Annotated in this window: 90 protein-coding genes and 7 tRNA genes (1 of these 97 running past the window's edge); 43 read left to right on the forward strand and 54 right to left on the reverse strand. The window is 34.2% G+C overall.

Going from position 1 to position 115,343, the window contains the following annotated elements:
- Nucleotides 1-93: 93 nt before the first annotated feature.
- The 4 genes from lpdA to truA form a co-directional block, all read right to left on the reverse strand.
- Complete coding sequence (gene lpdA / locus ACHRVZ_RS16535) at nucleotides 94-1,482, reverse strand: dihydrolipoyl dehydrogenase (protein WP_395423965.1); 1,389 nt, start codon at nucleotides 1,480-1,482, stop codon at nucleotides 94-96.
- A gap of 348 nt (nucleotides 1,483-1,830) precedes the next feature.
- On the reverse strand, nucleotides 1,831-2,415 hold the full coding sequence (locus ACHRVZ_RS16540) for an HNH endonuclease (protein WP_395423967.1): 585 nt from the start codon (nucleotides 2,413-2,415) through the stop codon (nucleotides 1,831-1,833).
- A 144-nt stretch (nucleotides 2,416-2,559) separates the two neighbouring features.
- Nucleotides 2,560-4,314: an ABC transporter ATP-binding protein gene (locus ACHRVZ_RS16545; RefSeq protein ID WP_395423969.1), complete on the reverse strand. Its 1,755-nt coding sequence runs from the start codon at nucleotides 4,312-4,314 to the stop codon at nucleotides 2,560-2,562.
- Nucleotides 4,315-4,399: 85 nt separating this feature from the next.
- Nucleotides 4,400-5,134: a tRNA pseudouridine(38-40) synthase TruA gene (gene truA / locus ACHRVZ_RS16550; RefSeq protein WP_395423970.1), complete on the reverse strand. Its 735-nt coding sequence runs from the start codon at nucleotides 5,132-5,134 to the stop codon at nucleotides 4,400-4,402.
- 454 nt (nucleotides 5,135-5,588) lie between these two features.
- On the opposite strand from truA, the gene ACHRVZ_RS16555 reads away from it, so the two are divergent.
- Nucleotides 5,589-7,505 carry an SPFH domain-containing protein gene (locus ACHRVZ_RS16555; RefSeq protein WP_395423972.1) on the forward strand — a complete coding sequence of 639 codons (1,917 nt, stop codon included), beginning with the start codon at nucleotides 5,589-5,591 and terminating at the stop codon, nucleotides 7,503-7,505.
- 239 nt (nucleotides 7,506-7,744) lie between these two features.
- The gene (locus ACHRVZ_RS16560; RefSeq protein WP_395423974.1) at nucleotides 7,745-8,239 is read left to right on the forward strand and encodes a metallophosphoesterase family protein; all 495 of its coding nucleotides are present in this window, start codon (nucleotides 7,745-7,747) and stop codon (nucleotides 8,237-8,239) included.
- 7 nt (nucleotides 8,240-8,246) lie between these two features.
- On the opposite strand, the gene ACHRVZ_RS16565 is transcribed toward ACHRVZ_RS16560, so the two are convergent.
- The 3 genes from ACHRVZ_RS16565 to ACHRVZ_RS16575 all read right to left on the reverse strand — a co-directional run bounded on the left by ACHRVZ_RS16565 (nucleotide 8,247) and on the right by ACHRVZ_RS16575 (nucleotide 10,422).
- Nucleotides 8,247-9,155 (reverse strand): sensor histidine kinase, encoded by a 909-nt coding sequence (locus ACHRVZ_RS16565; protein WP_395423976.1) that lies wholly within the window; start codon nucleotides 9,153-9,155, stop codon nucleotides 8,247-8,249.
- A gap of 39 nt (nucleotides 9,156-9,194) precedes the next feature.
- Nucleotides 9,195-9,857, reverse strand: a complete 663-nt coding sequence (locus ACHRVZ_RS16570; RefSeq protein ID WP_395423977.1) for a response regulator — start codon at nucleotides 9,855-9,857, stop codon at nucleotides 9,195-9,197.
- Nucleotides 9,858-10,005: 148 nt separating this feature from the next.
- On the reverse strand, nucleotides 10,006-10,422 hold the full coding sequence (locus ACHRVZ_RS16575; RefSeq protein WP_395423979.1) for a DUF4293 domain-containing protein: 417 nt from the start codon (nucleotides 10,420-10,422) through the stop codon (nucleotides 10,006-10,008).
- A gap of 182 nt (nucleotides 10,423-10,604) precedes the next feature.
- On the opposite strand from ACHRVZ_RS16575, the gene rho reads away from it, so the two are divergent.
- A complete protein-coding gene (gene rho, locus ACHRVZ_RS16580; RefSeq protein WP_395423980.1) occupies nucleotides 10,605-12,473 on the forward strand; it encodes a transcription termination factor Rho in 1,869 nt (622 codons plus the stop codon).
- 216 nt (nucleotides 12,474-12,689) lie between these two features.
- On the opposite strand, the gene ACHRVZ_RS16585 is transcribed toward rho, so the two are convergent.
- The 4 genes from ACHRVZ_RS16585 to ACHRVZ_RS16600 form a co-directional block, all read right to left on the reverse strand.
- Complete coding sequence (locus ACHRVZ_RS16585) at nucleotides 12,690-13,706, reverse strand: M28 family peptidase (RefSeq protein ID WP_395423982.1); 1,017 nt, start codon at nucleotides 13,704-13,706, stop codon at nucleotides 12,690-12,692.
- Nucleotides 13,707-13,711: 5 nt separating this feature from the next.
- Nucleotides 13,712-14,713, reverse strand: a complete 1,002-nt coding sequence (locus tag ACHRVZ_RS16590) for a DUF3667 domain-containing protein (RefSeq protein WP_395423984.1) — start codon at nucleotides 14,711-14,713, stop codon at nucleotides 13,712-13,714.
- A gap of 51 nt (nucleotides 14,714-14,764) precedes the next feature.
- The gene (locus ACHRVZ_RS16595; protein ID WP_395423986.1) at nucleotides 14,765-15,538 is read right to left on the reverse strand and encodes a dienelactone hydrolase family protein; all 774 of its coding nucleotides are present in this window, start codon (nucleotides 15,536-15,538) and stop codon (nucleotides 14,765-14,767) included.
- Nucleotides 15,539-15,636: 98 nt separating this feature from the next.
- Entirely contained in the window at nucleotides 15,637-16,089 is a 453-nt protein-coding gene (locus ACHRVZ_RS16600; RefSeq protein ID WP_395423988.1) for an Lrp/AsnC family transcriptional regulator, read from the reverse strand.
- 225 nt (nucleotides 16,090-16,314) lie between these two features.
- Between ACHRVZ_RS16600 and rocD the strand changes: the two genes are divergently transcribed.
- Nucleotides 16,315-17,568 (forward strand): ornithine--oxo-acid transaminase, encoded by a 1,254-nt coding sequence (rocD, locus tag ACHRVZ_RS16605; RefSeq protein ID WP_395423990.1) that lies wholly within the window; start codon nucleotides 16,315-16,317, stop codon nucleotides 17,566-17,568.
- A gap of 298 nt (nucleotides 17,569-17,866) precedes the next feature.
- Here rocD and ACHRVZ_RS16610 read toward each other — a convergent pair whose 3' ends face one another.
- The 18 genes from ACHRVZ_RS16610 to ACHRVZ_RS16695 all read right to left on the reverse strand — a co-directional run bounded on the left by ACHRVZ_RS16610 (nucleotide 17,867) and on the right by ACHRVZ_RS16695 (nucleotide 46,562).
- Nucleotides 17,867-19,804, reverse strand: coding sequence for a family 2A encapsulin nanocompartment cargo protein cysteine desulfurase (locus ACHRVZ_RS16610; protein ID WP_395423992.1), 1,938 nt, complete (start codon nucleotides 19,802-19,804; stop codon nucleotides 17,867-17,869).
- Nucleotides 19,788-20,708 carry a family 2A encapsulin nanocompartment shell protein gene (locus ACHRVZ_RS16615; protein WP_041520085.1) on the reverse strand — a complete coding sequence of 307 codons (921 nt, stop codon included), beginning with the start codon at nucleotides 20,706-20,708 and terminating at the stop codon, nucleotides 19,788-19,790. Before ACHRVZ_RS16615 ends, ACHRVZ_RS16610 begins: the two co-directional genes overlap by 17 nt.
- Before the next feature lie 229 nt (nucleotides 20,709-20,937).
- Nucleotides 20,938-22,371 (reverse strand): APC family permease, encoded by a 1,434-nt coding sequence (locus tag ACHRVZ_RS16620; protein ID WP_395423994.1) that lies wholly within the window; start codon nucleotides 22,369-22,371, stop codon nucleotides 20,938-20,940.
- Nucleotides 22,372-22,392: 21 nt separating this feature from the next.
- Complete coding sequence (locus ACHRVZ_RS16625; RefSeq protein WP_395423996.1) at nucleotides 22,393-23,559, reverse strand: LLM class flavin-dependent oxidoreductase; 1,167 nt, start codon at nucleotides 23,557-23,559, stop codon at nucleotides 22,393-22,395.
- Between the two features lie 2 nt (nucleotides 23,560-23,561).
- Complete coding sequence (locus ACHRVZ_RS16630) at nucleotides 23,562-23,714, reverse strand: hypothetical protein (RefSeq protein ID WP_395423998.1); 153 nt, start codon at nucleotides 23,712-23,714, stop codon at nucleotides 23,562-23,564.
- Nucleotides 23,715-23,732: 18 nt separating this feature from the next.
- Entirely contained in the window at nucleotides 23,733-25,433 is a 1,701-nt protein-coding gene (locus tag ACHRVZ_RS16635) for an amidohydrolase (RefSeq protein ID WP_395423999.1), read from the reverse strand.
- A 202-nt stretch (nucleotides 25,434-25,635) separates the two neighbouring features.
- A complete protein-coding gene (locus tag ACHRVZ_RS16640; RefSeq protein ID WP_395424000.1) occupies nucleotides 25,636-27,108 on the reverse strand; it encodes a RagB/SusD family nutrient uptake outer membrane protein in 1,473 nt (490 codons plus the stop codon).
- A gap of 35 nt (nucleotides 27,109-27,143) precedes the next feature.
- Nucleotides 27,144-30,329, reverse strand: a complete 3,186-nt coding sequence (locus tag ACHRVZ_RS16645) for a SusC/RagA family TonB-linked outer membrane protein (RefSeq protein ID WP_395424002.1) — start codon at nucleotides 30,327-30,329, stop codon at nucleotides 27,144-27,146.
- A gap of 1,029 nt (nucleotides 30,330-31,358) precedes the next feature.
- Nucleotides 31,359-33,005, reverse strand: a complete 1,647-nt coding sequence (locus ACHRVZ_RS16650) for an arylsulfatase (RefSeq protein ID WP_395424004.1) — start codon at nucleotides 33,003-33,005, stop codon at nucleotides 31,359-31,361.
- A 317-nt stretch (nucleotides 33,006-33,322) separates the two neighbouring features.
- The gene (locus tag ACHRVZ_RS16655) at nucleotides 33,323-34,585 is read right to left on the reverse strand and encodes a YeiH family protein (protein WP_395424005.1); all 1,263 of its coding nucleotides are present in this window, start codon (nucleotides 34,583-34,585) and stop codon (nucleotides 33,323-33,325) included.
- Between the two features lie 110 nt (nucleotides 34,586-34,695).
- Nucleotides 34,696-36,312 carry a sulfatase-like hydrolase/transferase gene (locus tag ACHRVZ_RS16660; protein ID WP_395424006.1) on the reverse strand — a complete coding sequence of 539 codons (1,617 nt, stop codon included), beginning with the start codon at nucleotides 36,310-36,312 and terminating at the stop codon, nucleotides 34,696-34,698.
- Nucleotides 36,313-36,530: 218 nt separating this feature from the next.
- Entirely contained in the window at nucleotides 36,531-37,250 is a 720-nt protein-coding gene (locus tag ACHRVZ_RS16665) for a thioredoxin domain-containing protein (protein WP_395424008.1), read from the reverse strand.
- A 5-nt stretch (nucleotides 37,251-37,255) separates the two neighbouring features.
- The gene (locus ACHRVZ_RS16670; RefSeq protein WP_395424010.1) at nucleotides 37,256-38,317 is read right to left on the reverse strand and encodes a sterol desaturase family protein; all 1,062 of its coding nucleotides are present in this window, start codon (nucleotides 38,315-38,317) and stop codon (nucleotides 37,256-37,258) included.
- Nucleotides 38,318-38,596: 279 nt separating this feature from the next.
- On the reverse strand, nucleotides 38,597-39,190 hold the full coding sequence (locus tag ACHRVZ_RS16675; protein ID WP_395424011.1) for a DUF1214 domain-containing protein: 594 nt from the start codon (nucleotides 39,188-39,190) through the stop codon (nucleotides 38,597-38,599).
- A gap of 176 nt (nucleotides 39,191-39,366) precedes the next feature.
- Nucleotides 39,367-39,918 carry a DUF1254 domain-containing protein gene (locus ACHRVZ_RS16680; RefSeq protein ID WP_395424013.1) on the reverse strand — a complete coding sequence of 184 codons (552 nt, stop codon included), beginning with the start codon at nucleotides 39,916-39,918 and terminating at the stop codon, nucleotides 39,367-39,369.
- Nucleotides 39,919-39,981: 63 nt separating this feature from the next.
- A complete protein-coding gene (locus ACHRVZ_RS16685) occupies nucleotides 39,982-41,919 on the reverse strand; it encodes an arylsulfatase (protein WP_395424015.1) in 1,938 nt (645 codons plus the stop codon).
- Between the two features lie 22 nt (nucleotides 41,920-41,941).
- Nucleotides 41,942-43,414 (reverse strand): RagB/SusD family nutrient uptake outer membrane protein, encoded by a 1,473-nt coding sequence (locus tag ACHRVZ_RS16690; protein ID WP_395424017.1) that lies wholly within the window; start codon nucleotides 43,412-43,414, stop codon nucleotides 41,942-41,944.
- 16 nt (nucleotides 43,415-43,430) lie between these two features.
- Nucleotides 43,431-46,562 carry a SusC/RagA family TonB-linked outer membrane protein gene (locus ACHRVZ_RS16695; RefSeq protein WP_395424019.1) on the reverse strand — a complete coding sequence of 1,044 codons (3,132 nt, stop codon included), beginning with the start codon at nucleotides 46,560-46,562 and terminating at the stop codon, nucleotides 43,431-43,433.
- Between the two features lie 939 nt (nucleotides 46,563-47,501).
- On the opposite strand from ACHRVZ_RS16695, the gene glp reads away from it, so the two are divergent.
- From glp to moaA, 10 genes are all read left to right on the forward strand, one after another.
- Nucleotides 47,502-48,674: a gephyrin-like molybdotransferase Glp gene (gene glp, locus ACHRVZ_RS16700; RefSeq protein WP_395424020.1), complete on the forward strand. Its 1,173-nt coding sequence runs from the start codon at nucleotides 47,502-47,504 to the stop codon at nucleotides 48,672-48,674.
- 89 nt (nucleotides 48,675-48,763) lie between these two features.
- Nucleotides 48,764-49,510: a sulfite exporter TauE/SafE family protein gene (locus tag ACHRVZ_RS16705; protein WP_395424022.1), complete on the forward strand. Its 747-nt coding sequence runs from the start codon at nucleotides 48,764-48,766 to the stop codon at nucleotides 49,508-49,510.
- 225 nt (nucleotides 49,511-49,735) lie between these two features.
- On the forward strand, nucleotides 49,736-50,308 hold the full coding sequence (locus tag ACHRVZ_RS16710) for a molybdenum cofactor guanylyltransferase (RefSeq protein ID WP_395424024.1): 573 nt from the start codon (nucleotides 49,736-49,738) through the stop codon (nucleotides 50,306-50,308).
- Between the two features lie 5 nt (nucleotides 50,309-50,313).
- Nucleotides 50,314-51,105, forward strand: a complete 792-nt coding sequence (gene cobA / locus ACHRVZ_RS16715) for a uroporphyrinogen-III C-methyltransferase (RefSeq protein ID WP_395424026.1) — start codon at nucleotides 50,314-50,316, stop codon at nucleotides 51,103-51,105.
- Nucleotides 51,105-51,341: a MoaD/ThiS family protein gene (locus ACHRVZ_RS16720; protein WP_395424028.1), complete on the forward strand. Its 237-nt coding sequence runs from the start codon at nucleotides 51,105-51,107 to the stop codon at nucleotides 51,339-51,341. The genes cobA and ACHRVZ_RS16720 overlap by 1 nt, the downstream gene beginning before the upstream one ends.
- A gap of 10 nt (nucleotides 51,342-51,351) precedes the next feature.
- Nucleotides 51,352-52,425, forward strand: coding sequence for a molybdopterin-synthase adenylyltransferase MoeB (gene moeB / locus ACHRVZ_RS16725; RefSeq protein ID WP_395424030.1), 1,074 nt, complete (start codon nucleotides 51,352-51,354; stop codon nucleotides 52,423-52,425).
- 28 nt (nucleotides 52,426-52,453) lie between these two features.
- Nucleotides 52,454-53,101: a DUF3592 domain-containing protein gene (locus ACHRVZ_RS16730; RefSeq protein WP_395424031.1), complete on the forward strand. Its 648-nt coding sequence runs from the start codon at nucleotides 52,454-52,456 to the stop codon at nucleotides 53,099-53,101.
- 27 nt (nucleotides 53,102-53,128) lie between these two features.
- Nucleotides 53,129-53,566 carry a molybdenum cofactor biosynthesis protein MoaE gene (locus ACHRVZ_RS16735; RefSeq protein ID WP_395424032.1) on the forward strand — a complete coding sequence of 146 codons (438 nt, stop codon included), beginning with the start codon at nucleotides 53,129-53,131 and terminating at the stop codon, nucleotides 53,564-53,566.
- The gene (gene moaCB / locus ACHRVZ_RS16740) at nucleotides 53,559-54,473 is read left to right on the forward strand and encodes a bifunctional molybdenum cofactor biosynthesis protein MoaC/MoaB (protein WP_395424152.1); all 915 of its coding nucleotides are present in this window, start codon (nucleotides 53,559-53,561) and stop codon (nucleotides 54,471-54,473) included. Before ACHRVZ_RS16735 ends, moaCB begins: the two co-directional genes overlap by 8 nt.
- Nucleotides 54,460-55,467, forward strand: coding sequence for a GTP 3',8-cyclase MoaA (gene moaA / locus ACHRVZ_RS16745; RefSeq protein ID WP_395424033.1), 1,008 nt, complete (start codon nucleotides 54,460-54,462; stop codon nucleotides 55,465-55,467). The genes moaCB and moaA overlap by 14 nt, the downstream gene beginning before the upstream one ends.
- A gap of 211 nt (nucleotides 55,468-55,678) precedes the next feature.
- Here moaA and ACHRVZ_RS16750 read toward each other — a convergent pair whose 3' ends face one another.
- From ACHRVZ_RS16750 to ACHRVZ_RS16760, 3 genes are all read right to left on the reverse strand, one after another.
- Nucleotides 55,679-56,344 (reverse strand): hypothetical protein, encoded by a 666-nt coding sequence (locus tag ACHRVZ_RS16750; RefSeq protein WP_395424034.1) that lies wholly within the window; start codon nucleotides 56,342-56,344, stop codon nucleotides 55,679-55,681.
- Between the two features lie 228 nt (nucleotides 56,345-56,572).
- Nucleotides 56,573-58,003 carry a rubredoxin gene (locus ACHRVZ_RS16755; RefSeq protein ID WP_395424035.1) on the reverse strand — a complete coding sequence of 477 codons (1,431 nt, stop codon included), beginning with the start codon at nucleotides 58,001-58,003 and terminating at the stop codon, nucleotides 56,573-56,575.
- A 236-nt stretch (nucleotides 58,004-58,239) separates the two neighbouring features.
- Entirely contained in the window at nucleotides 58,240-61,758 is a 3,519-nt protein-coding gene (locus tag ACHRVZ_RS16760) for a molybdopterin-dependent oxidoreductase (RefSeq protein ID WP_395424036.1), read from the reverse strand.
- Between the two features lie 185 nt (nucleotides 61,759-61,943).
- On the opposite strand from ACHRVZ_RS16760, the gene ACHRVZ_RS16765 reads away from it, so the two are divergent.
- The gene (locus ACHRVZ_RS16765) at nucleotides 61,944-62,648 is read left to right on the forward strand and encodes a Crp/Fnr family transcriptional regulator (protein ID WP_395424037.1); all 705 of its coding nucleotides are present in this window, start codon (nucleotides 61,944-61,946) and stop codon (nucleotides 62,646-62,648) included.
- A gap of 29 nt (nucleotides 62,649-62,677) precedes the next feature.
- On the opposite strand, the gene ACHRVZ_RS16770 is transcribed toward ACHRVZ_RS16765, so the two are convergent.
- From ACHRVZ_RS16770 to nirB, 11 genes are all read right to left on the reverse strand, one after another.
- Nucleotides 62,678-62,995 (reverse strand): type II toxin-antitoxin system RelE/ParE family toxin, encoded by a 318-nt coding sequence (locus ACHRVZ_RS16770; RefSeq protein WP_395424038.1) that lies wholly within the window; start codon nucleotides 62,993-62,995, stop codon nucleotides 62,678-62,680.
- Nucleotides 62,995-63,231 carry a hypothetical protein gene (locus tag ACHRVZ_RS16775; protein ID WP_395424039.1) on the reverse strand — a complete coding sequence of 79 codons (237 nt, stop codon included), beginning with the start codon at nucleotides 63,229-63,231 and terminating at the stop codon, nucleotides 62,995-62,997. The genes ACHRVZ_RS16770 and ACHRVZ_RS16775 overlap by 1 nt, the downstream gene beginning before the upstream one ends.
- Nucleotides 63,232-63,350: 119 nt before the next feature.
- Nucleotides 63,351-63,971 carry a class I SAM-dependent methyltransferase gene (locus tag ACHRVZ_RS16780; protein WP_395424040.1) on the reverse strand — a complete coding sequence of 207 codons (621 nt, stop codon included), beginning with the start codon at nucleotides 63,969-63,971 and terminating at the stop codon, nucleotides 63,351-63,353.
- Nucleotides 63,972-63,973: 2 nt separating this feature from the next.
- Nucleotides 63,974-64,687 (reverse strand): endonuclease/exonuclease/phosphatase family protein, encoded by a 714-nt coding sequence (locus ACHRVZ_RS16785; protein WP_395424041.1) that lies wholly within the window; start codon nucleotides 64,685-64,687, stop codon nucleotides 63,974-63,976.
- A gap of 172 nt (nucleotides 64,688-64,859) precedes the next feature.
- On the reverse strand, nucleotides 64,860-66,122 hold the full coding sequence (locus ACHRVZ_RS16790; protein ID WP_395424042.1) for an alginate export family protein: 1,263 nt from the start codon (nucleotides 66,120-66,122) through the stop codon (nucleotides 64,860-64,862).
- 102 nt (nucleotides 66,123-66,224) lie between these two features.
- On the reverse strand, nucleotides 66,225-67,703 hold the full coding sequence (locus ACHRVZ_RS16795; protein WP_395424043.1) for a nitrate/nitrite transporter: 1,479 nt from the start codon (nucleotides 67,701-67,703) through the stop codon (nucleotides 66,225-66,227).
- A gap of 97 nt (nucleotides 67,704-67,800) precedes the next feature.
- The gene (locus ACHRVZ_RS16800; protein ID WP_395424044.1) at nucleotides 67,801-68,460 is read right to left on the reverse strand and encodes a response regulator; all 660 of its coding nucleotides are present in this window, start codon (nucleotides 68,458-68,460) and stop codon (nucleotides 67,801-67,803) included.
- A 457-nt stretch (nucleotides 68,461-68,917) separates the two neighbouring features.
- Nucleotides 68,918-70,723, reverse strand: coding sequence for an ATP-binding protein (locus ACHRVZ_RS16805; RefSeq protein ID WP_395424045.1), 1,806 nt, complete (start codon nucleotides 70,721-70,723; stop codon nucleotides 68,918-68,920).
- A gap of 9 nt (nucleotides 70,724-70,732) precedes the next feature.
- Nucleotides 70,733-71,317: a DUF4202 domain-containing protein gene (locus ACHRVZ_RS16810; RefSeq protein WP_395424046.1), complete on the reverse strand. Its 585-nt coding sequence runs from the start codon at nucleotides 71,315-71,317 to the stop codon at nucleotides 70,733-70,735.
- Nucleotides 71,318-71,570: 253 nt separating this feature from the next.
- Nucleotides 71,571-71,948: a nitrite reductase small subunit NirD gene (gene nirD / locus ACHRVZ_RS16815; RefSeq protein ID WP_395424047.1), complete on the reverse strand. Its 378-nt coding sequence runs from the start codon at nucleotides 71,946-71,948 to the stop codon at nucleotides 71,571-71,573.
- Between the two features lie 358 nt (nucleotides 71,949-72,306).
- Nucleotides 72,307-74,820: a nitrite reductase large subunit NirB gene (nirB, locus tag ACHRVZ_RS16820; protein WP_395424048.1), complete on the reverse strand. Its 2,514-nt coding sequence runs from the start codon at nucleotides 74,818-74,820 to the stop codon at nucleotides 72,307-72,309.
- Nucleotides 74,821-75,106: 286 nt separating this feature from the next.
- On the opposite strand from nirB, the gene ACHRVZ_RS16825 reads away from it, so the two are divergent.
- Entirely contained in the window at nucleotides 75,107-75,871 is a 765-nt protein-coding gene (locus ACHRVZ_RS16825) for an META domain-containing protein (protein WP_395424049.1), read from the forward strand.
- Nucleotides 75,872-75,982: 111 nt separating this feature from the next.
- On the forward strand, nucleotides 75,983-76,411 hold the full coding sequence (locus ACHRVZ_RS16830) for an META domain-containing protein (RefSeq protein ID WP_395424050.1): 429 nt from the start codon (nucleotides 75,983-75,985) through the stop codon (nucleotides 76,409-76,411).
- A 46-nt stretch (nucleotides 76,412-76,457) separates the two neighbouring features.
- Here ACHRVZ_RS16830 and ACHRVZ_RS16835 read toward each other — a convergent pair whose 3' ends face one another.
- Together ACHRVZ_RS16835 and ACHRVZ_RS16840 are read right to left on the reverse strand one after the other, a co-directional pair.
- On the reverse strand, nucleotides 76,458-77,738 hold the full coding sequence (locus tag ACHRVZ_RS16835; RefSeq protein ID WP_395424051.1) for a DUF2130 domain-containing protein: 1,281 nt from the start codon (nucleotides 77,736-77,738) through the stop codon (nucleotides 76,458-76,460).
- A 241-nt stretch (nucleotides 77,739-77,979) separates the two neighbouring features.
- Nucleotides 77,980-78,864 carry a LysR family transcriptional regulator gene (locus ACHRVZ_RS16840; RefSeq protein ID WP_395424052.1) on the reverse strand — a complete coding sequence of 295 codons (885 nt, stop codon included), beginning with the start codon at nucleotides 78,862-78,864 and terminating at the stop codon, nucleotides 77,980-77,982.
- 251 nt (nucleotides 78,865-79,115) lie between these two features.
- Here ACHRVZ_RS16840 and ACHRVZ_RS16845 point away from each other — a divergent pair, with 251 nt between their 5' ends.
- Complete coding sequence (locus ACHRVZ_RS16845; protein WP_395424053.1) at nucleotides 79,116-79,823, forward strand: class I SAM-dependent methyltransferase; 708 nt, start codon at nucleotides 79,116-79,118, stop codon at nucleotides 79,821-79,823.
- 118 nt (nucleotides 79,824-79,941) lie between these two features.
- On the opposite strand, the gene ACHRVZ_RS16850 is transcribed toward ACHRVZ_RS16845, so the two are convergent.
- From ACHRVZ_RS16850 to ACHRVZ_RS16860, 3 genes are all read right to left on the reverse strand, one after another.
- Nucleotides 79,942-80,220, reverse strand: coding sequence for a putative quinol monooxygenase (locus tag ACHRVZ_RS16850; protein WP_395424054.1), 279 nt, complete (start codon nucleotides 80,218-80,220; stop codon nucleotides 79,942-79,944).
- A gap of 2 nt (nucleotides 80,221-80,222) precedes the next feature.
- Nucleotides 80,223-80,825, reverse strand: coding sequence for an NAD(P)H-dependent oxidoreductase (locus ACHRVZ_RS16855; RefSeq protein WP_395424055.1), 603 nt, complete (start codon nucleotides 80,823-80,825; stop codon nucleotides 80,223-80,225).
- Nucleotides 80,826-81,125: 300 nt separating this feature from the next.
- Nucleotides 81,126-82,112 (reverse strand): aldo/keto reductase, encoded by a 987-nt coding sequence (locus tag ACHRVZ_RS16860; RefSeq protein WP_395424056.1) that lies wholly within the window; start codon nucleotides 82,110-82,112, stop codon nucleotides 81,126-81,128.
- A gap of 118 nt (nucleotides 82,113-82,230) precedes the next feature.
- On the opposite strand from ACHRVZ_RS16860, the gene ACHRVZ_RS16865 reads away from it, so the two are divergent.
- Nucleotides 82,231-83,076, forward strand: a complete 846-nt coding sequence (locus ACHRVZ_RS16865; RefSeq protein WP_395424057.1) for an AraC family transcriptional regulator — start codon at nucleotides 82,231-82,233, stop codon at nucleotides 83,074-83,076.
- A 128-nt stretch (nucleotides 83,077-83,204) separates the two neighbouring features.
- On the opposite strand, the gene ACHRVZ_RS16870 is transcribed toward ACHRVZ_RS16865, so the two are convergent.
- Both ACHRVZ_RS16870 and ACHRVZ_RS16875 read right to left on the reverse strand, forming a co-directional pair.
- Nucleotides 83,205-83,966 carry an NlpC/P60 family protein gene (locus ACHRVZ_RS16870; protein ID WP_395424058.1) on the reverse strand — a complete coding sequence of 254 codons (762 nt, stop codon included), beginning with the start codon at nucleotides 83,964-83,966 and terminating at the stop codon, nucleotides 83,205-83,207.
- Between the two features lie 71 nt (nucleotides 83,967-84,037).
- The gene (locus ACHRVZ_RS16875) at nucleotides 84,038-85,216 is read right to left on the reverse strand and encodes an acetyl-CoA C-acyltransferase (RefSeq protein WP_395424059.1); all 1,179 of its coding nucleotides are present in this window, start codon (nucleotides 85,214-85,216) and stop codon (nucleotides 84,038-84,040) included.
- 239 nt (nucleotides 85,217-85,455) lie between these two features.
- Between ACHRVZ_RS16875 and ACHRVZ_RS16880 the strand changes: the two genes are divergently transcribed.
- The 7 genes from ACHRVZ_RS16880 (at nucleotide 85,456) to ACHRVZ_RS16910 (ending at nucleotide 86,532) form a co-directional block, all read left to right on the forward strand.
- Nucleotides 85,456-85,539, forward strand: a tRNA-Ser gene (locus ACHRVZ_RS16880).
- 17 nt (nucleotides 85,540-85,556) lie between these two features.
- Nucleotides 85,557-85,631, forward strand: a tRNA-Pro gene (locus ACHRVZ_RS16885).
- A 32-nt stretch (nucleotides 85,632-85,663) separates the two neighbouring features.
- Nucleotides 85,664-85,737 (forward strand) — tRNA-Arg (locus ACHRVZ_RS16890).
- Nucleotides 85,738-85,883: 146 nt separating this feature from the next.
- A tRNA-Arg gene (locus ACHRVZ_RS16895) sits at nucleotides 85,884-85,957 on the forward strand.
- 53 nt (nucleotides 85,958-86,010) lie between these two features.
- Nucleotides 86,011-86,083 (forward strand) — tRNA-Glu (locus tag ACHRVZ_RS16900).
- Nucleotides 86,084-86,139: 56 nt separating this feature from the next.
- A tRNA-Glu gene (locus ACHRVZ_RS16905) sits at nucleotides 86,140-86,212 on the forward strand.
- Nucleotides 86,213-86,277: 65 nt separating this feature from the next.
- Nucleotides 86,278-86,532 (forward strand): GIY-YIG nuclease family protein, encoded by a 255-nt coding sequence (locus tag ACHRVZ_RS16910; RefSeq protein WP_395424060.1) that lies wholly within the window; start codon nucleotides 86,278-86,280, stop codon nucleotides 86,530-86,532.
- 138 nt (nucleotides 86,533-86,670) lie between these two features.
- Here the strand turns inward: ACHRVZ_RS16910 and ACHRVZ_RS16915 are convergent, their stop codons facing one another.
- Complete coding sequence (locus ACHRVZ_RS16915; protein WP_395424061.1) at nucleotides 86,671-88,791, reverse strand: cation:proton antiporter; 2,121 nt, start codon at nucleotides 88,789-88,791, stop codon at nucleotides 86,671-86,673.
- 3 nt (nucleotides 88,792-88,794) lie between these two features.
- Nucleotides 88,795-89,370 carry a hypothetical protein gene (locus tag ACHRVZ_RS16920; protein ID WP_395424062.1) on the reverse strand — a complete coding sequence of 192 codons (576 nt, stop codon included), beginning with the start codon at nucleotides 89,368-89,370 and terminating at the stop codon, nucleotides 88,795-88,797.
- A 393-nt stretch (nucleotides 89,371-89,763) separates the two neighbouring features.
- On the opposite strand from ACHRVZ_RS16920, the gene ACHRVZ_RS16925 reads away from it, so the two are divergent.
- The 14 genes from ACHRVZ_RS16925 to ACHRVZ_RS16990 all read left to right on the forward strand — a co-directional run bounded on the left by ACHRVZ_RS16925 (nucleotide 89,764) and on the right by ACHRVZ_RS16990 (nucleotide 110,759).
- Nucleotides 89,764-90,594, forward strand: a complete 831-nt coding sequence (locus ACHRVZ_RS16925; protein ID WP_395424063.1) for a phospholipase A — start codon at nucleotides 89,764-89,766, stop codon at nucleotides 90,592-90,594.
- 21 nt (nucleotides 90,595-90,615) lie between these two features.
- Nucleotides 90,616-90,694 (forward strand) — tRNA-Glu (locus ACHRVZ_RS16930).
- 441 nt (nucleotides 90,695-91,135) lie between these two features.
- On the forward strand, nucleotides 91,136-91,732 hold the full coding sequence (locus ACHRVZ_RS16935; RefSeq protein WP_395424064.1) for an RNA polymerase sigma-70 factor: 597 nt from the start codon (nucleotides 91,136-91,138) through the stop codon (nucleotides 91,730-91,732).
- A 200-nt stretch (nucleotides 91,733-91,932) separates the two neighbouring features.
- Complete coding sequence (locus ACHRVZ_RS16940) at nucleotides 91,933-93,078, forward strand: FecR family protein (RefSeq protein WP_395424065.1); 1,146 nt, start codon at nucleotides 91,933-91,935, stop codon at nucleotides 93,076-93,078.
- Nucleotides 93,079-93,192: 114 nt separating this feature from the next.
- Entirely contained in the window at nucleotides 93,193-96,576 is a 3,384-nt protein-coding gene (locus ACHRVZ_RS16945; protein WP_395424066.1) for a SusC/RagA family TonB-linked outer membrane protein, read from the forward strand.
- Nucleotides 96,577-96,581: 5 nt separating this feature from the next.
- Nucleotides 96,582-98,027, forward strand: a complete 1,446-nt coding sequence (locus tag ACHRVZ_RS16950) for a RagB/SusD family nutrient uptake outer membrane protein (RefSeq protein WP_395424067.1) — start codon at nucleotides 96,582-96,584, stop codon at nucleotides 98,025-98,027.
- Between the two features lie 16 nt (nucleotides 98,028-98,043).
- Nucleotides 98,044-98,811, forward strand: coding sequence for a DUF4843 domain-containing protein (locus ACHRVZ_RS16955; RefSeq protein ID WP_395424068.1), 768 nt, complete (start codon nucleotides 98,044-98,046; stop codon nucleotides 98,809-98,811).
- Between the two features lie 32 nt (nucleotides 98,812-98,843).
- On the forward strand, nucleotides 98,844-100,337 hold the full coding sequence (locus tag ACHRVZ_RS16960) for a PKD-like family lipoprotein (protein WP_395424069.1): 1,494 nt from the start codon (nucleotides 98,844-98,846) through the stop codon (nucleotides 100,335-100,337).
- A gap of 71 nt (nucleotides 100,338-100,408) precedes the next feature.
- Nucleotides 100,409-101,281: a thioredoxin family protein gene (locus tag ACHRVZ_RS16965; protein WP_395424070.1), complete on the forward strand. Its 873-nt coding sequence runs from the start codon at nucleotides 100,409-100,411 to the stop codon at nucleotides 101,279-101,281.
- A gap of 4 nt (nucleotides 101,282-101,285) precedes the next feature.
- Nucleotides 101,286-102,761, forward strand: a complete 1,476-nt coding sequence (locus tag ACHRVZ_RS16970) for a retropepsin-like aspartic protease (protein WP_395424071.1) — start codon at nucleotides 101,286-101,288, stop codon at nucleotides 102,759-102,761.
- Nucleotides 102,762-102,789: 28 nt separating this feature from the next.
- Nucleotides 102,790-104,175: a TlpA family protein disulfide reductase gene (locus ACHRVZ_RS16975; RefSeq protein ID WP_395424072.1), complete on the forward strand. Its 1,386-nt coding sequence runs from the start codon at nucleotides 102,790-102,792 to the stop codon at nucleotides 104,173-104,175.
- A 103-nt stretch (nucleotides 104,176-104,278) separates the two neighbouring features.
- Nucleotides 104,279-107,098 carry a M16 family metallopeptidase gene (locus tag ACHRVZ_RS16980; protein ID WP_395424073.1) on the forward strand — a complete coding sequence of 940 codons (2,820 nt, stop codon included), beginning with the start codon at nucleotides 104,279-104,281 and terminating at the stop codon, nucleotides 107,096-107,098.
- A gap of 144 nt (nucleotides 107,099-107,242) precedes the next feature.
- A complete protein-coding gene (locus ACHRVZ_RS16985) occupies nucleotides 107,243-109,309 on the forward strand; it encodes a cytochrome c biogenesis protein CcdA (protein WP_395424074.1) in 2,067 nt (688 codons plus the stop codon).
- Between the two features lie 256 nt (nucleotides 109,310-109,565).
- The gene (locus tag ACHRVZ_RS16990) at nucleotides 109,566-110,759 is read left to right on the forward strand and encodes an MFS transporter (protein WP_395424075.1); all 1,194 of its coding nucleotides are present in this window, start codon (nucleotides 109,566-109,568) and stop codon (nucleotides 110,757-110,759) included.
- 124 nt (nucleotides 110,760-110,883) lie between these two features.
- Here ACHRVZ_RS16990 and ACHRVZ_RS16995 read toward each other — a convergent pair whose 3' ends face one another.
- The gene (locus ACHRVZ_RS16995; protein ID WP_395424076.1) at nucleotides 110,884-112,464 is read right to left on the reverse strand and encodes a Na+/H+ antiporter; all 1,581 of its coding nucleotides are present in this window, start codon (nucleotides 112,462-112,464) and stop codon (nucleotides 110,884-110,886) included.
- A 25-nt stretch (nucleotides 112,465-112,489) separates the two neighbouring features.
- Nucleotides 112,490-113,386 (reverse strand): helix-turn-helix domain-containing protein, encoded by an 897-nt coding sequence (locus ACHRVZ_RS17000; RefSeq protein WP_395424077.1) that lies wholly within the window; start codon nucleotides 113,384-113,386, stop codon nucleotides 112,490-112,492.
- A 190-nt stretch (nucleotides 113,387-113,576) separates the two neighbouring features.
- Here ACHRVZ_RS17000 and ACHRVZ_RS17005 point away from each other — a divergent pair, with 190 nt between their 5' ends.
- The 3 genes in view from ACHRVZ_RS17005 to ACHRVZ_RS17015 are tightly spaced (at most 59 nt apart) and all read left to right on the forward strand, a layout consistent with a single transcriptional unit that may run on beyond the window.
- Complete coding sequence (locus tag ACHRVZ_RS17005; protein WP_395424078.1) at nucleotides 113,577-114,428, forward strand: aldo/keto reductase; 852 nt, start codon at nucleotides 113,577-113,579, stop codon at nucleotides 114,426-114,428.
- Nucleotides 114,429-114,487: 59 nt separating this feature from the next.
- Nucleotides 114,488-114,889 carry a nuclear transport factor 2 family protein gene (locus tag ACHRVZ_RS17010; RefSeq protein WP_395424079.1) on the forward strand — a complete coding sequence of 134 codons (402 nt, stop codon included), beginning with the start codon at nucleotides 114,488-114,490 and terminating at the stop codon, nucleotides 114,887-114,889.
- A 23-nt stretch (nucleotides 114,890-114,912) separates the two neighbouring features.
- Nucleotides 114,913-115,343: the start of an aldo/keto reductase gene (locus tag ACHRVZ_RS17015; protein WP_395424080.1), read on the forward strand. Its footprint extends 547 nt past the window's final position; 431 of the gene's 978 nt are visible here — the first part of the coding sequence; its start codon is at nucleotides 114,913-114,915; its stop codon lies beyond the right edge, outside the window.

The following is a 115,343-nucleotide window of genomic DNA, read 5'->3' on the forward strand; positions in this document are numbered from 1 at the left end:
TTTTCAATATGAAGAAATAAAAAAATCCGACTTGCTTTCACAAATCGGATTCTTTAAATTGAAAATTATATATAACCGTAAAACGGTATGTTATTACAAGTGAATTACTTCGCCGTAAGCATCAGCAACTGCTTCCATAACAGCCTCGCTCATTGTTGGGTGAGGGTGAATAGATTTTAAGATTTCGTGACCAGTAGTTTCTAGTTTACGAGCTACAACTGCTTCAGCAATCATATCTGTAACACCGGCACCAATCATGTGGCATCCTAACCATTCTCCGTATTTAGCATCAAAGATTACTTTTACAAATCCGTCTGGAGTTCCGGCAGCTTTAGCTTTTCCTGAAGCTGAGAATGGGAATTTACCAATTTTTAATTCGTATCCTTTTTCTTTAGCTTGTTTTTCAGTTAAACCTACAGAAGCGATTTCTGGAGTTGCGTAAGTACAACCAGGAACGTTTCCGTAATCGATTGGATCTACGTGTAAACCAGCAATTTTCTCCACACAGTTAATTCCTTCAGCAGAAGCTACGTGAGCTAAAGCTTGCCCTGGAGTAACATCTCCAATTGCATAATATCCAGGAATGTTAGTTTGGTTGAAAGCGTTTACTAAGATTTTATCTCTGTCAACAGCGATTCCAACTTCTTCTAAACCAATATTTTCGATGTTAGTTTTAATTCCAACTGCCGAAAGTACGATGTCAGCTTCAAGAACTTCTTCACCTTTTGCGGTTTTAACAAACGCTTTTACTCCTGCACCAGTTGTGTCAATACGCTCAACAGATGAGTTAGTCATAACTTTAATTCCGGCTTTTTTCAAAGAACGCTCAAATTGTTTTGAGATATCTTCGTCTTCTACAGGAACAACGTTTGGCATAAATTCTACGATAGTAACATCAGTTCCCATTGAGTTGTAAAAGTGAGCAAACTCAACTCCAATAGCTCCAGAACCTACAATGATCATAGATTTTGGTTGCGTTGGTAATGTCATTGCTTGTCTGTAACCAATTACTTTTACACCATCTTGAGGTAAGTTTGGTAACTCACGAGAGCGAGCTCCAGTTGCGATGATAATATGGTCAGCGCTATATTCAGTAACTTTATTGTCTTTATCAGTAACGTCAAGTTTTTTTCCTGGTTTTAGTTTTCCAAAACCTTCGATAACGTCAATTTTGTTTTTCTTCATCAAGAACTGAACTCCTTTGCTCATTCCTTCTGCAACACCACGGCTACGTTGTACAACAGCAGGGAAATCTTTATCAAATTCAGAAACTTTCAATCCGTAGTCAGAAGCGTGTTTTAAATAATCAAAAACCTGAGCCGATTTTAGTAATGCTTTTGTTGGGATACATCCCCAGTTTAAACATACACCACCTAAGTTTTCTTTTTCAACTACAGCTACTTTAAAGCCTAATTGTGAAGCTCTAATAGCTGTTACATATCCGCCAGGACCACTTCCTAAAACAATAACGTCGTATTTCATTTTTTTGGTTTTTAGTATTTAATACCGAAAAATGAAGTTTAATTCCGAAACTCATTTTCCGATTTTATTCTTTTGTTATTTGTGATTGCGAATTTAAGGAATTATTTTAAAAAACGCTTCAAATTTTATTTTTACCCACACGCATTTTGATCTTTTCACAGAAACTTAAGTAATTGTTAATTGTAAATTATGAATTATGAATTGAAAAATCAGATTTAGAAATGAAATCTCAAATTAAATTGGTTACCAAAATAAACGAAGTCGAAGCCTTTTCGCATTGAAAATTCTTCGACTTCGCTCACAGTGAAATAAATTAATAATTCACAATTAATAATTAATAATTTATAATTAAACCTTAACGTGTCCCCAGTTTTCACCGCTCGCAATTCGTCTGATTTGCATTTCGCTTACACCAAATTGTTTGGCGATCATTTTTAGACGTGTTTTTTGTTCAGGTCTTGCTAATATCTTCTTGATTAACATCACTTTTGTAGTGGTTAATTTTCTTCCATCAGCTTTTAAGTTGTGTTCAATTAGATTCTTTTTGGCCTGAATTACACGCGGACTCTTACGGCTGTGCGCCATCATTTCGGCTTTTGTTGCCCAGCGTAGGTTGCTAATATCATCATTGCTTCTGTTATAATCCATATGAAGAACATAAGTTTGCTCTTCAGACTCTTTTGGAATAAAATACTGCGCAACTAATTTGTATAAAAACAGGTATTTGTTGACAATTTTGTCGTCTTTTTTAACCTTAAATCTAAAGGTTGGATATCCGTCGCTTAAACCGCCTTTCAGGAGACGTCCGTTTTCAATTTCATCTGAAAAACTTACTAAGCGACCTCTATTCGAAATTGCGTATCTAAGTTGTAATGAGGCGTTTATTTCTATTTCTTTGAATTCTTCTTGAGGATAAAATCTGTTTTGTGGCATTTTCTTTTACATTTGATTTTTTGATTCTCAAAGATAAAGAATAAAGAAAAATAGAATACTATCGCGCTGGTTCTCAACTATCACATTTATGATTCTTATAACGCTAATTTAACTTTTTTAAGAATTTTTTTAGCATTTCAAAATCTAATTAGCCACCGAAAATTGTGAGTCGTAGAGGTTTTTGTAGTAACCGTCGACTTTATTCAGTAATTCCTGATGTGTTCCTTGTTCTACAATTAAACCTTTATCCATAACCACAATTTTATCTGCATTTACAATTGTCGCCAGTCTGTGTGCAATAATAATCGAAGTTCTTCCTTTAGTAATCGTTTCGGTCGCACGCTGAATCAATTCTTCAGAATAAGTATCAATTGAAGAAGTAGCTTCGTCTAAAATCAAGATGCTCGGATTACTCACATACGAACGCAAAAACGCAATTAATTGTCGTTGCCCTGACGAAAGCATAACACCACGCTCTTTAACATCAAAATCATAATTATCAGGCAGACTCATAATAAAGTCATGAACACCAATTTTTTTGGCAGCATTTAAAACCTGATCACGTGTAATCTCCGGATTATGCAAAGTAATATTGTTGTAAATCGTATCGGCAAATAAAAATACATCTTGCAAAACCACTGCAATTTGTTTTCGTAAAGAGGCCAAAGTATAGTTCTCAATATTATGACCATCAATAAAAATAGTACCGCTGTTAATCTCGTAAAAACGATTCAATAAATTAATAATTGTTGATTTTCCTGCTCCTGTCGAACCAACAATCGCAATGGTCTGTCCCGCATCTACAGATAAATCAATACCTTTTATAACTTCTTCTTCCGGAATATAACTAAAACGTACGGCTTTAAATTCGATACTTCCATTAAAAACCGGAGCTTCAAGAGTTCCCGTATCCTGAATATGATCCTGCGTATCGATAATATCAAAAACACGATTGGCAGCAATCATTCCTAATTGCATCTCATTGAATTTATCTGCAATCTGACGCAACGGGTTAAAAAGCATTCCTATAAACATGGTATAAGAGAACAAATCTCCAAAAGTTGTAAAATGATCTCCATTTAAGATTTTAAAACCGCCATAAACAACAACTAAACCTAAAGTAATCGAAGAAATAATATCGGCAATTGGAAAAAATATCGAGTTGTATAAAATTGTTTTGATCCAGGCTACACGATGTTTATTATTGATTTCTTTAAAGTTTTCGGCTTCTACTTTTTCACGGTTAAAAAGCTGTACAATTTTCATTCCTGTAACGCGTTCCTGTACAAAAGAGTTCATATTGGCAATTTGCGTACGAACTTCCTCAAAAGCAACCTGCATTTTACGCTGAAAAATTCTAGTGATATAAACCAAAATTGGCATTGCAACGACCACAATCCATGTTAATTTCCAATTCATGTAAAACATAAAAATCAGTACGACAAGCATTTTCATCAAGTCGCTTATAATCATGAACAAACCTTGACTAAAAATACGCGCGATCGATTCAATATCAGATACAGATCTGGTTACCAATTGCCCCACCGGAACCAAATCAAAATACTTCATTCTAAAGCTCAAAATATGTTTGAAAAGTTTCGTACGAATGTCTTTTACAATATCCTGCCCAAGCCAGTTCGCCCAATACACAAAGTAAAACTGAGAGAAAACTTCAAACAAAAGAACAACGCCCATTAAAACAATGTACATTAATAAACCCTCTTTATCGTGAGTTTTTATGTATCCGTCAACCGTTTGTTTTAATAAGTAAGGACGAAGTGCGGCAAAAATCGACAACGAAACTGCAAAAACAATAACGCCGTAATAACGCCATTTATAAGGTTTAGTATAAGTTAAAATTCGTTTGAATAATCCGGTATCAAATGCTTTTGCTTTCATTTATTTTTTTATATGCTTTAAGCAATAGGCTTTAGGCGATAGGCAAAAACTTTAAAGCTTAATGCCTACAGCTGATAGCTTATAGCTATATATAGTCGTAATCAATTTCGGTTAAATATAATCCGTGTGCCGGTACCGAAAAACCAGCTTTTTCTCTGCTCTTGCTAGCTATAATATTTTCAAAATCGGCCAAAGAAATTTTATGTAAACCTATGTTTACTAAAGTTCCAACAATAGAGCGAACCATGTTTCTTAAGAATCTATTTGCCGAAATGGTAAAAACCAGCTTGCTGTTTTCCTGTTTCCAGTAGGCTTCAAAAATCGTGCAATCAAACGTGTTGACATCTGTATTTACTTTCGAAAAACACTGAAAATCGGTATGTTTTAGTAAAATTTTCGCCGCTTCATTCATCAAAGCTACATCTAATTTTTGATTAAAATACCAGCTCAATTCCTGCAAAAATGGATTTTTAACAGTATTGATATGATATTCATACGTTCTTTTAGTAGCGTCAAATCGGCAATGGGCATCATCTTTAACCAAAATAATATCAAAAATGGCAATATCCTTTGGTAAATACGAATTCAGTTTATGCACTAAATTCGAAACATCAAGAGAAGTTTCAACATCAAAATGGCCATACATTTCCTGTGCATGAACGCCTGTATCAGTTCTTCCGGCACCCATTACATTTATAGGAGTATTCAATAAAACTGAAAGAGCTTTGTTTAAAGTTTCCTGGACAGAAGATGCGTTAGGCTGAAATTGCCAACCGTGATAATGTGTTCCGTTATATGCAAATTGAATAAAATATCTCATTTGAAGGTGCAGAGGTTCTAGGGCGCAAAGGTACAAAAAAAAGTTGCTAAGGTTCTAAGGTACTTAGATTCTAAGGTTTTTATGCTTAATGAATCTTAGAGAAGCACAGTAGTGCTACTCTAGGCAGATTAGTAAATTGCATAATCTCGTAAACTAAAAGATCTTTGACTAATTGAAAAAATAATTAATTACATTAAAATAATATTCAGGATATAAAAACTTAGAGTCTTAGCTTCTCAGAACCTTAGAACCTCTAAAAAGAACTGTTAACGTCTAAAATACCAATCATAGTTTGTTCAGCAAAAAATCGTGTCAGAAATTGACAATTCCAACGATTTAACTCAAGCATTTTTTTAACATTATTTGCAAAAAATCGGCAAATGTTAATTTTGATAATATTTTATTTTAACAGGAAATATTTAGATTATGTTTGTAGTCTAATATACCAGAAACTATGAATGAAATTACTTCTTATTGGTGGATAATTTTAATCTTATTCTCCATTGTTTTTTACAAATTTATTTTGCGCGTTTTCTTCGGAATGGTAATGGTTCCTGAAGATAAAATTGGTTTAGTAACCAAAAAATTCGTTTTGTTTGGAGCCGATAAATCGCTGCCGGATGGTCGTATCATAGCGACAAAAGGAGAAGCAGGTTATCAGGCAAAAACGCTTGCCCCGGGTTTATACTGGGGAATGTGGATCTGGCAATATTCTATCGATATGTCGGGATTTACAGTTATTCCTGAAGGGAAAATTGGTTTGGTTTTAAGTAAAGACGGGCAGGAAATTCCAACGGGACGAATCCTGGCTCGAAAAGTAGACAGTGATAATTTTCAGGACGCTACTTTTTTCTTAAACAATGGCGGACAAAAAGGACGTCAGACTGCTTTTATTACTACAGGTTCGTATCGTATTAATACGTTCTTGTTTGAAATTGTAATTGCTGATCAGATTAAGATTTACGAAAACATGATTGGTATCGTGACAGCACTTGACGGAGAGCCAATTCCACAAGGACAAATTGCCGGTAAATTCGTCGAAGGTCATAATAACTTTCAGGATTTTGATAAATTCTTAGAGCATGGCGGAAATCGTGGTTTGCAGCCTCAGGTTATGTTGGCAGGATCGTACTACATTAATACATGGGGAATTTTAATCGAACAAAATCCAATGACAGATGTACCTATTGGATATGTTGGAGTTGTAATTTCGTACATTGGAGAAGACGGACAAGATGTAACAGGCGATACTTTTAAACACGGAAATATCGTTTCAAAAGGACAGCGTGGTGTTTGGATGGAACCTTTTGGACCAGGAAAATATGCGTTGAATAAATACACGACAAAGCTTGAGCCGGTTCCAACAACCAACTTGGTTTTGAACTGGGCAAATGCCAGAAGCGAATCGCATGATTTAGATAAAAATCTTTCGACAATTACAGTTCGTTCAAAAGACGGTTTCCCGTTTAATCTGGATGTAGCGCAAATTATTCACGTTCCCGCGGCAGAAGCTCCAAAAGTAATTGCTCGTTTTGGAAGTATGAATAACTTAGTTTCTCAGGTTTTAGAACCTACAATTGGTAACTATTTTAGAAACTCGGCTCAGGATAGTGATGTAATTTCGTTTTTATCTACAAGAAAAGAGCGTCAGGAATCAGCTAAAAATCATATCAAATTAGTACTTGACGAATATAACGTAAACGCAGTTGATACTTTGATTGGAGATATTGTTCCGCCAGATTCATTGATGAAAACTTTAACGGACAGGAAATTAGCCGAGGAAGAGCAAAAAACGTATCAAACTCAAAGAATGGCGCAAGAACAACGTCAGGGAATGGAGAAAGAAACGGCGATTGCAGATATGCAGAAAGAAATTGTTCGTGCTTCGCAAAGTGTTGAAATTGCTCAACGTACTGCGGATGCAACAGTTAAGAAAGCAGAAGGAGATGCAACCAGTTTGAAGCTGAATGTAAACGCTGAAGCCGAAGCAACAAAAATGCGTGCCAATGCAGAAGCAGAAGCTACAAAAGCAAGAGCGGGAGCACAGGCCGAAGCAACAAAACTGAATGCAAGTGCAGAAGCAGAAAGAATTTCAAAAACCGGTTTGGCCGAAGCAGAGAAAATTATGGCAATTGGTAAATCAACTGCAGAGTCATATCAACTTCAGGTTAGTGCGATGGGTGGTGACAACTTTACGCGATATAAAGTAACCGAAGAAATTGGTAAAGGAAATATCAAAGTAATTCCGGATGTTTTAATTTCCGGAAACGGTGGTTCTGATGGTTCTATCAGCGGTTTGCTAGGATTAAAATTAATGGAAATGATGGATACAAAGGATTCTAAAGATTTAAAAAATCCGAAGAAACAGTAGTTGTCAGCGTATTTAAATACCTAACAGGTCTCCAAGATCTGTTAGGTATGAATTCTAGATGAGGGATAAATAATAATACCTAACAGGTTTTTAAAACCTGTTAGGATAGAAATCCGATTTGCGAAAGCAGATCGGATTTTTTTGTTAAAATCTTAGCAACTTAGCACCTCAAAACCTTAGCGCCTTTAAAAAAAACCTTTGTACCTTTGCACCTCTAAGTCTTTGCACCTTTAAAAAAAATGAAAAAAATTCTCCTCCTTTCCGATACACACAGCCATATTGATGATACGATTTTAAAATATGTAAATCAAGCTGATGAAGTTTGGCATGCGGGAGATATTGGAGATCTGAATGTTACCGATACAATCAAAAAGCTAAAACCTTTACGTTGCGTTTATGGAAATATCGACGATGCACAAGCAAGATTAGAATTCCCATTACATAACCGTTTTTTGTGCGAGAATGTTTCGGTTTGGATTACACATATTGGTGGTTATCCAGGTAAGTATAATCCAGCGATTAGAGAAGAAATGGCTGCAAATCCTCCCAAATTATTTATTTGCGGACATTCGCATATTTTGAAAGTGATGTTTGATAAAAAAAATAATCTATTACACATGAATCCCGGAGCCGCAGGAAAAAGCGGATTTCATCAAGTTCGAACCATGTTACGATTTGTAATTGATGATGATAAAATAAAAGATTTAGAAATTGTTGAAATAGGGAAGAAGTAATTTCCGCTTAATGAGGAAGAGGTACCAGAATTTTAATCGAAGTTCCCTCATTAGATTTTGAGTTGATAGAAATACTTCCCTTGTACTTTTTGATTCGGGCTCTAATTCGGTTCAAGCCAAAACCTTCAGCTTGATTTCTTTTTTCAGATTTAAAGCCTTTTCCATCATCATGAATTATAATGGTAAATTGATTGTCCTTTTCAGAAAGCATAATTTTGGCTTTTCTCGCGCCGCTATGTTTTATGATGTTGTTGAATAGTTCTGTTACAATAAAATAAAGCTTCATTTCGAATTTTTCAATATATCTTTTTTCAGTCGAAATAGTGCTTGAAAATTCGAAGAGAATACTTGAATTAGAGTTTTTCTCACATAAATCTTCTAAAGCATATATCAAACCGAAACGTGCCAAAAGGGTAGGAACCAGGTCGTGCGACATATCACGCAAAAGATCGTGAGCTTCTGCTAATATTGATTTGGCTTTTTGAATTTCTTCTGACTTTATATTATTTTGAGCAGTAAAAGTATTTAGATGTAAACCAACAGAGGATAATAAGGAATTGATATTATCATGTAAAAATGAAGCGATCTTTTTACGTTCAACTTCCTGACTGTCAATTCCGGCATTAATAACATCAAGAAGTATTTTTTGCTTGGTGTCTTTTCGTTTGATTTTTTGTTTTAGTTTATTATTTTGATAAAAAAAATAGAATAAAATAAACAATAGAATTGCCATTACGATTGATAAGCTGACTATTTTTTTAGTTCTAAATTGCAGTTCAAAAGCATTGTTGTTTTTTGAATTTTGTGAAACGGGTATTGAGGTTTCTATTGGCGTTGCATTTTCTTGGTTTAAGTTAATGTTTGCGCTCAGTAAAATAAAAAGAAGAAGTAAAAGGAAGGTTCTGAAAATTGACATAAGAGATTATAAAGTATAAAATGCCTTATTTTAAAAGTTTTAAGGATTTATGAGATTGTTTTTTAAAGCATACTTTACAAGACCAATTGTGTTTTTGGTTTGTAATTTTTTCATGATATTTTTCCGATGAGTTTCGACAGTATTTGTACTGATAAAAAGTAGTTCACTTATTTCTTTACTACTATATTCAAGTGCAATTAAAGAAATGATTTCAACTTCTCGGGCACTTAGAATTGGATTGTCGATATATAGACTTTTATGAAGGTCGGAATTATTGTGAGTAAAACTATTAAAAATCTTTTCCCGTACAGCATCGCAAAAATATTCCTGACCTTGATAAACGGCTTCAATAGCTTCGATGATATTCTCGCCGGCACATTTTTTAGTGAGATAACCTTTTGCGCCCAATTTCATTACTTCTTTAATGATTTTTAAATCATCATAACTGGAAAGAATGATTATTTTACAAGGATGATCTTTTTGATTAAATTCTTTCAGTACTTCGATACCATCTTTTTTTTGCATACTAATATCTAAAACTAAGATATCGGCGCTGTTTAAAATGATATCATCATAAATAGTGACTCCATCCTGAGAGTTACCAACGACTTCAAAATTTATAACCGTCTGTAGTAAGTTGGTAAGCCCATCAATAAGTACTTGGTGGTCATCGGCAAGATGTATCCTTATTTTTTGTTTCATGATTGTTTTTGGTGCTGAACGCAAAAATATAAATGAATTATCCTACGGAGTTACCCATATAAGGTTAATTTATATCTATATAAGGCACAAAAAAACCCGAATTTTATAATTCGGGTTCTCTTCGCACAAAAAACTTAAGTTTATAGGTCTATCTCAAACGATCTACAGATTTTACAAGATCTTCATCCTTTTTGATGGCCTTATTAGCTAAAACTAATAATACGATAGCAACAATAGGTAGAAACATCCCAATACCTTTCTCAGACACAACCGATGTTGTATCTCCAGATAAATTTAGAGAACGATATACAAATAATCCTAATAAAATTAAATTTAATATTATGTTCAGTCTGCCCATCACAAACTGATTTTGTCTTTTTTTGTATGAAATAATACTAATGGTGGTAAGCATCGTACTTAAACCAACAATTACAGTATAAATTGGATCTTGATTAAAATAGAATAGTGCTCCTGTTTTTAATGTCCATAAAGGAAAAAAAAGCATCAAAACACTTGTTGCTATAAATGCAAGAATTAAATAAACTGTTTGAATTCGTTGTATCATGGTCTAAAATTGTTTTACAAAAATATATTTTCTTTTTTTAAAATACTATTGTATGATTAAATTTTATTCGTATTATTGCATCATAATACCGTAAGCACTTCATACTGCGGGCAATTGAAAAAAAATATCTACCTATTCTTTTTACAGTATTTCCTTAAAATAATTAAATTCATAGAACATTCATGTTTGATATTTCTGCATTAAAAGAAATGAAGCTTGCTGAGCTTCAAGAAATAGCTAAGTTAGCTAAAACTATAAAGTTTAATGGCGTTAAAAAAGAGACTTTAATTAGTCAGATTTTAGCACATCAAGAAGCGACTGTAGCGCCGCCAGTTAATGTTGTGGCTGATACTGCGGAAGATGATAAACCCAAAAGAGCCAGAATAGTTCCTGCAAAAAAAGTGGCTATTTCAAAAAGTGCTCCTGTTCTAGAATTTGATAAAGTTGAGGAAAATCCTAAGAAAATAGAAGCCCCTGTAGTTTCAGAAAATACTCCAAAAGTGAAAGCTGCTCCGGCTGTTAAAATAGCCCCGGCAGTCAAAACAACTCCGGAAGCAGAGGAAACTCAAGAAAATAAGGAAGTAGAGAAAAAGGGACCGAAAATTGTAAAGTTTAATAAATCAGCTTACGAGAAAAAAGTTGCTTTACAAAAAGAAAAAGAAGCTTCAAAAGAAGGAGTTTCTGAAGAAGTTGGAGAAAATAGTACTCCGGCTGCAACTGCTGAAACAGAAAAAAAGGAAATCGTTGAAAAAGCAGAAGTTTCTGCTCCGGTAAAAAAGATAAATCCGAATCAAAATAAAAACCAAAACCCGAATCCAAATCCAAATCAGAATCCAAATCAGAATCCAAATCAAAATGGGAATGGAAACGGAAATGTGAATCAAAATCCAAATCATAAAAATAAAAAAAATAATTTCAGAGATTCAGACTTTGAGTTTGATGGAATTATTGAAAGTGAAGGTGTTCTTGAAATGATGCCTGACGGTTACGGATTCTTACGTTCATCAGATTATAATTATTTAGCTTCTCCAGATGATATTTATTTATCAACTTCACAAATTAGATTGTTTGGTCTTAAAACCGGAGATACAGTAAAAGGAGTTGTTCGTCCTCCTAAAGAAGGCGAAAAGTTTTTCCCGCTAGTTCGTGTACTAAAAATTAATGGTCACGATCCGCAAGTAGTTCGCGATAGAGTTTCTTTTGAACACTTGACACCCGTTTTCCCTTCTGAAAAATTTAAATTGGCCGAAAAAGGCAGTTCAGTTTCAACACGTATTATTGATTTATTTTCTCCAATAGGAAAAGGTCAGCGTGGTATGATTGTCGCGCAGCCAAAAACGGGTAAAACAATGTTGTTAAAAGACATTGCAAATGCGATTGCTGCTAATCATCCTGAAGTATATCTTATTGTTCTTTTGATTGATGAGCGTCCTGAAGAGGTTACAGATATGCAGCGTAGTGTTCGTGGTGAGGTTATTGCTTCAACTTTTGATAGAGAACCACAAGAACACGTGAAAATTGCCAATATCGTTCTTGAAAAAGCAAAACGTTTGGTAGAATGTGGGCATGACGTAGTTATCCTGTTAGATTCGATTACACGTTTGGCAAGAGCTTATAATACGGTTCAGCCTGCATCAGGAAAAGTTTTAAGTGGTGGTGTTGATGCCAATGCATTACAAAAACCAAAACGTTTCTTTGGAGCTGCAAGAAATGTAGAAAACGGTGGTTCGTTAAGTATTATCGCAACTGCATTGACTGAAACTGGTTCTAAAATGGATGAGGTTATCTTTGAAGAATTTAAAGGTACAGGTAACATGGAATTACAATTGGATCGTAAGATTGCAAACAAACGTATTTTCCCAGCTATCGATCTTACTTCATCAAGTACACGTCGTGATGATTTATTATTGGACGAAAAAACATTACAAAGAATGTGGATTATGCGTAAATATCTATCAGATATGAACCCGGTAGAATCTATGGATTTTGTAAACGAACGTTTCAAGAAAACCAGAAACAACGAAGAGTTTTTGATTTCTATGAATGACTAAGAAGAGGTACAAAGGTTCAAAGTTGCAAAGGGACTAAGGTTTTTTTACTTTGAGATTATATACTATAAAAAAAGGGATGAGTTTTAAAACTCATCCCTTTTTTGGTTTTGATAATATTTAATTATTTTGTTTTCTTAAAGTTGGTACTTAGAAGTAAGAATCACAGAACCTTCGAAAAGAAAACCTCTGAACCTTTGTCCCTTTGCAACTTTGAATCTATTTCTTATCAACTACAGGTCTATTCTCTCTATTAGCTAGATCCCAAGCGATAACGAATGCCAATTGAGTTCTCTTTGTTAGAGCATCATATTCGATTTTTTCTGGTTCGTCGCCTTTTTGGTGGTAATCTTCATGAACTCCATTGAAGAAGAAAACAGAAGGAATACCATGTTTTGCAAAGTTATAATGGTCAGAACGCTCATAGAAATGATTTGGATCTTTAGGATCATTAAATTTAAAATCTAAATCTAATTTGGTGTATTTTTCGTTTTGAGCTACTACAATATTGTGTAAATCTGAAGATAATCTATCTGCACCAATTACATAAACATAATTGTTTGTTTTGGCATGTTCTACATCACGACGACCAATCATATCGATGTTGATATCTGTAATAGTGTTCGCGATAGGGAACAATGGATTTTCAGAGTAATAACGTGATCCGTGCAAACCATGCTCTTCGCCAGTAACGTGAAGGAATAAAATAGAACGTTTTGGTCCGTGTCCTTCTTTTTTGGCTTTTGCAAATGCTTTAGCCATTTCGATTACTGCTACAGTTCCGGAACCGTCATCGTCAGCTCCATTATACACTTCACCATTTTTTATACCTACGTGATCATAATGTGCTGAGATTACTAACACTTCATCTGGTTTTTCAGAACCTTCAATATAGGCCCAGATATTCTCAGAATCAGGTAAATTCTCATTGCGTTTTGCGTTAAGGAAAGATGCAGGGATACGTTGGTAGTAGTCTGTCGCTCCTTTTGGGAAAGAGATTCCATTTTTCTTGTATTGCTCAATCATATAAAGACCGGCTTTCTTTTGTCCTTTAGATCCGGTTTCACGGCCTTCCATTTCATCAGAAGCGACAACGTATAACATTGTTTTAAGATCTTTTTCGCTAATGGCTTGTATGTATTTACTTGGGTCTGAATTGTCTTTCGACGTAACTGACTGCGTATTTTTACAGGAAAATGCAGAACCAATTAATAATAAGATTACAATTTTTTTCATATTTATTAGTGTAAATTGATGAATGTGTATAACATGTAGAATGTTAGTAAAAATAGGATAAAAAAGAAGTTTATAAAAAATAATGTTACACTTTTAACAAAAGAAACCAACCTTGTTTCTCCGTAAAAACGATGATGCGCCGGATAAAAATAGTAACACATCCAAACTACTCCAACAAAAGTTATAATGTTTGAAATAAAGCTCAACGGACTATCCGGGCCGAATAATCCAAATAATCTGATTGTGATAAATAAAATGAGGAATACAAGCAGCAAAAATGAAAAATAATGGAGTGTAAAAATTCCATGATCAAAATAATACCATTTCTTTTTGTTATGAAAAATCCATAAAAAGAAGGCAAAGAACGGCATTATAATAAAGAGAATTTTGGGTATGTTATGTACAAAAGACTCTATAAATTTTTCAATAATTTGCTTTTTAGTGTTAGTCTCCGTCACGTGGACAGCTTTCTCCTGGATCCAGTATTGAAATTGGTTAAGTTTATCTTCTTCTTTCCCATATTTTTGAACGGAATCGATTTCTTTCATTGTTCTAAAGTGAAAATAGGACTTATCTAGTGTCTTCGACTTTAAATAGGACTTTTCATCCCAGCTTTTTTTCTTTTTTTTATCTACTTTTTCTAAATTTGATGTAATTTCTTTTTCACCTTTTGTCAGGTCCTCAGTTATATTACTTGGAAATAATGCAATTAAAAGAAAGGTTACAAAACTTATAAAAATGTAAAGTCTAACCGGTGCCAAATACGATAAACGTTTTCCTGAAAGATATTCTTTAGTTAAGGTTGAAGGCTTAAAAAGAAGGTTTTTTATTGTTTTCCAGAAAGCATTTTCATAATGCGTCAAATCTTCAAAGAAGTGTATGAACAAATGATGAAATGTTTTTCTGCTGTCTGTATTTTCTTGACCACAATTTGGACAATATTTTTGTTCTACAACGTGCCTGCAATTCAAACAGGTTTTGTCTTTTCTAATCGGACTGTGTGACATTGGTTTATTTAAGTTGGTTTATTTAAGTTGGTTTAATTTTGGTTTTTGATTTTACTTTTTAAGAACTTCATTGAGAAAAAGCTGTAAATGCTCAAAAGATCTTTTTGCAGCAACAGCGTTGTAAGCAGCACCTTTAGAATTGTCGTTTCCGGCTTCAGGATTTGTAAACGAGTGAACGGCATTAGCATAATAAATCATTTGCCAATCGGCTTTTGAATCACGCATTTCCTGTTGAAAAGCAGTGATTTCTGCTGCAGATTCAAAAGGATCATCAGCACCATGACAAACTAAAACTTTTGTGGTAATTGGTTCAACTGCTCTGCTTGAATCTTTGCCTAATCCGCCATGAAACGAAACAACGCCTTTTACATTCAAATGTCCTCGAGCTGCTTCAAGAACTCCAGTTCCCCCAAAACAATAACCTATAGCGACAATATTATCAGGATTTGCGCCCGCTTTTATTAATTCTTGCAAAGCTACATTGATGCGTTTTTGGTAAATTTCGTAGTTATTTTTATAGTAACCAGCTTGTTTTCCTGCTTCAGCGGTATTTTTAGGGTAATTTCCTTCGCCATAAATATCAGCGATGAAAACATTATAGCCTAATTTTGATAAATTCTCAGCAATATCTTTTGATGCTTTATCAATTCCTAACCAAGCCGGCAAAAGTAAAATACCCGGGTTTTGGCTGCTTTTTTTAGCTGCTTTTGCAAACAATCCATTTAATACCAATGAACCATCTGCATATTTTACAGGTTTTAATTGTGCATTTATAGCGTTAGAAAATAAAATAGTAGCGAATAAGAGAATAGCTGAATTTTTCATAGTTTCACAATTTTTAACAAATATCAGAAATAAAATGTTACAAAAAAACCTCGAATTGTAATTATTCGAGGTTTCTTTTTGTTGTTTTTATGAATATTCTATAAAGTGATATTTCGTTTAAATGCACAGCCTAATTCAATAATAGAATCAGTTTTGGCAATACCCGGAATACCATCTATTTTTTCGTAAAGGATTCTTCGCATATGTTCGTGATTCTTTGCGATGATTTTAATGTAAAGTGTAAATGAACCCGTTACATAATAGCATTCTGTAATTTCAGGAATATCCTTTAAGGCCTCAATAATGCGATCAGAATCAGAATCTTTATTCAATGTAATTCCGGTAAAAGAAGCCCAATCATAACCAATTTTTTTTTCCTGAATAATGGGTTTTATACCGCCAATCACACCTTGTTCGATCATTCTGTTAATACGTTGGTGCACCATCGTGTTTGATATTTTCAAATTAGCAGCAATTGCAGAAAATGCCATTCTACCATCTTTTTCTAATTCTTTAATGATGTTTATATCAAATTCGTCTAATGTATCCATTGCTTTAGATTGGTTAATTATTTTCGGATTTATAAAAGTAATTATTTTTTTTAATTAATAAGGAATAAAATCGGCCTCTTGATAATTAAATTGATTTTTTTAAAGCTTTTAAATCGTTGTTTTGACTTTAAAAGTAAAATATAAAGTCAAAACAAGTGATTTATACCTTCTTAATTAATAATTTTTAATACTTTTGTGCTTTGAAAGAATTAAAAGAAATAAATCATGATTCATACTGAAAATAACCTTTCATCAAAATCAGAAGTTTTGATTGAAAAAGAAAATAAATACGGAGCTCATAATTATCATCCACTTCCGGTTGTATTAGAAAGAGGAGAAGGTGTGTATGTTTGGGACGTTGACGGAAAAAAATATTATGATTTTTTATCTGCATATTCTGCCGTAAATCAAGGTCATTGCCATCCAAAAATTGTAAAAGCAATGGTAGATCAGGCACAAAAACTTACTTTGACTTCGCGTGCTTTTTACAATGATAAATTAGGTAATTACGAAGAATTCGTGACCAATTTTTTTGGTTTCGATAAAGTTTTACCAATGAATACAGGTGCTGAAGCGGTAGAAACAGCTCTTAAAGTTTGCCGTAAATGGGCTTATGAAGTAAAAGGTATTCCAGAGAATCAAGCACAGATTATTGTTTGCGAAAATAATTTTCATGGAAGAACAACAACTATTATTTCGTTTTCTAATGATGAAACAGCCCGTAAAAACTTTGGTCCGTTTACAGATGGATTTATAAAAATAGAATACGATAATCTTGAAGCGCTTGAAAAAGCTTTAGAATCATCAAAAAATATTGCAGGATTTTTGGTTGAACCAATTCAGGGAGAAGCCGGAGTTTATGTACCTTCTGAAGGGTATTTAGCGAAAGCAAAAGCGTTGTGTGAGAAACATAATGTTTTGTTTATTGCTGATGAAGTTCAGACAGGAATTGCCCGTACAGGAAAATTATTAGCAGTACATCACGAAAATGTTCAGCCTGATATTTTAATTTTAGGAAAAGCAATTTCTGGCGGAGTTTATCCCGTTTCGGCAGTTTTGTGTAATAATGAAATTATGAATGTTATTAAGCCAGGTCAACACGGATCTACTTTTGGCGGAAATCCTGTTGCTGCTGCTGTTGCAATTGCTGCACTTGAAGTAATTAAAGAAGAGAATCTTGCTGAAAATGCGGAACGTTTAGGAATCATTTTAAGAAAAGGTTTAAATGAAATTGCTGAAAGAAATAATCTAATCACATTGGTTCGTGGTAAAGGATTGTTGAATGCGATTGTTATTAATTGTGGTGAAGATTCAGATCTGGCTTGGGAAATTTGTCTAAGATTTAAAGACAACGGATTATTGGCAAAACCAACTCACGGAAACAAAATCAGGTTAGCACCGCCATTGGTTATGACTGAAGCTCAAATTCAGGAATGTCTTGAAATTATTGAGAAGTCATTAAATGATTTTAGAGATTAAACATTTTTCACGCAGATCTAGCAGACTACGCAGATTTTATTTAATCTTTTTAATCCTATAATCTGTGGCATAAAACAGATAGCTACGTTTGTTTAAATAAATGAAATGCCTTTTTTTAAGTTTACAGAATCTATGATTCTATGTGTTTAAAAAAATGACATCATTATTTTACTTATCTTTATTATATAAAAAGGCGACTGTAGTTAAACAATCGCCTTCTGGTTATAATTACTTAAAATATCAAAAAAAGTAACTATTTCTTTGAGCCAATGCATCAAGTGCATTGGCTCATTTTATTTTAAACTCTCACTTTTTTAAGTTCCCAAAGGGTTTTAATAAAAGTATCAACGTCTTGTGTCGTATTATAAAATGCCAAAGAGGGACGAACAGTAGTTTCGACTCCCATTCTTCTCAAAATAGGTTGCGCACAATGATGTCCGGTTCTAACGGCAACACCTTCTTTATTTAAAGCCTGACCAACCTGATCGTTAGAATATCCTTGCAGATTAAAAGAAAGTACACTTGCTTTATTAGCAGCAGTTCCTATCAATCGAACACCCGGAATCTCTCTTAGCAGTTTTGTGGCATAATCCAGTAATTGATGTTCATATTGACCAATGTTTTCGATTCCAAGTTTGGTTACATAATCGATTGCTGCACCAAGACCAATAGCGTCTGCAATGTTTCCGGTTCCTGCCTCAAAACGATTGGGTGCTTTGTGGTATTTTATTTCCTCAAAAGTTACATCCTGAATCATGTTTCCGCCAGATTGATAAGGCTGCATTTCGTTTAGTAAATCTTCTTTTCCGTATAAAGCGCCAATTCCTGTTGGACCAAAAAGTTTATGGCCAGAAAAAACAAGCCAATCCGGATTTAAATTCTGAACATCAACTTTCATATGCGAAACAGATTGTGCTCCATCTATTAAAACTTTTGCACCAACAGCACGTGCCATTTCTACAATTCGTTTTGCAGGAGTTACCGTTCCAAGTGCATTTGAAACTTGAGTGAAAGCAACCAAACGAGTTTTAGAATTCAGCAATTTAGCATATTCATCCAACAAGATTTGACCGTCGTCATCAACTGGAATTACTCTTAGTTTTAAACCTTTTTTATCTGCCAAACGTTTCCACGGAACAATATTAGCGTGATGTTCCAAATTACTTACAATAATTTCGTCGCCAGAATTGAGGTTTTGATCGCCCCAGGTACACGCCACTAAATTGATACCTTCCGTAGCACCTCGAACAAACACAATCTCATTTACCGAAGCAGCATTCAAAAACGTTTTTACCTTTTCGCGAGCAGCTTCATAAGCGTCAGATGCGCGAGCAGCTAATTCATGTGCAGCACGATGAATATTCGAATTTTCATGTTCGTAGAAATAAGCAATACGATCAATAACCGATTGTGGTTTTTGAGTTGTTGCTGCATTATCAAACCAAACTAAAGGTTTGCCATTTACGGTTTCTCTTAATATCGGGAAATCTTTTTTAATGAGATTTGCATCAAAAGGAGCACTTGTAAGGTGGCTAAATCCTTGTGGTTCAAAAGTCTTTCCTACTGCTAGATTGGCATTTTTCTGATCAAAAGCAAACGGATTTTGATCTAAAAAATAATACGAATTTCCAGTTTCATTTCCGTTTAACGGAAAATCTACACGCTTTGTAAAATGCGTATCAACAAACGAAAGTGCTACTTTTAACTCGGATTCAAAAGAAGAATTTTCAGATTGAAAAGGCAAATACTCATTATTTAAAAGCAATTGCGAAAAAAATGATTCTTCACTCAATTGCGGAGCTCCTCCATTTTTTAGATTAATATCCTGAAATCCCGTATGAGGATTATTTAGATTTAAGTTGTTGTCTTCCTGAACACCAGATGACGTTACTCCGCTTTGAGGATTAAATCCTGCACCCGCATTTGGGTACAGAGCAGAAGCTCCCGAACCGTAATTGGCCACAGACGGTGATGCTCCAAAACCACTAAATGCTGGCGAAGCAATAGGTGAACTTGCTGCATTTTGCGATGAAATTGGATTTTCGGCACCGCTGTTTAAATTACCGGATTGCAAAAACGTTTCGGCAATCTTTGTGGCACGCGGATGTTCAGTTCGATCAGGACTTAACGAAATTTCCTTCGGAAACTCATTAGGTAAAGTCTTGAACAATTCGTTGGCCAAAAGCTGCAAATCGTCAATGTTGGGTAAACCGTTGTTGTTAGTATTTATACTCATGATACTTACCTATTTCTACATCTTCTAAAACGGCTATAGCATCGTCTACAAGTATTGCTAATGAGCAATAAAGAGATACGAGATAAGATGCAATTGCTTTTTCATTTATTCCCATAAAACGAACAGATAAACCTGGAGACTGTTCTCCTTGTAAACCCGGTTGAATAAGTCCGATTACACCTTGACGGCTTTCGCCTGTGCGTAATAAAATGATTTTTGATTTGCCGTTTACGATTGGTAATTTATCTGATGGAATAAGCGGAATTCCTCTCCATGTTAAAAATTGAGATCCAAACAAAGATGTAGTAGGAGGTGGTACACCACGACGCGTACATTCGCGTCCAAAAGCGGCAATTGCTAAAGGATGCAATAAAAAGAACCCCGGTTCTTTCCATACTTTTGTTAATAATTCGTCTAAATCATCTGGAGTTGGTGCGCCCGTTCTGGTTTTAATAATTTGCGATTTTGCAACATTACTTAGTAAACCATAATCTTTGTTGTTGATCAATTCGCTTTCCTGACGTTCTTTAATGGTTTCGATCGCCAAACGAAGTTGCTCCGAAATTTGATTGTATGGTTTACTGTACAAGTCAGAAACACGCGTATGTACTTCGACAATAGTTTGAACTGCTGCAAGATTGTACTCTCTGGGATTATCAATGTAATCAACAAAAGTGTTTGGAAGAACTCTTTCGTCTCTTGCAGAACAATCTACTTCAATGTGACTTCCGTCTTTTACTTTATTCAAACGAAATACGCCCGATTCAACCGGAGTCCAATGCAAAAGATGTGTTAGCCAACGTGGTGAAATTGTTCCGATTTGTGGCACTGTACGTGTTGCAATCGCCAGTTGTCTTGCTGCAACATCTCCTAATGCCGTTTGTTGTTGTTTAGAATCCGCCATGATTTAATGGTTTTTAAGGTTATTTTTTGGTTATAATATTTTATAAGTTTCTTTTAAAAAGAAAATCTTGTTCTATAGTAAATTTATGATTTTAATAAAAGCGACCGAAATAATTGCGCTTTATTTTACTGTAAAATTATTTGTAAATTGCTGTATTTTAAGTTTTTGAAATAATGATATCGATTTTAAATCAAATGATGCTTTTTTCTTATTATTTAGATCCGTAAATTCATAATTCGTTATTTTGTGACTTCGAAAATTTCTCTCTGATATAATAAACCGGTATTCCAATACCTGCAATAATTAATCCCGGCCAAGTATAAGTGGGTTTGTAAATGATTAATAAAATACAAAACGCCGATCCCAAAATGATATAAATGGCAGGTAAAAACGGATATCCAAAAGCTTTGTAAGGTCTGTCGTGCTTTGGTCTGTTAATTCTCAAAACAAAGATTCCTGCAATTGTTATGACGTAAAACAAAACAACTACAAAAGAAATCATGTCTAATAAATTTCCGTAACGTCCACTTAAACTTAAAATAACCGCCATAAAAAACTGAATCCATAATGCATTTGCAGGAACAGAATGTTTATTTAAAATGGCTGTCTTTTTGAAAAACAATCCATCTTTTGCCATACTTTGATACACTCTCGCGCCAGATAAAATCATTCCATTGGCACAACCAAAAGAAGCGATCAAAATCATTAAAGCAATAATTGAAGTTCCGCTTGAGCCAAAAATAGCTTGAGCAGCTGCAATACCAACTCGATCTTTTTCCGGAGTTCCAATAGCTTCAATTGGTAATACTGCTGTAAACATGATGTTTAATGAAACGTAAATGATTGTTACAACGGCAGTTCCAAGAAGCAAACTCAAACCAATATTTCGTCTTGGATTTTTTATTTCGTCAGAAACAAAAGTCACATTATTCCAAGCATCATAACTAATTACCGTTCCTACTAAGGCCGATGCGATTGCTCCCCAAAAAGCTGGTGTATTGGTGTATTGTAAAAATGAACCATCGGGATTTAGTTTCTGTAAATGAAAAGGATTCGTCCAGTTCGTTTGCCAGATTTCAGGTTTAAAAAAGATAAACCCGAAAATAATAAGAATTAGTAAGCTTATTAATTTGGTTCCGGTGAAAAATTTCTGAATTAACTTTCCAAGTTTTACACCTTTGGTATTGATGTAGGTTAAGATGAACAACAAGACAATTGAGGCAAGCTGAGCAGGCGAAACGGCAAAAGAATCTCCAATTCGAAAAGCAACCAAATCCTCACTGAAAAGCGGAAAAAAGTAAGCCAGAAATTTAAAGAACGAAACGCAAACTGCAGCAATAGTTCCGGTTTGAATAACTGTAAACAAACTCCAACCATAAACAAATGCCACCAGAGGATTATACGCTTCTTTTAAATAAACATACTGACCGCCTGATTTTGGAAACATTCCGCTTAATTCGCCATAACTAACCGCTGCAGTTAAAGTCATAAATCCACCAATTAACCAAACCAAAATTAGCCAACCCGCTGACCCGACATTTCGTGTAACATCTGCACTTACAATAAAAATTCCAGAACCAATCATTCCGCTGGCGACCAATAAGGCAGCATCGGCAAGACCGAGTTCTCTTTTGTATTCTTGTTTTTTTTCTATTTCTGACATTCTTGTTTTTTGTTTTTAAAACTAAACCAACTCTGCATTGGTTAAAGGTGTTGTAGGTGTTTCATGCGGTATTCTACCTTGTAAATGGGGCAAAGAGGCATTAGGTAAACGTGGTAAAACCAGTTTGGCAAAATAGTTCGCTTCTTCAATTAATGGAAATCCTGAGAAAATAAAAGATCTGAAACCCATATCCATATAGCGGTTTAGTTTTTCTATAATTTGATCGGCACTTCCTACCAAACCACTTCCGCAACCTGAGAATACTTTACCAATATCTGTCCAAAGAATATCTTCTACATAACCATCTTCATCAGAAGTTTCTCTTAATTCGTCTTGTTTCAAAACGCCTAACGAACGTGAGTCTTCGCCACGACTTCTGATTTCTAAACCTCGTTTTTCGTCAAATTTTGAAATTAGTTTTTTGGCGTAAGCTCTTGCTTCTTCCTGAGTTTCGCGAACAATAACATGAATTCTTAAACCAAAATCTATTGTTCTTCCTTCTGCGGCAGCACGTTCGCTCATTTCTTTAAGCGTTACGTACATCGATTCTTCAGATTCCGGCCAAGTCAAAAACACGTCGCAATGTTTCGCGCAAACGGCTCTGGAACCAGGGGAAGTTCCTCCAAAATACAATAATGGGCCACCGTTTTGCTGATATGATTTAACCGGATCTGAAGGCAGATCAAATTGATAAATTTCTCCTTTATGTGATATTCTGTCTTGTGTCCAGCCTTGTTGCAAAATCTGAATTACCTCAGAACATCTTTGATATCTTACATTTGGGTCTTCGCGCGTTCCCGGTAAATCCGAGTTGATAATATTCAATATTAAACGTCCTTTCAGCATATGATCTAATGACGAAATGGCGCGCGCCAACATGGGTGGATGCACTTCTCCGGTACGAATTGCCAGTAGAAATGTGATCTTATTTGTTTCGGGTGCAACACTTGCAGCAAAAGCTAACCCGTCTTGTCCCACAGTATAAGCCGATGGATAAAGTATATTACTAAAACCCAATTTTTCTGCTTCAAGAGTAATTTCACGACAATGCTCGTAACTGCTTCGGCGATCATTATCTAAAACGCCTAAATATGCTGTATCTCCACCAATAATATCATTAAACCAAGAAATTTCAGCTACTCTTTCCTGGGTTCTAATGGCTACAGTTTCAATTTTACCTTCAATCATTTTTATTTCTTCTTTTTTAAATCCTTTTTTATTTTTGCATTCTTTTTATCTTGCGAGCTTCTGATATCAGCTTCACTAAACCAGGAAATTTCAGAAGAATTTTTGGAGATTTTCATTGACATAACCGGCGTAGGATTAATGTTTATCTGAGTCATTTTTTTAGTTTTAAAGGGTTATTTTTTAAAAACTGTTTTTCCTTCTTTGATGGTTTCCAAAACGGTAATATCTTTTATTTTAGAAGGTTCGATTTTGGTTAAATCATCAGATAGTACTACTAAATCTGCCAATTTTCCGGTTTCGATAGAACCTTTACTATTTTCTTCAAAATACTCGTAAGCACCATTTATAGTAATGGCACGAAGACCTTCGATAGGCGTTAATCTTTCGTCTGGACCAATAACTTGTCCCGTGCGTGATTTTCTTTCTACAGATGTCCACAATAAAAATAATTGATTTAATGGTGTAACCGGATAATCTGTATGGTTTGTAGCCACAACCCCTTTTTTAATGGCTGTTTTTAAAGGGCTTAAAAAATTGGCTCTTTCCGGACCTAGATTTCTAAGGTGCACATCGCCCCAAAAGAAAGCATGATTACTAAAGAAGGCTGCAATGATGCCTAGTTTTTTATAATCGTCCAATTGATCAGGTCGCACAAACTGAGAGTGAATAGTTACCGGTCTACGATCGTTACTGTTTATATTTAAAGTTTTATTGGCGTTTTCTATCGCTTTTAAATACATATCGATTGTTGCATCACCGTTACAGTGCACAAACGGACGAACATTATTTTTGAATGCTTTAATGACTAAGTCATTAAACTGATCTTGTGTAATGTTTGGGAAACCTGTACATACATCATGATTACAACCCGGAACTTCTACTAAATACGATTTGCTAAAAAAAGCAGTTTTACCTTGTGGAGAACCGTCTGCAATCATTTTTGTTCCAGCCAGTTTTAAGTGATTTTTTAGTACCCCAAACTTATATTCTGGATTCTCTAATACTTTATCTAAAGTTGGGTAACCCGGCAAAGCTTCAATATCAATAAACAACTCGTTTCTTTCTGCCGCTTTGTGTAATAATTGAACAGATTCGAAACTAGAATATCCATCCTGAGCAGTTGTGATTCCGTTACTCGCATAAAACAATTGCTGCTCTTTTAAACTTTTTATCTGCTCGTCTAAAGTAGGAGCAGGTTTTGCAGGTCTTTTAAGTAATCTGGCAGCATTTTCCTGTAATAATCCTGTAGGTTCGTTAGTTCCTTTTTTTCTTTCGATGGCGCCACCGGCAGGATTTGGCGTGTTGGCATCAATTCCTGAAAGTTTCAACGCGTAAGAATTGGAAACTGACATATGCCCGTTGATGTTGGTAATGGTAACCGGATTGTTTGGAAAAGCGGCATCAAGATCTTCTTTATTCGGATGCCTTTTTTCTTCCAATTGATCTTGGTCATATCCGTAAGCATCGATCCATTCGCCCGGAGCGATATTTTTTTCTTTCTGAAAATCCTGAATACGGCTTACCAAATCGGCAATGTTTTTAACAGTTCCCATTGGCGGAGAACCAACATTTACAGTAGTCGATCTCGATAAACCCATAAAATGGCTGTGACCATCAATAAAACCCGGAACAACGGTTTTGCCTTTTAAGTCGACAACGATTGTATTTTTGCCTTTTAGTTTTTCGATATTACTATTCGTTCCAACTGCAAGAATTTTACCGTTACTTACCGCAACAGCTTGTGCCGTGCTATTTTTTGCATCGACGGTGATAATATTACCGTTTATGAAAATCTTTTCGGCAGTATTTTTTTGCTGTGCTGTGATAATCGTCGTAGCGAAGATTATAGCCAGATATTTAAAATTATTTTTCATTTCGTTATTTCTTTTTTTGTTTTTAACACATAGAGACATAGCTTTTACTTTATCAAGAGAGGCGTTTCACTTCTTTAAAATCATCCCGAGGCTTCGGGACTATTCTATGTGTGAGAAACATGTTTCTTTTTGTTTCCTGATTTAAAACTTAGAATCTATGTTTCTATGTGTTTTTTTAGTTAAATTCAACGGTTTTAGTATTCTATTTTGGAGCCAGTTTGTTATAAGCCAATTCATTACTTGGAATTGCCCACACATAATTACTCGCTGTTGGTAATACTTCTGGCGCTACACCGGCGTTTCCTGTTTTCCCTGGAAGGGTTTGTACTCTTCTTAGTAAGTCTGGTGTACGGAATCCTTCGCCTACCAATTCTATTCTTCTTTCGTTTAAAATTGTGGCAATCAATTCAGCTTTGGTCGTTACTCCGGTTGTGAAAATATAGGTTGCATCAGAACGATTTCGAACGGCTGATAATAAAGTTCTGGCCAAAGGTAAATTGTCATTTTGAGCAGCGGCTTCGGCATAATTCAAGATCACTTCGGCATAACGAATTACAGGAACGTAGTCTGTAAAAGGAGCGCTGTTTTTCTTGAATTTATTCAGTAATTTTTGTCCCGTTGCATTGGTGATCACTAAACCTTTTCGTGTATCTGCTGAGGTTGGAGAAGCGAAAACAGGATCGGCAATAATTCCAGCCGAGTTAAAATAAATAACCGGGGTTAAATAATTGGCTCCAAGTGCGCTTTGTAAAGCCGGAGCTTCGGCAGCAGTTGTAAACGGAATTGAAAAAACAGCTTCATTCCCAACATAAGAACCTCCAAAAACAGTAGCAACATTTGGTTCTAAACGATGTGTTAAGCTTCCTGAAACATATTGAAATGGTGCTGCCGACGGAACAAGTTTTGAAGCTTCGGAAACTACTTTTGCATAATCGCCTTTGCTCAAATAAACTCTTGTTTTTAACGCAATCGCGGTGGCTTTATGTGCTCTCGAAGCGGTAAGAATTCCTGTTGAATAGCTTTCAGGTAAATCAACTTCGGCTTCGTCTAAGTCTTTTAATATTTGTGTGTAAATGTCGGCAACGCTGCTAAAAGCCAAGTCATTGAGTCCGCCAGACGAGTTTCCTTTTAATCTTAGCGGAAGCGCCAATGCAGCACTATTTTGTGCATAAGGTTTTGCGTAGGTTTGAACCAGACTCAAATACGAAATGGCTCTTATAAATTTAGCTTCGGCAATATAATTTTTACGTAAATCTTCATTGACAACTGTAGAATTGGCTAAATTATCAATCAGGATATTCGAGAAATTTATTGCGGTATATGCAACGCTCCAAACGGAGTTTACAAAATCTCCTGACGATGTGATCGATTGGTTCCAAACATTGGCTCCAGTCGAGTTGTTACCATCATTTTGGCTGAATTCATTTCCCCTTTGTTCGTTAAAAATAATGAAGCGGCCGCCGTATAAAGATGGATTGCTAAATTGACCGTAAAGTCCGTTAACCTGTGCCAGAATTTTGGCTGGAGTACTGAATGCAGTTTCGGTAGAAATACTTGTTTCAGGAACTGTATCCAGCGCGTCATCACTACATCCTGCTAATAGCAAAGCTATAAATGGTGTAATAATGAAGGCTTTTTTGATACTCTTTTTATAATTTTTATAATTGAAAATCATGTTATTTTTATTTAATTGTATAACTAAAATTAATGCTAGAAACCTACGTTAAGTCCTAAAGTAAATACAGAAGAATTGGCTGGCACGTTTTGATCTTTTCCTGAATTGATTGAGTTTCCGTTAATTGAAATCTCCGGATCTGAACCTCTGTATTTTGTCCAAGTCAATAAATTAGAACCTTGTGCATATACTTTTGCCGATGAAATGTATTTGTTCACTAACTCGTTCTTAACCGGAATTCTGTAACTTAAAATGATGTTTTTTACTTTTAAGTAAGATCCATCTTCGACATAAGCAGAGTTGCTTGACGAGAAACCTCCGGAGAAACTATCTCCGTAAACTAATTTTGGAATATCTGTAACTTGTCCCGGAGTTGTCCAACGATCTTTTATAAAAGTTCCGTTGTTAAAGAAACGTTGATCAGATAAAGTTGATCTCGTACCGTTGTACAATTTATTTCCTCCGGAAAAAGTCAAACCAATCGTTAAATCGAAATTTTTATACGATAAATTGTTATTTAAACCTCCATAATAAGTTGGTAGAGAAGGACCTTGAATTCGGCCGTCACGATAGTTGTCGATTGCCGGAGCAGTATTTCCGTTTAGATAAGTAAAAGCCTTTGTAAGTGCATTATACTGAACTTCTTCATTGTTTGCATTTACATAAACGCGATTTCCGTTTTCAGGATTAACACCGGTTGTAGGTACCGCAAAAATAGATCCTACAGAATAACCTTCTCTCGTAATATTTTGTATTCCGAAAGTGCTTAATGCTGTTGGGTAAATGTCTCCGTAACCTCCTAAAGAAGTCACTTTGTTTTTGATGGTGGACAAATTTAAACTTGCATTCCACTGGAAATCATTATTGTCTATAATATTTGCACTAACCGTAAGTTCAAAACCTTTGTTGTATAACGAACCAACATTTGCTGCAATAGAGTTGTTCGGAATTCCTTGTGATAAAGCTTGTGGAGCATTTAAAATCAAGTCATTAATGTCATTTTTGTAATAATCAGCTTCAACAGTAATTCTATTGTCAAACAATCCTAAATTAAGACCAATGTCAAACTTTTTACTGGTTTCCCATTTTAAATTTGAATTTCCTGATTGTGCAAAATTTAGTGTTGGAACTCCGGCGTAAGTTCCTGCCGTATACTGAGATAAAGCAGCGTAATCGTTCAATTCGCTATTACCAACAATTCCGTAGCTCGCTCTAACTTTCAAAGCATTTAAAACACTTTTTACCGATGAGTTTTTAAAGAAATCTTCTTCAGAAACATTCCATCCAATTGATGCACCACCAAAATTTCCCCATTTATTTCCAGAAGCCAATGCCGATAATCCGTCTCTTCTAAAGTTTAGATTCAACAAATATTTTTTGTCGTAATCGTAAGCAATACTGCTAAAATAGGAAAGCAAAACATTTTCTGTCTGAACAGAAGGACCAGGTGCAATAGTTGTAAATCCGCCTTGGTAACTTGTAAAGAAAGGATCCGTTAAACCTGTTTTTATAGCGCCCCAACCGTCAATTTCACGAACATTTTTTTCTTGTCCCAAAAGTACTTTTAAACTGTGTTTTTGATCAAATACAGTCGAGTAGGTTAGGGTATTAGTCCAGTTCGATCTTGAATATTTAGTGTTTGAGTTTGTAGCGGCTCCTTTAGTAGCAAAACCATCTCCACTATACGGATTTCTAAATTCTTTATTTTCGACTACAAAATTATTGACTCCATAAACAGTTTTGAATTTCAGGTTTTTGATAATTTCAAGCTCAGCATAAATACTTCCGATAAAAGTGTTATTTTCAGAAGTGTTTTTATCTAAATCTAAAATCGTTTGCAAGTTGTAAGCATTAAAAACACCCAATGCAGGACTATTTGCACCGTACCCAATATTTCCATTACTTGGATTAATATTATATGATCCGTCAGGATTATAAACAGAAACGTTTGATGGTAAAATATACGTAAGTCTTCCAAGAGGTTGTAAACCGATGTATTGTGTATTAACGCTGTTTCCTGCTGATGTTGCAACTGAATTTGGCGTTGAGGATCCTGAATTTGGCCCTGAATTTATAGAGTTGTTATAAGAAAAATTGGTTCCTAAAGTTAGCGAGTTGTTTAACTTATGTTCAAAATTCAAGCGAATACCTTTTCGAACAAATTCGTTTGTTTTTAAAATACCATTTTGATCAGAATAATTGGTAGAAATAAAATAACTGGTAGAATTTGTTGCTCCTGAGAAGCTAAGGTTATGATTCTGCGAAACTCCCGTATGATAGGCTACATCGTACCAATTGGTTCCAATTGTAGATCCGTCGGCATTTTGTCCTAAAGCAAAACCGGGTGTTAATCCTGCATTTGTTCTGGCTTCATTTTTGATCGTAACATAATCCTGAGCGTTTAAAAGTTTTGGTAAATTCGATGCTTTATTCCAGCTTACCCAAACATCGTAATTGACGTTTACTTTTCCTTTTTTTCCTTTTTTAGTTGTAATAACAATCACTCCGTTTGCTGCGCGGGAACCATAAACTGCAGCAGCCGAAGCATCTTTTAAAACGTCTACAGATTCAATATCATTTGGATTAATATCTGATAAAGGATTATTGCCAATTGCTCCACCGGCGGTTCCGGTAAAAACTGTAACACCATCAACAATTACTAGCGGATAAAGCGAACTTGTAATCGAGTTAACTCCTCGAATTCTAATTACAGGAGTACTGTTTAAAGATCCGCTGGGCTGAACAATATTTAATCCTGATGCCTGACCGCCTAATAATTGATCGAAACTTTGTGCCGGACGATTGGCAATTTGTTTCGCGTCGATTTTTGAGGTAGCTCCGGTAAAGGTTTTTTTGGCCGATGTTCCGTAACCTACAACAACGATCTCATCTAGTTTTTCAACTTGTTCCGTTAGTTTTATAACTACCGGACTGCCGTCTACTATAATTTCTTTTGAGTTATATCCAATGTAATTGATGATTAAAGTATATGGAAATTTTTGTCCTGTTTGAAAGTAAAATTTCCCGTCTAAATCTGTTTCAACGCCGTGTGTAGTTCCTTTAATGTTTACAGAAGCACCAACAATAGGCTGATTCGTTATTTGGTCTACAATCGTTCCGTTAAGTTTCGATTGAATATTTGGTTCTGTATTTTGTGCATTGATTCCGATTGAAATAAACAAAATGCTAATCCATAAAATAAGTTTTGTATTTTTTTTCATTCCTGGTATTGAGTTTTTGTAATTAAAGAGCATTAAAAGTTTTGATAAAACTCTTTGTTTGCATTCTTTTATTTAGTGATAAATGTTCCTTAAACCGTTCTATTTCTGTTGCCGCAGAAATTTTTTTAGGTGCAATTGTGTTGCTGTATTTGTGTCATGTTTGTTGGTTTTTAGTTATTATTTTTGGATGATTTATAGTTATGCGTAATAATCTCTTTGATGCAGGAAAGCGCAACAAAATGATTTATAATGTTCAATAAGAAACCTTTTCGGCCTTGAGAGATTCGTTTTTTAATTCTGATTTCATAGAAGAAAGTCAGTTATAAACGAAAGTTTTTTTAGGGGATTTAGCAACAGAAGCACATATAACAAAAGGTGTTATAGGTATATTTTTTAGGAAGAATGTAATACGATATGCTTTCGGTTGTTTTCAAAATGTAGTTCTTTTGGTTTTAAACTCTACTAATTCTATAGACAAAGTTAATTTTAATATAATAATATCCAAAAGTTTTTTAAAATTTATTTGTGAAAGTAAGAAAGTGGTTGGTGAAATGTGAAATGATTTTGTTTATAATATATTGATTTTTAGATTCTTATATCTTTATTTCGAAAAATAAAAAAAAGACAAAAAAATAAGTATAAGTGAGATTTTTATACTTATTTTTCTGTCTTTAAGTGTTTTAGGTAAATGAAAAACTTTTCGGTTTTATGTCTTTTCGCGTAAATTTCTCGCTGCTTATCGAAAGAATCTTTGTCGTTTAATCTCGCAAAGGCGAAGGCGCAAAGTTTTATACTAATAGTTCAAGCTATAATAAGTGAACTTAAAAAAGCGTTAGATAGAATTATTGAGATTAAAATAATTTTGTTTCACGCAGATCTGGCAGATTAGAGCAAATTTAATTTTAGATTTTATTAAATTAATCTGCGCTTATCGGCTTAAATCTTTTTAAATCTGCGTGAAAAAATAGTCAACACATGGATTTAATTGGAAAATCAGCACTAAAAATCAGCAACCAGTTCAATTATAAATTACTTTTTCAATGCTGCACCGCCAGGCATAACCTCCGTTTTTAATTTGAATTTACTATATTCTACAACACCCGTTTTATCTGCCCAATCAAAATAAGCTGCCGAAAGTTTGTTTACAATTCCTGGGTTTTGCTGCGCAACATTTGTGGTTTCGCCACGATCAGTTTCAATATTATAAAGTTCCCATTCGTACGATGGATAGGTAGAAACTAATTTCCATTTGCCATCTCTTACAGCTCTGTTTCCTGCTCTTTCCCAGAATAAAGGCGCACCTCGATTTACTTCTGAAGCATTATCGAATAAAACCGGTAATAAGCTTTTGCCTGCCAACGGATTTGATTTTACGCCATTGTACTCCTTTGGATATTCAATTCCGGCCAATTCATAAAAAGTAGGAGCAAGGTCAATAATATGTCCCGTTCCTTTATCGATTCGTCCTGCTTTTATTTTTGATGGAAACCAGGCAATAAATGGAGAACTGAATCCGCCTTCATGCATATTGTTTTTATATTGCTGAAGCGGAGTATTAGACAAATACGCCCAATTTTGTTCCTGATAATCAAACGATCCTGAAGTTCCAACTGGGCCATCATTTCGCACCAAACCTCTTCCTAACGGATTGTAAGTATTAAAACCACCTTGCGCTCCATTGTCTGAGATGAAAATAATCAAGGTGTTTTTATCTTTCTTTAAAGCTTTTAATTTCTCCAGAACCTTCCCCACATTTTGATCCATATTATCAACCATAGCCGCATAAACTTCCATTTTAGCTTTCCAAAATTGTTTTTCGTCATACGTTAATTTACTCCATTCCGGAACTTCGGGATCTCTTGGAGAAACGGTTTGATCAGCAGGTAAAATGCCGTTTGCTTTTAATTTTGCAATTCTTTTCTCTCTTAAAATATCCCAACCTTCATCAAATTTCCCTCTGTATTTGGCAATATCAATCGGTTTTGCCTGCAATGGCCAATGCGGAGCCGTAAAAGCCAAATACAAAAAGAACGGTTTGTTTTCTTTGTTTTGTTCGTCTAAAAAAGTCACAGCATTATTACCAATTTCATCTGTAAAATAATACGAATCATCTTTTGGATGAAGTTCCTCATTATTCCGAATCAGTTTTACCGGATAAGGGGTTTTCCCGAAAGGTAAAGGTTTGGTATCAAAATAGTTCGATGCACCTTTTAAGATTCCGTAGAATTTATCAAAACCTCTTTGATTTGGCCATTGCGCCTGATCTTCAGAACCTACGTGCCATTTTCCTGAAAGCAAAGTGCTGTAACCTCCAGAACGGAAAACTTCGCCCAAAGTCAAAGATTCTTTGTTTAAATAACCTTGATATGCCGGTAATCCTAAATTGATATCAAAAAATCCCATTCCGGCCTTATGCTGATACTGTCCTGTTAATAAAGATCCTCGGGTTGGCGCACAAATTGAGTTATTGTAAAACTCTCGCAAGCGCAAACCTTCGCTAGCCAGTTTATCTAGATTTGGTGTTTTGATTTCAGAACCGTAATTTCCTAAATCAGAATAACCCATATCATCAACCATTATTAGAATGATATTAGGTTTTTCAGTTGTTGTTTTATTTTGTGCCGAAACTAAAACTACTGATAACAGAAGGTTTAGTGTTATAATTATTTTTTTCATTTCATTGATATTTTAATTTGTCGAAATTTGACTTTTTTTGAAATACAGCTACTAAATTATTTTAACACATAGAAACATAGTTTTCTTTGTCTTTAAAAAGGCGTTTCACTTACTGGAATACACATAGTACTATGTGTGAAGGCGTGCTTTTTTTGCAATCTTTAAAAAGCACCATAAATCTATGTTTCTATTTTTTGTGACAGATTAAAATGAGTAAATTTCGACTTTCATAAACTCAATAAACTATCTGGATCTTTAGGACTATGTGTTAAAAAATAAACGCTTATGTTTGTAAAGTTTGAACCTTTCAAAATAGATTATTTACTAAAAAGCAAAAACGCAATAATCAGCGTAACAATCACATTGAATAATTGTGCGATTAAAAAAGCATATAAAGGTTTGCGACTATTGTTACTTAATAAATCTTTAAAGTTGGTTTCCAGACCAATACTTGTAAAAGCTAAAGCAAACCAAATGCCTTGCAGATTCTTCAAACTGTCTTTAACTTCATCTCTAACTTCAGGAGTTAAAAGAAACGAGAATAGTATTGAAGCCGCGATAAAACCAATAACGAATTTAGGAAAACGCTCCCAAATAACGCTTAAAGTAGGTTTTGATTCCACAGCTTCTGCCGATTTATTGTGTGTATAGGTCCAATAAACTGATATTGCAAAAGCGGCAATTCCCAGTAATACATTTTGAGAGAATTTTACAATTGTGCTAATTTTCAAAGCAGTTTCGCCAACCAAAGAACCAGAAGCCACAACAGCGCCAGAGGTATCGATGCTTCCTCCTAACCAAGCTCCGGTAACTTCTTCTGGAAAGTTGAAATATTTGGCAATTATTGGCATGAAAATCATCATAGGAATTGCAGTAACCAATACAATCGAAATAACGTACGATAGTTTTTTAGAATCTCCTTTTATAGCTCCGGAAGTTGCGATTGCGGCTGAAACACCACAGATAGAAACAGCACTCGAAATCATCATAGTCAATTCGTCGTCGACTTTTAGTTTCTTACACAACCAAAAAGCAAAATACCAAACTGATAAAACCACGACCAAAGCCTGAATTAATCCTAAAGAACCTGCTTTTAGAATGTCTGAAAAAATGACACTGGTTCCCAATAAGACCAATCCAATTTTGACAAACACTTCCGTCGAAAGTGCTGATCGAAACCAATCCGGAAGTTTGAAGAAATTGCCAATTGCCAAACCGATTGCTAAACTGAAAATTACAGCTTCGAGATTTAATCCTTTTACTTCGGTATTTCCCGCAATGATCAACGCGAGAACAGTCAGGATATAAACAAATGGAAACCCCAATAAAAAATATTTCACAGATTTACCAATTAAAAAAGCGCCTAAAGCTCCAATGGAAAGCAGATACAAAAATTGTAATCCAAGGATTTTTAAATTTTCAAAATCGAACACATCATGAAATAAATCGGCTCCGGTTGACCATTTAAAAATAGGGACTTCGGGTAGAAAAACGAAAAGTGAAATCCCGATGATTATAAATCCGAGAATTACGACTGTCCAGTCTTCGTGAAGGGTAAATTGTTTGGCTGGGGTTGACATTGTGTGTTCGTGAGTTTAAATTCGGATATTATTTAGAAACAGTAGTAAAACCGACAGTTCTGAAGACTCGGGATAAAACCTGTCGGGTTTGTATGTGAATAAAATATTATTTACAAATCGACAAAATATTTTTGCTTGCCAAAATCAAATTCGTAATACGTTAGATTTGGCCATAAAGGTTTTATTAAATCTTTCTCCCAGTTTTGTAAAGCAAGATGTAGTTTCTTTACTTTTGCCGGATTTTTTGAAGCTAAATCTGTTGTTTCAGACTTGTCTTTTGCCAGATTATAAAGCCATCCTTCGTGTGTTTTTCCGCTTACGATTAATTTCCAATCTCCGCTTCTAATGGCTTTTGCATCGCCGGAACGCCAGTATAAAGTTTTGTGTGCTTCTTTGTTTTCGTTAACTGTACTCACAAGGTCAACACCATCATAAACACGGTCTTTTGGTAAACCTGAATGAATGGCGGCAGCAATTGTACTAAAAATATCCAACGTACTTACCGGAGTTTTATAAACAGTATGAGGTTTTATTTTTCCTTTCCACGAAAGTGCAAACGGAACATTTATGCCACCTTCAAAATGAGAAAATTTTCCGGCTTTTAAAGGTGCATTTGTAGTTGCAAAAGTATAATCGGCGCCACCGTTATCACTCGCAAAAATGATTAAAGTATTATCTTCAAGACCTTCTTTTTTTACTTTGGCTCTAATTCTTCCAACAGCATCATCAAGCGCACTAATCATGGCAAAATAGACACGTTTGTTTTCGTCTTTTACATTCGGGAAACGATCGTAGTATTTTTTGCGAACCTGAAATGGCGTATGTGGCGCGTTGAACGGAACATAAAGTAAGAAAGGTTTCGTTTTATTTTTATCGATAAAAGCTTCGGCTTCATCAGCGAATGTTTCCGTTAAATAGGCTTTATTATGAATAATGGTCGTATCGCGACGAATTTGACCGATTCCGACACGACCATTTCCCCAAATCATTTTATCTGTAAAATCTTTGTGATGATGGTTGATAATATCCGGATTGTCATCTTCTGGGGTATAAAGTGAAAATGCCTGATAAAACCCGTAATGATAATCAAAACCTCTGTCTAAGGGAAAAAATCCTTTGTTGTGTCCAAGATGCCATTTTCCGATAATTGCGGTGCTGTAACCTTTTTTTTTGGCCAAATCTGCAAACGTAATTTCAGATTGTGGCAAACCCTGTGTCGCTATCGAAGCTTCATTAGGATAATTTATTTTTGAGTTTAATCTCCAATTATTGGTATTGATTAAATATTTAAAACCATAATATTCTAAGTTGTTCTTTGGATAACGATCTCCGGGCTGATATTCATGGCCAAAACGTTCCTGATAACGACCAGTTAAAATACCGGCACGCGAAGGCGAACAAATAGGAGCCGAAACATAACCGTCCTGAAAAGTAACTCCTGAAGCCGCCAACGAATCTATTTGTGGAGTAGGTGTTGATTTTCCTCCGTATAAAGAAATGTCGTATTTGCCTAAATCATCAGCAAGAATAATAATGATATTTGGTTTTTTTAAGGTTTTGTCTGTATTAACTTTTTCACTTAGAAAAGCTGTTTTTCCTGCTAATAATTTTTTATCGGGTTGTATTAACGTACCATCAGTATTTATGGGCCAGAATAAAAATGCAGCCAATAGAAAAAGGATAACAACTATTGGAAGAATAATCTTTTTTGTTTTTGATAACGGCATAGTTTTTTGTTTTTGTTTTGGAAATGATGCTTTTAATTTTCGCAAGCAAGGTAATGGCAAAGTTTTGTCATTTCGACGAAGGAGAAATCACACAAGAAACTCCTCATCGAAAGTCAACAATCTTTGTCGATCTACGAGTGTGATCCCTCGTTCCTCGGGATGACAAAAAAGGCGATTGTAATTGCGAAGGATTGATTAATCCGTTGAAAAGAATCGTATTATTTAACAGCCAAAGCGACATCAACATCGTTTTTCAAATCGCCTAAACCTTCTTTTTTGAAAACAATTTTTCCATCTTTATATAAAATCAAAGTCGGAAAGACCTTTACTGTTTTCAAATCAGCGATTACTTGCGGGCTATCTTCCAAATCAATTTCGATGATTTTTAAATTTGCACCATATTGAGTTCTGATGGTTTCTAAAACAGGTTTTACTTTTTTGCAGGCACCACAGTATATAGATCCAATATCAACCAAAACATCTTTATTTTCAGCGATGATTTTTTTGTATTCCGCTAAGGTTAATTTACTTTTTGAATTGGCATAAAAAGGTTTTCCGTTTCCAATCCAATTGGCAATTCCGCCTTCTAAACTATATGCTTCTTTGAAACCTTTTTTTAATAAATCATCTGCTAACCAAACGCTTCTACCTGCACCAATAGAATAATTAAAAACAGGTTTTGTCTTGTCTAATTTTGCAATTTGTTGATCATAATCTTTAGATTCCAGATTAAAATTTACTGCGCCATTAATGTGGTTCAATGCAAATTCTTCAGGACCTCTCGCGTCAATTATTTGTGGATTTTTTTCGCTTTTAATTTTTGAATAAAATACATCTAAAGATACGGTATTCGAGCTTTTGGTTTGTGAAAAACCAATTATAGTTAAAAACAGTATTAAAATTGTAATACTGTTTTTGATAGTTTTATTTGTTTTCATATTTCTTAAGATTGAGCTTGCTCATATAATGCCGGACTCGGTGTAAGGTCTTCGGATTTTTGTTTTAATGGCACTGAAAAAACGCCATCTGCCAAAGCACTACCTTCTTTTTTAGATTTGAATATTGGCCAAAGAAACTGAGCATACCATTCTTCTTGTTTGTATGATTTTATTCCGTATGATTTTGGAAATTTACGAGTGATCAAACCTGTGCCGAAGATTACGTCCCAGATAAAAAACATATTTCCGAAGTTGCCTTTAAAGTGTCCAACGCCGTCTCCGCTTGTATCTGCATGATGTGCGTGATGTGTAGCGGGAGTAGAAATTAATCGTTCTAAAACCCATGCAATTGGATGCAATACTTTGTATTTGTATAAAGGTTTGTCCCAGGCAATACTAGAATGCGCTCCTAATGTGATAAAGCTTTTTAACACCAAAACAAATAATGCAGGTAATCCTAAACCTAAATAAGTTAAAGTAGCTGTTAGATAAATTTGAGAGAAAAAAATGGTGTAAATGAAGTTTTGTCTGGAAAGCATCGCCATTCCCATGTATGGAGCTGAATGGTGCGTTCTATGAAAACGCCACAAAAACGGAACTTGATGATGCAAACGATGGTACCAATATTGCGTTAAATCATCGGCAATAGCGATTAGAAAAAAGCCTCCCCAAAACGGAACCCAAGAAAGTGAATTTTCAAGATTCGGAATTAAAACTGGTAAAACGGTTAAGCTAAAAAAGGCAATTACCGGAGGTAAAATTAGTTTTGGAGCTAAAAAGGATATAATATCTATTTTGCGTTCTTCGCCAGTCCATTGATCGTCATATAAACCAGCGCTAAATTCGATGATTCCCAAAACGAGCATAAAAACCGTCAATCCCCATGTTCTAATATTGGTGAATGCAGGTTTTGCAAACTCTAAAAAAGACGGTAATGTAATATGTGATTCGCTTACAACACCATTACTTAGTTTAAAATAAAGGTAAATTGCCAACACCGGCAATGTGTACAACAAAAGACTAATACCTAAATCTCTTGTTAGTTTTGAATTTTGAATTGTTGCCATAATTTTTTATTTTAAAAATTGTTTTAATAATGCTAAACCGCCAGCCAAAATCGCCAGTGGTACTAAAAATAGGATTGTACCAACTACAATCTTTTTTCCTATAATTTCAAAGTCTACTCGTTTCATCTGTTTCTGTATTTGTTCTGGTTCATCAATTCTTTTGGAATGTTCTGAAAATCAGAAATTTTAAATAATGGTAAAATTAAAAAATAAAACATTCTAATTCTATGGATTTAGTAGAGTTTTATTTAATTGTTTTTCAATAATTTGTTATAATGTTTATTTTACTTTTTGAATGGTTGGAAGGGTTTCAACAGTTAAATTGTCTCTAAGTTTTTCAGACGGCAAATACAAACGTATGATTAAACTTGTTGATTTAACATTGCTGATAGGCAACCAATTTTCTTTTTTCTCAGATCCTGAAAGATTGATTTTGTAAGAAGTACTATCGGCTTCATATTTTACATCTTCAAGATTGTAGCTGTATTTGTTGATAGGGTTTTTAATTAAAAATCCGCTTTCATCATAAGCTGTAATACTCCAATATTTAGCATCTAATTTTTTTCCGCTAATTACGTAATCAGCTTTAGGATCTAATGCGTTTCCTTCGCTATCTGTATTAGTGCTCAAATAGATCACTTCTTTTTTAGTCAGGGCATAAGGTCCATAAACAGCTACTTGCGCAATTGTCAACAAATCTGCTGAGTTGAGATCTTTATCTTTATCGACAGTTTGCCAATTGCCAATAATGCGTTGCGAATCACTTTTTCCTGATTTAATATTATAGACCCCAACGGCGCTCCCGAATATGCTAGCCAGAATGATCAATGCCACGGCAAGACCTATCTTTTTATTTTTTTGATTTAAAGCCATTTTTATTTGATTTTAAGTTGAACGTTTTGTTTTTTAGGAGCTAATCCCGCTATCCGTTTCAATCTTTTGTTCCGAACCCCGGAACAAAAGGATTTCCACTTCTATCGGGGCTAGGTCAACCATTGTCGAGTTACTTGTGTGTCCTTCGACTTAGCTCAGGATGACAAAGATTGTGGTTACTTTCCTAATTTTTCTACCGTTACACCATGTTGCAATTCTGCAAGTTTGGTTACAGGATAGGCTTTCGAAACTAAATAACGAAAGAGAATCAATCCTTTTGACGTTGGACTAAAGATGATTTTTTCTTTCGGAATATTTTTCAAAACTTCAGCTGTACTTCCTTCGGGGGCTAAATAATATTCGAATTTTGCTTTTACTTTTTCTTCATTTTCTACGAAATAATTAGTGGTGTTTTGCTGATAAGCTGAGATCGACCAATAAGTAGAATCTGGTACAATTCCTGAAATCTTCAAAACTTCATCTTTTAAATCATAATTGATTGTTGAATACAAAAAATCAGGATTTGGAAGCGGAATTACTCTGCTGTTCTCAGCATTTGGCTGATTTCCAAATTGAGGTGTATTGATAACTCCCAGACTTTTTTCGGCAAATTTACTTTGCACATAATATGGAGTTATCCATATCGTTAAGTAATAAAAGCTTACTGCAATTACTACAAGAACCAAGGCAAAAATGCCTTTTTTGATAAGTGGTTTTACTGCTGCCATAATTTACTTTTTTTAGTTAACCTGCAAAGTTTTTAAAACCTTGCAGGTTATGGAAATCAATATTTAATTAGTACTTCCGGAAGTGGTTGCACCGTTTCCTGGTTTGGTAACTTGTTTTACTAAATCCTGTAGCGTTTTACCTTTATCTGCTCCGCTATTATGTATTCTTCTGTTGTATACATCTTGCCAGTCAATTAGCGGATAAACGTTGTTTTCTTTAGCTTGCTCATCAAATAATTTTTTAAGCTCGGCCAATTTTTCAGGATATTTTTTAGCAAGATTGTTACGCTCGTTAAAATCTTCGTTCAAATTGTATAATTCCCAAACATCAGCGTCAAAATTGCTTTCAGCAGGTTTTTCGCTTTTTCCTAGAGCTTTTTTAACTGCAAATGAATCTGGTAAATGTGCTGCTCCGGCTTTCCATCCATCTTTATAAATGGCTCTGTTTCCAAAAATGTAGTAATATTGAACTTTATGCAATGACTCTGCTTTAGCGTCATTTAATGAAGCATATAAAGACGATCCCTGAATAATATCTTGTTTCACTGATTTGATATATTCCGGAGCTTTAATTCCTGCAATGTCCAATGTAGTTGGCAATAAATCGGTAACATGACTGTATTGGTTTCTAATGCCGCCTTTTTCTTTAATTCCTTTTGGATAAAAAACGATCAACGGATTGTGTGTTCCACCTTCAGATTGCGCATCTTGTTTCCAGTTTTTAAAAGGAACATTTGTTGCCTGAGCCCATCCTAAAGGATAATTAGTATTTAAACCTTTTGCAGTACCTATTTCGTCGATATTTGCTAAGTTTTTCTTCAGGTTTTCGTCGTCAGATGTTCCTTGAGAAAATAAACTTTGGTTGATTGTTCCTTCAGTAGTTCCTTCTTTACTTGCGCCATTGTCTCCAATTGCAACAAAAATCACAGTATTGTCTAACTGATTGGTTTCTTTAAGATAATTTACAACTCTTCCCACTTCATAATCTGTATACGTTAGGAATCCTGCATAAACCTCCATAAAGCGAGCATAAACTTTCTTTTGATCCGGAGTTAGTTTTTTCCAGTGTGTAATAAGTGGATTGCGTTCTGGTAATACAGCATTTGCAGGAATTACACCTAATTTCTTTTGGTTCGCAATTACTTTTTTGCGGTAAGCATCCCAACCGTCATCAAATTTTCCTTTATACGGATCACTCCATTTTTTTGCTACCTGATGAGGTGCGTGAGCCGCGCCCGGTGCATAGTACAAAAAGAATGGTTTTCCTGGCGCTGCCTTTTGTTGCTTCTGAATGTAACTAATTGCTTTATCTGTAATTAGTTCGCTTAAGTGACGTCCGTCTGGCGCAACATGAACTTGATCTTCCACTAAATCAGGATTGTATTGATCTGTTTGAGATCCTAAGAATCCGTAGAAATGATCAAAACCTTTTCCGGTTGGCCATCTGTCAAATGGTCCTGCATCTGTAGCATCTTCATCTGGCGTTACACCATATTTACCAACGGCAAAAGTGTTATAACCGTTTTCACGTAAAATCTCTGCAATAGTTCCTTTATCAGCTGGAATTTTTCCGTCCCAACCAGGAAAACCTGCTGATAAAATAGTGTGCGAAAATCCGCTAACATGCACTCGTCCTGAATTTCTTCCGGTTAATAAAGTCGCACGTGTTGGCGCACAAATTGCGGTTGTATGAAAGTTGGTATAACGCAAACCGTTATTAGCCAAGGCATCAAAAGTTGGTGTTTCTATTAAACCTCCAAAAGCACTTGAAGCTCCAAATCCAACATCATCCAATAAAATCCAAATCACATTGGGTGCACCTGCCGGAGCTTTTACTGGTTCTGGCCAATATTCTTTAGAATCGGCTAAAGTTTTGCCAATAACTCCTTTAAATTCTTCGGGCTTGTTTTGCGCAAAACCAAATTGAGCAACAAGTAATGCCGTAATCAAAAGCCCTTTTTGCGGGCTTTTGATTAAACTAGTGTATTTAAAATTTTTCATAATTTATTAGTTTTTATGGTTGTTAATATCCAGGGTTTTGAGGTAAACCTACCGGATCAATATTTCTTTCACTTTGTGGAATCGGATATAGATTATTACGTTCTGAAACTGAGTTTTTAGCCGTTACTTTTTTCACTTCAGTAACTAAAGTTCCCCAGCGTACTAAGTCAAACCATCTTTGTCCTTCCTGAACAAACTCTTTTTTGCGCTCTTCCTGAATGGCAGCTCTAAAAGTGGGTTGCGTTAATCCAACTAAATCTACAGTTGCATCCGGCGTTGTGATTGGTTTTGCAAATGCTCTTCTTCTTACCTGATTAATCAATTCGTAAGCTTCAGGTGTTGGTGCTCCCTGTTCATTTATCGCTTCCGCTAAAGACAATAAAATGTCGGCATAACGAATTACAGGAAAGTTAATAGCAACGTTTGCCGGAGTAGCCAGATTAGTTAAGTCTAAGTATTTCTTAAAAATTGGTTTAGGAAAAGTATAGACGTTTGCCGTTCCCGGAATTGGTAATGTCTTAGCATAACTGACATCTCTTCTGGTATCACCAGCAGCATAAATATTATAAAATAAAGCAACGTCTGAGATAATATCTGCAGGTTCTGTAGCAGTGAATCCGGTAAAAGAAGTAGCTTGAAAAGTACTTCCGCTAGATCCGTTCCCTGCTTGATTTGGCTCAAACTGAACGGAGAAAATATGTTCTTTTCCGTTCTTTTTAGTTTTAGTGAAGATATCCTGAAAGCTTTCAAAAAGTCCGTATCCGTAACCTCCATTAATAACTTCTCTTGCTTTTAAAATTGCATTTGGATAATCTTTTCTTGTCAAGTAAACTTTGGCAAGAATTGCTTTTGCAGCACCAGAGGTAGCACGTCCGGCATCTGTTGCAGCATAAGTAGACGGTAAACCCTCGGCATCTTTTAAATCAGAAATAATTTGAGTATAAACTTCATCTACAGTAGCTCTTTTAGATTTTAAACTTTCTAACTGAATAGAGGTTGGTTCGTGCAAAACAATTGGAACTCCACCCCAAAGACGAACGGCTTGGAAATACAATAATCCTCTGATGAATTTTGCTTCAAGAATCAATCTGTTCTTAACGGCATCTGTACCAGCAACTTTAGGAATATTATCAATAGAAACATTTGCTCTGTTGATTCCTGCGTAAATTTGGCGCCAAGCTACCTGAACACGATCTGATGTTGCATCATGAGTTAAACTGCTCAATGCTCGTACTTGCGGGTTTGTTGCCGAAACTCCTGCAGCGGCATAATCAGTAGCCATATCGGTTAAGAAATATAAATTTCTGCCAAATAAACTTTGCTCTCCCGGATCCAAACTCAACGAAGCATAAACTGCTGTTACGCTTGCAATCGCGTCATCTTGGGTTTTAAAATAATTATCTTCGGTTACAAAAGAGGTTGGTGTTACCTCCAGATCTGCGCACGATGCAAATAGACCTGCGCTTAATATGATTGTTATTATAATCTTTTTCATTGTATATATTTTTTACTTAGAAAGTTACGTTCAGTCCGGAAATGAATGTTTTAGAGTTTGGATAAGAACCAAAGTCAATTCCGGGGTATAAATTGTTTTGTTCGTATGAACTTACTTCAGGATCATAACCTGTGTATTTTGTCCATGTAATAAGGTTCTCGGCAGAAACATAAAATTTCACGCTTTTAGCTCCAAGTTTTTGAGAAAGACTTTTTGGTAAAGTATATCCAAGTGTGATTAACTTTAATCTAAGGAAAGAAGCATCTTCTACATAGCGTTCTGAAACAATACCAAGAGGTGAACTTGTTGCTCTAGGAATTTCGTTGCTTGGGTTTGTTGGTGTCCAACGATCTTCAAGAGTAACATTTGCATTTGTTCCTAATGTAGAAATCTCTAACTGCTGATTTAAAGCATTGAATATTTTTCCGCCGTAAGATCCTTGAAAAGAGAAATTAAGATCAAAATCATGGTAAGAAACTGTGTTGCTGAAACTTCCAACAAATTTTGGCTGCGAGCTTCCTAAATTTCCTTTGTCAAGAGCTGTAATTACACCATCTCCGTTCGTATCGACATATCTTCTGTCTCCAACTTTTGTGTTGGCCAAACTGTTTATTTTAGGCTGTGTATTTACTTCTTCCTGAGTCTGAAAAATTCCGTTTGTACGGTATCCCCAGAAAGTTCCCAGAGGTAATCCAACTTTTACAGTTACAGGCTGTTGTTGTAATAATGAACCGTTTGGAACTACAGGAAAAAACTGATCAACACCATTTCCTATCGAAACTACTTTGTTTTTATTGGCAGAGAAAACGAAGTTAGAATTCCATGAGAAATTTTCTGTTTTTATGTTTTCAGTAATTAAACCAACTTCAACACCTTTGTTTTCAACACCACCAATATTTTGAAGAACTGTTGCATAACCAGAAGTTAACGGAATTGGAACATTGATCAATAAATCGTTTGTTTTCTTATAATAAACATCAAACACAAGATTGATTTTTCTATCTAATAATGATAAATCTAAACCTACGTTATATTGATTTGTTTTCTCCCATTTCAAGTCTGGATTTGCCAATCGGGTAGGAGCTAAACCAGTTTGTAATGTTCCTCCAAAAGCATAGTTTACAGAACCCATAGAAGCCAAAGAAAGATAATTTCCAATTTCCTGATTTCCTGTAGTTCCTGCCGTAATTCTCAACTTAGCTTCCGTAACACCTTTTATATTTTTGGCGAAATCCTCATCAGTAATATTCCATGAAAATCCTGCTGAAGGGAAATAACCCCAAAGCGATTCTGAACCAAATCTTGATGAACCATCGGCACGTGCAGATAATGTAAAGTTGTATTTTCCTTTATAAGAATAATTTACTCTTGTCAACCAGGATTTCAACACACTTTCGAATGCATCACTATATGGTTTTACCGGTACACCATCTTGCAAAGCGTTGTACGTATTGGCATCGTTGACAAAAGTTTGTGCACCTGCATTTACTATTTCGCCTTGTGTGTATTGAAGCGTGTATCCGCCTAAGACTGAGAATTTATGATTTTCGCCAAAAGTAGTGTTGTAATTCAGCGTATTTTCGTTTAGTACAGAACTTACAATTCGATCTCCAACTGATGCTAAACCTTTAACTCCCGCTCCGGTCGTTGTAGTTGCCGGAGCATAATAATTTTGTTTGGTATTAATTACGTCTCCACTAACAGCGACTTTTGCAGTAAGTTTTTTGGTGATTTTATATTCACCAAATAAACTGGTCAGAATTCTATTGATTTTGGTCTCGTTAGTAGTACTTACCAAATCATTTATAGGATTTGGGATAATACCATTTGTAGCAGTTGCGTACGGATTGTTGGTTAGATTATAACTCCCATCAGCATTCTTAATAGGAACTACTGGCGGCTGATACAATGCTACAACTAATGGACTTGGAGATCTGCCGGCAGAAGCTCCGCCATTTGTTCCAACACCATTTGATACGGAATTACTATAGTTGGCATTTACACCAAATTTAAAATTAGGCGAATAATTTCTTTCGTAATTCGCACGAAGCGAAATCCTTTTAAAATCAGATGCAATTATAATTCCGTCTTGTTGAAAATAACCTGCCGAAATAGCGTAACGGGAACGTTCGTCTCCACCAGAAAAAGACAATTGGTGATTTTGAACCGGAGCGGCCGTTCTAAAAAGAGCGTCCTGCCAGTCATAACTTCCGGATGTTTTAAAAGCTTCAATTTGAGCTGCTGTAAATGAAGGTGCCTGCCCAATACTTGCCTGAACATCATTGCGTAGACTTGCCCATTGGCTGGCATTCATTAAATTCAGTTTTTTCGAAACATTCTGGAATCCAAAATAACCTTGGTACGAAATATTATCTTGTCCTTTAACACCTTTTTTAGTGGTAATAATTACAACACCATTTGCACCACGTGATCCGTAAATGGCAGTTGCAGAGGCATCTTTCAGTACTTCGATTGATTCAATATCACCCGGATTGATCGTTGATAATACGTTTACAGTTGCACCGGAAAAAGCGACTCCGGCTGTACTATTACTATTGTCATTGTAAATTAATATACCATCAACAACATATAGAGGTTCATTACCCGCCGTTATTGAATTTCCTCCTCTAATACGTACACTTGACGAAGCGCCTGGACGACCGGAACTTTGTGTAACTACCACCCCGGGAATTGCGCCTCTAAGTAAATTATCAGCAGATGAAGTAACCTGAGCTAAATTCGCTTTCGGAACGGAAGCTACAGAACCCGTAATGTCTTTTCTCTTTTGAGAACCATAGCCTACAACTACTAATTCATCAAGTTCCTGACGTTCTTCTTTTAAATTGATCGTAATCGGATTTTTGTCTACAATTACTTCAGCTTTTTTGTAACCAATATAAGTTACGATTAATGTGTAAGGAAATTTTTGACCTGTTTGAAAATAAAATTTTCCTTCTGCATCAGTCTGAACCCCGTGAGTAGTCCCTTTAATTACGACAGAAGCTCCAATAACTGGTTGATTTGTAACATCATCAACGACAGTTCCGTCTAGTTTAGATTGGATAAGAGGAGTTGTATTCTGGGCATTTATTCCTGCCGTCAGCAGCAGGAGAAATAGTAATGAGTATGTTTTTAAATTTTTTTTCATTTCTTTGTACTGGTTTAAGTAATTAACAAGGCGCCCTGAAAGTTGAATTTTCAACTCTCTAACTGTTTCCTTGATTTAGTGATAAATGTTCTTTAAGCCTCGCCATTTCTGTTGCCGCAGAAATGGCTTTTTTTATTTACAGCAACAGCAGTTTTGCATCTTTTTCATTTTAGTTTTATTTTAGTTATTAGTTGTTTTCTTTTTAATTTATAGGTATAGTTTCAGAAATCCTTTCAACACAAATTAATGCATCAAACAGACTTTTGTAATTTTCAATAAGAAATAGTGTGGTTTTTTTTTTAAGCTCGTTTTATATCAATTCGTTGTAAAATGAAATCGATTGTAAACGAAAAAATTGCTGAGGTTTAGCAACAGAAGCACATATAACAAAAAGTGTTATAAGTATATTTTTTAGAAGGAATGTAATACGATATGCTTTCGGTTGTTTTCAAAATATAATTCTTTATGGTTTTAAATATTTTTATACTCTACTAATCCTATAGACAAAGTTAATTTTAATATAATAAAAACCAAAAATTTGTAGAGTTTTTTTTAAATCAGCAAGAGTGAAGAGGTTTTTGTAATACGTTTTATTTTAGTTAACTAATTGATTTTTAGTTACTTGAATTTATTTTTTAATCAAATTAAAAGTGTTAATTTGTAAGCAGGCTATCGTTTAAAATGTAGTATTTTATACTTAATTTTTTGGTTTTAATCTTCCTTATTTATGAAAACAAACAATGCAAAACGTCTGGAAAAGATTAATTTAGGATTTAAAAGATCAATTTCAACTAAAAACTTGAGTCCTTTTTAAAGTTGATTTTGAATAAATTAGACTAATTTTATAGACATTAAAATAATTTAAAATTTTTCACTCATACTATGAATTAATACTTATATTTGCAATAAGTATAAATACTTAGTTTTATAAAACCTAAAATGATACAAGTTAAAGAAGCTTTAGCGATTGTGGCAGAGAACAGTTCAAATATGCCTGTTCAGAGAATACCAGTGCATAAAGCGCTTGGATATATTTTGGCAGAGACTATTTATTCGCCAATTGCTATGCCGCCTTTTCGTCAATCGGCGATGGATGGATATGCAATTATTCATAGTGATAAACATCAATATGATATAATAGGCAGTTCACAGGCAGGTGATCATTCTAATTTAAAACTAAAAGAAAATGAAGCTGTTCGTATTTTTACGGGTGCTTTCGTACCCCACAATGCAGATACAGTAGTAATGCAGGAACATGTAATGGCTAATGAAAGATCGATTCTAATTACTGTTATGCCTCAGCAATTTGCGAACGTTCGTAGTAAAGGAGAACAAATTGATAAAGAAGATGTAGTTTTTGAAGCCAATACTTTAATTACGCCAGCTGCTATTGGCTTTCTGGCTTGTTTAGGAATTACAGAAATTGAAGTTTTTAAAAAACCAAAAGTGGCCATTTTAGTAACAGGAAACGAATTGGTAAAACCGGGTAAAAAACTCGCGAAAGGAAAAATTTACGAAAGTAATTCGGTCATGTTACAAGCGGCGCTTCAAACTATCGGAATTAATAAAACAAAAGTTTATAAAGTAAAAGACAATCTCAAAGCAACAAAAAAAGCTTTAAAAGATATCTTATCAAAATATGATGTTGTTTTAATTTCCGGCGGAATTTCTGTTGGCGATTATGATTTCGTCAAAGAAGCATTATTAGAAAATGGAGTCGAAGAATTGTTTTATAAAATCAATCAGAAACCCGGAAAACCAATGTTTTTTGGCAGTAAGAATGAAACATTAGTATTTGCATTACCAGGTAATCCAGCTTCATCACTGACTAATTTTTATATTTATGTATATCCCGCAATTAAAAACCGAATGGGATTTTCGGATATTCATTTACCAAAATTGGTTAGGAAATTAAATTCAGGATTTACAAATACAACTGGAAAAACACTGTTTTTAAAAGCTTTATATGACGAGACAAATGTTACGATTTTAGAAGGTCAAAGTTCAGCAATGCTAAATACTTTTGCGATCGCCAACTGTTTGTTAATTGTCCCAAACGACGTAGAAACGCTCAAAAAAGGCCAGTTAGTAACATTATTACCAATTAATTAGAATTTTGTAAAATAGAAAAAAGAGTATAGAAAAACTTTTAACCTTTGTCCCGAAGTCTTGGGACTGAACCTTTGAATCTCAAAAAAAAAATGAATATCCTTAGTTCCGAAAATATCGTATTATTCAGTTTTGCCTTAATCGTGATTGCTTTTTTATATTCAAGCGTTGGTCACGGCGGTGCATCGGGCTATTTGGCTTTAATGACGATTTTTGCTTTTCCGGTGGCAATTATGAAACCATCGGCTCTATTGTTGAATTTGTTTGTTTCGAGTATTTCATTTTTCTTTTATTACAGAAAGAATTTTTTTAGACCAAAGTTGTTTTATCCGTTTGCAATAGCATCAGTTCCGGCAGCATTAATTGGAGGTTTTATAACTTTGGATAATGCAATTTATAAAATTATTTTAGGAATTGTTTTGGTTTTTGCAGCATTAAGATTGTTTGGAGTATTTAATTTTAAAGAAAAAGACGCCGTTCAAATTAACCTTCCTTTTGCATTAATAATTGGTTTTGCAATTGGATTATTATCAGGCATGTTAGGTATTGGCGGCGGAATAATATTAAGCCCGATTCTACTATTTTTAGGATGGGCTTCAGTGAAAGAATCAGCGGCAATTTCGAGTTTATTCATATTTGTGAATTCATTTGCCGGAATGTTAGGCTTCTTTTTGGGAGGAAAAACAATCCCGACAGAAAGTTTTTATTTGGTTCCAATTGCCGTTGTTGGAGGTATTTTAGGTGGATTTTATGGCAGTGGATATTTCTCTAATAAAACTTTAAAAATGGTTTTGGGAGCAGTGATTTTAATGGCAAGTATAAAATTGGTTTTTCCTTGATATTGAATGAAAATTAACAGCAAAGTACGCAAGGTTTTACCAAAGCGGTTTATAGAAATAACAAAGCAAAGTTTGTAAAGCTTTGTATTTATTCAGCTTTACGAACTTAATTTAAAAACACAACAATGAATAAAAAAACTTAGCGCACTTTGCGGTAAAATTTTTTCTCATTTCAACTTGAAACCTGAAACCTGAAACCTGAAACCTGAAACAAAAAGAAAAGTCATGGAAACACTAACAGTATTTATTCTTTGTGGAGGAAAAAGCTCCCGAATGCAGTCAGAAAAAGGATTAGTGCTGTTTCAGGAAAAACCATTTATTGAACATATTATTCAGGCGATTTTGCCTGTTACAGATCAAATAAAATTGATAACGGCAACCAAAGAATATGATTATTTGCCCTATCAAAAAATACCGGATATTGTTTCGGATAAAGGACCTCTAGGCGGAATTTATACAGCATTAACACATTCTGAAACCGAATTTAATTTGATTTTAAGTTGTGATATTCCTTTAATTTCGACCGGATTATTATCAGAACTAATTTCAAAACATAATGAAGAAGCTGAAATTACCATTTTTGCTTCAGAGAGTAGAATGCACCCGTTAATTGGAATTTATTCTAAAAAAGTATTGCCTGTTATCAAAAGCGCAATTGATAACAATGATTTAAAAATGATGAATTTAATTGCAAATGTTCCGCATCAAATCATCAATATTGACGAAAGTGAAAACTTTCATTTAACCAATATTAATTCGGCTGACGAATTAAACGACCTGAATATCAATTTAAGTTAAAAGTTATGCGAAACTCAAAAACACCAAAATTAACAATTGTAGGCGCAGGTCCCGGTGATGCCGAGTTGATCACTTTAAAAGCAATTAAAGCTTTAGAAAATGCTGATGTTGTATTGTATGATGCGCTGGTAAACGAAGAATTATTGCAGTACGCAACAAAAGCCGAAATTGTTTTTGTTGGTAAGCGCTTAGGATGTCACGCCTATACACAAGATCAAATTAATGAACTGATTGTCTCGATGGCGAATCGTTTTGGTCACGTTGTACGTTTAAAAGGAGGCGACCCTTTTATTTTTGGAAGAGGAAGTGAAGAAATTGAATATGTCGAAAAATTTGGTTTAGAAACTGCAATTGTTCCCGGAATTTCATCGGCTTTAGGCGTTCCTGCTTCAGTTGGAATTAGTTTGACACAACGTCAAGTGGCCGAAAGTTTTTGGGTTATTACTGGTACAACTTCGAATCATGAATTATCTAAAGATGTTTATTTAGCTTCAAAATCTGCTGCGACAGTAGTTATTTTGATGGGAATGCACAAATTGGAAGAAATCATTTCAATTTATAAAGAAAACAGAACAGATGATTTACCAATTGCCATTATTCAAAACGGAACAAAAAATACAGAACAAAAAGTAGTAGGTACAATTAGTTCAATTACTAAATTAGTATCAGAAAATAAAATTTCATCTCCCGCAATTATTGTGATTGGAGAAGTAGTGAAAAACACTTCAAAATTAACTTCCTATTTTCAAGAGCATTTTGAAGATGAATTTATTTTACAGAATTTAAATTTAGAATAATGATTGAGATTAAATATTTTGGTGCTGTGGCTGAAAAGACAAAATGTGAGTTCGAAAAAATCCCTTTTTCTGAAGTATCACTGCAAAAATTATTGCAGAATTTAGATGAAAAATATCAATTCGAATCATTATCTTTTAGTGTTGCAGTAAATCAAAAAATAGTTCCAAAAGCGACCAGTTATACTTTGCAAAAAAGTGATATTGTGGCGTTATTACCTCCTTTTGCCGGAGGATAAAATAAATTTTATGAATGATTCAACACGTTATAACAGACAAATAATATTGACCGAAATTGGAGATACGGGTCAGCAAAAATTATCGAAAGCCAAAGTTTTAATTATTGGTGCCGGAGGTTTAGGTGCTGCAATTTTACCTTATTTGGCTGCTGCCGGCGTGGGAGAAATTGGGATTGTTGATCATGATGTTATTGAGATTTCAAATTTGCATCGTCAGGTAATTTACAAGACTTCGTCAATTGGAAAACACAAAGCAGAAGAAGCAAAAGCGATGATTACCGAGTTAAATCCTTTGGTAAAAGTCAATGCAATTACAGAGAAATTATCTGCAAAAAATGCCATTTCGTTATTTGAAAAATATGATATAATTGTCGACGCTACAGATAATATTTCGATTAAATATTTAATAAATGATGCTTGTACAGTAACAGATAAACCAATGGTTTATGGATCTGTTTTTAGATTTCAAGGTCAGGTTTCGGTTTTTAATTATAAAAATGGACCAACTTACCGATGTTTATATCCAGACGAAAATAACCAATCTGCGAGTTGTATCGATGCCGGAGTGATTGGAATTTCGGTTGGAATTATTGGAATGCTTCAAGCCAACGAAGTGATAAAAATGATTCTGGAAATTGGGGAGGTTTTGAGTGGAAAAATATTGGTGTATAATATTTTGAATAACGATCAGCAAAAATATGATTTTGAAAAGAATGTAAATTCTGTGATGAACAAAGAGGTGTTTCAGGAAAAATATATTATTGCAGAAAATCAAGTCGAAGAAATTTCAGCTGAAGAAATTTTGAATGAAATTAATGAGAATGAAGTTCTTTTTTTGGATGTTAGAAATCCTGATGAACTTCCGAAAATTAGTTTCAAAAACAGAATTCAAATTCCGTTGATGAATTTAGAAAATGAGATTGAAAAACTGGATAAAAACCAAGAAATTTATGTTTTCTGCCAATCCGGAATAAGAAGTAAAATGGCTGTTGAATTGCTTCAGAAACATCAATTTGAAAATGTAAAAAGTATTGTTGGCGGTGCTTTAGCAATGAAACAATTAACAGAAAAAATTGAATTATAATTTAGGGGTAGCGAGATAATATTAATTTATGGCAGAAAAGAGGATTTGGTTTTTAACTAAAATAAAAGGTTATGGTTGTATTGGTTTATTTTTTCTGCCATTTATATTAGTTGGTATTTGGACTTTGTTTTACAGCTTAATTAATATTTACAATTCTCAAAAAACGGAAGGTTGGAATAAAGTTCCCGCCACTGTAGAGCATGTACAGTTGGAATATAATTCTGATAGCGATGGTGGAGGCACATATGAAGTACATATTGGTTATAAATATGTAATTAATAACAAAAGATATTTTGGAAATAAAATTGCCTTTGGATATGGGGGTAATGATACAGAAGGCCATTCTTCTCTCTTTAATAAATTAGAAAATTCAAAGAAAATTACAGTGTTTGTTGATCCTAAGGATAATTCTAATGCAATAATAATTAGAGGTATTAATAATTCTATTATTGGAGTTTTAATATTTTCAATAATGTGGAATTCGTTGCTTTCAATTTTTTTTATTCCCTTATTTATGAAAGAGGATTCTAAATTTACTTTTAAGTATGTGCTTATTTCAGTTATGATAATATGGATTATAGGTATTTCTTTATTAGTTTCGGATAGTATTAAAATTCCTTTTGAAGATAAAATTGAAGTTATTGAAAGCAAGAAGGTAATTGAAGCAGCTGGCTAGCTTATAATGTTTAAATCATAGAAAAAAATGAGTAAAAATGTATTTGTAGAAGGACCAATTGCTCCTGAATTTATCGCCGAGTCAATCGCTAAACATCAATCAAAACATACAATTGGCGCGCACAATATTTTTTTAGGACAAGTTCGTGCCGATGTAATTCACGACAATACAGTTGTCGCTATTGATTATTCGGCTTATACTGATATGGCAAACGAAGCTTTGCATGCAATTCGAGAAAAAGCTTTTGCTAAATTCGATTTAACCTGTATGCATATTTATCATAGTTTAGGAGTTGTAAAAGCAGGCGAAATTTGTTTGTTTGTATTTGTTTCAGCTACGCGACGCAAACAAGTTTATGAAGCGACAGAAGCTATTGTAAACTGGATAAAAACTGATGTACCAATTTTTGGTAAAGAAATGTTTGAAAACGATACATTCACCTGGAAACAAAACAATAATGGTTGATATTACGCATAAAATAAACACATTAAGAGCAGCGACGGCCACAGCGATTGTAAAAGTTAGTAAACAAGAGACAATTGATGCGGTGGTGAATAATCTGGTTCCGAAAGGAAATGTTTTTGAGATGGCAAAAACAGCTGGATTATTTGCTGTAAAAAACACACATTTGTCAATTCCGGATTGTCACCCAATTCCAATTGAATTTACGTCGGTAGAATATAAAATTGAAGACTTGACGATTGAAATTATTTTCAATGTAAAAACAGTTTACAAAACCGGAGTTGAGGTTGAAGCGATGCATGGAGCGTCAATTGTTGCGCTGACGATGTACGATATGCTGAAACCAATTGATAAAGAAATCGAAATTTCAACAATCAAATTAATCAATAAAGAAGGCGGAAAATCTTCTTTCAGAAATAAATTCCCGAATGTAATAAAAGCGGCAGTTTTTGTTTGTTCCGATTCGATTTTTGCTGGAGACAAAGAAGATCGCTCTGGGAAAATCATCGTCGAAAAACTGAATGACTGCGGTGTCGAAACAGCACATTACGAAATCATTCCTGATGAAATTGATATTATTCAGGAAAGAACTAAAGCTTTTGCAAAAGGACATCAATTGGTGATTTTTACGGGCGGAACAGGATTATCGCCAAGAGATGTTACGCCAGAAGCATTGTCGCCATTGTTGGAAAGTAGAATTCCGGGAATCGAAGAAGCCATTCGCAATTATGGTCAACAGCGAATGCCATATGCGATGTTATCCAGAACGGTTGCGGGAACATTAGGAAAAAGTTTGGTTTTGGCTTTGCCGGGATCAACCAACGGAGCCAGAGAATCTATGGACGCTGTTTTTCCGCATGTGATGCACGTTTTTCATATTTTAAAAGGTAAAAATCATGACACCCTCTAAAACCATTTTAACGGATGATTTTGGGCGAAAACACAATTACTTGCGTATTTCGTTGTTAGAAAAATGCAATTTGCGCTGTACATATTGCATGCCTGCTGACGGAATTGCCTTATCTCCAAAAGCCGCTTTAATGACGGCCGAAGAGATTTTTGCTATTGCTCAGACTTTCGTAGAAAATGGTGTTGACAAAATAAGATTAACGGGTGGTGAACCGCTTTTAAGAAAAGATTTTCCTGAGATTGTTTCGAAATTGAGTTCTTTGAATGTTTCGCTTTCGATCACGACAAACGGAATTTTAATTGACCGTCATATTGATGTTTTAAAGCAATTTAAAATCAAAAAGATAAATTTGAGTTTAGATACTTTGGTTTCGTCTAAATTTCACACCATAACGCTTCGAAATCAATTTGAAAAAGTAATTGATAATTTGCATTTGCTTTTGAATAATGATTTTCAGGTAAAAGTAAATGTGGTTTTGATGAAAGGTTTCAATGAAAATGAAATTGTAGATTTTGTCAAATTAACTCAGTTTTTGCCTATTTCTGTAAGGTTTATTGAATTTATGCCTTTTGCAGGAAACGAGTGGGACAGAAGTAAAATGGTTTCGCAAAAAGAGATTTTATCTTTGGTGGAAAATAATTTTTCATCAGAAGAAATTCAAAAATTAGAAGACGAAAAAAATTTCACCGCTAGAACGTATAAAATAAACAGTTTTCAAGGCGATTTCGGAATTATAAGCTCAATTACAAATCCGTTTTGTGATGGGTGCAATAGAATTCGTCTGACTGCAAATGGAAAAATAAAGAATTGCCTTTTCTCTAATTCAGAAACTGACTTACTGACACCTTTTAGAAATGGCGAATCGATCACGAATTTAATTTTTGATTCCATAAAAAATAAAAAGAAAGTCAGAGCCGGAATGGTATCTATTAAAGAAATGGACGATCCCGCCTTGCATTTTGATAATCGCAGTATGATTGCGATTGGGGGATGAGTTTACGTATGATCGCACAGTTTTGTCATTTCGACGAAAGAGAAATCACACTAGAAACTCCGCAAAGAAAAACGCCAATCTGTGTCGATTTACGAGTGCGATTTACTTCGTCTGTTCGCTATCGCTCGGGTCTCCTTCGTCGAAATGACATACTAGACGATAAATTTAGAGACAAAAAAAAGGTTCAACTTAAAGTCAAACCTTTCTGATATTATTTTTTCTTTTTAGCCTTAGATTTTTTTTGAGACTTCGCTTTCTTTTTGGCTATTTTTTTAGCTTTCGCTTTTTCCTTCGCCTTTTTAGCTTTTTCTTTTTTCTTAGCTTTCGCTTTTTGTTTTGCTTTTTTAGCTTTTTCTTTCTTTTTATCGTTTTTAGCTTTTTCTTTTTTCTTAGCTAATTTCTTTTTCTCTTTTTCCTTTTCCTTTTCTTTCATTTTTTTCTTCTTTTTATCCGCTGATTTATCTTTTGTATTTTCTTCTTTTAAATCTGTTTTAGCTGCCTTGCTTTCTTTTGGTTCTATAATTTCCTTTATAACTTCAGGTTTTATAGTCGGAATGGCTACTTTTTTTACTGGAGTACTTTTTGCTGCTGGTTTCGCCGTAGTTGTTGCTTTTGCGGGAACTTTTGGCACAGCTGTTGCCGCTGCTTTTACAGTTGTCGATGCAGCAGGTTTTATTGGCGTTTTTGTAGTCGCTGGTTTTGCAGTTGTTGGCGCAGCCGGTTTTGCAGCAGTTGTTGTTTTTACCGGTGCTGGCTTACGAACGGGTGTTTTTGCAGGAGTATTTGCAGGTTTTGCCGCCTCTGTGGCTGGTTGCTTAATTTCTGGTTTTGGAGAATCTATATTCTCAAGATTCGTATCTGTGGCTTTGTTTTCCATATAATAAATTTGCTTTTAGATGAGTACATTGTCAACAATGTAACTAAATTGTTAATTTACAGTTAAGTAAATATAATCAATAAACAAATGCGCCAATGTTAAGCTTTTAGTTAAATTTTACAATTAAATAACTGATTATTAATTTGTTAATAATTTAGTGTAATTTAAAAATTCAAATCTCTTAACAATTATATTTTGAAATGCGTCGATATCGATTTGTAAGTGATTTTAGTTTTCGACAACTTCTAAAATCTTAAAATTACTCTTCGGCGCTTCGCACAAAGAACAACAATACGTTTCAGCTAAATCTGTAAATGAAATGCCTTTTGGAATTCCCTGCGATTCGTCACCGTATTCAGAATTATATAGTGTTAGACATTCCTGACATTGGTAAATATCCAATTGTGGTTTTTCTTTTTTCTGTAGATTTTCTGTAGTTTCGGGAACAGAATTTCCGAGCTCATCGAAATATTTCCGACTCAATTCAATTAAAATTGTTGGCAATTCGAGCTTGTCAATATCTTGCGAATGCACTATATATTCTCTCGTATTTGGATCGAAATTCTTTGCAAATAAAACATTGTAAGTATCTCGGATTTTAATTGATTCTAAAGCTGGCGGCAGCTCATTTTTTTCGACAACAATCGAAGTGAAATAATGTCCGTCACGGTTGTATTCAGATATGCCAAAAGTTAAGCCATATGTGCTAATATCAAATTGATCGAGCGTGCGAACGAGAAAGGTTTTAAGGTTCAAAGCCCATTCCATTGCAACTGGTAAATGCCAGTTGAGTTCTAACAAAGAATGACGGACGTTGATTCCTTTTTTACCCAAGAATTTTTCCCACTCCAGTTTTCGATCTTTTGGAATTCCTTTTACAATAAATGATTTCCAGGGCGTAATACATATTTTCCCGATTTTACAATCAAAGCATAAATCACACATTTCCTTTAGAAAATCTAAATTGTACAAGTTATTCCTCCAATATAATCCCAGCCAGTATTGATCAATTCCCATACGGTTCATTCCTTCGTAATATGGAAAAGGGTAAAACGGAATGTTCAACGGTTTGTCAATTGTTCGGTTGTTTGTATCCAGAGTTTCGCTAACAAGCGCAAATATCATATCGATTCCAATAGATTCTTCAGCCGTTATTTTTTCGATTTCGTAGTAAAATTTCGCAATGTCCCAACTGTAAATTAAAATGGGATACATTTCCATGCGTTCCCATTTTGGCAAACGAATGTATAAATACCAGTAATCTTCATGCTCTGAGGCAATAAAATTAAGATGCCCTGTAAATAACGGAACCAATTGTTGTTTTGGGTCGTTGATGTTTACTTTGAGTTTTGGCTGCTCTTTAAATTGTTCTAAAATATATAAGAATTTGTTACCCGTAAGCCAATTGGTATTTCTGAAAATATCAGTTGAAACATAGGAAGAAACAATGTTGTTACCGCTTTTTTCTTCCGGAAATACAAAATGATGTTTCCCTAATTTTTCTTTATCTAAAGATTTAAATCCGTTTGGAAAAATAATGTCTTGTCTTGAACCAAATGAAATTGAATCTAAGCCTTGTTCCATTGCCATATTGACAACTTCTCGCAGTTCACCTGGTGAAATAACGCCTCCTTTTACTATTAATCTTGTTAGTTCCATTATCTTTTTTTGTTTCAGGTTTTTACTTTTTGTTTTAGTTTTTTTTGTTTCAGGTTTCAAGTTTTACTTTGTCCATAATCTTTGTGTAGACAAAGTATTGTCATTTCGACGTAAGGAGAAATCACACTCGTAAATCGACAAAGATTGACAACTTTCTGTGCGGAGTTTCTAGTGTGATTTCTCCTTACGTCGAAATGACAAACAATCCAACAACTTGAAACCTGAAACAAAGTAAACTAAACTTTACACTTAGCAAGTATCTCTTTAACCTCTGTTTTACAACTTCCGCAGCCTAATCCTGCACCGGTGTTTTTACATAAATCCGTAAAGTTATTGACACCGCTTTTAATCGTTTCTTCTATATTTCCGGCTCCAACCTGACTGCAGGAACATACTAATTTTCCTAAAACAGGTTTTGCATTTGAGCTTCCTCTTAATAATGTGTTTCGTTTATCTGATAATTCGATTTTGCTTTCGATCATCGTTTTAAACTCGGCAAATTCATTTTTATCACCCATTAAAATGGCACCGACAAGCAAATCATCTTTTACAATGCATTTTTTGTAGTAGCGTTTTTTGAGATCGGCAAAAACAATTTCTTCGTAAGAATCATCGTTTTCAGGAATCGTTAGATCACCAATACTGCACAAATTAATGTCTTCAAGTTTCAGAATATTCATTAAGATCGAACCTTTGTAAAAACTGCTGATATCGCCCGCTAAAAAATTCGCCAGAATGTCGGCTTGTTCTTCTGCTGCCGATGTGATTCCGAATAGTTTATTATTGAATTCAGCGATTTCTCCAATGGCATAAATATCAGGATTTGACGATTGTAAATACTGATTTACTTTTACGCCACGACCACAAGCAAGGCCTGTTTCGCGGGCGATTTCGATATTCGGAATTGTTCCAATAGTATATACGATAGCATTAGCAGTAATGATTCTGCCACTTTTTAAAGCAATTTCTATTTCATTTTCATTATCAGTTTCAAAAACAGTACTTACTTCATTATCAAAATAAATTTGAATATCACGAAGCTGAACTTCTTCGGCTAATAATTTACTTGAAATTCGGTCAAGCTGACGTTCCATCAAACGTGAAGCTCGCTGAATTATGGTTGTTTTTACTTTTTTATGTTTTAAAGCAGCTGCCAATTCTAAACCTAATAAACCACCGCCTATAATAACAACGTGTTGTTCTTCGGGAGGTAAATTAGTGCTGTCGAGATGTTTTTTTAAGCGATCAGCATCTTCTTTTCGTCTTACGGTAAAACGACCGGGAAGATGAAGTTGAGCATTTTCAGGAATAAAAGGACGGCTTCCGGTTGCGAGAATCAAAGAATCATAAGTATGAGTTTCGCCCAGACTATCTATAATTGTTTTTTTAGCTGCATCTATTTTATCAATTGCTACGCCGGCTTTCATGGTGATTTTTAGCTTATTTAAAGCTTCACCATCTTTTACTTTTAATAATTGTTCCCAAGAAAATTCGCCAGTCATATATTCCGGCAGTAACACACGATTGTAAAACGGATTAACTTCATTCGAGAAAACGATTATTTCATCGGTTTGATTGAATTCACGATAATTTTGAATGAATCTGAAAGAAGCTGCTCCAGCACCAACAAGAACTATTTTTTGAAATGGTTTTACATATTTTGCAATGTTAACCGTAGTATATTTAAAATCGGGTTCTTTTGAAACCGGATCGACAACCGTATTGGTTAAATTATTGGTTCGGTTCAAGTCATTTTCGAGTTGTTTTCCCCAATGCATCGGCAGAAAAACTACTTTTTCTTTGATCGAATCAGTCACTTTTGCTTTTACCCGAACTTCTCCATTTTTACTGGAAACTACGACAATATCGCCGTTTTTTATATCATTTTTAAAAGCATCAATCGGATTAATTTCTAAAACCGGACTTGGTGTATGTGTCATCAATCTGGAGACTTTTCCGGTTTTGGTCATTGTATGCCATTGATCGCGAACTCTTCCTGTGGTTAGAATAAAAGGAAATTGTGGACTTGGCTGCTCTGATGTATTTTCAATATGCGTTGGTAAATTGAAAATAGCTTTTTGTGATGGCGTATAGAATTTTTTATCGGTAAAAAGGCGAGGAGTTCCTTGATGTCCATAATCAGGAACCGGCCATTGAAAAGTGCCTTCGGTTTTTAAACGATGATAGTTTAAAAATGAAATATCGATGTTGGTATTTTTCGTTAGCGCGCAATGTTCTTTGTAAATCTCTTCGGCACTATTAAAATTAAAACCATTGAAATTCATTTTTTTAGCAAAACGAATTAAAATTTCAATATCAGGAAGTGCTTCTCCGGGAGCATTTATTCCTTTAGGTAAATACGAAATACGACGCTCAGAATTCGTCATAGTGCCTTCTTTTTCTAACCAACCAGCGGCGGGTAATAATAAATCGGCATATTTTGATGTATCTGCATTATGCGAAATATCCTGAACAACAACGAATTTGGCATTTTGCAAAGCTTTTTCGATACGTCGCGAATCAGGTAAACTTACCATAGGATTGGTACAGATAATCCAAACGGCTTTCATTTCTCCAGATTCTAAAGCTTCGAACATTTCAGTAGCCGTTAAACCAGGTTTGTCTGATATTTCATCAACTCCCCAAAAATCAGCGACTTCTTTACGATGTTCCGGATTTGCAATGTCTTTGTGTGCGGCCAATAAAGTTGCCATTCCGCCCACTTCTCGTCCACCCATTGCATTCGGTTGTCCAGTTAATGAGAAAGGACCTGAACCGGGTTTTCCAATTTGTCCTGTTAATAAAGATAAATTCAGTAAAGCCGTATTTTTATCAACTCCAACGGCACTTTGGTTCAATCCCATCGCCCAAAGCGAAATAAACCCTTTCGCTTTTCCGATAATATCTGCAGCAATTTTAATATCGTTTACAGAAATTCCGCAAAGTTTAGAAGCTTTTTCAAAAGAGGTATTTAAAACTAAGTCTTTATATTGTTTGAAGTTTTCGGCATGATTTTTTACAAAATCGTGATCGACATAACCTTTTTCGATGATTCGTTTGGCAATCGCATGATACAAAATAATATCAGTTCCGGGAAGAATCTGCAAATGCAAATCGGCGAAAGCAGCTGTATCTGTTCGTCTCGGATCAATAACAATGATTTTTATTTTCGGATTTTTCTCTTTGTGTTTTTCAATTCTTCTAAATAAAATGGGATGACACCAAGCAGGGTTTGCGCCTGTAATCAGGAAAGTATCTGCTAATTCGATATCATCATAAGCAATTGGCACAGAATCTTCGCCAAAAGTCTTTTTATAACCCACAACTGCAGAGCTCATGCAAAGTCGGGAATTGGTATCGATATTATTGGTTTTCAAAAAGCCTTTTACGAGTTTGTTTACCAAATAATATTCCTCGGTTAAACATTGGCCAGAAATATAAAAACCAACGCTATCAGGTCCGTGTTTTTTTATAATAGAAGTAAAAACTGCAGCAGCGCGATCAAGTGCAGTATCCCAGCTCACACGCTCTAAAGGATAAGATTTGCTGCCGCGCATTTCAGGATATAAAATCCTGTCCGAAGTATCATTGGCAACGTAATGCAAATTCATTCCTTTAGAACACAACATTCCTTTGTTTACCGGATGGTCTTTGTCGCCAGTTACCATCACACCGTTTTTTGCATCATTGGTGACGATAATCCCGCAGCCAACGCCACAATAAGAACAGGTAGTTTTGATTTTGGTATTTTGCATTGCAACTGTTTTTTGAATACTACTATATTGATTCTTCTTGGATTCTAAATAATTCACTTATTTAGTTCTATACAAAAATAAGTATTTATACGTAAAAATACTTATTTTTAGAATTTATTTTTCTACTTTTGATAAAAATAAACAAGGAACAGCAAATTAGTTTTAAATGCATAAAATTAGAACTCATGAAAGAAGAACAACCTATTTGTTATACCTGTATCAATGAAAATTGTTTTATTAAGAAACATTTGCACTTAGAGCAAATGAGACAATTTATTTTGAAGAAGAATAGCTTTGTCAGTAAAAAATCGGATCAATTTATTACTGAAGGCGCTCCATTACAGGGACTTTATTTTATTTGCAGCGGAAAAGTAAAAACGGTGAAAACGGGTATAAACGGTCGGGAACAAATTGTTCGCTTAACGAAAAATGGAGATACAATTGGTTTCCGTGGATTTGGAACTTCAAAACGTTATTTAATTGGTGCTTATGCCCTTGAAGATACCGTTTTATGCAATTTTAGTAATGAAACGATGTTAGAAATCCTGCAAAATGTTCCTGAATTTACGTACGCTTTAATGCTATTTTATGCTGATGAACTTAACAAAAGCGAAAATAACATTCGAAAAATTGCGCACATGAATGTTCGTGAACGTGTGATTGATTTGTTGTTGTATATCCATCGCAAATTTGGACAAATAGACGGTTTAATTGATATTGAACTCTCTAGAAAAGAAATCGCTGATTTTGCCGGAACGACTGAAGAACAAGCCATCCGAATACTTTCAAGTCTTAAAAAAGAAATGCTAATTAAAACTGTCGGAAAAAGAATTGGAATTTTGGCTATTCCTGAGTTACGAGCTGAAATTATGGAACATAAATATTTTTAAATTCTTAATAAGTATTATTACTTATTAAACTATTTCGTGCGTTTGATTTTTAACGGATTTTGTCTTGTATCAAAAACATCAGCAATTTTAATTCGCTTATTTTCTATGTCAATACAGTAAATAATTTTGTAATTATTGCAAATTAAATAATAATACTTGTTTTCTCTATCAATTAAAAGATCCTCAATTTGAGTAGAAAATGTATTACTTGTGAGTTTGTTTGGTTCAGAAATTATTTCTTTGATGATTTTTTTAGCGACTCTAATTCCAGCTTTTTGAAGATAATAATCGTATATTTTATCAATTTGATTCTCTGCAAATTGTGACCAAGTAATTTTTAATTTCATTACTTATATTTTTCTAAAAGTTCAGAGGTACTTTTGTATCTGCCATTTTTGAAATCATCTTCGGATTGGTCTATTCTGTTGTTGAATTCTTCAATAGACATTGGTTTAAAAAAGTTATCCTCATCAACATCTTTTTTGTTTCTGTTTAATAAATTTTCAAGTTGAGAAATAACTTCTTCGCTTTGAATTTTTAAAAACTCTTGTACAAATTCTATTTTTCTAGTTTGTAAATCCATCACATTCAATATTTTTCCAAATTTACGAATTATCTTCCAAGGGAATGTTTTTTTGAGGTATTTTTTAAAAGAGCCAATTGTAGAGACGCACTGCAGTGCGCCTCCACGTCGTGTATAATTTACTTTTTTGTGCCAACAAATCGAATTACAGAACCTTTTCCGTTATGGAATAAACCTTCGTTTAATTCGATTTCTTTTTCTTCTAATTCGATGATTTCATAATTAGGAAAATCGGCTTGAATTTCTTCAATCGAAAATAAAGATTCAATGTCTTTTGGACCGCCAACTTTATCGTTTATAGCAAGATATTCTAAGTGTTTTTTGCTGAAAGCTTCAAAAATAATAATACCATCTTTACGCAAATAAGTTTCAAGTGTTTTATGAAGTGATGATTTTATCTCTGCTGGAAAATGAGCGTAAATCAACGCAATAGCATCAAATTGTTCTGGTTGATAATTTAATGTTTCTAATTCTCCAACCTTGTAATCAATAGTTACATTATTGGCTTCAGCAAGTTTGATGGCTTTGTTTTTTCCTTCTTCACTTATATCAAAAGCGGAAACTTTCCAACCTAATTTGGCTGCAAAAACTGCATTTCTTCCTTCGCCTTCTGCGGGAAAAAGGATTGTTCCGGGGTTTAATTTTTCTATTTGTTCTTTCAAGTAATTGTTGGGCTCTTCGCCGTACGCAAATTCTTCATTGCTGTAGCGGTCGTCCCATCTTTGAGTCCAGTTGTTCATAGTTATATATTAAATTTAATTATTAAAGGTTTGTGATCACTGTGCATTGTCCAATCTTGATAAGTTCCAACTTCGACACTTTCTAAAATATTTATAAAATCATTTGAAGCAAAACAATAATCAAGATGATACGGTTTGTTTTCGTGACGGTACATATATAAAGTGGGATGTTCTTCTTTCCCTTGCGTTTGATTGTAATATTTATGGTAGGTACTGAAAATATTCTTTTCGGCTAATGTATTGACAACCGTTGTATGATTTCCTTCGCGACGTGGTTTGTCCCAAATTGTATTGCTGTTGAAATCTCCAATTAAAATCGTTTTGTTTTCTGAGAGTAAATCTTCGTAATAATTAATCGCTTTCCAAACCTGCGTTACATAAGCGCCGTCTTTATCTGAAGGATTATTTGCCCAAATAGCAAATAGAGTAAAATCAACTTTTCCGCCAGTTACAGCGATTGGTAAAATATTTTTGAAATCAGGATTATGACAATCCATCAATCGAAATCGATAATCGCTATAAGAAAATATTCCAAGTCCTTTATTCGGATTTGTTCCGTACCAAAGAATATCCGTTGGTAATTTTGTATCGCTGGGAAATTTGAGTTTTTCAGGATTTTCACACTCAGAAATTACAACAATATCAGGATTGAAAGCCAGAATAAGTTCCGCTTTTTTTCTGAATGCCATATTGCAATTCCAGGCTATGATTTTCATTTGGGTAATGATTTACAACAAATCAATAGAATAATTATTCCTAAAGAAAATAATATACGATTCATATATATTGTAATTTATTCAATAAAAATACAATATCAATTCATATAAAAAAAATACCCTTTCTCAATTTTGAAAAAGGGTAAAATATTAAAGTTGATGTGAAAAATACCTATTTCTTCCAACTAAAAATTCTAGGATTTACAGAAATCATTAACCATGCCCAGTTGTTGGTATGTCCTGCATATCCGGGAGATTTTAAAAATTCTAAAGTTTTTGTGCCAAACATTTGAGAATAACCTCCAGTTAAGGTAATGTCTTTTTTGAAATTAAATCCGGCTGTAAAGTCAACCTCAGTTCCTAAGTAAGGATCAAGCTCTTCGTTCGCAGCATTAATTACTTTGTTTGGTGCCGAAAAAACATGCGGAATCAAAGCAAATTGCCATTTTTTAATATTGTAATTCAACTTTAAATAAGCATCTTGTAAACCAACACTGTTTAAGTGATTGCCTACATAAAAATAATCCATATAGCCATTAAAAGCATGATTAGTACCGAATATTGGGTTGAATGATTTGATCACTGTGCTTCCGTCATTCATGTCTTTTCCAGATAGAAATTCATAACCTAAACCAGCTTTAAACGAGTCGGTTATATTGTGTCCAAAAGCAGCTCCGACATACCAAGCGCTCACACTTTTATCAGTACTTTTTCCGGTTTGACCGTAGAAACTAAGATTACTATCGATTTTTTTGGTTTTATAAGTCAGGTAAGTTCCAAAAGTTTGTTTGTAATCTACCAATAATTTAGCAGCTGTATTGGCGTATTCATAACCGGTATTCAGCATTAATAAACTCACGCCCAATTTGTCAAAACTGGTATGATACCAAGCATATTGCATCGCTTTGTAATTAGCAACGATATATGGAGTTTGAAAAGTATTTTCGGCATTTGAGTTGTAAGCTGCTCCCATATCTAATTGATGGTTTTTAGGATGAAAGCTAACCATTAACGCATCATGACTTTGTCCTTGTTGCGCCCAGTCTATTTCGCCCATAATGCGCTGATTGTCGTACGATAATACTTGTCGTCCCATTCTGGCACTCCATTTTTCAGTAAGATTGTATTGCGCCCAAGCTTCAAAAATGGCTACTCCGTTTTTATCTGCTGTTGTTGTAGTTGGAACATCACCCCAGGTTCGGGTATTTTGAAAAGTCAATTTTACAGTCAGTTCATCTTGTTTGTAATTGAAATTTAATCTTGAACGCTGAGAGATTTGCGAAGTTCCTTCCTGGCCTTCAGGTAAAAGCGTTTTGTAACCGTTTCGATATTCAAAGCGGGGTCTTATCTGTAAATTTACATCTAATTCTTGTGCCTGAATATTATAACTTATTCCTGCTAAAAGCATTAAAATGGCTGTTTTTAATTTTTTCATAATTTGGTTGGTTTAAACAAGATGTTAAATTAGAAGAAAAGTATTTTTTGGGGAATGATAATAATCATATTTCCTTACTAATTTTTAAGCTTTTAAAAGGAACTATTGTCTGTCTATTACTTTGGCTAAAACAGGTTGTTTTTCATTCATAATTTTGGTGATAGTGTAGTGCATCCAAATCAAACAAATTGCTGAAAGCAGTAAAATAAAAATCCATGAACTTGACCAGATTCCTGTGGCTGTTAATAAATATCCAAAGATAATTGGCCCAAAGAAACCGCCTAAACCGCCAATCATTCCAACCATTCCGCCAACAACGCCAACTTCTGTCGGGAAATATTCCGGAATATGTTTGTAAACTGCCGCTTTCCCGATTCCCCATGAAATTCCAATTAAAATCACTAAAATCAGGAAAACCCACATATTGGCATCGAACTTAATTACCGTAATTCCTTTGGCTAAAAGTTCTTTTTTCTTTACGGTTTGGTTTTGTTCGACTACAACTTGCTGCCATGAAGTTTTGGTTGGAAAAATCGCATTTTCAGATTCGGTTTCTTTTTTCTGTGCAACAGCAATATCAGTATCACCAATTTTTATTTTGTCGTTAGAAACTTCCGTAATAGTTCCTTTTTTAGTTGCTAAAACGCCTGGTCCGGTTGTAGTAATTTCCATTTTCGGAATCATCAATAAAGCGCTCAAAATTACTGATGAACTCAAAACCCAGTACATGACTTTTCGGGCGCCAAATTTATCCGATAAATAACCTCCAAAAGCTCTGATAACACCAGATGGCAAGCTGAAAAGCGTAGCAAATAATCCGCCCATCACTAAACTGGTTTGATAAACGTTCATGAAATTGGGTAATAACCATTGTGAATAGGCAACGAAACATCCAAAAACTAAAAAGTAATAGGCTCCAAAACGCCAAACTCTGGCAGATTTTAAAGATTGAAGCATTTGCGAAACCGTTTTGGTATTGTTTTCTATTTTTTTGTTTGTAGCAAATATTAAAAAGGCAAGTCCTATTACAACTAAAGCAATGGCATAAATAACGGGAAGTATTTTCCAGCCATTTTGAGGATCTTCTATAGAGAAATGATTCAATAATGAGGGCGCTAAAAAGGTAGTAATTGCGGCGCCGGCATTTCCCATTCCAAAAATTCCTAAAGCGCGACCTTGCCATTCTTTTGGATACCAAATCGAAGTATATCCAATTCCGACAGCAAAACTGGTTCCAACCATTCCAAATAAAAAGCTTAGTAAGGCAAACATAAAAAAGCTATCTGCGAAAGGCAATAAAAACAAAGGAATAGAACAGAGGAGGAGTAAAAGAACAAAAACATATTTGCCACCAAATTTGTCGGTAAGAATACCAATTGGTAAGCGCATGATTGAACCTGTTAAGATCGGAATTCCAAGAAGCCAGCCAACCTGAACGACACTCCAATGAAAAATTCCGTTATCGACTAAAAAAGTTACCAGAACTCCGTTTAATGTCCAACAGGCGAAACACACTGTGAAAGCCAATGTGTTCAAAAATAAAATCTTGTGTGATTGCGATAGTGAGTTTGTAGTTTTCATAGTACTTATAATTTTTGATAAAAATAAGTACTATAACTTAGTTAAAACCTGCTAAAACGCAGTTTATGAAAAATAATTACGTAATTATACGTAGTTTTTAGAGTAAGGAATATTCTGTTGCCTTGTTCGAAAGTTCCATTAGGTTCTTTACTTTTAGCTTTTTCATTAAGTTAAAACGGTGCACTTCGGCTGTTCGCTTACTGATTTCAAGGGCTTCAGCAATTTCTTTGTTTCCTTTTCCGGATAACAATAATGTAAGGATTTCTTTTTCTCTTTTGGTAATCATCATTTCTTCACCTAAATTTTGTTTAGGTTCTAATGAAACTGAAGAGCTGGTCAATTGGCTTATTAAGATAGAAGAAATGTCTCCGCTAAAATACTTTCCGCCTGCGGCAACAGTATGCAATGCTTTTAAGAATTCTTCTTTGCTTGAACCTTTTAGTAAATAACCATCGGCACCCGCTTTGATAGATTTCAATACGTATTCTTCAGATTCATGCATCGAAAGCATAATAATTTTCACATTGTTATTATCACTTCTAAGTTTTTCTACTACTTCAATACCTGTTAAGTTAGGCATACGAATATCTACTATAAGTAAATCAGGTTTGCTGGCTTCAACCACTTCAAGAGCATCGGTTCCATCTATAGCTTCACCTACAACCTCAATGTTTGCTTCGTTTTCCAGTAATGATTTTATTCCATCTCTTACAAAAACATGGTCATCTGCCAGAACTACTCGAATAATATTACTCATGGTTTACTTAATTTTTTTCTGAATTTTTACGTATATTCATCTATAATGATGAGGCTAATATACGTAATTTTTGAATTTTAAAATTAGATAATTAGAAAATGTGGCAATTAGATAATTCGAGAATGTAAAAACAACGTTGTTAATCGGTTATTTTTTTGCAACAATCTTGTCATTCTGAGGAACGAAGAATCTTAATGAGTAGCTCGACAAAGATTGGTAAGTACAAAGTTGTGTTATCTTGATATAACGAGATATTGCAGTCGTAAATCGACAAAGATGATCGATTTTTTATAGCAGAGTTTCTTGTGGAGATTCTTCGTTCCTCAGAATGACAAGATTGTGGTAATTAAAGATTGTCGATTATGATTGCGGAGTTTCTAGTGCGATTTCTCCTTCGTCGAGATGACAAGATTGTGAAAACCTTTGTCAAAGTTTTGTGCGTAAATTATCTAATTAATCAAATCGGAATATTGAAGGTAATCCTTGTTCCTTCGCCAGGAATTGATTTGATAAAAACACGTCCGTTGATGTATTGGATTCTTTCTTTCATAAACAATAATCCCATTCCGGATTCGCTGTTTCGTTTTTTGTCTACAGCATGAATATCAAATCCTTTACCGTTATCATCAATAATAATGCTCAATAAAGTCTCGCTGTGCGAAAGTTGCACAATAATATGAGATGATTCGGCGTATTTTATCGCATTGTTAATCGCTTCCTGCGTTAAACGGTAAATATTAATTTCGATTAAAGAATCTAAACGCTGATCAAAATCGGTTTTATTGTAAAAGAGGATTTCTTTTCCGGTTAGTTTAGAAAGTTCCTGTGTAAGTTTTGCTAATGAAGAAACGATACCATGATCGCTCAATTCCGGAGGCATTAAGTTGAAAGTTGCCGTACGAACTCCTTTGATTATATCGAGCGATAACTTCTTTAGATACTCTATTTTTTGAGCTGATTTCTCTTTGTCTTCCAGATTAATGCTTTCTAAACTAAATTTCAAACCTGTCAACATCTGGCCAATTCCGTCATGAATTTCTTTGGCAATTCGGTTTTGTTCGTTTTCCTGGTTTTCGACAATTTTACTCGAAATTATCTTTTGTTGGTTGATTTTTTCAGTACTGTTTTCGAGATTCAAACGTTCGACTTCTCGTTGTGCTTTTTTACGTTCGGTAATATTAAAACATACGATTAAAAGCTCTAATTCGCCTTTTTTGATCATTACCGGAACCATCGATAAATCTAACCAAATCGTCTGGTTTTCTTTGTTGGTAATTTTAATTTCGCCTTGCCAGCCGCTGCGTTGTTTCTCAAAAATAATACGATCAATATTGAGTTGTTCTTTTTCATCGGTGGTTAAAACTTCAGAGAATTTTTTATTCGATGAAAATTTGGTATAATTTAAAAGTTTGGCGAATTTTTCTCCAACATGAATAATTGAACCGTCAGGAGCAATACGGCAATAAAGCAGCGTATTTTCCATGGCATAATTCAAAGATTTTAATTCTTTTACGGAGTTTTCCTTGATTTCACTTATAACTTCGGTATCGTAAGCGAGCTTAAGTGCTTTTTTTTCAGAAGCTAAGAGTTTGGCGATTAGTCTTTCAATTTTCTTATTTGTTGGTCTGAAAATAAAGAAAAATTCGAGAAGAAGAATGAGTAGCGTAAAGGCAAAAATCCAATATTCGATTTTACGTTGTTGAGTTACTTTTTCGTGCGCTTCGATATCATACTGACTTACAATTTGATTCATTTTAGAAAGAAAGATACTTTCGTTTTCTAGAATTTTTTGTACCAGTTTTTGATTGTTTTCGAAGCTGTTTTTTTGTTCTAAATTTAGGAGAAATAAGTCTGCGGCTTCCGCAATATTTGAGAAACTTGGATTTATTTCTTTATATAATTTAGAAAGAGTTTCGCTTTTTTCTTTTGGAAAAGCTAAAGTATCACTGCCATTTTCTAATGCATTTTGATTGTTTTTCCAAAGTAACAAAACACTTTTTAAATGTGCGATTTCTGGTTTTTTGGCAGTATCGACAACATAGTTTAAGATCAAAACTTCCTTGACAATTTTCTGACTCAACATTCTTTGTTTACCAGAAATATTGATGATTTTAGAATCGCTTAATTGTTGTTTTAAATTATACTGAACAAGAATCTGACTTAAAATGATGGTTATAGCAATAGTCCAAAGCGCAAAAAAATACCAACGGCGTAAATTTTTGAAAGTAATTTTATCTGCAGCTTCCTGATTGCTTTTCTTCATAAATTATAATTACAACCCTAAAGAAGCTTTTATCAAATTTAAATTTTCTTCAGAATAATTAATTTTTAAGGCTTCCTGATGTCCTTTTTCAGACATTTTATCCCAGGTTTTTTTGATGATGTTTTTTAGTTTTTCCTCATCGTGTTTGTGTACAAATGGATCTAAATAATATTCTAAGAATACAAGACAAATTACATCTTCAAGTAATTGAGTTTCGGCATCTTTTTTAAGTAATTTCTTTTCGATTAAAAAAGAAACTCTCGCAATAAATTCATGATTGTAACCTGCTTTTTCTAAAATTTCGGAAGCTAATTTGGCATGAAATTTTTTAAGATCTTCTCTCCATTTTAAATAACCAACACGATCCATAGGGTACGTTTCGCGCGCTACTTTCCATCGGCAAATATGTTGTGCTTTTGAGGCGATCTGAACTTCTTCTGAAGCATCCGGTTGAAATTGCATCAGTTTTTCATACATTCTGTTTGAATACAATAATTCCTTAGGATATTCTTTATTTTGGTCGATTTCGATATTTGGATCCTGAGCATTTTCGGCATCAATCCACGCGCTTGCTTTTTGAAAAGGTGTTGTCATTTTTTTGGAAGAATAATAGATTTCAAATATACGGAATTAAGTCTTTATGTGTGGTTTTTTCTAACACATAGAGACATAGATTTGTTTTGTGGGTTGAGGCGTTTCACTTGCATTAATTCACATAGTAATTGCAATAGTTTTGTCATTTCGAGGAACGAGAAATCACACTAGAAACTCCGTATAGAATATCGCCAATCTTTGTTGACTCCCGAGTGTGATTTCTCGTTCCTCGAAATGACAAGATTGCGCGTGCTTAATCTATGAATCCAACAAACACTTCGTCTTCAACGATTTTAATAGGATACGTTGCAATTTTATATTCTTCGCCATTTAAATTTGAACCATCAACCAAAGAGAATGTTTTTTTGTGCATTGGGCAGGCAATCTTCGGAATATCGTCCGTAGATCCTGTCATGCCTCTTGCCAGAACCATTTCCATTTTGTGCGGACAAGCATTTTGACAAGCATACCATTCGTTACGACGTGCAAAATTGAAAATGGCAATTTGTTTGTTTTTGTATTTGATGCATCCGCCACGATTGGTTGGAAAATCTTCTACTTTACCAGCTTTGAACCAAATTGTAGCATCGTTTGGATGTACTGTTTCGTATTGATTTAAAATTTCTTCCATTTTGATTTTATTTTAGTTCCTGTTCTTATCCCTCTTTTTACAATCAAGAAAGTTTGACGGCGCAGTAAAAAAGAGGGTAAGAGGACAGCAAACGTTAACGATATTTTTTTCTTTTTTTTGGAGCTTATTTTTTTCTCACGCAGATTTGGCAGATTAAGCAGATTTTTATTTTAATCTTTTTAATCCTTTAATCTGCAGCTTTAATTTTAAACACTTAGAAACATGGTTTTTTTTGTTTTTCATGAAAGAAAATTAAAAGAAACTAGTTGCGAACACATAGCTATCTATGTTTGTTAATGCAAGTGAAACACCTTTCTTAAGTTTAGTAATTCTATGTTTCTATGTGTTTAAAAAATTATTATGACCAAGCTTTTGGCATTTTTTGATCTCTTAACGGAACAAAAACAACATTATCATCTTTCTCTTCAGAGTTTACAAAATGGTTGAAACGTTTTAATAATCTTGGTTTTTCTAAAACTTGTTTCCATTCACATTCAAAAGTATTGACCAAAGTTTGCATTTCAGCTTCTAATGTTTCGCATATTCCTAAACTGTCTTCTATGATTACTTCTTTCAAATATTCTAAACCACCATCTAGTTTTTCTAACCAGGTTGCCGTTCTAATTAACGGACCAGCTGTACGTATGTAATACATTAAAAAGCGATCCAAATATTTGATGACTGTTTCTTTGTCAATTTTTTCAGCCAATAAAACAGCATGTTTAGGGTTTGCACCACCATTTCCGGCGATATATAAATTCCAACCGCCATCAACAGCAATTAATCCGAAATCTTTTCCTCTAGCTTCCGCGCATTCACGGATGCAAGCCGAAACACCGCCTTTTAATTTGTGTGGAGAACGAATTCCTTTGTATCTGTTTTCTAATTCGATTGCAAATCCCGCGCTGTCGTCCATTCCGTAACGGCACCAGGCATTTCCAACACAGCTTTTTACAGCACGAAGAGATTTTCCGTAAGCGTGACCACTTTCAAAACCATTATCGATTAAGATTTTCCAGATTTTTGGCAAATCACTCAAATGTGCTCCAAATAAATCAACTCTTTGAGCTCCTGTGATTTTGGTGTATAAATCGAATTGTTTGGCAACTTCTCCAATAACAATTAATTTCTCAGCCGTAATTTCACCTCCGGCAACTCTTGGAACAACAGAATAAGTTCCGTTTCGTTGAATGTTCGCCAAGAATCTGTCGTTAGTATCTTGGGTGGTAACATGTTTATTGGCTGTATCGTTGTAAATACTGGAGAAAATAGAAGCCACAACAGGTTTGCAAACTTCGCAACCATCGCCTTTACCATGATGATCGATTACTTCATAAAAATTCTCGTATTTATTGATTTTTACCAAATCGAATAATTCTTGCCTATTATATTGAAAATGTTCGCAGATAACATCTTTTACTTCTTTCCCTAGAGATTTTTGAGTCGCTTTTACCAAGTCTGAAACCATTGGTTTACAACCTCCACAACCAGAAGTCGCTTTAGTATGTTTTACAACATCTGAAAAATTAGAGCAGGTTTCGTCTAAAAGCGAACAGCAAATAGCGCCTTTTGTAACATTTTCGCAAGAACAGATTACTGCTGTATCCGGCAAATCTAAAACGCTTCCTAAACTTGAACCTTCAGAACCGTCTCTGGAACCTAAAATCAAATCTTCAGGATTTTTAGGCAATGCCATTGCATTACTGTAAATCTGAAAAAGAGAGTTATAATCGCTTGAATCTCCCACTAAAATCCCGCCCAATAAGGTTTTGGAATCTTTAGTAACGTTGATTCTTTTGTAAATACCGCTTAGTTTATTTTCGTAAATAATAGCAGTTACATTAGCATTTTCGATAAAAGGATCACCAAAACTCGCAACTTCAACACCAATTAATTTCAATTGTGTCGACATATCGATGGATTCTCTCATGGTTTTAGAACCATTTAAGATTTGCTCGGCAGCTACATCGGCCATTTCGTAACCGGGAGCAACGAGTCCGTAAATATTTTGGTTATAAAGTGCCACTTCGCCAATAGCAAAAATAGAAGGATCTGATGTCTGCATTTGATTGTTTACCACAACGCCACCTCGAACACCAACTTCAAGTCCTGAAACCCGAGCCAATTCGTCGCGAGGTTTAATTCCGGCAGATATAACCAACATGTCAACTTTTAACAATTCTTCATTGGCAAACATCATTCCCGTTATGCATGCTGCACCGTCGATATATTGTGTGGCTTTGTTAAGATGAATTCCAATATTTAATTCTTCAATTTTAGATTGCAGCATGTCGCTTCCGCCTTTGTCCAATTGCCTTGGCATCAAGCGTGGAGCAAATTCTACTACATGCGGATTCAATCCTAAATCACGAACTGCTTTTGCTGCTTCAAGACCTAATAATCCACCTCCTAAAACGGCGGCTTCTGTTGCACCTTTTTGTTTTATTTTTTTGGCGTAGGCCATAATTGCATCTAAGTCTTCGATGGTTCTGTAAACAAAAACACCTTCTTTTTCAACTCCATCGATTGGAGGAACAAATGCCGAAGATCCTGTTGCAAGAACTAAGTAGTCGTACTTATGAGTTTGTTCTAAGTGCGTATGAATTGTTTTTTCTTCTCTATTAATATCAGTAATTAATTCAGAAGTATTAAGAGTAATATTGTTTTCTAAGTACCATTCGCTTGTAGATAATGACAGATCATCAGCTGTTTTGCCTCCAAAATATTCACTTAAATGAACTCTGTCATAAGCACGTCTTGGTTCTTCGCCAAATACTGTAATCTGATACTTTTCTTGTCCTGATTTTGCGATGAATTTTTCGCAAAATTTATAACCAACCATGCCGTTTCCAACTACTATTACTCTAATCATGATTTTTTTAATTAAGTATTATTATGCAAATATAAGTATTTGTACTTATTAAAATACGTATTTTTGTAATTTTTTTAAGTAGATGTTTCCTTTTTTATACGTAGTTTGTTTTAATCTTTTAAGTAGCGCGGGTTCAAAGTGTTTTCTATTTTTAGTTTTTTTTTGTAAGTGTGTTATTTTTCTTAATTTTATAAGGCATTCGACCTAAAAAAATCATAAAAAATGAGGCTTCGTAATTTTTGGCTCAGTTTTTTCTAGTGGGAAGGCATAATAAAAAAGATATAATATGAAAAAAGTACTTTTACTATGTGTCTTAGCGGCTGTGACGTTAAGCTGCAAGTCAGTCGCAGTTAAAAATTCGAACATGAAAGAAACAACTTCTAAAACAACTTCAGATGAAGAAGATCTAACAGTTTATTTTAAGGCTACTGGAAATGAACCATTTTGGGGATTGAAAATAGGGAAGGACAAAACTGTTTTTACATCATTGATCGAAGGAATGGAGTCAGTTAGTTTTAAATCTGTAGAACCTATCAGAGCTATGGATGCCAATGTAAAGATGTATAAACTTGACAACGGAAAAACTTCTGCCACAATTACGATACAACAATTCGAATGTCAGGATTCTATGTCAGGCGAAAAATCACCTTATACAGTTAAGGTCGAAATTGATGGGAAAACTTTAAATGGTTGCGGAAAATACATTACAGATTACCGTTTACATGATATTTGGGTTTTGGAAGAATTGAACGGAAAGAAAATATCGATTGCTGATTTTCAAAAAGAACTGCCAAGAATTGAAATTTACGCAGCAGAAAACAGATTCATGGGATTTGGAGGTTGTAATTCTATTAACGGAAGCATCTTCTATGAGAAAGATTTATTGAGATTTACCAATGTAATCTCAACTCTTATGGCTTGTGCGCCTGGAAATAAAGAAGATGAATTTACAAAAGCACTTCAAAGTACTACAACATATTCTATTGGAAATAATAGATTAACACTTTCTAATCCTTCAGGAAAACTATTGGTTTTTAAGAAAGTAGATTAATTCTAGGATTAAAAATATGTCTTAATATGGTTTAAAAATGACTTATAGTTTCTCTTTATAGTGTAAAAGTTAAATAATTTTGAAAGCTAAAACTTACAAATTATAATTTACATGAAAAGGATTTTAATGTTATTTATTGCTGTGTCGTTGACTTACAGCTGCAAATCTACAAAAGACACTAATACTGGTACAGTTGAAAAATCAATTGAAAAGAAATTGCAACAAACCTGGATTTTAGAGAACTTAAATGGAAAAGTAGTTACTGAAAAGGATTTTTCAAGCTTTCCGAAAATTGAAATGTTATCGTCTACATTTTCAGGTTCGACAGGATGTAATGCTATTAAAGGAAATTTACTTTCGAAAGATGCAGGACAAATTCAGTTTTTAAATCTTACATCAGAAACTAAAAAGTGTGATGCAAAAAAAGAAGGCGAGTTTGTGCAGTTGTTAAGAACAACATCTGGTTATTCTATTGAGAATAATAAATTATTTCTTTCAAACCAGTTTGGATTGACTATGTCTTTCAAAAAAGGAAATTAAATAAAAAAGGCTTCGAAATCAATCGAAGCCTTTTTATTTTATTGAATTATTCCAATTCTTTAGGATCTTCTTGTTCGTCATCTTCAATAAAATCGAGTTCTAAAGCTCTAACAGTTTGAACAGCATTTCCGGCAATACCACGAATAGATCCGTACATTCCTAAAGTGTTGTGAACGACTTTTTCGATTTGTTTTTCACGTTGTTTCCAAATACGTTGCATTGCTCTTTTTTCAGAATCAAGATCACCTTGCATTTGAGTAAAACCTTCAACGATTCCTTCAATTTGCAAACGGAATTCGTTACTCGTTAAAAAATCATACAACATCGACATTTTATCGCCTTTGTTTTCCTGCGCCTGAACTGCGTGACTTACCTGAATTAATGATTGGCGTAAAACGGCACTTAAACCTTTAAACTCTTCATAAGTACAAATCCAGATTCCGTCGCGCATTCCCATTCGGTCCATTCCTGCAGGCATGACTTCGGTTACTAAAACTCCAATATTGGCTCTTTTAGTTCTAATATCATTTTTAAATTTCTCAATCCAAGCAGGTTGAAAAGCTTTTGTACGTTTACTTTCATAGTAAATAGAACCACAATTTTGCAATTCGCGAGTATTTACAATTTGCAAACAATCGGCTCCATTGGCACCTTTTTTAATTTCGTCGATAGTATCTAACGGGAAATTACTAGCCAGCCATTCTTCAATTGCTAATTCCATAACTTCACCTTGCAATTGCATAGAACCTTGTTCCTGCTTGCGTTTCATTTCTTCAATCAGCTTCTTTTGGTCGTCAGATTGTTTTTGGTACTCTTTGATTTTTAACTCGTTTTTTTCTTCTTCTTGTTTACGGATTTTATCACGTTCTAAAATCAAAGTGGCGTTGAGCTGTTTTTCGGCTTCAGCTTGAATAGCATCTTTCATCTCCAGTTTTTCACGCTGAAGTTTGGCAATTTCGCCTTCCATTTTATTCAATTCACGAAGTTTTTCTGATTTTTCAGAAAGCTCTTTTTCCATCAAAAGCAAACGATCTTTGTTTTCTTCGTTGAGTTTTGTTTTTAGTTTTTCGGTTATTTCTTTTTCGGCTACCTTTTTTTCGCGTTCTAACCGTTCAGCAAAAAGTTCATTTTCTTGTTTCTTTTTAGCTTCAAATTCGGTTTTAGCTTTTTCAAATTGCTCGTTTTTAAGTTCTAATTCTTTAGATTGAGCGTTGGCTTTTTGTTGAAATTCTTTACGAATACTATCTTCTAACTGATGTTTCAGTATGTCATTTACATCGATATTAGTTCCACAATTTGGACACTGAATTGAAGATTGCTCTGCCATTTTTATTGATTTTATTGAGTAGAATTATAATTTGCTAAGGTATTTAAAAGTTCTCTTTTTAGCGTGAAGTAAGGTGTGATAAATTGTAACGTTTTTTTTAGCCACGAATTTCCCGAATTTGCACTAATTTCTTTACACTTGTTATGGTGTGCAATTTAAATGCTTTTAGATTTTAATTTTTACGTATTTCCTTCATTTAAAAATAATTCGTGAAGATTTGTGAGATTCTTGGCTAACTTTTTTATTTTTTAGAAAAATGCAATAGAAAATCAACGGCAGCTCGAGTAATTTCGGAATCGTCTTCTTTTGACGTAATTAGTGAAACATCCGTAAATAAATTGACTTTTTTCAATTCGATAAAACCAATTTCTGAATCATGATTATTTTTAGCAATGTTGGATGGAACAATCGAAATTCCTAATCCATTTTTAACCAATTGTACAATTGAATTAATGTTGTTGGATTCATGAACAACTTTCGGCGTAAAACCATAAAATGCACAAAGTTCCAATAAAACTTCATGATAATGCGGTGCATAATCTTTGTTGAAAAACACAAAAGTTTCGTCTTTTAGATTCGGAACTTCTTTTTCAGAATTAATTTGAATTAAGTTCCTGTTATAAACTACTGAAAATCCGTCCTGAAACCACAATTGTGATTTTATTTTGGGAGATTTTACAGGTGATCGGATAATACCTAAATCTATTTTTCCTTGCTCTAAAGCGGAGATCTGTTTGGTTGTGGAGATTTCAAAAAGTTTAAAATTTACATATGGAAATTGCTCTTTCAGATGTTTTATTAATTCTGAGATAACAGATGAATAAATCGAACTGATGTATGCAATTCTGAATTCGCCGGAAATATTCTCTGCAATTTTTTTCGTTTTTGCCGTAATATGTTCCAGGTTCTGAAAAAGTACTCTTACTTCTTTCTCAAAATATTTTCCGGCTTCAGTTAATTCGACTTTTTTATTGTTTCTATTGAATAAACGCGCCTGAATTTCTTCTTCCAATTCGATGATTTGACGACTTAGCGGCGGTTGAGAAATGAAAAGTTTCTCAGCGGCTTTGGTAAAATTTAATTCTTCGGCTACAGCCAAAAAATATTTTAAGTGACGTAATTCCATGAATACCTATTAAGTATTAATAATTGCTAAAATAAGTATTTTTGAAGTATATATCAAAGTGCTAGTTTTGAAAAAAAAATGTTTCTCGCAGATTTGGCAGATTGAGCAGATTTATTTTCTGTTTGATTGTTTATTTTTTAGTCCCGAATTAGAAAGGTTACAATGATTTTTAATTTCATATTTAACGAAAATATTTAGCAAAAGATCTGCTCAATCTGCCAAATCTGCGGGAGACAAAAAAACAAAAAACTATGGAAAAATCAACGATTAAAGAGATTAAAGAAAGGTTTGATAAAGATGTCGAACGATTTTCGAATTTAGAAACGGGGCAAGTTGCTACAATAGATGCGACAATTTCTTTAGAATTAATTACGGAAGCATCGAAAAGAATTGTTCCAAATGCAATGAATGTTTTAGATATCGGTTGTGGAGCTGGAAATTACACTTTAAAAATGCTTTCGAAATTGCCAAATTTGAATTGCACTTTGGTCGATTTGAGTTTGCCAATGTTGGATAGAGCTTTTGAAAGAGTTTCAGTGGAAACGACCGGAAAAGTAGAAGTGAAGCAAGGCGATATTCGGGAAGTCGATTTGCAGGAAAATCATTTTGATATTATTTTGGCAGGAGCGGTTTTGCATCATTTGCGTGATGATGAGGACTGGGAAACAACTTTTACTAAAATTTTCAAATTATTAAAACCGGGCGGATGTTTTATGATTTCAGATTTGATTACACAGGATACTGAACTGTTGAATGAATATACCTGGCAGATATATGGCGAATATTTAGAGGGAATTGGAGGTGCTAAATATCGTCAGAATGTGTTTGATTATATTGAAAAAGAAGATACACCAAGATCGATGAATTATCAATTGGATTTAATGAAAAAAGTTGGATTTAAAAGCGTTGAAATTTTGCATAAAAACATGTGTTTCGGCGCTTTTGGAGGAATTAAATAATAAATTAGGTTGCCACGAATTTCACGAATTAGCACTAATTTTTTTCAATTTTAATTCGTGTTAATTCGTGAAATTGCTTCGCCTATTCCCTTCGGTCGGGTCGTGGCAAAAATAACTTTTATAGAATTTGTGTTGTTTTATAAACCTGAATTGGAGCTGATACCAAAGTTTCGCTTTTAGTAATAAAATCCTTTAGGTGAGATTGATTATTGTGAATATCTAAACCTTCCTGATCTTTCCATTCTTCCCAAATAATAAAAACATTTTCAGCATTGTGAAGATCGTAACGCACACATGCAGCTTCTTTTCTTGTTTCGGTAACCAAATGGTTCAGCAAGTTTTTGATCTGTTCTATGTTTTCTTTTTTACTTTTTAAGATTGCTGTAATTGAAATCATAATTATAGAGTTTTAAAAATTTGTTCTAAATGTTTGGTGTATTCATACTTAAAGATACTAATATTTTCTGCAGTAGCACCTTTTTCGACATCATGAAAATGGAATCCGTCTAGTTTTTCCATTCCTGTGAATTTGTTCATTTTATGAAAACCAAACATTACTCCGTCGTCTACAGATGTTTGTTCGAAAAATTCTCCTGGAAGTGTAAAAGCGGTTGCGGGCGCATTCCAGCTTGTGGTTAACATGTATTTGCGTCCGTGTAAAAGTCCGCCAGTTCCGTAATTAATGTCCGGATTTGTTCTTGTTCTTCCGTCGCTTCTATAAATTCCTTTGTTGTGACCAGCAGTAAAAACATCATCTATGTATTTTTTGAAAAGATTGGGTAATTGAAACCACCAAATTGGCGTGTGATAAATAACCAAATCTGCCCAAACGAATTTTTCGACTTCTTTATCCAGGTCAATTTCTTCTTTTATGCTGGTTGTTTTTATTTCGTAATTTTTACTTTTTAAGTATTCGATTGTCCAATCTGTAACGGTTTGATTGAATCTTCCACCTGAATGTGCGAAATTTTGTCCGCCGTTGATAATAAATATTTTCTTCATTTTACTTTTGTGTTCTTGTGAAATCGTGATGTGTGAGGGATAGTAGTGAAAATCCTTTTTTATAAATTTTTTCTATTTATAAAAAAGATTGTAACGAATAGCCCGACCCGGAGGGGCACACCCAAATTCTTATTATTTAGTTTTTGAGATTTTTTTTAAACACATAGAGACATAGATTTTTCTTTTCTAAAAAAGGGAATGGAAAGAAACTAGTTTCTCGCACATATCTATGTTTGTTTAAACAAGTGAAACGCCTTATTAAGGTTTCTAAGACTATGTTTCTATGTGTTTAAAAATTTTTTAGTTCAATTTTGAAATGGCTTCGTTAATGAAAGCTAATTCTGAAATTGATAAATCGAAATCCATTGTTTTTGCGTTTGAAATGGCTTGCTCAGCATTTCTAGCTCCGGCTAAAACAATTGTGATTCCTTTTTGTAAAGTCGTCCAGCGTAAAACCAATTGTGAAATCGAAATGTGTTTTGCGTTTGCCAGAGAACTTAATTCTTCGACTAAAGTTTTTACTTTTGGAAGGTCGAATTGTCCAAAATAACCATTTCTGTGATCGTTGTCTTTTAGTTTGCTGTCTGTGAAGTATTTTCCAGTTAGTAAACCTCTTTCCATTGGACTGTAAGCTATGATTCCGATATTTTCTTCAACTGTAAATGGAATTAGATCGGTTTCAATTTTACGGTTTAGCATGCTGTAAGCGACCTGATTTGAAGCAATTTGAATTGTTTTTTGTGCTTCTTGAATTTGTGGAATGCTATAATTACTTACTCCAAAAGCTCTGATTTTTCCTTGTTGAATTAAAGTTTCAACGGCCTCCATTGTTTCCGAAATTGGAGTGGTAGAATCTGGCCAGTGAATTTGTAATAAGTCGATATAATCAGTTCTAAGACGTTTTAAGCTTTCTTCGATTTCTTTAATTACACTTTCTTTTGATGAATATTTATAGACTGGAACTTTTTTACCGTTGTCATCAGCATCAAAAAAGAAATCTCCTTTTCCGTTGTTGCTTCCGTCCCAAACTAAACCAAATTTAGTTAGCAATTGTACTTTTGAACGATCTTGCGATTTTAATGCTTCGCCAATCATTTCTTCGCTTAAACCAAATCCGTAAAATGGAGCGGTGTCGATTGTGGTTACTCCGTTATCTATTGAAGCGTGTATAGAATCGATTGAGTCTTTTTTTTCATTTCCTCCCCACATGTTTCCGCCAATAGCGAATGCACCGTATGTAATGGCTGATAATTCAAGTTCGGTATTGCCTAATTTTCTATATTCCATGATCTTATATTTTATTGCTTAAAAATTGTTTGACAAAATTATACCATTTTTAAGAGTGTTAAATGGTATATATTTGTGTTTTTTATGTAAATTTGTAGCCGAATTAATAAACTGCATTATGAAAAAAGAAAATTTATACGAGCCTTTTACGGTTTCTTTTGAAACTCTGGATGAATATCCGGATGTTGGAGATCGTCATAATTTCTTTGAATTGGTGTATATTTTAGAGGGGGCAGGTTCGCAATGTATCAACAAAAATATTTTTGAATATGATGCGGGACATATGTTTTTATTAACGCCTGAAGATTGTCATAACTTTACGATTGAGACCAAAACGAAGTTTTTCTTTTTGAGATTCAATGATATTTATTTGAAGAATTCTAGTTTGCAGAATGAGAATATTCAGCGTTTAGAGTATATTTTGCAGAATGCGAATCATCAGCCGGGTTGTATTTTAAAGAATGATTCTGATAAGTGTTTGGTTAAAGTAATGATTGAAGCAATTTGTCGCGAACATCAGGATAAAGATGTTTATAATCAGGAATTGATTCAGCAATTGGTAAATACCTTGATTATTATAGTTGCCAGAAATATTGCGAAGTATTTACCAGAGCAGGTAAATATTGGTTGTGAGGCCAAAGCAATGGATATTCTGCAATATATTCAGAACAATATTTATTACCCTGAAAAGATAAAAGCAGAATCGATTAGTGATTATTTTGGAATTTCGAATACGTATTTAGGACGTTATTTCAAGAAACACGCCAATGAAACCATGCAGCAATATATCAGTAATTACAAAACGAAATTAATTGAACATCGTTTGCAATTCAGTGATAAACGAATTAATGAAATTGCTTATGAGTTTGGTTTTACTGATGAAAGTCACTTTAATAAATTTTTCAAGAAACAGAGAGGGAATAGTCCTTCGGAGTTTAGGAAAACGATTCGGATTAGTGCGTGATAGGGCGCGCAGATGACGCAGATTCGCAGGCGAAAATCCGGATTATCGCGGAATTTTTTTGCCACAGATTTAAAGGATTAAAAATGATTTTTAATCTGTGTTAATCTGTGAAATTAGTGGCTAAAAAATTATATAATTTTCTTGATTACTCTTAGTTTATGAGTGTGTTTGTTGATTTCAGGATTGTAAATTCCTAAATGGTCTAAACGGTCGATACGAACTTTTCCACTTGCGTGAATGATATAATTATTATCCATAATGATTCCGACGTGAATGATGTTTCCTTCGTCATTGTCAAAAAAGGCTAAATCTCCAGCTTCACTTTCTTCAATAAAACTCAAAGGTTCGCCTTCAAGTGCTTGTTGCGAAGCATCACGATGTAATTTGTATCCGTTTAGTTTGTAAACCATTTGTGTAAAACCGGAACAATCGATTCCGAATGGTGTTTTTCCGCCCCAAAGATAAGGTGCGTTCAAATACATAAAAGCGGTATTTATCAGAGCGCTTTTAGGTTTTATACCACTTGTTCTGGTGCCTTCGAAATCAAAGTTTGAAGTATTGATTTCGTTATTATTTAAAAATGATAAAGAAGCTCCAAGCGGAATTGGTAATAATAAGTTTTCAGGCGCAGTAATGTAATCAATCAAATCAGCATTTAGAATAATGGCATCATTACTTAATTGATTGTAATTTGCTTCAGAAATAACTTGATATTGTTTAGAATCTACCCAACCTTCGTAATCATCATATTGAATTTTTATTCGGGCCCATTGATTTTGGCGTTCTAAAATCTCGATGTGTTCGCCAAACAAAAGTTGTGTAACGATTTCACTTCTGTCACTTGGCTCAGATCGAACGGGTACTATGGCTAGATTGCAAATTCCGAACATTTAGGGTACTTTATTGAGTTGAAATCAGGAGTTATTTGTTTTAAATAACTCCTGATTTAATGTATTATTATTTAAGCTCTTTCGATAACAATTGCTGATGCGCCACCACCACCATTGCAAATTGCAGCAGCTCCGGTTTTGGCATTATTTTGTTCTAGAACATTTAGCAAAGTTACGATGATTCTTGCTCCTGAACAACCCAGAGGATGTCCTAAAGAAACAGCTCCACCATTTACGTTTACTTTATTGTTATCAAGACCAAGGATTTTTGAATTGGCTAGTCCAACAACTGCAAAAGCTTCGTTGAATTCGAAATAATCAACATCGCTGATAGCAATTCCGGCTTTATTTAAAGCTTTTGGTAAAGCTTTTGCCGGGCTTGTTGTAAACCATTTTGGTTCCTGAGCAGCATCGGCATAACTTTTTATGTAAGCAAGAGGTTTTAATCCTAATGAGATTGCTTTTTCTTCAGACATTAAAACTAAAGCTGCAGCTCCATCATTGATTGTTGAAGCGTTTGCGGCAGTAACTGTTCCGTCTTTTGTAAAAACAGCTGCTAATGAAGGAATCTTATCCAGTTTTACATTAGTGTATTCTTCGTCTTTAGAGACAATGATTGGTTCACCACGTCTTTGAGGAACTTCAACAGGAACAATTTCGTTGTCGAATTTACCGGCATCCCAAGCTTTTGCACTTCTTTCGTACGATTGAATGGCAAAATTATCTTGTTCTTCACGGCTGATGTTGTATTCAGTTGCACATAAATCAGCGCAAACTCCCATTGCGTTGTTATCGTAAGCATCTGTCAAGCCATCTTTTTGCATTCCGTCAAGCATAGCTGCAGGACCAAATTTAGTTCCGTTACGCATTTGTACGTAATGAGGAATCAAACTCATGTTTTCCATTCCTCCGGCTACTACAATTTCAGCATCTCCACAAGCGATTGCTTGCGCTGCGAACATAACAGCTTTCATTCCTGAAGCACAAACTTTGTTTACGGTAGTTGCAGCAACTTCTTCAGATAAACCTGCAAAAAGTGCAGCCTGACGTGCCGGTGCTTGTCCAACTCCGGCTTGTACCACATTCCCCATAAAAACTTCATCAACTAATTTTGGGTCCAGGTTAATTTTTTGAAGGGCTCCTTTTATAGCAGCAGCGCCTAGTTTTGGTGCGGGCACGGTAGATAAACCTCCCATGAAACTTCCGATAGGTGTTCTAACGGCAGAAACGATAACAACTCTTTTGTTCATTTTCTGTTAATATTAGTTAATCAAGCAAATTTACTCTTTATTTGAATAAATTCAAATTTTGGGGCAATTCGATTGGATTTTAAATTTAATATCAATTTTTTGTTAATTCTATTTGTTTGATTGTGAAGCGATTTAAAAAAAAGATCAAAAAAAGATAAAAAAAAGCGGTGAAATAGTTGTGAGATATATAATGTTGTCTTAAATTTGCAACCGCAAAACAGAACACGTTTCTTGAGCTTGGAGAGGTGCCAGAGCGGTAATGGAGCAGATTGCTAATCTGTCGACGGGTAACCGTCGCCAGGGTTCGAGTCCCTGTCTCTCCGCTTAATAATTTTGCCTTCGGGGTGTAGCGTAGCCCGGTTATCGCGCCTGCTTTGGGAGCAGGAGGCCGCAGGTTCGAATCCTGCCACCCCGACGAAAACTTTGCCATAAAGTTTTAAAACAAATGGACGCATAGCTCAGCTGGATAGAGCACCTGCCTTCTAAGCAGGCGGTCGAAGGTTCGAATCCTTCTGCGTTCACATAAGAAGCCACTTAAATCGAGTGGCTTTTTTGTTTTAATTAGCGAGGTATAGTTACAGAATAATAAATGGATTCATAGCTCAGCTGGATAGAGCATCCCGATTTCCAATCGGGACGGTCAAAAGGTTAAGTAAAGAAAATAAATGGATGCATAGCTCAGCTGGATAGAGCACCTGCCTTCTAAGCAGGCGGTCGAAGGTTCGAATCCTTCTGCGTTCACATCAAAAGCCACTCAAATCGAGTGGCTTTTTTGTTTTTATATTGAATGGCTTAAATGCATAGCTCAGTTGGATAGAGCATCCCGATTTTCAATCGGGACGGTCGAAGGTTCGAATCCTTCTGCGTTCACATCAAAAGCCACTCTAATCGAGTGGCTTTTTTGTTTTATATTGAAATGGCTTAAATGCATAGCTCAGTTGGATAGAGCATCCCGATTTTCAATCGGGACGGTCGAAGGTTCGAATCCTTCTGCGTTCACTAAAAAAAAAACACTCTATTTGAGTGGCTTTTTTTTGTTTAAAATTTAAACAAAAAATGATATGAACTTTTTCTACATTTTATACTCAAAAACATTAAATCAATATTATATTGGTCATACTTCTGAAAGTTTACAAGAACGATTACGTAAGCATCTATCAAATCATTCTGGATTTACTGGAAAAGCAAAGGATTGGATTATAATTTATTTTGAAGAATTTGAAACCAAATCACTGGCTTATAAACGTGAATTAGAAGTCAAGAAATGGAAAAGTAGGGTTAGAGTTGAAAAATTAATAAATGACTTAAATGCATAGTTCGGTCAGATAGGTCATCCCGATTTTCAGTCGAGACGGTCGAAGGTTTGAATCTTTTTGCGTTCACTATAAAAAAAAGCCACTCAAATCAAGTGGCTTTTTTGTTTTATGGTGATCTTATTTTATTAGTGTCTAATTTTATTTAAAAATTCGACCAATAATTTTTCCAATATCAGCAAAATCGTCCAGATTACTTACGGCTCTCTTTTCGGTAACCGTTTTGTCTATTTTTGAAAAAGGATAGATCAATATATAATTATTGTTATTCAGGTTTTTATTTAAAATTTCCGGTACTTTCTGCATTTGCGAAAAATAAGAATGCATTCCTCTGTCTGCCATTAGAACGATCAAACCCTCGTCCTGCTGCAAATTGCAGGCAGCTTCCTGAGCTTCCTGCCATATAGTTACAGTATTAAAAACAGCTTCAATATTTGCTTTTTTTATAATACTCTTTAAAATTTCGGTTGTTTTATCGTTGGCATAAAAGCTCATTTTTGCTCCTGAATTTTTGCCGATATTCCAGACTCTTAATAATGAATGAAAAAAACCTGGCTCGTGTTCTGCATTTGCAGGGATAAGAACAGCATATTTTTTTATGGTGGCAACAGGTTGAACAGCATGATATATAATGACATTTATTTCCTTATTTCGTAAGTATCCATTATAAAGATTATAGGTAAACGAAGATGAGAAACCTTTTTCTTCTTCTAATCCAATGATTAAATCGGTAATATTTTGTTCTTTGACAACATTGCTAATACCCAATACTACATCATTGTCATGTCTGGTAATAGGATTCAGTTTTACATCTGCTCCGGCAGCCATATTTACGGCTTCACCAAGTAGTTTTTCTGCATTTTTAGAAGAGGATTCGCTTTTGTCTTCATTGATTATATTTACGGCAAACAGACTGTCTTTATTGGTTTGCGTTTTAATTAGCAAGCCAAGATTAACTATTTTTTCAACGGTATTTTCATGGTTTAACGCTAACAGAATTTTTTCATTTTCGTGACTTGTTCCTGCGACAGTTTCTTCTTTATCAGAATCTGCAATTCTTTGAGCACTTGCCATCGAAACAAATGATGAAATAGTACAAGAAACCAATATCAGTAAAATACTTCCGTTAAGTACGTGTTCATTTAAAAGACGAACTGGTTCTCCGGCTTCATTTTCGAATAAAATAATATTGTACCCAACCATTACAGATGCTAATGTCGCTGCCGCAGAGGCTGCACTCATTCCAAAAATAAGTGTGCCCTCATCATTAGTAAGGCTGAATGTTTTTTTAGTTAAAATAGCTGCTACGTATTTTCCTCCAATCGAAGCTATAAGCATAATCGAAGCTACACCCAATGTTTCCCAACTCTGAATAAAAGCGTTAAAATCGATAAGCATACCAACACTAATAAGGAAGAAGGGAATGAAAATCGCGTTTCCAACAAATTCTACGCGGTTCATAAGTGATGAAGTATGCGGGATAAGTCTGTTTAACGCAAGTCCGGCAAAGAAAGCTCCAATTATGGCTTCGATTCCTGCTAATTCTGCCAGTAAAGCTGCAAGATATATCATGACAATAACGAATATATACTGCGAAATTTTATCTTCGACATTCTTAAAAAACCAACGCGCTATAATAGGAAATACCAGTAAAACTATAAGAGCAAACACCACCATAGAAACGGATAATTTCACCCAAAATGAAGTTCCTACTTCTCCTTGCGACATACCAACCACCACAGCCAATACGACCAATGATAGTACATCTGTAATCATTGTTCCGCCAACGGTTATGTTTACGGCCAGTTTTTTAGCGATGCCAAGTTTGCTTATCATAGGATATACGATAAGAGTATGAGACGAAAAGAGGCTGGCAAATAATACTGTGGTTAAAATGGAGAAATGCAATACATAATAACCGCCAATAAGCCCTAGCACAAACGGTACTATAAAAGTATAGATCGAAAAGGTAATACTTTTCCATTTATTTTTTTTAAAATCTCCCATATCAATCTCAAGTCCTGCCAAAAACATGATGTAGAGAAGTCCCGTTGTACCTGTTACCACAACGCTGCTATCTCTGGCAAGTACATTAAATCCGTTAGGGCCTATTAAAGCTCCGGCTATGATAAGACCTAAAAGGTGTGGTACTTTTATCTTGTTTAATAAAAGTGGAATACATAATATTATAATAAGCTCAATTAGAAATTTTAAGAGAGGATCTTCAATAGGTAGGCTAAGGTGTTGTATACTTAAAAACATATATTATTTTTTTTGAGGAAGAGTAAGTTCTACAGAAAATCTCGCAGTACAATTGTCTTGTCCTGTTATAGTTTGAGTTCCTTTAATGACATTATCTTTAATATCATCAAGAATTACGTTCATTTTTACATTAGTTTTCGAAACACTATCGGTTTTGAATTCAAGCAGTATTTTATCATCAATATATTTTGCTTTAAATACGCGAATGAGCTTTTTATTGTTTAGAACATTGGTGTAAATTCCTGTAGAATCCGATAAAAATTCCCAGGTTTCATTGCGCTGATCTCCTATTACGTATTGATTACATTTCGATTCACGACAAAGCATTTTACTATTCCAGATACCCTTAATATTTTCAGGCCATTCTTTTACTGAAGTAATATTGTTTTTGATAGAATCTTTTAAAGCATAAATGCTGTCACGGAAAAGGAGTAAAGATTGATAGTCTGTTTCTTTTTCGGTTATTTTTTCTTCTCTTAAGTTCAAAGCTTGTTCTCTTTTTTCGAGTTCAATTTCTTTTTTATTTTCGCATGAAATAAACAGGCATGTTAGAAATAATAATAGAGGGATTTTTTTCATAAAACAGGTCTTATAGATTAGATTTTGTAGAAATAAAAAGTCACACTTTTATTAGTGTAAAAGAAACTTTGATACTACAAGGTACTAAAATAATTGGGGATATGCCAGTTTATGACTCGGTAAGATTTATTCTGATTTATCTCCGATTGAATAAAGTTGGCGTTTTTGACATTACGAAATATACAAGATATATTCACAAATGATTATATAATAAGGTACTACAATTTAATTTTTTATAGATGATTAGTTGTTTCTGTAAAATTTTATGATCCCTAAAAAAAACACGGTGTAAATTTATTGAGTTAACCTTATTTTTATTGAGTTAATGCGATGTGTTAAAAAAAAGTACATTTATTTTAAAAATTTAAAATAATTACAATTTAATACAGATACATGCATTTCAAATACCTATTGATTTTTTTTGTTTTATTTTCAATCAAATCAAATTCTCAAATTTCTCAAATTTTAGAAGAAAAGAAAAATTTTCGGGCAGCAGATTCGCTGCTAAAAGAGCCTAGTTTTTCTGTTCATAAGGACAATTATTTTTTAACAGGTGTACCAATAAATACTGACATTACGCGTGACAATGCTGATGTAAAATATCAGGTGAGTTTTAAGTTAAGATTGAAATCAAAGCCTTTATGGGGTGGTTTTTTTCCTTATTTAATGTATACACAAAAAGCGTTTTGGGATATTTACGCAAGTTCAAAACCATTCTCAGAAATTAATTTTAATCCAGGTGTAGCCATCGTTCGTCCGTTTTATCTAAAGGGCAACCGACTTACTTACGGAACAATCTCGTTCGAACATGAATCAAACGGCAGAGATTCTATTTACTCCAGAACATGGAATATGCTTGCTTTTTCTTTAAAATCGCAGGTGTCTCCACGATGGACTGTCGGAATCAGAGGATGGATTCCGTTGGTTGATAAAGAAGATAATCCAGGACTTACAAAATATGTAGGCTATGGTGAAGCGAGTGCAACGTATCAAATTCAGCCAGGGAGATGGAGTGCAGACATTCTTTTCAGAAAGGGAAGTGGTCTTATTAATTATGGATCTTTGCAGACGCAAGTAAACTGGAGACCCTACAAAAATGAGAATTACTATCTCACGCTTCAATGGTTTGTAGGTTATACCGAAAGTTTAATTGATTACCAGGAGCATAAAAGTATGGTACGGATAGGTTTTACGATCAAACCGGAAAATATGGGGATTTTTTAAATTTTGCGCTGTTTAAAATAAAAAGCTGCATAGCTCAGCCGGATAGAGCATCCCGATTTTCAGTCGGGACGGTCGAAGGTTCGAATCCTTCTGTATTTTGCAATTTTCTACTCAATTGAGAGATTCGGTTATATTTTTTATTCAAATTTATTAAATCAAACTAGCTGACTCAAATCAGATTTGAATAAGATAAAGAATTAAAAACCTTTTTAATATTCCTTTTATTACAATCCAAAAACTTCCAAATTTTAAATTTAAAGAAATTAACTACAGACATTTTATTTTCAAAAATTAACCGAAAAAAAACACAACAAACTTTAGTATTGAAAAGGTGTTAAGAAATCTGTTTTTATGGCAGGAAAGAATTAAGAATTTAAAAATTTCACACATTATTTCTAGATTAAATTTAAATATCGATAAAATTGGTAGAGTTTAAAAGGGTTTGGCAATATTAGAACAGAAGCTGTTGACTACGATCAAATTATATTTATTGAATTATTTTATTATGTTTGTTCAAAATAATTTTTTTCAAAAGAAGTAATTGTCAAAATCAGATTTAAATAGTGATATAATTTTAATCAATCGCCTGCGAGATGGAGAGGAGTCTGCGTTGACTGAATTATACAATAAATTTTGGCAATCTTTGTTTGTTTCTTCTTATAATGTGTTAAAAGATAAGGAGTTGTGCGAGGATATTATTCAGGATATCTTTATGAATATTTGGCATAACCGTGAAAAGCTTGAAATTAATATTTCTTTGAAAGGTTATATGTATGCTTGCGCCAGATATCAGGTTTTTAATCAGTTCAAAAAGAATAAAGATAAAATTCATGTTGAACTTTTTGAGGATTTAGATAAACGTTTTCAGTACTCAACTCCCGAAACTCAATTGATGCATGAAGAACTTTTGGATCAAATTAATTCAATCGTAGAAGCGCTTCCCGAAAAATGTCAGTTAGTATATAAACTAAGCAGAGAAGAGCAATTATCGCACAAAGAAATTGCTGAACGCTTGGAGATCTCTACAAAAACAGTCGAAAATCATATTACAAAAGCGCTTCACGTTATTCGGCTTTCTATGGGAACTTCTGCCAGTATGGCTATGGTTTTATGGTTGTCAAAAAATCTTTTTAAGTAAGCAGTTATTTTCTGTAAATCTCAAAGTAGCAGATTGAATAATGTATTAGGTTTTTTGAAATTTAGCATAAAAATTTTCTTATTTTTTTGAGTTTTTATATAGAATTTTAAAAAAAAATAAAAAAAAGTGATATCTCGACTAGGGGGTAGATGGCTTTTTGTTTACTTACTATATAACCTCGCAATTAATTTTAATAAAGAATGAAAAAAGACGAATTTTTGGTATTATTGAACAGATATCTTTCTGGGGAAACCAATTTGGAGGAGGATAAGTTTTTGATGAATTATTTTGAGAGTTTTCAAAATGCTTCGGAATGGAATGAAGATTTGGGAGTCAAAGAAGAAGTTCAAAATAAAATGCTGAATAGAATTCAGGATTCTTTGAAAGCTGAAAAAGTTAAGGTTATACCAATAAGACCATTTTATACAAGATCTACTTTTAAAGTTATTGCAGCGGCATCTGTTGTAATGCTTTTTTCGCTTACATTATTATTCAATGTTGATAAAACATCGAAAGGAACTTTACCAGTCGCTGTAAATAAAAAAATTGAGATAGGTAGTGATAAAGCTACTTTAACATTAGAAGACGGATCTGTAATTGCATTAGAAAAAGGAGAAACTTACACGACAGGAAATGTTTCGAGTAATGGTGAAAAGTTAGTTTACAATTCAAAAAATGCAGTAAAAGTTATTTCAAACAACATATTAACGATACCAAGAGGCGGACAGTTTTTTATACAATTGGCTGATAGTACAAAAGTTTGGTTAAACTCTGAATCGCAATTAAAATATCCTGTAGCTTTTGTTGATGGTGAAACTCGCCAAATCGAGTTAGTGTATGGTGAAGCGTATTTTGAGGTATCGCCAAGTACGAAACATAAAGGTTCGAGATTTAAAGTAAAAACGCAATCGCAAAATGTGGAGGTTATAGGAACTGAGTTTAATATTAAAGCGTATCGCGACGAAACTTCAATGTATACGACATTAGTAAAAGGTAAAGTAGCAATAAGTAATGCAACGGCAAAAGAATTTTTAGAGCCAAGTCAACAATCTAAAATAAACTTCAACAGCAATACTATCTCAATATCGAAAGTAGATGTTTACAACGAAATTTCGTGGCGAAAAGGATTATTTGTGTTTAAAGGAATGCCTCTTAAAGAAATCGCAAAAGTTTTATCACGCTGGTATGATGTAGATATTGTATTTGCAGATCCGGCATTAGGAAATGTGAAATTTAATGGGGTTTTAAATAAAAATCAAAAACTAGAGGACATATTAACAACCATCAAGAATATTAATTTTATTAATGCCTATGAGATAAAAGACCATAAAGTAATATTGAAATAAAAAAGAAAAGGGATTAAAGCTTAGACTTCCGACGGTACTGCACTTTATCCCTTTTTTGAGTATTAATCAATTAATCCATTTTAACAACCGACCAACCAATTAACATGTAAATTTATGAAATTTAAATTAACCAGCGCACTTTTCTATTTTAGAAGAGGGCTAATTATTACCATTATGAGAACCTTTATCTTCTTGTTTTGCACAACAATTTTTGGTTTTTCTCCCGTAAAACTTTTTTCACAAAATGCAAAAATTGTTATAGCAGCTGATAAAACGGTAAGTGTTGACGAAGTTTTTGATATAATCAAACAGCAAACCAACTATACCTTTATTTATCAGGAAGATTTATTTAAAAAATTACCAAAAGTACAGTTAAAAAAAGGTACAATTCGAGTAAATGATCTTTTAAAAGCCAGTTTTTCGAGCAAAGATTTTGACTTTAGTTTTGCCAATGGAAACACCATTTTAGTCAAAGAAGTTCGTGTAGAAAAAGTAATTGTACAGCAATCTAAAAATATTGAAATTACCGGTACTGTAACCAATGACAGAAAAGAACCTCTGCCCGGAGTAAATATTAAAGTGAAAGGGACAAATGCAACGGCTCAAACTGATTTTGACGGAAAGTATACGATTACAGCACCAAACGACGGAATTTTATTGTTTTCGTACATTGGTCACAGATCAGAAATTATTGCCGTAAACAACAAAAAAGTAATAAATGTAAGTCTTGCAGAAGAAACAAAACAGTTAGAAGGAGTTACTGTAAATACTGGAGTTACTGTTCGTAAGAAAGAATTAATTACAGGAGCTGTAACCATATATAAAGGAGAGGAATTGCGACAAATTTCGACTCAAAATGTTGTTCAGGCATTAAAAAGTTTAGATCCGTCATTTATTGTTGTCAATAACAATTTAGTAGGATCGAACCCAAATATTTTACCAACTATTGAGGTAAGAGGGCAAACCAGTTTGAGCGCCAATCAAGTTGACAGTCAGTTTAGAGACGACCCAAATCAGCCGTTGTTTATCTTAGACGGATTTCCAACCACATTGCAACAAGTTGTCGATCTTGATATTAATAGAATTGCCAGTATCACATTACTTAAAGACGCCGCTTCGACAGCTTTATACGGTTCACGTTCGGCAAACGGAGTTGTTGTTATCGAAACCAATAAACCAATTCCTGGAAAATTACAATTTTCTTATGTTTATAATTCCTCCTATGAATTTGCAGATTTAAGTGTATATCATTTAATGAGTGCTGAACAAAAACTGGAATTTGAAAGACTTTCCGGTGCTTTTATTGCTCCAAATGGCTCAAAAGCTGATACGCAATACAAATGGGATCAGGAATACAATCGACGTTTAGCTGATGTACGTAGAGGTGTAAATACCTATTGGTTAAACGAACCAATCCAAATGGGACTTACTTCGGGACATAGTTTATCTCTTGGAGGAGGATCTGAGGAATTTAGATTTAACATTGCCGGAAATTATAAAACGCTTACCGGAACTATGAAAGGTTCTGAGCACAATACTTGGGGTTATAATACCACATTAAACTACAGAAAAAACAGATTAAGTCTTAATAACAACTTTTTTGTTTCGGGCGGTAACAATCAGGAATCGCAATATGGTACATTCGAAACTTGGGCAAAAGCAAGTCCATATTATTCAAAAGTGAATGAAAACGGAGTGATAACGCGTTATTTAGATGGTACTTCATTACCAATACCGTCAAATGTGCCTGTTGTGGTAAATCATGCTGCCAATCCGCTTTACAATGTTTTTTTACCGAGTTATGATAAAGGAAATGATTTTAATTTCACCAATAACTTTGCTATTAATTACGATATAAATTCACACCTTAAAAGTACAGGAGCAATATCAGTTTCCAGAAATAGTAGTATAGGAACTGTGTTTGTATCTCCGGATGATACCCGTTTTATTAGCAATATTGCGACAGAAAAAGGAACTTATACCAGAAACGAAGCTGTAAGTAATAAATGGAATGCAAACCTTGGAGCTACTTATTCTAATCTTTTCAATGGCGTACATTCTTTCAATTATACCATTCGAGCATCGGCAGAAGAAAAGAGAAATAACTCTTATTTATCGGCCTTAAGAGGATTTCCAATTGGAGTTCCCGGAAACCCTTCATTTGCTTTTGGATATGAACCTAACGCAAAACCAAAAGTTTTTCAGGAATTAATTCGCAGCGTCGATTTAACCAACCAAATTAACTACGCTTACGATCGACGATTTTTATTCGATTTTACCCAGACCATTTCGGGGGCAACCAATTTTGGAACGAACAAAAAATATTCACCTTATTGGGGTGTGGGACTTGGATGGAATTTAAATCATGAATTCAAAATGAACGAAGACATCGTAAACATTTTAAAAGTTCGTGCGAATGTGGGACAAACCGGAAATCAAAATTTAGTAGGTTTTGCATCTTATGATGTCTATGCTTACGATCCAAATACCAACGTTTTTGGAGCAGGATTAGGGATTTCTCAAATTGCAAATCCTAATCTTGAAGCTCAAAGAACCAAAGACATATCAATAGGATTAGATTTGGGAATGTTTAGAAACAGATTAACAGCCACAATAGGAGCATACAGCCGTAAAACGTCACCACAAATTGTAGCGATAGATCTTGCCTCTTCGACAGGTGTAGATGGTTATCCTTTAAACGTTGGGTATTTAACAACAAGAGGATTGGAGCTAAAAATTAATTACAACTTTATCTACGACCTAAAAAATAACTTTGTTTGGGGCGTAGGTTTAATGTCTACATCAGGGGATAATAAATTAGGAGGTTTCAGCAATGCGCTGGCTTCTTTAAATGCTGCGGCACAAAAAACATCAAGTTTAACCAGATTTTATGATGGTGCAAGCAGTAATGATCTTTGGGCAGTTCCATCGTTAGGAATTGATCCTGCAACGGGGCAAGAAGTTTTCTTGAAGAAAAACGGACAATCGACTTTTAATTTAGATAAAAAAGACGAAGTGGTTATGGGAAATTCAAGAGAAACGGCAACGGGAGTAGTTTCAACAAACCTTACTTATAAAGGTTTTAGTTTTGGATTATTTGTACGTTACAGTTTTGGAGCCGAAAGATTCAACTCTGCCTTGTACAATAAAGTAGAGAACATTGCAAAAGCTGATATTTTTGATAATCAGGATGCAAGAGCTTTTACAGATCGTTGGACAACCCCGGGACAAATTGCACAATTTAAAGCCATTGGTTTAAAAAATGATACCCCAATATCATCAAGATTTATTCAGAAAGACGATTATATCTCGGGCGAATCTATTCGTTTTGGTTATAGAATAACAGATAGGGCGTGGCTAAAAAGAAACGGAGTAACAGCATTAGGATTTAATGCTCTGGCAAACGAATTTTTTAGAGTATCTACTATAAAAGCAGAACGAGGTATCGATTTCCCTTTTTCAAGAATCTATTCACTTAGTTTAAACGTATCATTTTAATCAATATGAAAAAGTATATACATAAAATAGCGAGTCTTTTTCTGGTATCCGTAACAGCAATTAGCTGTAGTGATTTTTTGGATGTAGTGCCACAAGACAAAATTTTAGAAGAGCAAATTTATAGTTCAGAAACCGGTGTTCAAAACGCGCACAATGGGCTTTATATGCAATTGGTATCTAATAGCCTTTACGGACGACAATTGACTATGGATGCCATAGAGATTTTAGGACAACAATATAATATGTCGATAAATTCTGCACAAACCACATTGGCAAATTATTCGTATGCCGAAAAAGCACCAAAAGCAACCATTGCTCCTATTTGGGAAAAAGCGTTTGCAACCGTTTTATCAGCAAATAAATTTTTAGAAAGTTTAGACGAACACAAAGGAGTCGTTTCTGAAGAAAAAGCCGATTTATTAAAAGGTGAAGCCATTGCTATTCGTGCTATGCTGCAATTTGATATGCTTAGAATGTTTGGGCCTATTTATAAAGTATCACCAAGTGATCCGGGAATACCGTATTACGATAAATTTGAAACCGTAAACAATCCAATTTTGCCTGCTAACGAAGTAATGGCTAAAATTCTTGCTGATCTCGATTTATCATTAAAACTTTTAGCCAACGACCCTATTCTTACTATTGGAAAATACGGAACTACAAACGCATACAACGGCAATCCGTATTATTTTGAAAACAGAGCACAAAGAATGAATCATTTGGCTGTAAAAGCTTTAAAAGCACGTGTTCTATTATATTCTGGAGATAAAGTAGGAGCATCTAAAGCAGCCAATGAAATTATAGACTTTTTAAAAGCAAAACCCTATTTTACTTGGACTCCATTTTTAGAAGCAACAAATGCGGCTAATCCTGATCGTACTTTTTCTTCAGAAAGCTTTTTTGCTTTGAGCGATTATACCTTATATACCAAGCAAAAAGCATTATTTGATGCAAGTCTGGAAGATCAGGTAATCTACTCACCTTTATTAAGCAGATTAAATGCTGTTTTTGAATCGAATGACAATGATTACAGAAGCTTGCCAAGCTGGAAAGTTCCTATTGTAGGAGGAAAAACGCAGAAAACATTTTACAAATACGAAGATGTTGCCGATAAAAAAATGACGTTTCGTTTTCAGATTCCGATACTTAAAATGGCTGAAGTTTATCTTATTGCGGCCGAAACTGCTGCGGTTCCGGCTGATGGAATTGCATTTTTAAACACACTTCGTTTCAATAGAGGATTAACCAATTTAGGAGCAACAGCAGTTGTCGCCACAGAAGTTACAAAAGAGTACAAAAAAGAATTTATTGGTGAGGGGCAATTGTTTTTCTATTACAAAAGAATCAATTCAGCCACAGTACCAAACGGTTCAGCAGCATCTGGAAACATATCTATGAGCAAAGTACAATATGTAGTACCGATGCCGGATTCTGAAATTAATTTTCAATAATTTAATAAAGTAAAACATGAATAAAATATTGATTTTTAGCATCATCTTTTTGTCTCTATTGGGATTATCATCTTGTAGTCAGGAAGAAATAACGACTTATAAAGACACCGATAATATTTATTTCTCAAGAGCATTTTTTCCTTTGTTTAATAATGACCCGGTAATAGACAGTTTAGGCTTTAGTTTTGGTTTAGAGAATCCTTTAATCAAAGAAAGGGTTTATAAACTTGCAGTACGAGTTCAGGGAACTGTAAGTAATGTCGACCGAAAAATAAAACTTACCGTAGATCCTTCGAGTACAGCTGTTTTAGGAACCCATTTTACATTACCCGAAAATATTGTTTTACATGCAGGAAAAGAAGTAGATACTATACCTGTTACGTTACGAAGAACAGCCGACATGAAAACGAACAAGTTTACACTAGTGCTGAATTTGGAAGAAAATGAATTTTTTAGTACAAAAATGAAAAGTAAAGTGATCAATGTTATCACCAAAAAAACAGTAAGTTATATTCGTTTTAAGCTTACGGTTGAAGATCAGCTTACGCAGCCAAAAGGTTGGGTTGCTGGATTTTTTGGTCCTTTTTCAGCAAAGAAATTCTATCTAATGTGCGATTTAATGAATTTAGATCCCATTATTTTTAACCAGTCACCTGGAGGTCCAGGGTTAAGTGTACCGGATGTGCAATACTATCAAAATTTTATGAAGCGCTATCTCATCGATCAAAAAGCTTCCGGAAACACCATTTACGAAGAAAATGGTACTGAAATGTTCTTTCCATAAAATCATTCTTTTTAATTTAAAAATATAAAACAATGTTTAAAAATATAAAAATACAATTGAGCTTACTATTAGTTCTTTTAATGACTTATGGTTGTGTGAGCGACGAGGGGAATTACGACTATGAAGCCATAAATGAACCCAATGTAACCGGACTGGCTGAGGAATATACAGCTTATACAGGAGATTATTTTAAGATAACACCAAAATTAAATCCAACGCTCGACGATGGGACAGATCCAAATCGTTATGAATATTTATGGGTAGCAGTAAATCCTACAAAATTAGTTTCAGAGTCCAGAACGACAATAGGAACGACTAAAGATTTGGACGGAATATTAAAATTACCACCGGCAAAATATACCGTTTATTATTTTATAAAAGATAAAGTTACAGGCGTAAACTGGCAGCAAACTGCTTTTACCTTAAATGTAGTGTCTTCTATTTATGAAGGTTGGTTGGTTCTTGGTGACGTTGATGGAAAAGCCCGTTTAGACATGGTTTCGATTATACCAAATGTGGCTACACCACGTATTGTTATCAATGCTCTAGATGCTGCAGGATCTGCATTAAAACTAAGTGGAAAAGCCGTAAATGTGTATTGTGTTTCGCAGGCACTTTCCGGTACTAATACTTATGGTATTTATGTAACTGCTTCAGAATCTGGAACGGCAAGATTAGACCCGGATTCATTTGGATGGGCACAATCACAAAATATAGCGTACGAAACAGTTGGAGGAGCATTACCAACCAATTTTGGTGTCGATTTTATGAAATCGCCGGCAGGCGGAGAAAATTTCCTGTATAGTAATGGAAATATTTATTGTTATTACAGAACTTTTCAAATTAAATATGGCTTGCCGCAAAACAAAGTCGATAACGAGAGTAAAGATTTTTATGCCGCTCCATTTATAGCAGAAAATAGAGGTTCATTAGGAAGTCCGATATTTTATGATAAAAATGCCCGTCGTTTTGTACGATACAGTATGTCAAAAAGTACCTGTTCTGTAATGCCACCAGTAGTAGCTTCGCCAACAGTATTAGATTGGAACAATACCAATTGCGATTTGGTTTATATGACCACTTCAGCTTTTAATTCCTATGAAAATTTTGCAGTACTTAAAAATATTTCAACAGGCAAATTTCATTTAGTACGTTTTACTACAGGCTTAGCACAAGTATATTACAAAGAAATATTGAATGCACCAGATTTTGATAAAGCGACCAAATTTGCGGTCAGCCCAGATTCAGGATATTTATTCTATGTAGTTGGAAACAAATTGTATGAATACGATAACGGAACCCAATCTGCTAAATTAATGCTTGACAAAGGAACAGAAGAAATAACGTATATCGGTTTCCACTCGGGAGCAGCAAAAGGATTAACCAATAAACTAACGGTAGGAAGTTACAGTACAACCGGAAAACTAGAATTGTTTACCGTTCCACCGGTAAATGGAGATTTGGTTCTGGAAAAAAGTTATTCAGGATTATGCAAAATTGTAGATGTTGCATACCGTTTTAGATAATCAAAAACCTTAAAAATATCAAAAGCCGGATGAACACTACAGATTCATTCGGCTAATAAAAATCACATCGTATGAAAATCATTTTTAAAATTGCAAGTGCATTTTTGCTGCTTGCCTGGACTTCTATTGCCGTAAATGCACAGACACCGTCTACAGACGAAAGTTGGGAATTGGTTAAAAAACAAGCCACTACAGAGCATAAATTAATTTTTGTCGATTTGTATTTTACAGGTTGTATGCCGTGCGCACAAATGGACAAAGACGTATTTCCCGATCCAAAAGTAGCATCGTTTTTAAAAGACAATTTCATCACATTCAAATCTGATATCTTAAAAGAAGAAATTGGAAAAAAATTAAGCATGAAATATGGCGTTACAGGATTTCCAACCTTTCTGTTTATAAATGCCGACGGAAAAGTGATTGATAACGCAATGGGTTTTCAGGCAGTAGAACCTTTTATAGCTTTACTTCAAAATGCAAAAGAAGCAGCGAAAAAAGGGAACTTTAAAAAATATAGTCCGCAAATTAATGAAAAAGACTATCCGGAGTTTTACCAACAAGCTTATATGGCCGGCAAAAGAAATGTTTCTTTTGAGGTTGTCGATGCTTATTTAAAATCACAGCCTTCTATTGTTGCTGAGGTTCCCTTTGTAATTATTACAGGATTACGAATTGGCAAACAGTATGACGATCTTTTCTTGAAGAATATCACGCAATTGTCTAAAGATTATGCAAAAGGTAGTGTTTCAAGTCATGTATTTACCATTTTGCAACGTAAAAGAAAAGACTTTGAAAAATCAAATGATTTAGCTGGTTTCAAAAAATTACTGGCAGATGCAAAACCACTTTATACTGCTGAAGAATGGACAAAATATGAAGGTATTTTGTTGAAAGATTTTGGGGTTACAAAAGAAACAAACAATCCGTATACTTTACAAAAATAAAGCGATGAACAAGATATTGATACTTGCCGTTTTGACTTTGACATGTTCTGTTTATGCGCAGAATAAGTCAATTCTGGAATCGCTTAAAACATTTGAAAAATCATTTCAAAACAAAGATTATAATGCAATAAAAACATTGCTGTCGCCAGAATTTACTGTTGGCGTGGGCGATGCATCATCAAACGAATTTTATTTAAATACTATTTTCAAAGTTTCATCAGCATTAGATTCTCTACAAATAGGAAAATCTGTTGCAGTTAAAAATCAAACTCGTGTTGCCGTGAATTTTTTCTTTAAAGGAAAAGAAAAAAAAGCCTCAGAAATCGTTTTTAATGCAGCAAACAAAATACAATATGTAACTTTTTTTGATGGTTTATACAGAATCGATCGAAATGCTGAGGTAAAAAAAGTTGCCAGTATTCCGTTTGAAATGATCGAAAACGCAATCGCTATTAAAATAAAACTGAACAACACTGATCGCGAATTTCTTATGCTGTTCGATACCGGCGCAGATGGAATGGCTTTAAACCCAGATAGCGCATATAAAGCAGGAATAGTCATTACGAGTAATAAAGCAGCATCAGTTGTGGGCGGAAGTCAGCAGGTACAATATTCGGCAAATAATACAATTCATATTGGTAATCAAAGTATAGCCAATCAGGGATTAGTTATTTTTCCTAAAAGTAGTGTTTACGACGGCTTATTTGGCGCCAATTTACTTCGCAATTTTATTACCAAAGTTAACTTTGATACCAAAACAATTGACCTGTATAATTTCGGCAATTTTGTTTATGATGGAAAAGCAAAGCCGCTGGTTTTTGATTATAAAACGGGTTTGCCAATAGTGCCGTTAACATTAACTTTTGAAGATAAAAAAACTGTTGAAGGCAATTTTACTTTTGATACAGGAGCGGGTTATGATTTGATCGCTTTTGGACCTTTTAATCATAAAAATAACTTAGACAAAAGTATAAAAACCGAGTATACATCAACGAATCATAGTTTAGGACATCAAACACAAATTATTGGAGGAACGCTTCCAAATGTATCCATCAACGGAAATAATTTTTCGAACGTTACAATCGCTTTGCAGGAATATCAGGAAGACAATAAAAGCTGGGCTACTGCGGATGGATCACTTGGAATCGATTTAATCAAACGATTCAATTTTACGATTGATATGTTGCATAAAACCGTGTATTTAGAACCTAATAAAGCATTTAAAAAAGCATCGTCTTTTTATTTGTCAGGACTTGAGTTAGACTTTGACGATCAGAATAATTTAGTTGTAAAAAAAATTGCAGATACTGAAAACGAAGAGCTAAAAAAAATCAAACAAGGCGCAATAATAACACAAATCAATGATTTTGAAATTGCAGATTTACGCAATCCAGAAACCATTAAAAAATTAAAATCCAGCAAAGAAACTAAAGATTTTATTATGGAACAGAACGAGCAATCTATCAGAATTTCACTTTAATACATAATCAAAAAACAAATAAAATATCATGAAAAAACAAACCATTTTACTTCTGTTAATTGCCATTTTTGTCGGGCAATTTAGTTTTGCTGCAGACATTTCTGAGTATGCAGTAATCAAAGGAACAATTTCGATTCCTGATACTGAAATAAAACAAATTACCATTTATAATGTCGAAGAAGGACAACCTGCAGTAGTAGCGACAGCGAAAGTAAATGCTTCGGGCGAATTTGGTTTTATGTTACCCATTGCAACTTCCGGATTTTATTATGTTGATTATGGACAGTTTAAAGGTCGAAATCAATTAATCCGTTTGTATTTAGAACCTAAATTAGACATTAATCTTTCGATTAGTAAAGACAATTATGTTTTAAGTGGTAAAGCTTTGGGGCAAAATGCTTTGGTTCAAAAAGCAAATGGAATTTACAATGATTTTGCACCGTTTGCAAGAGTTGGAGGCAATGTAACTTATTTGGATTTTTATCCTTGGGTAGATAAAGGTATTGCAAAAGCAGACGTTTTTATAAAAAGTATTAAAACGAAAGATGCCACTTTTGATAAATTATTAAAATTGGCCGTAGCAACAGATGTTGAAGAATTGACCTATTACTTTTTTAGAATGCCAAGAACAGCATTTCCTGACAAAGACGATCGTCCGGCGGTTATTAAAACATGGCAAACTGATAAAAAATTTACAGATCCTGATTTGTTGAAATTAGCTAACGGAGTTTCTTTAATGTCAAATTATTTTTTCTATGTAACTGTAAATGGAGCCGGAGGTCCAAAACGTTTAGACTTGGCAGAAGCTATTACACACATTACAGATCCTACTTTAAAAGATGTTTTTCTACGTGATGCAGTAGCAACTTCTCGTATGAAAATCGAAGAATATGAAAAAGTGGCTCCAAGTATTAAACCTTACATGATCTCTGAAGCTAGTAAATCATTTTTAATTGATTATGAGAAAGTATTGCATAAAAATGTAGGTCAAAAAGGATTAGAATTTACTTATAAAGATATCGAAGACAAACCGGTTTCATTCTCAGATTTTAAAGGAAAGTTAGTGTACATCGATTTGTGGGCAACATGGTGTGGACCTTGTAAAGCAGAGATTCCTCACTTGAAAAAAATGGAGGAAGATTATCATGGTAAAAACATTGTATTTGTAAGTCTTTCATTAGACAAACCAAAAGACAATCAAAAGTGGAAAGACTTTGTTAAAAAAGAACAACTAAAAGGAATTCAGATTATGGCTGATAAAGATTTTGATTCTGATGTTGCCAAAAATTACGATGTAAATGCCATTCCGAGATTTTTATTATTTGATACAAAAGGAAATATTATTAATTCAAATGCCTTACGTCCGTCAAATCCAGAATTGAGAGAGCAATTAGATAAATTATTGAAAGTGTAAAAAAAAAATAAACACATAGAGACATTGTTTTAATTATTAATTTCAATCTATGTTTCTATGTGTTTAAAACTATACTAATCAATTTTAAAAAAAAGAAAATTATATGTTTTACAAACAAAAATCAGCACTTCTTTTCTTCGTTATAATTGCCAATTTATTTACGGTTCAGGCTCAAAATTTTAAAGGCAATGATCCAATTGCCATCAATCAAAAAATAAAAAAAGGAGTCTTGCAAAACGGAATGACGTATTATATTTATCCAACAACGGTAAATAAAAATACAGCCAGTTATTATATCATTCAAAACGTAGGTTCTATTTTAGAAAACGACCAGCAAAAAGGTTTGGCGCATTTTCTGGAGCACATGGCTTTTAACGGAACCAAGAATTTTGAAGGAAAAGGAATTTTAAACACACTACAAAAACAAGGCGCCGTTTTTGGCAAAAACATCAATGCATATACGAGCACAGACGAAACGGTTTATAATCTCGATAATATTCCGTCAAAAGAAAGTGGAGTAGTCGATACCTGTTTATTGGTTTTGCATGATTGGTCTGGTTTTTTATCCTTAACCAATCAAGAAATCGATGCCGAACGTGGTGTAATTACCGAGGAATGGCGTACGAGACAAAATGCTTCGCAACGTATTTACAATCAGCTAGCACCATATTATTACAATAATAGTTTGTATGCAGATCGTAAACCTATTGGCGACATGGACATTGTTAAGAATTTTGATTATCAGGTTTTAAGAGATTTTTATAAAGATTGGTATCGTCCGGATTTGCAGGCAATCGCGATTGTTGGAGATATAAATGCTGACGATATCGAAGCAAGAATAAAAAAACTTTTTGCTGATATTCCTGCGCGACAAAACCCTAAAAAACGTTTTGAAATTGCCATTCCGGATAATGATAAAACGACATTTAAATTGGCTTTAGATAAAGAAATTACAGCTTCGAATATTATTTATATGGTTCGTCATAAAGCAGAAAAGCCAACAGGGACTTTTGCTGATTTAGAAAAATCGACACAACGAAGTATTGCATTTTCATTAATCAATAACAGATTAAGTGAGTTGAATCAAAAAGAAGATTGTCCGTTTAAAGGTGCTCAAATTGGTTTTCAAAATTACAGCCGTTTAAATGATATTTTATTTATAAGCCTTTCTCCAAAACCTAATCAGCAGGAAGCAGCTTTTAAAGTTGTTATGGATGAATGGACGCGTGCGTCTAAATTTGGATTCTCAAAAGGAGAAATTGAAAGAGCAGTTGCTGAAAGAATTTCATCTTACGAAAATTATTTAGAAAAGATAGACGAAATCACACATAAAAATGTGATTGCTATGGTGAAAGATGATTATTTAAAGCATGAAGTTATTGGTGATCCGACAGCTGAATTTGAAATGATGAAGGTAATTCTTAAAAATTTAGACACCAACATTCTCCAAAAACAAATTAATGAATTGTACACTGCAAATAATAGAGTAATTGCAGTTACAGGAGTAGAAAACGAAACAAACTTAACGCAGGAGCAAGCATTTGGTATTATAGATAAAGCTGAAAATAATCCTGCATTAAAACCTTATATAGACAATTTTGTTGCCACAACATTAATGGGCGATACCGTTTTAAAGCCGGGAAAAATCGTCTCTGAACAGAAAAATGATGTAATTGGTGCTACAACTTATGTTTTAAGTAATGGTGTAAAAGTGCATTATAAATTTGCTGACAAAAATAAAAAAGAAGTAGAGTTACAAGCGCAAAGTTATGGCGGAGTATCATTGTACGAGCCAGAAGATATTGCTTCGGCTACCTATGCATCTAATTTGGCACTGATGTCTGGTTTAGGATCATTTTCAAATACAGATTTAGATAAAGTTTTAAAAGGAAAACTAGCTGCAAGTTCTGTTGATATAAACCCTCTTGGAGAAATGGTATCTGGTTCAGCGAATGTGCGAGATATAGAAACAATGATGCAGTTGGTTTATTTGCGTTTTGAAAAACCAAGGTTTGAACAAAACATGTTTGCCTTGATGAAACAAAGGTTTCAAAATTCTTTAAAAAATAAAGATAAGGATCTAAATAGGAAAATGAGTGATAGTATTTCGGCAATAACGTACGGTACTAATAATCCCAGAGTACAAATTTTAAATCAACAATTTATAGATAATTTGTCTTTCGACAAGATGAAATCAATTTACGAAAATCGATTTTGTGATGTGTCAAATTTTGAGTTTTACATTGTGGGCGATATAACTCCAGAAGTTTTAAAGCCTTTGTTAGAAAAATACATTGCAAGCATAAAAGGCATTAAACGTAAAGAAAATTTTAGAAATAATATACCAAAATGGATTTCTACAAAGATTGATAAAGATGTTTTTATCAAAATGGAAACACCAAAAAGTTCCGTAACAATTATGTATCAGCAAGAGTACAAATACTCTCAAAAAAATAAAATTTTAGCTTCGTTTTTAGGAGACATTTTAACTTTAAGATATACGGAAAGCCTACGTGAAAAAGAGGGCGGAACTTACGGCGCCCATATAAAGTGTTTTGCAGCTAAAGATCCGGAGCCATACCGACATCTTGCCATTACATTTGATTGTGATCCAAATAAGGTAGAGCTTTTATTACCAATTGTTTATCAGGAAATTGAAAAAATAAAAAAAGGTGAAATTGCTACAGAAGATTTAGAAAAAACTAAAACAAACTATTTAAAAGCGAATGCAGACCGTAAAAATTTTAACAGATATAGTATGGATTTGGTGATCAACTATTTTAGGGATAATGACAATATCGACGATCCAAAAAATTATACAGATATCGTAAAAGCGATGACATCAAAAGATATTCAGGATTTTGCAAATTCATTTTTAAACAAAGCAGATACTTGTGAAATAGTTTTTAAACCGCTACAATAGACATTTTAGAAACTTTATAAAAGAGTTTAATTAGTTCTCCCTATCAATAATTATTTTGAATTAGTAAGCAAATAAGTTTTTATAGCGGATTATTAAGGGGGCTGTTTATTGCTATTCAGCCCCTATTCTTTAAAATTTTATCCCATGAACAAGAACATATTTTTAGTGAGTATTATGCTATTGTTTTCGATAATGGCAAATGCTCAAATATACAATCCCATCAAGTGGAAAACGAATGTGCAAAAAATTTCAGAGACTGAATATGAATTGCAGGCACAGGCTACAATAGAAAATGGCTGGCATTTGTACAGTCAGAATGTTGCCGATGGCGGTCCACTACCCACACATTTTAATTTTACAAAAAGTCCAGATTTTCAATTACTTGGAGAAGTAAAAGAAGAAAAAGGAAAAATAATTAATGATCCGGTATTTAAAATGTCAATTAAGTTTTTTGAAAAAGAAACCACTTTTAGACAACGTATAAAAATAAGTAGTAATAAGCCATTTAAAATTAAGACCGAAGTTGAGTTTATGGCTTGTAATGACGAAAATTGTCTTCCGCCAAGTTATGATGAGCTTGAATTTAATATAAGTCCAATTGCTAAGATTACTGCATCAAAAGATATTCCTGCAAATGTTGTTGCTGCAAATGTAAAAGTAGATTCTTTGAAGGTGATCGAAGAAGTTCAGGTAGCTGATCTTCCGATTAAGAAAAATATTTCGCCAATAAAAAAGCCGCAAAAAGCAAAACCAAATAAACAAGATTTAAATAGTTTGGGAACCATTTTTATATTGTCTTTTTTATCAGGATTTGCTGCTTTGTTAACGCCTTGTGTTTTTCCGATGATTCCGATGACGGTAAGTTTTTTTACCAAACAAAGCAAAACAAAATCGCAGGGAATTAAAAAAGCCATTTTTTACGGAATCTTTATTATCACGATTTATATTTTTCTTGGTGCGGTTGTAACATGGGCTTTTGGTGCCGATTCATTAAATGCACTTTCTACGAATGTTTGGTTTAATTTGATATTTTTTATTTTACTAGTATTTTTTGCTTTCTCTTTTTTGGGAGCATTCGAAATTATGTTACCCAATTCGCTGGCAAATAAAGTAGACAATCAAGCAGACAAAGGCGGTATTATCGGAATATTATTTATGGCTCTAGCTTTGGCAATAGTTTCGTTTTCATGTACGGGCCCAATTGTAGGGACATTATTAGTTGAAGCAGCTTCAAGGGGAGGAATTGCTCCTTTTGTCGGGATGTTTGGTTTTTCTTTGGCTTTAGCGTTACCATTTACTTTGTTTGCCGCATTTCCGGGTTGGCTGAATTCTTTGCCAAAATCCGGTGGCTGGTTAAATGCTGTAAAAGTAGTTTTAGGTTTTTTGGAACTGGCTTTGGCTTTCAAATTTTTATCCAATGCCGATTTAGTTTTACAATTGCATTGGTTTCAAAGAGAAACTTTCCTGGCGATCTGGATTGCTATTTTTGGAGCTTTGGCATTTTATTTATTCGGAAAAATACAATTGCCTCATGACTCACCTGCAGCACATATTTCGGTTGGTCGTTTAAGTTTGGGATTAATTGTTTTAAGTTTTACTATTTATATGATTCCCGGACTTTGGGGAGCTCCATTGAATCTTATAAGTGCTTTTCCGCCACCTCAGGATTATAGTGAATCTCCTTACGGTGTTGGGAGTTCTAAAGGAAATAGTAACGAGATTGGATCGTTAGCAGCGGAACTTCCTGAAGGGGCACATCTTTTGGCTCCACATGATATAATGGCTTTTGACGATTATGACAAAGGACTGGCTTATGCTAAAAAAGTGGGGAAACCTGTAATGTTAGATTTTACTGGATGGGCTTGTGTAAATTGCAGAAAAATGGAACAGAATGTCTGGACAGAACCTGCAATTATGAACATCTTAAAGAATAATGTTGTTCTAATTTCTTTATATGTAGATGATAAACGAACGTTGACCGCTGAAGATATTGTTGATTCTAAATTAAATCCCGGAAAAAAAATAAAGTATATTGGACAAAAATGGAGTGAAATGCAGACACTTCGTTACAAATCTAATTCACAACCTTATTATGTATTGATGGATCATAATGAACAAACATTGCTGGAACCAGTTGGCTATACGGCTGCGACGGCAGAGTATCAGAGTTGGTTAGAAGAAGGGCTTTCAAAATTCACAAAGGAATTATAAAAATTAAATAATTTTACCACAATATAATTCACACTTTTTAAACAGAAAAAAAGTCTTTGAACAATCATGTTTGAAGACTTTTTTTGTTTCATAATGATTTCTATAGAACTATTTCTTTTCAAATTAATAGTGCAAATTGCTTAGGTAGTATTTTAATATTATGATCGTTTGTAAAAACAATAACTTTTGCCAATTAAGATTAATTATTAGTTTACAACTTGAGTTTTCGTTATTTTTGCACTTTTAAAAATCCTTCATGAATTCCTCTGCAAAAGCCATCAATCCAATTTACAATCTTCAATTTGGATTAGTCTGTTTAAGTTCACTGCTCTTTTCTGCCAGCTTTAACATGCTAATTCCTGAACTTCCGGAATACTTAAGTAATATGGGTGGAGCTGAATATAAAGGATTGATTATTGCCTTTTTTACATTGACAGCCGGAATTTCAAGGCCTTTCAGTGGTAGGTTGACAGATACTTTAGGTAGAGTGCCGGTGATGGCAGTTGGCTCTATTGTTTGTTTTGTCTGTGGCATTTTATATCCCGTTTTGACAACAGTTTCCGGGTTTTTATTTCTAAGATTAATTCACGGATTTTCGACAGGATTCAAACCTACAGCTACTGCAGCTTATGTTGCTGATATTATTCCGAGAGAGCGTTGGGGTGAAGCTTTGGGTTTGCATGGGCTTTGTTTTTCTATAGGAATGGCTCTTGGACCTGCGATTGGAAGTACAATTAAAATGTATTCTTCTATGAATATGCTTTTTTATGCATCTTCTGTTTTTGCACTTATGTCTATTGTTATTCTAATGAATATGAAGGAAACTTTAAAACACAAACAACGTTTTAGCCTGCGTATTCTGAGAATTTCCAGAAAAGATATTATTGCTCTCGAAGTATTACCGGCAGCTATAGTAACTTTTTTATCTTATATGGCTTACGGAGTAATTCTGACATTGATTCCGGATTGGAGTCAACATTTAGGAATAACCAATAAAGGTCTGTTTTTTGTAGTTTTTACGATTACTTCGGTGATGATTCGTTTTGGGGCCGGAAAAGCGTCTGACAAATACGGACGTCTTCATTTGATTGTAATCGGACTTTTCTTGTTGATTATATCATTGGTGATTGTTGGTTTTTCGACTTCAATTACAGGACTTTTAGTTGGAGCTGCAATTTATGGAGTTTCTACCGGTATTGTTTCGCCAGCCTTAAATGCCTGGACAGTCGATATGAGTTTTCCGGAACATCGAGGTAAAGCCATGGCGACAATGTATATTGCACTTGAGGCAGGAATTGGTCTTGGTGCTCTTTTTGCAGGTTGGGTATATCAGGATGTAATTGCAAAAATTCCGATGTTGATGTATGCCAGTGCAGGAATGGTTTTCTTAGCTTTGGGTTATGTTTGGGTGCAGTTTCAGAAGAATAGAAAAGCTAATTTTTCTTCATAGCACTATATGTAAAAGTGAATATGCGATATTGTCGAAGTAAAATATTTATTAAAGTTGCTTTTTAGAGCTCAAAAAAACATTTTCATTAATTTGAAAGTATAAAGGTATATCAGATAGTTTTCGATTATATATAACGTAATTTTTCTTCTTCAATATCCAAATAATGCATGTGTCTTCTTATAATTGTTTCATCTAAAGTTTGATCTTCTTTATTTTTAGCTATTAACCATTGTCTTTGCTGATTCAGTAAATCAAGATAAATATCTTTAAGATCTTTTCCAATAGATTCATCATCGATTTCATTACTATGCTGTTCCCATTTTTGAATTAATTGCTGCAATGAAGCATTACTTTCTATCTGGTCACTATAATTAGTTTTTAAATAATTTGAAGCATGTTCAGCTAATTCTTTTCGCAAGAGATGATATGCTTCTTCGCGCGGTACAGTATCTTCAAAAACAGTAAAATTAATTTTTCGGATAAAATACGGTAATGTCAATCCCTGAATTAACAAAGTCAAAAGAATAACAATAAATGTAATAAACAAAATGAGGTTGCGTTGGGGAAAACCATTTCCATTATTTAAATAAACAGGTATCGATAGTGCAGCTGCCAATGAAACAACTCCTCGCATTCCGGTCCAGCCCAGTATAAAAGGTGTTTTCAAACCAGGATTTCTACTATCAGCAACAGTGATAAAATTACGGGCAATTAAAGTAACAATTACGGCACCGTAAGAAGACAATATTCTACTAACGATCAAAACGAATGTTATCAAAATGCCATATCCAATTGCTGTTATAAGACTAATATTAACTGCTTCAAGTCCTTTAGTAATTTCGGGCAAATCCAATCCAATTAGCATAAAAACTAATCCATTTAGTATAAAACAAAGACTTTCCCAAACATTTACTCCCTGCAAACGAGATTTGCTGCTTAAAAAACGATGTCTATTATTAGACAAAAGTAAACCGCCACTTACTACTGCTAAAACGCCCGAACTATGTACCTCTTCGGCTGCCAGATATATAATGTAAGGTGTAAGCAATGACAAAACGATATCTGCATTAGCATCTGTAGGTAAATATTTATGCGCTTTCATAAATAGCCATCCAATCAATAAACCAATTGCGACACCACCAATAATCATCCAGCTAAAACTCAATGCCGCTTTATAAAATATAAATTGTTCCGTTGCAACGGCAATCATTGCAAATCTGAAAATAATTAATGAAGAGGCATCGTTCAATAAACTTTCGCCTTCTAATATTGATGAGATTGTTTTGGGTACTTTAACAAATTTTAAAATGGCACCGGCGCTTACCGCATCTGGAGGAGATACAATACCGCCTAATAAAAAACCTAATGCTAACGAAAAGCCCGGAATAACATAATTAGCCACCAATGCTACTGAAAGTGCCGAGAGAAAAACTACTATAAAAGCAAAACTGGTAATTATACGGCGCCAACGCCACATTTCTTTCCACGAAACCGTCCAGGCAGCTTCATACAATAATGGTGGCAGAAAAATAAAGAATATGAGTTCAGGTTCGATGTTTATAACAGGTACACCAGGAATAAAACTTATAGCCAATCCTGCCAAAACTAATAGTATAGGATAAGCTACTTTTATTTTATTAGCCACCATAATCAGCAATAAAATAATGATTAGTATACCTAGATAAAAAGGGAAATTCTCAAGCATTCTTTATTTGTTTATAGTAAAAAAATTAGTTTAAGCTCCTGTATTCAATTGGTGTGTAACCCGTATTCTTTTTGAACATTCTATTAAAGTGTTGCGGATATTTAAATCCTAATTCAGATGCAATTTGACTGACCGATTTATCAGTGTCAAAAATTCGTTCTTTGGCTAGATTTATTAATTTTAATTGAATGTGTTCCTGTGCAGTTTTGCCGGTTTCTTTTTTGATTAAATCACCAAAATAATTCGGAGAAAGATGCAAACGATCTGCAAAATATCCTACAGAAGGAAGACCAATATCCTGAGGAGTTTCAGACTGGAAATAATCATTTAATAAGTTTTCAAATTTTGATAAGACATCCGTATTGATGTTTTCACGGGTTATAAACTGTCTGTCATAAAACCGAACACAGTAATTTAGCAGTAACTCAATAGTATTGACAATAATGCTTTTGCTATGCTTATCAATAGAGTGACTTAGTTCGTATTCTAATTTATAAAATAGATCTTTTATAATTTGTTGCTCTTTTAAAGATAAATGAAGTGCTTCATGAAACTCATACGAAAAGAAAGAATATTGATTCATTAGTTTTGCCAGTGAAGTTCCTTTTATTAAGTCAGGATGAAAAAGTAAAGCCAAACCGGTAGGTTGATAATCCTCTTTATTTTTAATTTCAATGACTTGTCCAGGTGCAACAAAAACCATAGTTCCGTCATCATAATCATAGCTGTTACGTCCGTATTTTAATTCTCCACATTTTCCCGCCTTTAAAAAAACAGCATAAAAACCAAAATGCATGCGACTATGATTTGGTAATGCTTTTGTTTTATAATTGTCGAATACACTTATTAAAGGATGCTGAGTTTCAACACCTTTAAGGTTATTGTATTCTGCAATATTTTCAACTTTTATAATCTGTTCCATCTTGTGGTTCTTTGAATTTGTCATACAAATATACTGTTCAGATTGTTAAGGAGTTAGGTCGAAAGTCCAAATCAGTAAAAATGGTAATTATTGCAGTAATCTGTATACTATAAAGATACGGTTATTGAAGGAAATTTGTACCATCAAAATGGTAGCAAGATTATTATACGAATAAATAAAAATATATAAAATGGAAAATGTTATTTTAAACAATGGGGTAGAAATGCCCATTTTAGGATTTGGAGTTTTTCAAATTACAGATCCGTTAGAATGCGAAAAAAGTGTCATTGACGCTATAAATGTTGGTTATCGTTCTCTTGATACGGCAGCTTCCTATTTAAATGAAGTTTCGGTAGGTAATGCCATCAAAAAAAGCGGAATTGCCAGAGAAGAGTTATTTGTTACGACTAAACTTTGGGTTCAGGACACGGGTTACGAAAACACGAAAAAAGCATTTCAGAAATCGCTGGATAGTTTGCAATTAGATTATCTGGATTTATATTTAATTCATCAGCCTTATGGAGATGTTCATGGTTCGTGGAGAGCAATGGAAGAGTTATATTCTGAAGGAAAAATTAAAGCCATTGGTGTTGCCAATTTTCATCCCGACAGATTAATCGATTTAATTTTGCAGAACAAAGTTGTCCCTGCGATTAATCAAATTGAGACACATCCTTTTCATCAGCAAATTGAGACACAAAAATTCCTTCAGGAGAATAATGTGCAAATTGAATCCTGGGGACCATTTGCAGAAGGAAAAAATGACATTTTCAAAAATGAATTACTAAGTTCTATAGGTAAAAAGCACAATAAAAGTACTGCTCAGGTTATTCTTCGTTGGCTCACACAACGCAATGTAATTGTGATCCCAAAATCGGTTAAAAAAGAAAGAATGGCAGAGAATTTTGATATTTTCGATTTCAAGCTTTCTGATCAGGATATGGAAATAATTACAACATTGGACACCAATAAAAGTTTGTTTTTTGATCACAGAGATCCAATGATGGTGAAATGGTTGAGTGAAAGAAAGCTTGATATATAATTGAAGAGTTGCTTTTAATACTCATTTTTAATTCAATAAATGCGTATTCATTAACAAAGTTGAAACTACAACACATTATGGAAACTGATAAAATAGATCATAATAAATCGGAAATTCTGGATCTAACCCGTCAATTAACAGAGTTGATGATTGATAAGAATATTGTAGAAATGAATAAGATTTTAGATTCGCATTTCACACTCACACACATTACCGGATATGTGCAATCTAAAGAAGAATGGTTCTCGGAGATTGAAAGTGAACGAATGAAATATTATTCATATTCAGAGGTAAAAACTTCGGTAAATATTGATAGAAATAAAGCTGTATTTGTTGGACAGAATCTTTTGGATGCTCGAATTTGGGGAACGCGAAATAATTGGCGCTTGCAACAAACGATGCATCTTGAAAAACGAAATGAGAAGTGGATTATCCTTAATTCGGTGGCAACCACATTTTAAAAAATCATTAAAAATATAAAGTCATGCAAAAAAGAATATTAGGAAACGGATTAGAAGTATCAGCTCTTGGTTTAGGCTGCATGGGATTAAGTTATGGTTATGGACCAGCAACGGATAAACAAGATGCTATAAAACTTATTAGAGAAGCATACGAACAAGGAATTACCTTTTTTGATACTGCCGAAGCTTATGGTATTGCAAATGAAGAATTAGTGGGCGAAGCCTTGAATCCGTTTAGAAAAGAGGTTGTTATCGCAACCAAATTTGGTTTTAAAGATGGAAATGCTAATAATGGTCAAGATAGCCGACCAGAACGAATTAGAGCAGTTGCCGAAGAATCTTTAAGACGATTAAAAACAGATGTTATTGATTTATTTTATCAGCACAGAGTAGATCCAAATGTTCCTATGGAAGATGTAGCGGGAACTGTCAAAGAGCTTATACAAGAAGGAAA

Source organism: Flavobacterium sp. FlaQc-57, from assembly GCF_044007395.1.
GTDB lineage: Bacteria > Bacteroidota > Bacteroidia > Flavobacteriales > Flavobacteriaceae > Flavobacterium.

What these genes read in the sequence shown, in the direction of transcription:
- moaA (WP_395424033.1), top strand. Translation starts at nt 54,460, where the DNA reads ATGACACCCTCTAAAACCATTTTAACGGATGATTTTGGGCGAAAACAC.
- ACHRVZ_RS16875 (WP_395424059.1), bottom strand. Translation starts at nt 85,216, where the DNA reads ATGAACAAAAGAGTTGTTATCGTTTCTGCCGTTAGAACACCTATCGGA.
- ACHRVZ_RS16595 (WP_395423986.1), bottom strand. Translation starts at nt 15,538, where the DNA reads ATGAAAAATTCAGCTATTCTCTTATTCGCTACTATTTTATTTTCTAAC.
- cobA (WP_395424026.1), top strand. Translation starts at nt 50,314, where the DNA reads ATGCGAAACTCAAAAACACCAAAATTAACAATTGTAGGCGCAGGTCCC.
- ACHRVZ_RS16840 (WP_395424052.1), bottom strand. Translation starts at nt 78,864, where the DNA reads ATGGAATTACGTCACTTAAAATATTTTTTGGCTGTAGCCGAAGAATTA.
- ACHRVZ_RS16705 (WP_395424022.1), top strand. Translation starts at nt 48,764, where the DNA reads ATGAATATCCTTAGTTCCGAAAATATCGTATTATTCAGTTTTGCCTTA.
- ACHRVZ_RS16610 (WP_395423992.1), bottom strand. Translation starts at nt 19,804, where the DNA reads ATGAGTATAAATACTAACAACAACGGTTTACCCAACATTGACGATTTG.
- ACHRVZ_RS16680 (WP_395424013.1), bottom strand. Translation starts at nt 39,918, where the DNA reads ATGGCAGCAGTAAAACCACTTATCAAAAAAGGCATTTTTGCCTTGGTT.
- ACHRVZ_RS16960 (WP_395424069.1), top strand. Translation starts at nt 98,844, where the DNA reads ATGTTTAAAAATATAAAAATACAATTGAGCTTACTATTAGTTCTTTTA.
- ACHRVZ_RS16675 (WP_395424011.1), bottom strand. Translation starts at nt 39,190, where the DNA reads ATGGCTTTAAATCAAAAAAATAAAAAGATAGGTCTTGCCGTGGCATTG.
- ACHRVZ_RS16830 (WP_395424050.1), top strand. Translation starts at nt 75,983, where the DNA reads ATGAAAAGGATTTTAATGTTATTTATTGCTGTGTCGTTGACTTACAGC.
- ACHRVZ_RS16655 (WP_395424005.1), bottom strand. Translation starts at nt 34,585, where the DNA reads ATGTCAACCCCAGCCAAACAATTTACCCTTCACGAAGACTGGACAGTC.
- ACHRVZ_RS16665 (WP_395424008.1), bottom strand. Translation starts at nt 37,250, where the DNA reads ATGAAAACAAATAAAACTATCAAAAACAGTATTACAATTTTAATACTG.
- ACHRVZ_RS16975 (WP_395424072.1), top strand. Translation starts at nt 102,790, where the DNA reads ATGAAAAAACAAACCATTTTACTTCTGTTAATTGCCATTTTTGTCGGG.
- ACHRVZ_RS16585 (WP_395423982.1), bottom strand. Translation starts at nt 13,706, where the DNA reads ATGAAAAAAATTGTAATCTTATTATTAATTGGTTCTGCATTTTCCTGT.
- ACHRVZ_RS16765 (WP_395424037.1), top strand. Translation starts at nt 61,944, where the DNA reads ATGAAAGAAGAACAACCTATTTGTTATACCTGTATCAATGAAAATTGT.
- ACHRVZ_RS16850 (WP_395424054.1), bottom strand. Translation starts at nt 80,220, where the DNA reads ATGATTTCAATTACAGCAATCTTAAAAAGTAAAAAAGAAAACATAGAA.
- ACHRVZ_RS16805 (WP_395424045.1), bottom strand. Translation starts at nt 70,723, where the DNA reads ATGAAGAAAAGCAATCAGGAAGCTGCAGATAAAATTACTTTCAAAAAT.
- ACHRVZ_RS16970 (WP_395424071.1), top strand. Translation starts at nt 101,286, where the DNA reads ATGAACAAGATATTGATACTTGCCGTTTTGACTTTGACATGTTCTGTT.
- ACHRVZ_RS16695 (WP_395424019.1), bottom strand. Translation starts at nt 46,562, where the DNA reads ATGAAAAAAAATTTAAAAACATACTCATTACTATTTCTCCTGCTGCTG.
- ACHRVZ_RS16575 (WP_395423979.1), bottom strand. Translation starts at nt 10,422, where the DNA reads ATGATACAACGAATTCAAACAGTTTATTTAATTCTTGCATTTATAGCA.
- truA (WP_395423970.1), bottom strand. Translation starts at nt 5,134, where the DNA reads ATGAGATATTTTATTCAATTTGCATATAACGGAACACATTATCACGGT.
- ACHRVZ_RS16615 (WP_041520085.1), bottom strand. Translation starts at nt 20,708, where the DNA reads ATGGCGGATTCTAAACAACAACAAACGGCATTAGGAGATGTTGCAGCA.
- ACHRVZ_RS16940 (WP_395424065.1), top strand. Translation starts at nt 91,933, where the DNA reads ATGAAAAAAGACGAATTTTTGGTATTATTGAACAGATATCTTTCTGGG.
- ACHRVZ_RS16670 (WP_395424010.1), bottom strand. Translation starts at nt 38,317, where the DNA reads ATGGCAACAATTCAAAATTCAAAACTAACAAGAGATTTAGGTATTAGT.
- ACHRVZ_RS16650 (WP_395424004.1), bottom strand. Translation starts at nt 33,005, where the DNA reads ATGAAAAAAATAATTATAACACTAAACCTTCTGTTATCAGTAGTTTTA.
- ACHRVZ_RS16950 (WP_395424067.1), top strand. Translation starts at nt 96,582, where the DNA reads ATGAAAAAGTATATACATAAAATAGCGAGTCTTTTTCTGGTATCCGTA.
- ACHRVZ_RS16965 (WP_395424070.1), top strand. Translation starts at nt 100,409, where the DNA reads ATGAAAATCATTTTTAAAATTGCAAGTGCATTTTTGCTGCTTGCCTGG.
- ACHRVZ_RS16755 (WP_395424035.1), bottom strand. Translation starts at nt 58,003, where the DNA reads ATGGAACTAACAAGATTAATAGTAAAAGGAGGCGTTATTTCACCAGGT.
- ACHRVZ_RS16600 (WP_395423988.1), bottom strand. Translation starts at nt 16,089, where the DNA reads ATGGATACATTAGACGAATTTGATATAAACATCATTAAAGAATTAGAA.
- ACHRVZ_RS16720 (WP_395424028.1), top strand. Translation starts at nt 51,105, where the DNA reads ATGATTGAGATTAAATATTTTGGTGCTGTGGCTGAAAAGACAAAATGT.
- ACHRVZ_RS16645 (WP_395424002.1), bottom strand. Translation starts at nt 30,329, where the DNA reads ATGAAAAAAAATACAAAACTTATTTTATGGATTAGCATTTTGTTTATT.
- ACHRVZ_RS16845 (WP_395424053.1), top strand. Translation starts at nt 79,116, where the DNA reads ATGGAAAAATCAACGATTAAAGAGATTAAAGAAAGGTTTGATAAAGAT.
- ACHRVZ_RS16545 (WP_395423969.1), bottom strand. Translation starts at nt 4,314, where the DNA reads ATGAAAGCAAAAGCATTTGATACCGGATTATTCAAACGAATTTTAACT.
- ACHRVZ_RS16775 (WP_395424039.1), bottom strand. Translation starts at nt 63,231, where the DNA reads ATGGATTTACAAACTAGAAAAATAGAATTTGTACAAGAGTTTTTAAAA.
- moeB (WP_395424030.1), top strand. Translation starts at nt 51,352, where the DNA reads ATGAATGATTCAACACGTTATAACAGACAAATAATATTGACCGAAATT.
- ACHRVZ_RS16865 (WP_395424057.1), top strand. Translation starts at nt 82,231, where the DNA reads ATGAAAAAAGAAAATTTATACGAGCCTTTTACGGTTTCTTTTGAAACT.
- ACHRVZ_RS16685 (WP_395424015.1), bottom strand. Translation starts at nt 41,919, where the DNA reads ATGAAAAATTTTAAATACACTAGTTTAATCAAAAGCCCGCAAAAAGGG.
- ACHRVZ_RS16910 (WP_395424060.1), top strand. Translation starts at nt 86,278, where the DNA reads ATGAACTTTTTCTACATTTTATACTCAAAAACATTAAATCAATATTAT.
- ACHRVZ_RS16750 (WP_395424034.1), bottom strand. Translation starts at nt 56,344, where the DNA reads ATGGAAAACAAAGCCACAGATACGAATCTTGAGAATATAGATTCTCCA.
- ACHRVZ_RS16945 (WP_395424066.1), top strand. Translation starts at nt 93,193, where the DNA reads ATGAAATTTAAATTAACCAGCGCACTTTTCTATTTTAGAAGAGGGCTA.
- ACHRVZ_RS17005 (WP_395424078.1), top strand. Translation starts at nt 113,577, where the DNA reads ATGGAAAATGTTATTTTAAACAATGGGGTAGAAATGCCCATTTTAGGA.
- ACHRVZ_RS16660 (WP_395424006.1), bottom strand. Translation starts at nt 36,312, where the DNA reads ATGCCGTTATCAAAAACAAAAAAGATTATTCTTCCAATAGTTGTTATC.
- ACHRVZ_RS16915 (WP_395424061.1), bottom strand. Translation starts at nt 88,791, where the DNA reads ATGTTTTTAAGTATACAACACCTTAGCCTACCTATTGAAGATCCTCTC.
- ACHRVZ_RS16625 (WP_395423996.1), bottom strand. Translation starts at nt 23,559, where the DNA reads ATGATTGAAGGTAAAATTGAAACTGTAGCCATTAGAACCCAGGAAAGA.
- ACHRVZ_RS16570 (WP_395423977.1), bottom strand. Translation starts at nt 9,857, where the DNA reads ATGAAACAAAAAATAAGGATACATCTTGCCGATGACCACCAAGTACTT.
- glp (WP_395424020.1), top strand. Translation starts at nt 47,502, where the DNA reads ATGATACAAGTTAAAGAAGCTTTAGCGATTGTGGCAGAGAACAGTTCA.
- ACHRVZ_RS16620 (WP_395423994.1), bottom strand. Translation starts at nt 22,371, where the DNA reads ATGTCAGAAATAGAAAAAAAACAAGAATACAAAAGAGAACTCGGTCTT.
- ACHRVZ_RS16835 (WP_395424051.1), bottom strand. Translation starts at nt 77,738, where the DNA reads ATGGCAGAGCAATCTTCAATTCAGTGTCCAAATTGTGGAACTAATATC.
- ACHRVZ_RS16860 (WP_395424056.1), bottom strand. Translation starts at nt 82,112, where the DNA reads ATGGAATATAGAAAATTAGGCAATACCGAACTTGAATTATCAGCCATT.
- ACHRVZ_RS16730 (WP_395424031.1), top strand. Translation starts at nt 52,454, where the DNA reads ATGGCAGAAAAGAGGATTTGGTTTTTAACTAAAATAAAAGGTTATGGT.
- ACHRVZ_RS16825 (WP_395424049.1), top strand. Translation starts at nt 75,107, where the DNA reads ATGAAAAAAGTACTTTTACTATGTGTCTTAGCGGCTGTGACGTTAAGC.
- ACHRVZ_RS16800 (WP_395424044.1), bottom strand. Translation starts at nt 68,460, where the DNA reads ATGAGTAATATTATTCGAGTAGTTCTGGCAGATGACCATGTTTTTGTA.
- ACHRVZ_RS16590 (WP_395423984.1), bottom strand. Translation starts at nt 14,713, where the DNA reads ATGTCACACAGTCCGATTAGAAAAGACAAAACCTGTTTGAATTGCAGG.
- ACHRVZ_RS16770 (WP_395424038.1), bottom strand. Translation starts at nt 62,995, where the DNA reads ATGAAATTAAAAATTACTTGGTCACAATTTGCAGAGAATCAAATTGAT.
- ACHRVZ_RS16785 (WP_395424041.1), bottom strand. Translation starts at nt 64,687, where the DNA reads ATGAAAATCATAGCCTGGAATTGCAATATGGCATTCAGAAAAAAAGCG.
- ACHRVZ_RS16735 (WP_395424032.1), top strand. Translation starts at nt 53,129, where the DNA reads ATGAGTAAAAATGTATTTGTAGAAGGACCAATTGCTCCTGAATTTATC.
- ACHRVZ_RS16540 (WP_395423967.1), bottom strand. Translation starts at nt 2,415, where the DNA reads ATGCCACAAAACAGATTTTATCCTCAAGAAGAATTCAAAGAAATAGAA.
- rocD (WP_395423990.1), top strand. Translation starts at nt 16,315, where the DNA reads ATGATTCATACTGAAAATAACCTTTCATCAAAATCAGAAGTTTTGATT.
- ACHRVZ_RS16795 (WP_395424043.1), bottom strand. Translation starts at nt 67,703, where the DNA reads ATGAAAACTACAAACTCACTATCGCAATCACACAAGATTTTATTTTTG.
- ACHRVZ_RS16710 (WP_395424024.1), top strand. Translation starts at nt 49,736, where the DNA reads ATGGAAACACTAACAGTATTTATTCTTTGTGGAGGAAAAAGCTCCCGA.
- ACHRVZ_RS16630 (WP_395423998.1), bottom strand. Translation starts at nt 23,714, where the DNA reads ATGACTCAGATAAACATTAATCCTACGCCGGTTATGTCAATGAAAATC.
- ACHRVZ_RS16760 (WP_395424036.1), bottom strand. Translation starts at nt 61,758, where the DNA reads ATGCAAAATACCAAAATCAAAACTACCTGTTCTTATTGTGGCGTTGGC.
- nirB (WP_395424048.1), bottom strand. Translation starts at nt 74,820, where the DNA reads ATGATTAGAGTAATAGTAGTTGGAAACGGCATGGTTGGTTATAAATTT.
- nirD (WP_395424047.1), bottom strand. Translation starts at nt 71,948, where the DNA reads ATGGAAGAAATTTTAAATCAATACGAAACAGTACATCCAAACGATGCT.
- rho (WP_395423980.1), top strand. Translation starts at nt 10,605, where the DNA reads ATGTTTGATATTTCTGCATTAAAAGAAATGAAGCTTGCTGAGCTTCAA.
- ACHRVZ_RS17000 (WP_395424077.1), bottom strand. Translation starts at nt 113,386, where the DNA reads ATGGAACAGATTATAAAAGTTGAAAATATTGCAGAATACAATAACCTT.
- ACHRVZ_RS16810 (WP_395424046.1), bottom strand. Translation starts at nt 71,317, where the DNA reads ATGACAACACCTTTTCAAAAAGCAAGCGCGTGGATTGATGCCGAAAAT.
- ACHRVZ_RS16555 (WP_395423972.1), top strand. Translation starts at nt 5,589, where the DNA reads ATGAATGAAATTACTTCTTATTGGTGGATAATTTTAATCTTATTCTCC.
- ACHRVZ_RS16640 (WP_395424000.1), bottom strand. Translation starts at nt 27,108, where the DNA reads ATGATTTTCAATTATAAAAATTATAAAAAGAGTATCAAAAAAGCCTTC.
- ACHRVZ_RS16985 (WP_395424074.1), top strand. Translation starts at nt 107,243, where the DNA reads ATGAACAAGAACATATTTTTAGTGAGTATTATGCTATTGTTTTCGATA.
- ACHRVZ_RS16790 (WP_395424042.1), bottom strand. Translation starts at nt 66,122, where the DNA reads ATGAAAAAATTAAAAACAGCCATTTTAATGCTTTTAGCAGGAATAAGT.
- ACHRVZ_RS16990 (WP_395424075.1), top strand. Translation starts at nt 109,566, where the DNA reads ATGAATTCCTCTGCAAAAGCCATCAATCCAATTTACAATCTTCAATTT.
- ACHRVZ_RS16980 (WP_395424073.1), top strand. Translation starts at nt 104,279, where the DNA reads ATGTTTTACAAACAAAAATCAGCACTTCTTTTCTTCGTTATAATTGCC.
- ACHRVZ_RS16870 (WP_395424058.1), bottom strand. Translation starts at nt 83,966, where the DNA reads ATGTTCGGAATTTGCAATCTAGCCATAGTACCCGTTCGATCTGAGCCA.
- ACHRVZ_RS16690 (WP_395424017.1), bottom strand. Translation starts at nt 43,414, where the DNA reads ATGAAAAAGATTATAATAACAATCATATTAAGCGCAGGTCTATTTGCA.
- ACHRVZ_RS16635 (WP_395423999.1), bottom strand. Translation starts at nt 25,433, where the DNA reads ATGAAAAATAATTTTAAATATCTGGCTATAATCTTCGCTACGACGATT.
- ACHRVZ_RS16920 (WP_395424062.1), bottom strand. Translation starts at nt 89,370, where the DNA reads ATGAAAAAAATCCCTCTATTATTATTTCTAACATGCCTGTTTATTTCA.
- ACHRVZ_RS16565 (WP_395423976.1), bottom strand. Translation starts at nt 9,155, where the DNA reads ATGTCAATTTTCAGAACCTTCCTTTTACTTCTTCTTTTTATTTTACTG.
- ACHRVZ_RS16955 (WP_395424068.1), top strand. Translation starts at nt 98,044, where the DNA reads ATGAATAAAATATTGATTTTTAGCATCATCTTTTTGTCTCTATTGGGA.
- ACHRVZ_RS16925 (WP_395424063.1), top strand. Translation starts at nt 89,764, where the DNA reads ATGCATTTCAAATACCTATTGATTTTTTTTGTTTTATTTTCAATCAAA.
- ACHRVZ_RS16780 (WP_395424040.1), bottom strand. Translation starts at nt 63,971, where the DNA reads ATGAACAACTGGACTCAAAGATGGGACGACCGCTACAGCAATGAAGAA.
- ACHRVZ_RS16560 (WP_395423974.1), top strand. Translation starts at nt 7,745, where the DNA reads ATGAAAAAAATTCTCCTCCTTTCCGATACACACAGCCATATTGATGAT.
- moaCB (WP_395424152.1), top strand. Translation starts at nt 53,559, where the DNA reads ATGGTTGATATTACGCATAAAATAAACACATTAAGAGCAGCGACGGCC.
- lpdA (WP_395423965.1), bottom strand. Translation starts at nt 1,482, where the DNA reads ATGAAATACGACGTTATTGTTTTAGGAAGTGGTCCTGGCGGATATGTA.
- ACHRVZ_RS16995 (WP_395424076.1), bottom strand. Translation starts at nt 112,464, where the DNA reads ATGCTTGAGAATTTCCCTTTTTATCTAGGTATACTAATCATTATTTTA.
- ACHRVZ_RS16855 (WP_395424055.1), bottom strand. Translation starts at nt 80,825, where the DNA reads ATGAAGAAAATATTTATTATCAACGGCGGACAAAATTTCGCACATTCA.